This window comes from Novosphingobium sp. (genome assembly GCF_024642085.1).
Taxonomy (GTDB): Bacteria; Pseudomonadota; Alphaproteobacteria; order Sphingomonadales; family Sphingomonadaceae; genus Novosphingobium.
The window spans coordinates 1-86,678 of record NZ_JAHEBV010000065.1; the positions used below are offsets into that span (position 1 = coordinate 1).

General features: G+C 58.8%; 97 protein-coding genes and 1 pseudogene. 39 read left to right on the forward strand and 59 right to left on the reverse strand.

All coding sequences use genetic code 11. From position 1 onward, the window contains the following. A partial coding sequence (locus tag Q0L62_RS13930; RefSeq protein WP_296681093.1) for a hypothetical protein occupies positions 1–1,322 on the forward strand: 1,322 nt, incomplete at its 5' end. Here Q0L62_RS13930 and Q0L62_RS13935 read toward each other — a convergent pair. From Q0L62_RS13935 to Q0L62_RS13955, 5 genes are all read right to left on the reverse strand, one after another. After that, entirely contained in the window at positions 1,289–2,218 is a 930-nt protein-coding gene (locus tag Q0L62_RS13935) for an acyltransferase (protein ID WP_296681095.1), read from the reverse strand. The two genes, Q0L62_RS13930 and Q0L62_RS13935, sit on opposite strands and share 34 nt — an antisense overlap. 121 nt (positions 2,219–2,339) lie before the next feature. After that, a complete protein-coding gene (locus Q0L62_RS13940; protein ID WP_296681098.1) occupies positions 2,340–2,651 on the reverse strand; it encodes a DUF6481 family protein in 312 nt (103 codons plus the stop codon). 218 nt (positions 2,652–2,869) lie between these two features. After that, complete coding sequence (lepA, locus tag Q0L62_RS13945; protein ID WP_296681101.1) at positions 2,870–4,687, reverse strand: translation elongation factor 4; 1,818 nt, start codon at positions 4,685–4,687, stop codon at positions 2,870–2,872. Between the two features lie 45 nt (positions 4,688–4,732). Next, a complete protein-coding gene (locus Q0L62_RS13950; protein ID WP_296681103.1) occupies positions 4,733–6,961 on the reverse strand; it encodes a bifunctional diguanylate cyclase/phosphodiesterase in 2,229 nt (742 codons plus the stop codon). Positions 6,962–7,068: 107 nt separating this feature from the next. Continuing rightward, the gene (locus tag Q0L62_RS13955) at positions 7,069–9,573 is read right to left on the reverse strand and encodes an EAL domain-containing protein (RefSeq protein ID WP_296681107.1); all 2,505 of its coding nucleotides are present in this window, start codon (positions 9,571–9,573) and stop codon (positions 7,069–7,071) included. Positions 9,574–9,935: 362 nt separating this feature from the next. Here Q0L62_RS13955 and Q0L62_RS13960 point away from each other — a divergent pair, with 362 nt between their 5' ends. From Q0L62_RS13960 to Q0L62_RS13980, 5 genes are all read left to right on the forward strand, one after another. After that, entirely contained in the window at positions 9,936–11,633 is a 1,698-nt protein-coding gene (locus Q0L62_RS13960) for an alpha/beta fold hydrolase (protein WP_296681110.1), read from the forward strand. A 14-nt stretch (positions 11,634–11,647) separates the two neighbouring features. Further along, positions 11,648–12,481, forward strand: coding sequence for an alpha/beta fold hydrolase (locus tag Q0L62_RS13965; protein WP_296681113.1), 834 nt, complete (start codon positions 11,648–11,650; stop codon positions 12,479–12,481). Between the two features lie 4 nt (positions 12,482–12,485). After that, a complete protein-coding gene (locus Q0L62_RS13970; protein WP_296681116.1) occupies positions 12,486–13,808 on the forward strand; it encodes an FAD-dependent oxidoreductase in 1,323 nt (440 codons plus the stop codon). 100 nt (positions 13,809–13,908) lie between these two features. Further along, complete coding sequence (locus Q0L62_RS13975; RefSeq protein WP_296681121.1) at positions 13,909–15,663, forward strand: amidohydrolase family protein; 1,755 nt, start codon at positions 13,909–13,911, stop codon at positions 15,661–15,663. Beyond that, complete coding sequence (locus Q0L62_RS13980; protein ID WP_296681124.1) at positions 15,660–16,673, forward strand: NAD(P)-dependent alcohol dehydrogenase; 1,014 nt, start codon at positions 15,660–15,662, stop codon at positions 16,671–16,673. Before Q0L62_RS13975 ends, Q0L62_RS13980 begins: the two co-directional genes overlap by 4 nt. Here Q0L62_RS13980 and Q0L62_RS13985 read toward each other — a convergent pair. From Q0L62_RS13985 to Q0L62_RS14005, 5 genes are all read right to left on the reverse strand, one after another. Then, positions 16,670–17,659, reverse strand: coding sequence for a DUF2855 family protein (locus Q0L62_RS13985; protein ID WP_296681127.1), 990 nt, complete (start codon positions 17,657–17,659; stop codon positions 16,670–16,672). The genes Q0L62_RS13980 and Q0L62_RS13985 overlap by 4 nt on opposite strands. Before the next feature lie 165 nt (positions 17,660–17,824). Then, the gene (dnaN, locus tag Q0L62_RS13990; RefSeq protein ID WP_296681130.1) at positions 17,825–18,943 is read right to left on the reverse strand and encodes a DNA polymerase III subunit beta; all 1,119 of its coding nucleotides are present in this window, start codon (positions 18,941–18,943) and stop codon (positions 17,825–17,827) included. Between the two features lie 164 nt (positions 18,944–19,107). Then, entirely contained in the window at positions 19,108–19,842 is a 735-nt protein-coding gene (gene fabG / locus Q0L62_RS13995) for a 3-oxoacyl-[acyl-carrier-protein] reductase (protein ID WP_296681356.1), read from the reverse strand. Between the two features lie 33 nt (positions 19,843–19,875). Beyond that, on the reverse strand, positions 19,876–20,811 hold the full coding sequence (gene fabD / locus Q0L62_RS14000) for an ACP S-malonyltransferase (protein ID WP_296681133.1): 936 nt from the start codon (positions 20,809–20,811) through the stop codon (positions 19,876–19,878). 27 nt (positions 20,812–20,838) lie between these two features. Beyond that, positions 20,839–21,663: an LD-carboxypeptidase gene (locus tag Q0L62_RS14005; RefSeq protein WP_296681358.1), complete on the reverse strand. Its 825-nt coding sequence runs from the start codon at positions 21,661–21,663 to the stop codon at positions 20,839–20,841. A 52-nt stretch (positions 21,664–21,715) separates the two neighbouring features. On the opposite strand from Q0L62_RS14005, the gene Q0L62_RS14010 reads away from it, so the two are divergent. The 5 genes from Q0L62_RS14010 to Q0L62_RS14030 all read left to right on the forward strand — a co-directional run bounded on the left by Q0L62_RS14010 (position 21,716) and on the right by Q0L62_RS14030 (position 25,745). Continuing rightward, complete coding sequence (locus Q0L62_RS14010) at positions 21,716–23,125, forward strand: Mur ligase family protein (protein ID WP_296681137.1); 1,410 nt, start codon at positions 21,716–21,718, stop codon at positions 23,123–23,125. Between the two features lie 65 nt (positions 23,126–23,190). Beyond that, positions 23,191–24,108 carry an RNase adapter RapZ gene (rapZ, locus tag Q0L62_RS14015; protein WP_296681140.1) on the forward strand — a complete coding sequence of 306 codons (918 nt, stop codon included), beginning with the start codon at positions 23,191–23,193 and terminating at the stop codon, positions 24,106–24,108. 112 nt (positions 24,109–24,220) lie between these two features. Continuing rightward, entirely contained in the window at positions 24,221–24,625 is a 405-nt protein-coding gene (locus tag Q0L62_RS14020) for a PTS sugar transporter subunit IIA (RefSeq protein WP_296681144.1), read from the forward strand. Positions 24,626–24,655: 30 nt separating this feature from the next. Further along, positions 24,656–24,934 carry an HPr family phosphocarrier protein gene (locus Q0L62_RS14025; RefSeq protein WP_296681147.1) on the forward strand — a complete coding sequence of 93 codons (279 nt, stop codon included), beginning with the start codon at positions 24,656–24,658 and terminating at the stop codon, positions 24,932–24,934. Positions 24,935–24,938: 4 nt separating this feature from the next. Continuing rightward, positions 24,939–25,745, forward strand: a complete 807-nt coding sequence (locus Q0L62_RS14030; protein ID WP_296681149.1) for an RNA methyltransferase — start codon at positions 24,939–24,941, stop codon at positions 25,743–25,745. On the opposite strand, the gene Q0L62_RS14035 is transcribed toward Q0L62_RS14030, so the two are convergent. The 5 genes from Q0L62_RS14035 to recR all read right to left on the reverse strand — a co-directional run bounded on the left by Q0L62_RS14035 (position 25,746) and on the right by recR (position 29,199). Next, complete coding sequence (locus Q0L62_RS14035) at positions 25,746–26,189, reverse strand: hypothetical protein (protein ID WP_296681152.1); 444 nt, start codon at positions 26,187–26,189, stop codon at positions 25,746–25,748. A gap of 11 nt (positions 26,190–26,200) precedes the next feature. Further along, entirely contained in the window at positions 26,201–26,488 is a 288-nt protein-coding gene (locus Q0L62_RS14040; RefSeq protein WP_296681155.1) for a hypothetical protein, read from the reverse strand. A 25-nt stretch (positions 26,489–26,513) separates the two neighbouring features. Beyond that, a complete protein-coding gene (locus tag Q0L62_RS14045; protein WP_296681361.1) occupies positions 26,514–27,917 on the reverse strand; it encodes a DNA recombination protein RmuC in 1,404 nt (467 codons plus the stop codon). A gap of 86 nt (positions 27,918–28,003) precedes the next feature. Then, positions 28,004–28,570 carry a peptide deformylase gene (gene def, locus Q0L62_RS14050; RefSeq protein WP_296681158.1) on the reverse strand — a complete coding sequence of 189 codons (567 nt, stop codon included), beginning with the start codon at positions 28,568–28,570 and terminating at the stop codon, positions 28,004–28,006. A gap of 32 nt (positions 28,571–28,602) precedes the next feature. Further along, positions 28,603–29,199, reverse strand: coding sequence for a recombination mediator RecR (gene recR, locus Q0L62_RS14055; protein WP_296681161.1), 597 nt, complete (start codon positions 29,197–29,199; stop codon positions 28,603–28,605). A 43-nt stretch (positions 29,200–29,242) separates the two neighbouring features. Between recR and fmt the strand changes: the two genes are divergently transcribed. The 4 genes from fmt to Q0L62_RS14075 all read left to right on the forward strand — a co-directional run bounded on the left by fmt (position 29,243) and on the right by Q0L62_RS14075 (position 32,694). Further along, complete coding sequence (fmt, locus tag Q0L62_RS14060) at positions 29,243–30,148, forward strand: methionyl-tRNA formyltransferase (RefSeq protein WP_296681164.1); 906 nt, start codon at positions 29,243–29,245, stop codon at positions 30,146–30,148. Next, positions 30,145–30,891: a tRNA pseudouridine(38-40) synthase TruA gene (gene truA, locus Q0L62_RS14065; RefSeq protein ID WP_296681167.1), complete on the forward strand. Its 747-nt coding sequence runs from the start codon at positions 30,145–30,147 to the stop codon at positions 30,889–30,891. The genes fmt and truA overlap by 4 nt, the downstream gene beginning before the upstream one ends. A gap of 41 nt (positions 30,892–30,932) precedes the next feature. Next, positions 30,933–32,039: a zinc-binding dehydrogenase gene (locus Q0L62_RS14070; protein ID WP_296681170.1), complete on the forward strand. Its 1,107-nt coding sequence runs from the start codon at positions 30,933–30,935 to the stop codon at positions 32,037–32,039. A gap of 94 nt (positions 32,040–32,133) precedes the next feature. Beyond that, positions 32,134–32,694 (forward strand): ferritin-like domain-containing protein, encoded by a 561-nt coding sequence (locus tag Q0L62_RS14075; RefSeq protein ID WP_296681172.1) that lies wholly within the window; start codon positions 32,134–32,136, stop codon positions 32,692–32,694. 406 nt (positions 32,695–33,100) lie between these two features. Here the strand turns inward: Q0L62_RS14075 and cobS are convergent, their stop codons facing one another. After that, on the reverse strand, positions 33,101–34,093 hold the full coding sequence (gene cobS, locus Q0L62_RS14080; RefSeq protein WP_296681176.1) for a cobaltochelatase subunit CobS: 993 nt from the start codon (positions 34,091–34,093) through the stop codon (positions 33,101–33,103). 94 nt (positions 34,094–34,187) lie between these two features. Between cobS and Q0L62_RS14085 the strand changes: the two genes are divergently transcribed. Further along, entirely contained in the window at positions 34,188–34,835 is a 648-nt protein-coding gene (locus tag Q0L62_RS14085) for a glutathione S-transferase family protein (RefSeq protein WP_296681179.1), read from the forward strand. Positions 34,836–35,294: 459 nt separating this feature from the next. On the opposite strand, the gene Q0L62_RS14090 is transcribed toward Q0L62_RS14085, so the two are convergent. Next, positions 35,295–35,885, reverse strand: a complete 591-nt coding sequence (locus Q0L62_RS14090) for a porin family protein (protein ID WP_296681182.1) — start codon at positions 35,883–35,885, stop codon at positions 35,295–35,297. 271 nt (positions 35,886–36,156) lie between these two features. Between Q0L62_RS14090 and Q0L62_RS14095 the strand changes: the two are divergent. The 8 genes and pseudogenes from Q0L62_RS14095 to Q0L62_RS14130 form a co-directional block, all read left to right on the forward strand. After that, a pseudogene (locus Q0L62_RS14095) lies at positions 36,157–36,324 on the forward strand (TetR/AcrR family transcriptional regulator); the annotation flags it as partial. 129 nt (positions 36,325–36,453) lie between these two features. After that, positions 36,454–36,810: a hypothetical protein gene (locus tag Q0L62_RS14100; RefSeq protein WP_296681366.1), complete on the forward strand. Its 357-nt coding sequence runs from the start codon at positions 36,454–36,456 to the stop codon at positions 36,808–36,810. A gap of 37 nt (positions 36,811–36,847) precedes the next feature. Next, entirely contained in the window at positions 36,848–37,198 is a 351-nt protein-coding gene (locus Q0L62_RS14105) for a DUF1428 domain-containing protein (protein ID WP_296681184.1), read from the forward strand. Between the two features lie 11 nt (positions 37,199–37,209). Continuing rightward, entirely contained in the window at positions 37,210–37,995 is a 786-nt protein-coding gene (locus tag Q0L62_RS14110; RefSeq protein WP_296681187.1) for a VOC family protein, read from the forward strand. A gap of 1 nt (position 37,996) precedes the next feature. Continuing rightward, positions 37,997–38,623, forward strand: coding sequence for a glutathione S-transferase family protein (locus Q0L62_RS14115; RefSeq protein ID WP_296681190.1), 627 nt, complete (start codon positions 37,997–37,999; stop codon positions 38,621–38,623). After that, positions 38,620–39,096, forward strand: a complete 477-nt coding sequence (locus Q0L62_RS14120; protein WP_296681193.1) for a VOC family protein — start codon at positions 38,620–38,622, stop codon at positions 39,094–39,096. Before Q0L62_RS14115 ends, Q0L62_RS14120 begins: the two co-directional genes overlap by 4 nt. 4 nt (positions 39,097–39,100) lie before the next feature. Continuing rightward, a complete protein-coding gene (locus Q0L62_RS14125; protein WP_296681197.1) occupies positions 39,101–39,751 on the forward strand; it encodes a glutathione S-transferase family protein in 651 nt (216 codons plus the stop codon). 14 nt (positions 39,752–39,765) lie between these two features. Beyond that, complete coding sequence (locus tag Q0L62_RS14130) at positions 39,766–40,206, forward strand: SRPBCC domain-containing protein (RefSeq protein ID WP_296681200.1); 441 nt, start codon at positions 39,766–39,768, stop codon at positions 40,204–40,206. Here Q0L62_RS14130 and Q0L62_RS14135 read toward each other — a convergent pair whose 3' ends face one another. Beyond that, the gene (locus tag Q0L62_RS14135; RefSeq protein ID WP_296681203.1) at positions 40,207–40,785 is read right to left on the reverse strand and encodes a J domain-containing protein; all 579 of its coding nucleotides are present in this window, start codon (positions 40,783–40,785) and stop codon (positions 40,207–40,209) included. A gap of 38 nt (positions 40,786–40,823) precedes the next feature. Here Q0L62_RS14135 and Q0L62_RS14140 point away from each other — a divergent pair, with 38 nt between their 5' ends. The 5 genes from Q0L62_RS14140 to Q0L62_RS14160 are packed head-to-tail and all read left to right on the forward strand — an operon-like array spanning position 40,824 to position 45,069. After that, complete coding sequence (locus Q0L62_RS14140) at positions 40,824–41,102, forward strand: BolA family transcriptional regulator (RefSeq protein WP_296681206.1); 279 nt, start codon at positions 40,824–40,826, stop codon at positions 41,100–41,102. After that, positions 41,099–41,983 carry a pirin family protein gene (locus Q0L62_RS14145; RefSeq protein WP_296681209.1) on the forward strand — a complete coding sequence of 295 codons (885 nt, stop codon included), beginning with the start codon at positions 41,099–41,101 and terminating at the stop codon, positions 41,981–41,983. Before Q0L62_RS14140 ends, Q0L62_RS14145 begins: the two co-directional genes overlap by 4 nt. A 23-nt stretch (positions 41,984–42,006) precedes the next feature. After that, on the forward strand, positions 42,007–42,825 hold the full coding sequence (locus tag Q0L62_RS14150) for an SDR family NAD(P)-dependent oxidoreductase (protein WP_296681211.1): 819 nt from the start codon (positions 42,007–42,009) through the stop codon (positions 42,823–42,825). Next, positions 42,822–43,727, forward strand: a complete 906-nt coding sequence (locus Q0L62_RS14155; protein ID WP_296681214.1) for an alpha/beta fold hydrolase — start codon at positions 42,822–42,824, stop codon at positions 43,725–43,727. The genes Q0L62_RS14150 and Q0L62_RS14155 overlap by 4 nt, the downstream gene beginning before the upstream one ends. Then, positions 43,708–45,069, forward strand: coding sequence for a low temperature requirement protein A (locus tag Q0L62_RS14160; RefSeq protein ID WP_296681215.1), 1,362 nt, complete (start codon positions 43,708–43,710; stop codon positions 45,067–45,069). The genes Q0L62_RS14155 and Q0L62_RS14160 overlap by 20 nt, the downstream gene beginning before the upstream one ends. On the opposite strand, the gene Q0L62_RS14165 is transcribed toward Q0L62_RS14160, so the two are convergent. Continuing rightward, positions 45,066–46,163 carry a DUF2332 domain-containing protein gene (locus Q0L62_RS14165; RefSeq protein ID WP_296681218.1) on the reverse strand — a complete coding sequence of 366 codons (1,098 nt, stop codon included), beginning with the start codon at positions 46,161–46,163 and terminating at the stop codon, positions 45,066–45,068. The two genes, Q0L62_RS14160 and Q0L62_RS14165, sit on opposite strands and share 4 nt — an antisense overlap. 125 nt (positions 46,164–46,288) lie before the next feature. Between Q0L62_RS14165 and hisG the strand changes: the two genes are divergently transcribed. Genes hisG through thiL form a run of 4 tightly spaced genes read left to right on the forward strand, consistent with a single transcriptional unit; the run spans position 46,289 to position 49,537 of the window. Beyond that, positions 46,289–46,945 (forward strand): ATP phosphoribosyltransferase, encoded by a 657-nt coding sequence (hisG, locus tag Q0L62_RS14170; RefSeq protein WP_296681220.1) that lies wholly within the window; start codon positions 46,289–46,291, stop codon positions 46,943–46,945. Next, positions 46,945–48,237 carry a histidinol dehydrogenase gene (gene hisD, locus Q0L62_RS14175; RefSeq protein ID WP_296681223.1) on the forward strand — a complete coding sequence of 431 codons (1,293 nt, stop codon included), beginning with the start codon at positions 46,945–46,947 and terminating at the stop codon, positions 48,235–48,237. The genes hisG and hisD overlap by 1 nt, the downstream gene beginning before the upstream one ends. Beyond that, entirely contained in the window at positions 48,234–48,677 is a 444-nt protein-coding gene (gene nusB, locus Q0L62_RS14180) for a transcription antitermination factor NusB (RefSeq protein WP_296681225.1), read from the forward strand. Before hisD ends, nusB begins: the two co-directional genes overlap by 4 nt. Beyond that, positions 48,674–49,537, forward strand: coding sequence for a thiamine-phosphate kinase (thiL, locus tag Q0L62_RS14185; RefSeq protein ID WP_296681363.1), 864 nt, complete (start codon positions 48,674–48,676; stop codon positions 49,535–49,537). The genes nusB and thiL overlap by 4 nt, the downstream gene beginning before the upstream one ends. On the opposite strand, the gene Q0L62_RS14190 is transcribed toward thiL, so the two are convergent. Both Q0L62_RS14190 and Q0L62_RS14195 read right to left on the reverse strand, forming a co-directional pair. Further along, complete coding sequence (locus tag Q0L62_RS14190) at positions 49,534–50,502, reverse strand: fatty acid desaturase (protein ID WP_296681228.1); 969 nt, start codon at positions 50,500–50,502, stop codon at positions 49,534–49,536. The two genes, thiL and Q0L62_RS14190, sit on opposite strands and share 4 nt — an antisense overlap. Next, the gene (locus tag Q0L62_RS14195) at positions 50,499–50,660 is read right to left on the reverse strand and encodes a hypothetical protein (protein WP_296681233.1); all 162 of its coding nucleotides are present in this window, start codon (positions 50,658–50,660) and stop codon (positions 50,499–50,501) included. The genes Q0L62_RS14190 and Q0L62_RS14195 overlap by 4 nt, the downstream gene beginning before the upstream one ends. 279 nt (positions 50,661–50,939) lie before the next feature. Between Q0L62_RS14195 and Q0L62_RS14200 the strand changes: the two genes are divergently transcribed. From Q0L62_RS14200 to Q0L62_RS14215, 4 genes are all read left to right on the forward strand, one after another. Continuing rightward, positions 50,940–53,060: a sodium-translocating pyrophosphatase gene (locus tag Q0L62_RS14200; RefSeq protein WP_296681236.1), complete on the forward strand. Its 2,121-nt coding sequence runs from the start codon at positions 50,940–50,942 to the stop codon at positions 53,058–53,060. A 93-nt stretch (positions 53,061–53,153) separates the two neighbouring features. After that, complete coding sequence (locus tag Q0L62_RS14205) at positions 53,154–53,468, forward strand: hypothetical protein (protein WP_296681238.1); 315 nt, start codon at positions 53,154–53,156, stop codon at positions 53,466–53,468. A gap of 83 nt (positions 53,469–53,551) precedes the next feature. Continuing rightward, positions 53,552–54,709, forward strand: a complete 1,158-nt coding sequence (locus Q0L62_RS14210; protein ID WP_296681241.1) for a GNAT family N-acetyltransferase — start codon at positions 53,552–53,554, stop codon at positions 54,707–54,709. A 22-nt stretch (positions 54,710–54,731) separates the two neighbouring features. After that, the gene (locus tag Q0L62_RS14215; RefSeq protein ID WP_296681244.1) at positions 54,732–55,622 is read left to right on the forward strand and encodes an acyl-CoA thioesterase II; all 891 of its coding nucleotides are present in this window, start codon (positions 54,732–54,734) and stop codon (positions 55,620–55,622) included. Positions 55,623–55,675: 53 nt separating this feature from the next. On the opposite strand, the gene Q0L62_RS14220 is transcribed toward Q0L62_RS14215, so the two are convergent. The 3 genes from Q0L62_RS14220 to uvrC all read right to left on the reverse strand — a co-directional run bounded on the left by Q0L62_RS14220 (position 55,676) and on the right by uvrC (position 59,490). After that, the gene (locus Q0L62_RS14220; protein WP_296681247.1) at positions 55,676–56,107 is read right to left on the reverse strand and encodes a hypothetical protein; all 432 of its coding nucleotides are present in this window, start codon (positions 56,105–56,107) and stop codon (positions 55,676–55,678) included. A 57-nt stretch (positions 56,108–56,164) separates the two neighbouring features. Further along, complete coding sequence (locus Q0L62_RS14225; protein ID WP_296681249.1) at positions 56,165–57,436, reverse strand: sodium:proton antiporter; 1,272 nt, start codon at positions 57,434–57,436, stop codon at positions 56,165–56,167. A gap of 113 nt (positions 57,437–57,549) precedes the next feature. Further along, a complete protein-coding gene (gene uvrC / locus Q0L62_RS14230) occupies positions 57,550–59,490 on the reverse strand; it encodes an excinuclease ABC subunit UvrC (protein WP_296681252.1) in 1,941 nt (646 codons plus the stop codon). Positions 59,491–59,612: 122 nt separating this feature from the next. Between uvrC and Q0L62_RS14235 the strand changes: the two genes are divergently transcribed. Next, positions 59,613–61,175 carry a wax ester/triacylglycerol synthase family O-acyltransferase gene (locus Q0L62_RS14235; protein WP_296681254.1) on the forward strand — a complete coding sequence of 521 codons (1,563 nt, stop codon included), beginning with the start codon at positions 59,613–59,615 and terminating at the stop codon, positions 61,173–61,175. Continuing rightward, entirely contained in the window at positions 61,172–61,975 is an 804-nt protein-coding gene (locus Q0L62_RS14240; RefSeq protein ID WP_296681256.1) for a triacylglycerol lipase, read from the forward strand. The genes Q0L62_RS14235 and Q0L62_RS14240 overlap by 4 nt, the downstream gene beginning before the upstream one ends. A 78-nt stretch (positions 61,976–62,053) precedes the next feature. Here the strand turns inward: Q0L62_RS14240 and Q0L62_RS14245 are convergent, their stop codons facing one another. From Q0L62_RS14245 to rpsL, 35 genes are all read right to left on the reverse strand, one after another. Beyond that, complete coding sequence (locus tag Q0L62_RS14245) at positions 62,054–62,608, reverse strand: hypothetical protein (protein WP_296681258.1); 555 nt, start codon at positions 62,606–62,608, stop codon at positions 62,054–62,056. Positions 62,609–62,738: 130 nt separating this feature from the next. After that, on the reverse strand, positions 62,739–63,362 hold the full coding sequence (locus tag Q0L62_RS14250; protein WP_296681261.1) for a hypothetical protein: 624 nt from the start codon (positions 63,360–63,362) through the stop codon (positions 62,739–62,741). Between the two features lie 129 nt (positions 63,363–63,491). Beyond that, positions 63,492–65,627 carry a prolyl oligopeptidase family serine peptidase gene (locus Q0L62_RS14255; RefSeq protein WP_296681264.1) on the reverse strand — a complete coding sequence of 712 codons (2,136 nt, stop codon included), beginning with the start codon at positions 65,625–65,627 and terminating at the stop codon, positions 63,492–63,494. Between the two features lie 113 nt (positions 65,628–65,740). Continuing rightward, the gene (rplQ, locus tag Q0L62_RS14260; protein ID WP_296681268.1) at positions 65,741–66,154 is read right to left on the reverse strand and encodes a 50S ribosomal protein L17; all 414 of its coding nucleotides are present in this window, start codon (positions 66,152–66,154) and stop codon (positions 65,741–65,743) included. 110 nt (positions 66,155–66,264) lie between these two features. Beyond that, on the reverse strand, positions 66,265–67,326 hold the full coding sequence (locus Q0L62_RS14265) for a DNA-directed RNA polymerase subunit alpha (RefSeq protein WP_296681271.1): 1,062 nt from the start codon (positions 67,324–67,326) through the stop codon (positions 66,265–66,267). A gap of 106 nt (positions 67,327–67,432) precedes the next feature. Continuing rightward, positions 67,433–67,822, reverse strand: coding sequence for a 30S ribosomal protein S11 (gene rpsK / locus Q0L62_RS14270; protein WP_088307824.1), 390 nt, complete (start codon positions 67,820–67,822; stop codon positions 67,433–67,435). A 57-nt stretch (positions 67,823–67,879) separates the two neighbouring features. Beyond that, entirely contained in the window at positions 67,880–68,248 is a 369-nt protein-coding gene (gene rpsM / locus Q0L62_RS14275; protein ID WP_296681279.1) for a 30S ribosomal protein S13, read from the reverse strand. Positions 68,249–68,439: 191 nt separating this feature from the next. Beyond that, a complete protein-coding gene (locus Q0L62_RS14280) occupies positions 68,440–69,087 on the reverse strand; it encodes an adenylate kinase (RefSeq protein ID WP_296681282.1) in 648 nt (215 codons plus the stop codon). 41 nt (positions 69,088–69,128) lie between these two features. Then, complete coding sequence (gene secY / locus Q0L62_RS14285) at positions 69,129–70,496, reverse strand: preprotein translocase subunit SecY (protein ID WP_296681284.1); 1,368 nt, start codon at positions 70,494–70,496, stop codon at positions 69,129–69,131. 119 nt (positions 70,497–70,615) lie between these two features. Beyond that, complete coding sequence (gene rplO, locus Q0L62_RS14290) at positions 70,616–71,149, reverse strand: 50S ribosomal protein L15 (RefSeq protein WP_296681287.1); 534 nt, start codon at positions 71,147–71,149, stop codon at positions 70,616–70,618. A gap of 70 nt (positions 71,150–71,219) precedes the next feature. Continuing rightward, positions 71,220–72,350: an acyltransferase gene (locus Q0L62_RS14295; protein ID WP_296681291.1), complete on the reverse strand. Its 1,131-nt coding sequence runs from the start codon at positions 72,348–72,350 to the stop codon at positions 71,220–71,222. Between the two features lie 88 nt (positions 72,351–72,438). Then, positions 72,439–72,630 (reverse strand): 50S ribosomal protein L30, encoded by a 192-nt coding sequence (gene rpmD / locus Q0L62_RS14300; protein ID WP_296681293.1) that lies wholly within the window; start codon positions 72,628–72,630, stop codon positions 72,439–72,441. Between the two features lie 5 nt (positions 72,631–72,635). Beyond that, complete coding sequence (gene rpsE, locus Q0L62_RS14305; RefSeq protein ID WP_296681296.1) at positions 72,636–73,394, reverse strand: 30S ribosomal protein S5; 759 nt, start codon at positions 73,392–73,394, stop codon at positions 72,636–72,638. Between the two features lies 1 nt (position 73,395). After that, positions 73,396–73,737, reverse strand: a complete 342-nt coding sequence (gene rplR, locus Q0L62_RS14310) for a 50S ribosomal protein L18 (RefSeq protein WP_296681298.1) — start codon at positions 73,735–73,737, stop codon at positions 73,396–73,398. Next, complete coding sequence (rplF, locus tag Q0L62_RS14315) at positions 73,737–74,270, reverse strand: 50S ribosomal protein L6 (RefSeq protein WP_296681301.1); 534 nt, start codon at positions 74,268–74,270, stop codon at positions 73,737–73,739. Before rplF ends, rplR begins: the two co-directional genes overlap by 1 nt. Continuing rightward, positions 74,270–74,665, reverse strand: coding sequence for a 30S ribosomal protein S8 (rpsH, locus tag Q0L62_RS14320; RefSeq protein WP_296681303.1), 396 nt, complete (start codon positions 74,663–74,665; stop codon positions 74,270–74,272). The genes rplF and rpsH overlap by 1 nt, the downstream gene beginning before the upstream one ends. A gap of 10 nt (positions 74,666–74,675) precedes the next feature. Continuing rightward, entirely contained in the window at positions 74,676–74,981 is a 306-nt protein-coding gene (gene rpsN / locus Q0L62_RS14325; RefSeq protein WP_296681305.1) for a 30S ribosomal protein S14, read from the reverse strand. A 29-nt stretch (positions 74,982–75,010) separates the two neighbouring features. Then, positions 75,011–75,604, reverse strand: a complete 594-nt coding sequence (rplE, locus tag Q0L62_RS14330; RefSeq protein WP_296681306.1) for a 50S ribosomal protein L5 — start codon at positions 75,602–75,604, stop codon at positions 75,011–75,013. Continuing rightward, on the reverse strand, positions 75,597–75,920 hold the full coding sequence (gene rplX, locus Q0L62_RS14335; RefSeq protein ID WP_296681308.1) for a 50S ribosomal protein L24: 324 nt from the start codon (positions 75,918–75,920) through the stop codon (positions 75,597–75,599). The genes rplE and rplX overlap by 8 nt, the downstream gene beginning before the upstream one ends. Next, a complete protein-coding gene (gene rplN, locus Q0L62_RS14340; protein ID WP_100866241.1) occupies positions 75,920–76,288 on the reverse strand; it encodes a 50S ribosomal protein L14 in 369 nt (122 codons plus the stop codon). Before rplN ends, rplX begins: the two co-directional genes overlap by 1 nt. A gap of 118 nt (positions 76,289–76,406) precedes the next feature. Continuing rightward, a complete protein-coding gene (gene rpsQ, locus Q0L62_RS14345) occupies positions 76,407–76,676 on the reverse strand; it encodes a 30S ribosomal protein S17 (RefSeq protein WP_296681313.1) in 270 nt (89 codons plus the stop codon). 10 nt (positions 76,677–76,686) lie between these two features. Then, positions 76,687–76,887 carry a 50S ribosomal protein L29 gene (gene rpmC / locus Q0L62_RS14350; RefSeq protein WP_296681316.1) on the reverse strand — a complete coding sequence of 67 codons (201 nt, stop codon included), beginning with the start codon at positions 76,885–76,887 and terminating at the stop codon, positions 76,687–76,689. Further along, positions 76,887–77,321: a 50S ribosomal protein L16 gene (gene rplP / locus Q0L62_RS14355; RefSeq protein ID WP_296681317.1), complete on the reverse strand. Its 435-nt coding sequence runs from the start codon at positions 77,319–77,321 to the stop codon at positions 76,887–76,889. Before rplP ends, rpmC begins: the two co-directional genes overlap by 1 nt. A gap of 2 nt (positions 77,322–77,323) precedes the next feature. Then, positions 77,324–78,034, reverse strand: coding sequence for a 30S ribosomal protein S3 (gene rpsC / locus Q0L62_RS14360; protein ID WP_296681320.1), 711 nt, complete (start codon positions 78,032–78,034; stop codon positions 77,324–77,326). Between the two features lie 3 nt (positions 78,035–78,037). Next, positions 78,038–78,427, reverse strand: a complete 390-nt coding sequence (gene rplV / locus Q0L62_RS14365; RefSeq protein ID WP_296681324.1) for a 50S ribosomal protein L22 — start codon at positions 78,425–78,427, stop codon at positions 78,038–78,040. After that, positions 78,427–78,705: a 30S ribosomal protein S19 gene (gene rpsS, locus Q0L62_RS14370; protein WP_296681326.1), complete on the reverse strand. Its 279-nt coding sequence runs from the start codon at positions 78,703–78,705 to the stop codon at positions 78,427–78,429. Before rpsS ends, rplV begins: the two co-directional genes overlap by 1 nt. 6 nt (positions 78,706–78,711) lie before the next feature. After that, a complete protein-coding gene (gene rplB / locus Q0L62_RS14375) occupies positions 78,712–79,548 on the reverse strand; it encodes a 50S ribosomal protein L2 (RefSeq protein WP_296681329.1) in 837 nt (278 codons plus the stop codon). A gap of 8 nt (positions 79,549–79,556) precedes the next feature. Beyond that, entirely contained in the window at positions 79,557–79,865 is a 309-nt protein-coding gene (locus tag Q0L62_RS14380; RefSeq protein WP_296681331.1) for a 50S ribosomal protein L23, read from the reverse strand. Then, positions 79,858–80,484 carry a 50S ribosomal protein L4 gene (rplD, locus tag Q0L62_RS14385; protein WP_296681334.1) on the reverse strand — a complete coding sequence of 209 codons (627 nt, stop codon included), beginning with the start codon at positions 80,482–80,484 and terminating at the stop codon, positions 79,858–79,860. The genes Q0L62_RS14380 and rplD overlap by 8 nt, the downstream gene beginning before the upstream one ends. Positions 80,485–80,487: 3 nt before the next feature. Then, positions 80,488–81,258 carry a 50S ribosomal protein L3 gene (gene rplC / locus Q0L62_RS14390; RefSeq protein ID WP_296681338.1) on the reverse strand — a complete coding sequence of 257 codons (771 nt, stop codon included), beginning with the start codon at positions 81,256–81,258 and terminating at the stop codon, positions 80,488–80,490. 248 nt (positions 81,259–81,506) lie between these two features. Then, a complete protein-coding gene (gene rpsJ, locus Q0L62_RS14395) occupies positions 81,507–81,818 on the reverse strand; it encodes a 30S ribosomal protein S10 (RefSeq protein ID WP_296681341.1) in 312 nt (103 codons plus the stop codon). Positions 81,819–81,917: 99 nt separating this feature from the next. Continuing rightward, positions 81,918–83,108 (reverse strand): elongation factor Tu, encoded by a 1,191-nt coding sequence (tuf, locus tag Q0L62_RS14400; protein WP_296681342.1) that lies wholly within the window; start codon positions 83,106–83,108, stop codon positions 81,918–81,920. A gap of 125 nt (positions 83,109–83,233) precedes the next feature. Then, positions 83,234–85,306, reverse strand: coding sequence for an elongation factor G (gene fusA, locus Q0L62_RS14405; protein ID WP_296681347.1), 2,073 nt, complete (start codon positions 85,304–85,306; stop codon positions 83,234–83,236). Between the two features lie 15 nt (positions 85,307–85,321). After that, positions 85,322–85,792 (reverse strand): 30S ribosomal protein S7, encoded by a 471-nt coding sequence (gene rpsG / locus Q0L62_RS14410; protein WP_296681349.1) that lies wholly within the window; start codon positions 85,790–85,792, stop codon positions 85,322–85,324. Positions 85,793–85,939: 147 nt separating this feature from the next. Next, positions 85,940–86,311 (reverse strand): 30S ribosomal protein S12, encoded by a 372-nt coding sequence (gene rpsL / locus Q0L62_RS14415; RefSeq protein ID WP_100866514.1) that lies wholly within the window; start codon positions 86,309–86,311, stop codon positions 85,940–85,942. Positions 86,312–86,678 lie beyond the last annotated feature (367 nt).

Below are 86,678 nucleotides of genomic sequence, written 5' to 3' on the forward strand. Positions count from 1 at the left end.
AGCCGGTCGGCCTGTTCCTGCTCTATTACCTGTTCGCCGGCATTTCGGACAATGTCCTGGCCTACCAGATCCCCGCCTGGCTGTTCGCCAGCGCCACCGCCTGGGTAATCGCCCGCATCGCCGCGCGCTGGACCAATGCGCAGGGCGCGCTGCTGGCAGGGGCAAGCTACCTGTTCATGCTCGGCCCGCTGGAAGGGTTCGGCGGCCAGACCCCGGTGTTCTACAACCTGATGATCGCGGGCGCGGCATGGCTGGTCCTGCAATCGCTGCCCGCACTGGATGCCGGCAAACCGGGCTGGCGCATGCTGGCCGCCATGGCGCTGGCTGGCGCGGCGCTGACGTTCAAGCAGACGACGATGTTCGAAGCAGCATTCTTCGGCCTGTTTGCGGCGTGGCGGTTATGGCAGAGCGATGTTAACCGTTGGCGCGCCGCAGGATGGATTGCAGTTTGGATTATTGTCGGACTTGCACCGACGGCAAGTGCCGCCGCGTGGTACGCAATTCACGGCTATTGGGCGTCTTACTACAGCGCGATGGTTACGGCCAATCTGAAGAAAACAAATCCTTCAGTCATAGAGATCGCGACCAGCGCATTGGCGCTGATTCTTCGTCTTTATCCGATCCTGGCTATTTCTTTGCTTGGGCTGAAACTGCCTGATCAACCCAAATCGCCCAGAACCGATGTCCTGTTCTCTCTATTATGGATTGCGGCATCGATTTGCGGCATCGCGACCATACCAAACTTTTATACCCATTATGCCCTGCCGGGCCTGGCACCAATTGTGGTTCTTTGTGGCTTGGCAATGGGGCGTCGGGAAATTGGGGTGTTTCTTTTCGCCTTCGTAGCTGCATTTACTTTACTGCTCTATCCCGCTTTGAACACAAGCGATCATCGACAGTCCATCAATGGAATGGCGGCGATGAGCGAGGCAATTCGCGAACATGGCGGCGAACGCGGCGTATTGATTTATGATGGGCCGCCGCTTCTTTACGTCATGAGCCGGACACACCCCCTGTCACCGCTCGCATTTCCACCTCATTTGAACCACTGGCGCGAAAGAAACGTCAGTCAATTTAATACGCAACGGGAAGTTATAAATATTTTACAAAAACAACCGGGAGTTATCGTAACTACAGTTACGCCAACTTACACTCCTGGCAATGGTCAAACTCGCCAAATTGTTATGGACTATGCTTTCAACAATTGTCAATTGATCTTGGCCAAACCTTCTTTCGATTTGACAAGCTACGCTCTTATCGCAATTTTCGCCGATTGTGCACCACGACCTTATACAACAGAGGTGCGTTTCGATCGACGTTGAGATAGCAACTGATACCCGCAACAAAGGGCAGTCGCCAGCATGGCCGCTATTGATCGAGACACGACGTCGGTCCCTGCCCACTCCATGATCGGATCATGAATGGCGTAAAGCGGAAAAGATATCGCGCCCATGAACGCGCCCCAGCGAGGAGCGGTATTCAATCCGCCAGCAATAAGCAGCGGACAAACTATAATAATAAACACAAGGTCCGCCCATGGATAGCCTGCTGCCCAAGGCGAGCTTGCAATGACAAAGACGGGAAGAATTGCGAAGGTCAACCATGCTGGAAGCAACAGAGGTGGCTTATCCTTCCACGTCCTCCACAGGATTATGCCCAGAGGATATGATATTAAACCGCGGAATATTCCCCAAACCAATTCTCCACCCCAAGGGCCGCGATCAACACCATGGCCTGACGGAAGCGCAAACAGTGTTATGGCCGCGGAAAATAGCACAGCAACCAACAACGGTCCGTTTGAGACGTGACGAAAAACCAATGCATGAAAGGCGTTCAGAACAATTTCAAGAGAAGCTGACCATGACGGTGAGTTTAATGGAAACGCAAACATCCCAGGCGAGAGCAATGGTATCATCAACGCACCGAGGATGAATTGCCCGAGCGTTACCGGTGGGAGCAGCATGACACCAAGCAGTGTTCCCAAAAAAATTGTCGGCCAGAGCCGGCGATAGCGCGCCGCTACGAATTTTAATGCACCAAGCCTGTCTTCCATTCGTGGCTCGTAAGTTCTCGCAAGCACATAGCCGGAGAGCATGAAAAAGAAATCGACAGCAAGGTATCCCTTATTGGGTACTTCACCTCCTCCAAGAACATGAAAATAGACGATACAGAGAGCAGCGATACCGCGCAGCGCATCCAAACCATGGAGTCTGGTCATCCTTTACGCCCAATGTGCAACACCTTCGTTCTTACTCCAGCCGCATATCACGGGACCTCAGTGACAGGTTATGAGAACCACAGGTCGGAACCGGCTTACACCTGGAAGCAAGCCGCCTCCATCACCCCTTGCGCTTTTTCCGGGCGGCGTAGCGTTCGTCGCGGGCGGCTTTTCGTTCTGCTTCTGTCGGCGGAGCCGGCTTTGCTATGGCTGCGGCGGCTTGCTTGTCTGCCTTGGCCTGCGCGATTGCGGCTTTCCTGGCGGCGCTCTTTTCGGCCTGGGCCTTTTCGCGGGCAGCCTGGGCGGCTTGGCGTTCGGCTACGACTGCCGGATCGAGCGGGGGTTTGGCGGCCAGTTTGGCCAGGGCCTTTTCGCGGGCCTGGCGGGCAAGGGCGGTGCGTTCTTCGAAGCTGGGGTCTTTGTAGGAAGCCATGGGGTATGGGGTTCTCTTGGTTTAGCGTGACTGGATCGGGGTTTAGCACGGATTGTGCGGGTTGTGGGGAAGAAAGGGACAGGAGGTTCGCAGCGGCAGAGCCGTGACGCCGAAGGGCTCGCTTCGCTTTTTGCTCGCGGCCTCAGGCCGGTCCGGCGCTTGATCCGCGCCTAAGCTAACGTTGCTGCGCAACGTCGCTTACGCTCGGGCGCTTTGACTCACTCCTCACCCATTCTCAAAGCGGCGATGAACGCTTCCTGCGGGATGCTGACATTGCCGTATTCGCGCATCCGGGCCTTGCCCTTTTTCTGCTTTTCCAGCAGCTTTTTCTTGCGGGTAATGTCGCCGCCATAGCATTTGGCGGTCACGTCCTTGCGCATCGCGCTGATGGTTTCGCGGGCGACGACCTTGCCGCCGATCGCGGCCTGGATCGGGATCTTGAACAGGTGGCGGGGGATCAGGTCTTTCAGGCGTTCGCACATGCCGCGGCCGCGTTCTTCGGCAACGCCGCGGTGGACGATCATCGACAGCGCATCGACCGGCTCGTTGTTGACCAGGATGCTCATCTTGACCAGATCGCCTTCGCGCAGGCCGATCTGTTCGTAATCGAAGCTGGCATAGCCGCGGCTGATGCTTTTCAGGCGGTCATAGAAATCGAACACCACTTCGTTGAGCGGCAGTTCATAAGTGACCTGGGCGCGGCCGCCCACATAGGTGAGGCCGGTCTGCACCCCGCGGCGGTCCTGGCACAGTTTAAGGATTGAACCGAGGTATTCATCGGGGGTGTAGATCACCGCCTTGATCCACGGTTCGTCGATCTGTTCGATCCGGCTGGGATCGGGATAGTCGGCCGGGTTGTGCAGCAGGATTTCGCGTGCGTCGTCGGTTTTGCTTTTGCGCAGTTCGATCCGGTAGACCACCGATGGCGCGGTGGTGATCAGATCCAGATCGTATTCGCGGGTCAGCCGTTCCTGGATGATTTCCAGGTGGAGCAGGCCCAGGAAGCCGCAGCGAAAGCCAAAGCCCAATGCCGCGCTGCTTTCCATTTCAAAGCTGAAGCTGGCATCGTTCAGGCGCAGCCGGGCGATGCTTTCGCGCAGCTTTTCAAAGTCGGCCGCATCGACCGGGAACAGGCCGCAGAACACCACTGGCTGGACTTCCTTGAAGCCGGGCAGCGCCTGGACGGCGCCGGCCTTTACCGTGGTGATGGTATCGCCGACGCGGGCCTGGGCGACTTCCTTGATCTGGGCGGTGATGAAACCGATTTCGCCGGGGCCAAGTTCGGCCAGTTGCTCGATCTTGGGAGTCATGCAGCCGACCCGGTCGATCAGGTGTTCGGTGCCGCCGGCCATGAACTTGACCGAGAGGCCCTTTTTGATCACCCCGTCGATGACCCGGACCAGGATGACCACGCCCAGGTAGGGATCGTACCAGCTGTCGACCAGCATGGCTTTCAGCGGCGCGTCGCGGCTGCCTGTGGGGGGCGGGATGCGGGTGACCACGGCTTCCAGCACTTCGGCAATGCCGATGCCCGATTTGGCGCTGGTCAGGACCGCCTGGCTGGCGTCGAGACCGATGATCTCCTCGATCTCGGCCTTGACCTTGTCAGGTTCGGCGGCGGGGAGATCGATCTTGTTGATGACGGGGACGATCTCGTGGTCGTGCTCGATCGACTGGTAGACGTTGGCAAGGGTTTGCGCCTCGACCCCTTGTGCGGCATCGACAACCAGCAGCGCGCCTTCGCAGGCGGCAAGGCTGCGGCTCACCTCGTAGGCGAAATCGACGTGGCCGGGGGTGTCCATCAGGTTGAGCTCGTAATCGAGGCCGTCCTGCGCGGTGTACTTCAGGCGGACGGTCTGGGCCTTGATCGTGATCCCGCGTTCTTTTTCGATGTCCATGTTATCAAGGACTTGCGCGCTCATTTCGCGCTCGGTCAGGCCGCCGGTATACTGGATCAGGCGGTCGGCCAGGGTCGACTTGCCATGGTCGATATGGGCGATGATGCTGAAGTTGCGGATTCGGGACAGGTCAGTCATCCCGCCCCCCTAGCCGCAGTCATTCAATCTGTCAGCCCTGACGGATCAGGCAACTTTCGCCGGCTTGCCTTTCGGATCAACCTGCCCGAACTTAGGCATCGTCAACGCCATGCCAGGCTGTTGCATCAACTGCATAGGGTATTGTCCAGCAGGCAACGCGGCGAGCGGCATTCCCGCTTGCGCCATTACATAGGGCGAGACGCGGTGACGCGTACACAACCCGCCCGCGCCGTCATCGACTAGTTGCTGCTCGAACTCAAGACCCTGCATTGAATTGGCGCTGCGGCGCACGACGGCAACGGCAAGCTGACCTTCGCCAAAATCGACAACGAACTGCGTACCAGTGGGCACTTCAACAAGCCCTTCGACCATACAGCCGCTACGCGACAAATTGCGCATGGTTACTTCGTAACGGTGGTCTTCGTGGATCAGGCCTACTTTCCGCAGCACGGTTCGCCGTTCAGGTCGGTATCGACTAGGTCCGTCAGGTTCAATCACCCATTCGCCGCTAAGCATCGCCTCACAAACATCGTCAAATGAAACCGCTGAAGCATAAATGAAACCCTGGATTTGTTTTACTCGCAAGCGACGCATTTCTTCGAGCTCGTCGTGCGCTTCGATACCCTCAGCCGTTGTATCCATCTTGAGCGCTTCGGCCAAACTGACAATCGATGCAATAATCGCGGCGTTGCGATTGCCTTCTTGGGTAATTCCGCGGATGAAAGCCTTATCGATCTTGATTTTGTCAAACGGAGCGTGCTGCAGATAGGCGAGCGACGAATAACCGGTGCCGAAATCATCGAGCGCCAAACGAACGCCTAGCATCTTGAGCTGAGTGAACATCTCTTCGGTGGTCGCACTGTCACCCAAAAATATTGATTCGGTCAGCTCTAGCTCAAGTCGCTCAGGTGGAAGACCCGAATGGGCCAGCGCCTGCGCAACTAGACTTGAGAAACCGGGATTGGCAAACTGCGCAGCCGAGACGTTTACGGCTATCCGAACGTGACCCGGCAACATAGCTCCGTCGACGCAGGCCTGCTTCAGAATCCAGTTGCCCAACGCGCCAATCAAATTGGCTTCCTCGGCGATGGGAATGAATACTCCAGGCGACACGTCGCCTAGCTCAGGATGCTCCCAACGTGTGAATGCCTCGAGAGTGACAACCTTGTTTGTTTTGGTGTCGACGATTGGCTGGTAAGCCACGCGCATCTGATCACTGGCCAACGCATCGCGAAGATCTTCTTCTATTTGACGGCGGCGCTCAGCCTCATTGTGCAGGTCGCTGGAGTAAAAACGGAATTGTCCCCGTCCCCCGCCTTTTGAAGCATACAACGCGAGGTCGGCGGACCGGACAAGTTCTTCGCTGTTCAAACCGTCGTACGGAGCGATCGCAATGCCCACCGAAGCCCCAATAACGCAGCGGCTACCATCGATTTGATAGGGCTGGGACAGCATGGTGATGACCGTCTTGGCAATTTCGCCGAGACGACCGCGATCATCAATGTCCGGTAAGAGGATCTGAAACTCATCACCGCCGAGACGGCCTATTTCGCAGCCTTTTTCAACGACCACGCGTTGCAGACGCTGGGCAACCTGCTTGAGCAATTCATCGCCTGCTGGATGGCCGAGCGTGTCGTTTACTTGTTTAAATCGGTCAAGATCGAGCATCATGATCGCACAGGAACGTTTTGCCGCGCGATAAGCGGTCAACGTCGATTCCAGGCGCTTGCCCATCCGGTGGCGGTTGGCAAGTCCAGTTAGAGAATCATATTGTGCCAACCGCGAAGCATCGCGCTGAGTCTGACGCGAGGCTGTGATGTCTATTCCGTTGCCATGATAGCCAAGAAAACGCCCGTCACTAGAAAATTGCGGACGTCCGGCTATCGACCACCAAATAGGAGTTGTTTCGGTCGCCGCACGAACCTGCAAATCCGTGAACGTCTTGCGCGCGCTGAAGATCAGCGGGAGCGTCCGCTCGGAGCCAGAGTCATCATCGCGATCAAGCACGAAGATTGACTGGATGGGTTGGCCAATCAACTCATCGCGGTCGCGGCTCATCTTTGCCGCTACAATGTCCGAAACGTACGTGATGCGGCCATCTTCATTACTGGACCAGAACCAGCCGATGCCGGATTCCTCATAGTCGCGAAGAAGTGAAATTGCCTGCTGAAGCTCGTTTCCGCTAAGCTGCCCTTTGCCACGCGCAGCGCCACTCTTGCCTGCGCCAAGCAGGTTTTTAAAGCGACCAATCGTGGTTTCTTCTGGTGCAGCCATCTTTCCTGTTTTCGTTCAGTAGTTAAGTTTAGCGGCGAGTGCTCAAGACATAACCAGACATGGTTTCGATTTACCTAACAACAGACCCTTTTTGCGTGGTCCCCTGTTTACGCAGTCTGTGCCTTGACAAAGCGATCCAACCTGCGCGGTTGCGGCTGCGACAGCGCCAAAATTCGACCATTTTGATCGAGTTCGAGAGGGGCAGAAAACTCTACGCCAATACGATCTTCTTGGCACCAACGCGCCGTCGCCGTGGCGATAGTTCCCTCGGCCAGCATTATCCTGAAGATTGTCCCGGGTGGCACATTCCAAAGTCCTTCGACCATTGCGCCAGTCGAAGAAATATTGCGGATCGTACCATGATAGGCTTGGCCACCGTGATCCAGAATGATCCTGCGAAGCATGGTGTGCCGAACGGCGCGTGCCGCCCGGGGGCCTTTTGCAATCGCAGTGGTTCCTATTCTCAACTTTTCAGTGGCCTGAACGAGGCTGAGCGGCCGTTCGTAGATATAGCCCTGAACGTGACTGCAACCTAGCATTCGGACAAGATCAAGCTCATCGAGTGTTTCTACGCCTTCGGCCGTGGTTTCCATGCCAAGCGCTTCAGCCAGACTGACGATCGAGGCAATGATTGCACCGTTGCGACTGCCAGTGATGGTTGCGCCGCGTACGAAGCTTTGATCGATCTTGATTTTGTCGAATGGCGCTTTTTTCAAATAGCCCAGCGAAGAATAGCCAGTCCCAAAATCGTCGAGGGCAAGCCGCACACCAACGCGTTTGAGCGCCGCAAACATAGCATCAGTGCCCTCGTCGTCATTCAGGAAGACGCTTTCGGTAATTTCCAACTCAAGCCGTGATGGTTTGATTTGCGACGCAGCCAAGGCATTCGTGATAACCGCAGGCAGGTTCGGGTTGGCAAATTGTAATGGTGAGACATTTACTGCCACACGGACTTCTTCCGGCCAATTGGCCAGATCGTGACAAGCAGTGCGAAGCGCCCATTCGCCGATTGGCGTTATTAGCCCCGAGTCTTCTGCTATCGGGATAAATTTAGCAGGTGACATTGGGCCGCGCGTTGGATGTTTCCAACGCAAAAGAGCTTCGAAGCCCGTAATCCGCTCAGTCGAGGTATGGACAACCGGTTGATAATAGAGCTCAAGCCCACCCTGCGCCAACGCATCGCGCAGATCCTGTTCAAGTTGCCGGCGCTCTTCAGCGTCGCTGTGTAGATCAGCGGCATAAAAATGATGGCGACCGCGCCCACCATCCTTAGCAGCATAAAGTGCCAGGTCAGCGTTGCGGATGATTGCTTCGGCGGTGACTCCATCGGCGGGCGAAAGGGCGATACCGACCGAAGCACCGATGACAACGCGATGGCCGTCAATTGAATAGGGTTCGGACAGTGAATGAATAACGCGTCGAGCAAGTTGTGCCAAATCTTCGCGTTGTTGGTGTCCAGGCAAGACAACCTGGAATTCATCGCCGCCAAGTCGGCCGACAAGACCGTATTGGCCAACCGCCCTTTCTAGCCTGGCAGCGACTTGGGTCAGCAATTGATCACCCGCCGGATGACCCATCGTATCGTTGACCTGTTTGAAGCGATCAAGATCAAGAATGAATACGGCGCAAGCCCGGTGATCTAAATTCGGAGCGTTTAGGATTTTTTCCAGGGTTTGCGACATCTGCAGACGGTTCGCGAGGCCAGTAAGCGAATCGTAATGCGCAAGCCTTGACGCGTGCTCTTCGGACCTGCGTTTTTCAGTCAGATCGTTTCCTGAGCCACGAAAACCCATGAAATTGCCGAAGCCGTCATAAATTGGACGGCCGTTCAACGACCACCAGCGCTCTTCGTCAGGCGTCGCTGCCCGCATCGCCAATTCCGAAAAAGCCGAACGAGCCGCTAGATGAAACGCAAGCGTCCGCTCGCTTTCCTGGCCTTGAGTGTCTAGTTCGAACAGTTCAGAAAATGCCCTCCCGATAAGCGCTTCAGTCGGACGTTTCAGCGCTTCGCCGATTGTAAATGAAACGTATACGATCAGACCACGCCGGTCCGTTTCCCAGAACCAGCCCTGACCAGTTTGTTCATAGTCACGCAGGATTTCTTCAGCCCGCGTCTGCCTCATTTCGCGTTCTCTGGACAGACGGCTGCGTTCTTGGTCTGCCACCGTGCGGCGATCTGACGCAATCTTGCCAACTATGCTGCCAACCATCAATGCGACAATCGACCCTGGCGTCTGGGCTATAGCCGTTACCCCGGCCCACATGCCCACTAGCGCGACTACCGTCGCTGAAACACGGCGATTGAGCACTACACAAGCTACTGCAGATATAAGGATCAACAGACCTATGGCATTTGCCCAAGCTCCCGCACTTCCTTGCCCCCAGCTAGCCATGCCATAGCCTGTCAGAGCCATAGGCAGTCCTATTGTTGCTACCCCCAATGCAGAGCGCAACCGACGCTGGGTGACGATCCGTTGTTCGACACGGATCAAGTGCTTGGTTGCAGCTGCAATACCGGTTGCTAAGACGATCAAACCCGCAGAAGCCAATGGCGGCGCTGTCATCGTAAGGACGCCGAGCAGCAAGGCTGCCGCGAGAAAGGCTACTGCCATCCATGTCCAGTTTGGCTCGACCAAGCCGCGTGTAGCGTCCCATTGAACGACAGGTCGGCGTTTGGTGGCGCTGGTCGCGGGACGTACTCGTGGAAGCACTATCTCCGCTGTACGGGGCAAGACCGGCTCGGGCGCGTCTATAGGTTCGCGCTGCAGTGGTGCAACGTCGTTCGAAGGCTCGTGTCTGGCTGTGTTTGCCGACATAGGCCGGCTTATGCCCCGCCAGCGCTTGCAAAAACGTTAAGTTTACCATTACGCGGCGCAGTTTTCCCGGGTGGACATGCCAATCAGCCGCGCTGCTTGAAAAGGATTGCCGGGCGGTGCATGCTGCCGGTCACGACAACTAAAAACAGGGAATGTGGATGGCCAAAGAACGCTCGCCGTGGGACAACGAAGCTGCGCAATCAACGACGGCGCTTGGTCCATTGGTCGGTTTGGCACGCGAGGATTTCGTCGGGGCTGTAGCTTTGTTACTACGCGAAACCGCGACAGATCCGGCTCGTACAATTAAGCACATGCGCAATTTCGGGGACGATGTCGTGCAGATTGTCACCGGCAAGTCGCAGCTGGCGCCCGATCCAAAAGACAAGCGCTTCATGGATCCAGCCTGGCAATACAATCCATTCTTTCGGGCCGGTGCCCAATATTACCTAGCCATTCAGAAGGGCATGAAAAGCTGGCTTGAAGATCTGGAGCTTGACGAACTTGAGCGTGATCGGGCCAATTTCATATCGACCATAATAATCGACAGCCTGTCACCGACCAATTCTCTAGCCGGGAATCCCAGCGCGCAAAAACGCTTGATCGACAGCGGCGGCCTTTCGCTGATCAAGGGACTGAAGAACGCATACAACGATGCCGTGCACAACAATGGGATGGTCAGCCAAGTCGACAAGAAGCCGTTTAAGTTGGGTGAAAACGTTGCCACCACCAAGGGTAACGTCGTTTACCGCGACAAGATCATGGAGCTAATCCAATACGGTCCGACGACGGAAGACGTTTATTCAATTCCGCAGCTTACGATTCCTCCGCAGATCAACAAAATGTATATTAACGACCTTAGTCCTGAGAAATCGGTGGTGAAATATCAGGTCGATCATGGCATTCAGACGTTCGTGATCAGCTGGAAGAACCCCACCAAAGAAGAAGGACACTGGGGCATGACGGATTATATTTCCGCCTGCACCAAAGCAATTGACGTAATCTGCGACATCACCAAGTCGAAGACCGTTAACGTTTCGGCCGGCTGTTCCGGGGGTCAGACTGCGGCAATGCTGGCCAGCAAATTGGCTTCTGAAAAAGACAGCCGTATCGGCGCGCTAACCTTGATGGTCTGCGTCCTGCATCCAAAGCAAAACGATATCGAAGCTGGCTCCTTGATGACCGAAAACGGCTTGAAACTAGCCAAGCAGCGCGCTGCCAAGGCCGGAGTTATCAAAGGGAACGACTTGGCACGTGGGTTTGCATGGCTTCGTCCCAATGACCTGATCTGGAATTACGTCATCAACAACTATTTGATGGGCGATGATCCTCCGGCGTTCGACGTCTTATTCTGGAATGCCGACGCAACCAACCTATCAGCGACGCTGATGGGAGATTTCCTCTATGCGTTTGAGACCCTTGCCTTCACCAAGAAGGGCGAAGTTGAAATGGTCGGCCACAAGGTTGATCTTTCCAAAGTTGACAGCGATCTGTTTATCTTGGGCGGGGTGACCGATCACATCACGCCGTGGCGGGCCTGTTACCGGTCGACGCAGCTATTCGGTTCGAACGACGTAACCTTTGTGCTGAGCCAATCGGGGCACATGCAGGCGATCCTCAATCCGCCAGGCAACCCTAAGGCCAAATATTACGTGTCAAAAAAGCCAGGTAGCCCACCTGCCAATGTTGACGACTGGCTGAAATCTGCGGAGGAAGTGGCCGGCAGCTGGTGGCCTTTCTGGATCGACTGGGTACAGACCCGCGCTGGCAAGAAAAAACCGGCACCCAAAGTTCTGGGTAACGCGGCCTATCCGCCAATGGAAGCGGCGCCTGGCCTGTACGTCCTGGATCAATCCTGAAAGGCCCAACCTTAGTGAAAAACGACATTACTGCTGCCCTCTCGATGGAGACTGTCGGGGGACGGGTCTTGCGTGTAGCCCGCTGGCGTTGGGACGAACCAAGCAATCATTTGCCCCTGCTATTCTTCAACGGCATAGGCGCTAACATCGAGGCGGTCGCCCCATTGGCCGAGGCGCTTACCGAACGCCCTTTTATCATGTTCGACATGCCTGGAGTGGGCGGTTCTCCTGAACCGCTGGTACCTTACAACCCTTTTACGATGAGCTGGATCGCCAAGGAACTGCTCAAAAGGTTCGGAGCCGACAAGGTAGACGTGATGGGGGTATCGTGGGGAGGCGCCATGGCTCAGCATTTCACTCTACAGCATCCGCGTACTGTGCGCCGCCTGACCTTGGCCGCGACAACGGCGGGAATGCTCATGGTCCCAGGCAACCCGGCAGCGCTGAGCAAGATGGCCAATCCGCGGCGCTATGTAGATGCCGCGTTTATGGAAGAACATTTCCGCACGCTCTACGGTGGTCTGACCGGTGGAAAGAGCGAACATATCAGACGGCTCACGCCGCCTACGCCGCGCGGCTATGTTTATCAGTTGCTGTGCATGCTCGGGTGGACCAGCGTTCCCATGCTGCCGTTTCTCAAAAAGGAAGTGCTGATCATGATGGGCGATGCAGATCAGATCGTGCCGCTGACTAACGGGCGTATCCTGGAATCGCTCATTCCCAACAGCCGGCTCGAGATTTTCGAACAAGGCGGGCACCTGTTCATGCTAACGCACCGCGAACAGACTATCTCGTCACTGCGCGGGTTCCTCAATGCCCCGGATCGGGATGAGTTGAAAGCGGCCTGATACCATGCGCCATATCGCGATTATCGGCTCTGGCCCAGCGGGTTACTACACGGCTGAGGCCGCGCAAAAGCTTTGGGGTGACGGGGTAAGGGTCGACATCTTCGACATGCTACCCGTTCCTTATGGGTTGATCAGGACTGGGGTAGCACCCGATCACCAATCGATTAAAGGCGTATCGAAGCGTTACGAAGGCACTGCGCTGACCGACAACGTCCGCTTTGTCGGAAACGTAACAATCGGCCGGGATATCAGCGTTGATGAACTGCAGGGATGTTACGACGCAGTAGTTCTTGCCACAGGCGCCCCGAACGACCGCCTTGCCGGAATTTCCGGGGAAGCGCTTGGCAACGTATTTGGCAGCGCAGCTTTTGTTGGCTGGTACAATGGTCATCCGCAGTTCGCAAAGCTTGATCCGGACTTGTCCGGGCGCAGCGCGGTGGTCATCGGCAATGGTAACGTTGCGCTCGACGTGGCGCGGATCCTGGCGAAAACCAATGACGAGTTTTCAGGAAGCGACATTGTTTGCCATGCCTTGGATGCCTTGCAGAGATCGCGCATCGAACAGGTGACTATCCTGGGACGGCGCGGCCCCCATCAGATCGCTATGACACCCAAAGAGCTCGGAGAACTGGCCCACCTGACCAAAGCCTGCCCGAGAGTTGAACCCGACGATCTGCCGTCCGAGGGGGAAGATGCATTTCTGGAGCCTGGGCAGCGCAAGTCCGTGGCTCACTTGCGTGGCTTTGCTGCCATTCCTGAGGCGTTTCGCGCCGATAAACCGATCGAGATCACGTTTGACTTTTACGCCAGCCCGAAAGCGATTCTAGGTTCTGACAAAGTCGAGGGAATTGAGGTAGAGCGAACCGTGCTTGACGCAGACGGACGCGCGCGCGGAACAGGCGAGACCTACATTATCCCATGTAGTCTCGTGGTGACGGCGATTGGCTACAAGAGCTCACCCATTCCAGGCGTTCCGTTCGAGGACGGCGAAGGCCGTTTCGCTAATGTTGATGGAAGAATTCTGCCCGGCCTCTATTGCGTTGGCTGGGCACGTCGCGGCCCTTCCGGCACTATCGGCACCAACCGCCCAGATGGATTCGCCGTGGTCGAGCGGATTGCCGAAGACATCGAGAGCGCAGCTTTGACAACAGGTAACAAACGCGGGCGCGCTGCCTTTGATGATCTGGCGCTTCAGCGCGGGATCGATGTAGTTACATTCCGCGACTGGCAAAAGATCGACGCGGCCGAAGTCGGCCGCGCGCGAGATGGCTCACCGCGCGAAAAATTTGTCGACGTAGATCAGATGATCGCAGCGCGAGACCAATGAAGACGCAAGCTTTGGTAACACTTGCCGATAACTTCAGTCCGTGATTTAATCGTCCGATTAAAGCGTCGCCTGAAGATTCGACGCAAACCGGGAGACATCCATGGCGACTTACGACCTTATTGTCCGCAACGGAACGATTGTCGATGGAACTGGCTCACAGCGCTTTATCGGTGATGTCGCCGTTAAAGATGGCCTGATAGCTGCGGTTGGCACAGTTAAGGGCGATGCCGCGAAGGAGATCGACGCTAGTGGTAAGGTCGTCGCGCCTGGCTGGGTCGACGTGCACACCCATTATGACGGTCAGGCGACTTGGGATCAAGAGATGGCGCCGTCTAGCTGGCACGGGGTCACCACAGTTGTCATGGGCAATTGTGGCGTCGGCTTTGCTCCGGCCGCTCCTGATCGCCACGAATGGCTAATCCGCCTTATGGAAGGCGTTGAGGATATTCCCGGCACTGCGCTGGCTGAAGGAATGAAGTGGAACTGGGAAACCTTTCCCGAATACCTCGATGCTCTTGAAGCCATGCCGCGCGCGATTGATGTCGGCACCCACGTTCCGCACGGCGCCGTGCGCGCCTACGTACTAGGTGACCGCGAAAGACCAGGTGCAATTCCCACCATGGATGATGTCGCCAGGATGGCCGAAATAGTCGAAGAAGGCGTGCGTGCCGGGGCGCTTGGTTTTTCCACCAGCCGGACTGTATTGCATCGCTCGATTGATGGAGAACTTGTCCCGGGTACTACGGCGACCAAGGAAGAACTGATCGCTATTGGTCGAGCAATGGGCAAAGTTGGTTACGGCGTGTTTGAAATGGCCAGCGACATGCGCCGTGAATGGGACGAATTCGGGTGGATGGGTGCATTGAGCCGCGAAACCGGCTTACCGTGCACGTTTGCCGCGCTGCAATCCATCGCAAAAGAACAGCCGTTGGATGAACAGATCGCCAACATGCGCGCCGAAAACGACAATGGCGCCAATATTGTGGCACAGATCGCCCTTCGCGGTAACGGGATCATCATGGCATGGCAGGGCACGGTTCACCCGTTCCGGTTGCGACCCAGCTATCAGGAAATCGCCGATTTGCCTTGGGAGCAGCAAAAAGCCAGATTGCTGAATCCCGTCTTCAAGGCGAAATTGCTCGCCGAGGAGAGCGACTTTACCGAGGTTAATCCCGACATTCTCGGATTGATTATGATGGTCTGCGGTGGCTGGGCACAACAGTACGAAATGGGGACTGAGTTTAACTATGAGCCACAGATTGACGAAAGCATTGCTGCCCGGGCTGCCGATGCCGGCAAAACCAGCGCAGAGTATGCGTACGATTTGCTCTGCCAAGGCGATGGAACGGGCTTTATCTATTTTCCAATTCTGAATTATGCTGACGGCAATCTCGACTTTCTCGAGGTACTTCAGGACTGCGACGATACGGTCAACTCACTGTCAGATGGTGGTGCGCATTGCGGCACGATTTGCGATGCCGCAAGCCCAACCTTTATGCTCCAGCATTGGGTCCGTGATCGCAAGCGTGGCGGTAAGGTCAGCTTGGAAAATGCGATCAAGCGGCAGTGCCGCGATACGGCACGGCTTTACGGTTTGGATGACCGCGGAGTAATCGCGCCCGGTTACTTGGCCGACCTCAACGTGATTGATATGGAACGGATCCGGCTGGGCAAGCCATGGCTGGCGTTTGACTTGCCGGCAGGCGGCAAACGTCTGCTGCAAAAGGCAGATGGCTATGATTGCACAATCAAAGGCGGTGTAGTGACTTTCCGAAATGGTGAATGGACCGGAGAAACCCCTGGGGGCTTGATCCGTGGCCCGCAACGTGCCGCCATGGCCGAGGCCGCAGAATGAGCCAGCGCGCCGTTCGTGTCGGTTCGCCTGCTACGCTTGATACGCTACTGTCCGTCATTGCAGATGATCCTGGTAAGCCAGGTCCCGGCCAGATCCGCGTGAGACTTCAAGCCAGCTCGCTTAATTTCCATGATTTTGCCGTCGTCAACGGCATGCTTCCGACTGAAGTAGGCCGAATTCCTATGTCGGACGGCGCCGGTATTGTCGAAGCAGTGGGTGTCGGTGTTTCGGCATTCAAGACCGGAGATATGGTTGTCTCGACGTTTTTTCCCGAATGGCTTGATGGCGCGCCGCCCGGTACTGCATTCACCGGTGTACCGGGAGACGGAATCGACGGTTATGCTCGCGAGGTGGTGGTGACCCCTGACCACTGGTTTACCCGCGTGCCGTGCGGTTATTCTCCAGCAGAGGCGGCGACTTTGACCTGTGCCGGGCTCACTGCTTGGCGCGCACTTTTTGTAGATGACGCAATCCGGCCGGGTTCCACGGTGCTCATTCAGGGCAGTGGCGGCGTCTCCGTATTCGCCTTGCAGTTTGCCAAGGCGGCAGGCGCCCGTGTGATCGCCACGTCCTCATCCAACGAAAAGCTGGAAAAGCTGAAGGCGCTGGGCGCAGACGACCTGATCAATTACAAGGAAACCAGCTCTTGGGGTGCCAAGGCATTGGAACTTACAGGCGGAGCAGGTGTCGATTGCGTAGTTGAAATAGGCGGGTCTGGCACGTTGGATCAATCGATGATGGCAGCCCGCGTTGGTGGGCATGTTGCCCTGATCGGTGTGCTAGCAGGATTTGCTGGACCAGTGCAGACCGCACTGTTGATGGCTAAGAACCTGAGGGTGCAAGGGTTGACTGTCGGCAGCCGTTCACAGCAACTCGCCATGATTGCCGGAATCGAACGGACTGGGATTAGGCCTGTCATTTCAGACCACTTCCCGCTTGAAAATCTGGCCGATGCATTCCGTCACCAGATCGCCAACAAGCATTTCGGCAAAATTGTAGTCGACATCTAAGGGCGGACCACAATCCCCATTGACGGATCGGCCCGTCCCGCGTGGATCGCATGGAAAGCATCAACCGCGGCCATAAGACCTGATCGCTCATCGACTGTCACCGCCTCCTCCGTCTCGCGCAGGAAATGCCTCCAACTCTCGGCCACCACCTCGCCGAAAGCCTTAGGCCCCTGCTCCTTTATCGCCGCCAAGGCATGATCGGGTGCGAAAAATAGCACAGGTTGCGGATCCGGAATCGGCCCGTTGTCACGCCCAAATCCAGTGCCAACGTGAGTTGCGCCAACCGTACAGGAATAGCGCAAATTATCTCCCAGCGTGGTGTGCAGCGTGTGAAGCAGCTGGGCATTGCCAGCAAAATCTACAGAGACCGATGCCACCGCCGGCAAATCACGAATAGCATCGTAGGGCAAGACGATGTCGTAGAAGCCGCTGTTTCGCACGAAATCGGTGTTGGCGGGCGAAGTAAGTCCAACACGCACAATGCCGGGTGAGCGGTGTCGCGCCACGCTCGCAAGAGCCAAAGCAGTTTTGGACGATGACGAAGTAATGACAACCGTTCTTGCACCAAACCATTCCGCACGGCGCATCATGTTTTCGATCAGCAATCCGGTCTTGAACAAGGGCCCAAAAATCATCCGCTCGTTTTCATGTGCTGCATCATGCTCCGGATCAGCATTAAGTCGGCTGTACTGGTTATAGATCGGGCTCATCGGCTGCCGGTGCGCGGCGATGTCGGTAAATCCGCCATTTGAAACGTTGCTTGGCTGGACGTCTAGATGCGTCGCCATTGGCAAATAGCCATAGACTCGCTCCCCTACAGCGATGGTCGGATGGTTCGACTGCTCAACCACTGCATGGCCCCACATGGGAACGACCCCCCATTCTCCAGTGCCCGGAAAGAAGTTCCAATAACCGAACGCATCACCGACAACGGCATAGGTCACGTTGTTGGCGGTTACAGAAAAAGTCTCGATCCGCAGACGCACTGCGTTCTCTGCGAGTGGCTCAGGTTGCATTTCGGACAAGCGGGATTGCTTCAGATCGTTACGGTTGAACAGTGCTGTCCGGATCATGGCAACGTCTCCCAATGCAAATGGGCGCTCCATTTGCTGAAGCGCCCATTCAAGCAGGTGCGGCAGGAGCGGTAAAGCTCAGACCCGCATTGGCATCAGGACATAGAGTGCCGGCGATTTGTCATCTTGGCGGATCAAAGTCGGAGCGCCCGCATCGGCGAGATGCAATTCCACGGTATCACCGTCGATTTGTCCCAGAATGTCCTTGAGGTAATTAGCATTAAAACCGATTTCGAACCCGGCAGCACTGTAATCGGCCGGAACTTCTTCTGCGGCTGTACCATTGTCGGGGCTGGTCACAGACAAAGTGACCTTGTCGTTTTCCAGCGCCATCTTAACTGCACGGGTCTTCTCGGTCGCGATAGTTGCGACGCGGTCGACCCCTTCCCAGAAGCTCTTCGGGTCAAGTCTAAGAAGCTTGTCGTTCCCGGTCGGGATGACGCGAGTATAATCGGGGAATGTTCCATCTATCAGTTTGCTGGTCAGCACCACACCGTTTTCACCCCCCAAGGTAAAGCGAATCTTGTTGGCGGACAGGTCAATTAGCACGTTCGAAGCAGCTGCTTCGTCCAGCAGCTTTCGCAATTCTGCAACGCATTTACGGGGCACTATCACATCAGGCATGCCTTGGGCGCCATCCGGGCGAGCCAATGTGAAACGCGCGAGGCGGTGGCCATCGGTTGCGGCTGCTTTCAACTCCTCATCAGCGACGTGCAGGAAAATCCCGTTTAGGTAATAGCGCGTTTCTTCGGTGCTGATTGCAAAACGGGTACGATCGATGAGCTGCGCCAGGGTCGCAGCCGGAAGCTCGAAACTTGTCGGCAAGTCGCCTTCGACAATGACGGGGAAATCATCACGCGGTAAAGTAGGCAACGAAAAACGACTGCGGCCAGCCTTGACCGTCATACGGTTATCAGCGGTTTCAAGACTAACCTGACTACCATCAGGCAGTTTGCGGGCGATGTCGAACAGGAGGTGCGCCGATACGGTGATTGCACCTGGCGTGTCGACGGAAACAGCGCTCAAACTTTCCACCACCTGCAGGTCAAGGTCAGTAGCCATTACCTTGACCGTACCATCTCCTGACGCTTCGATCAGTACGTTCGAAAGGATCGGAATGGTGTTGCGCCGTTCGACGACGGACTGGACGTGCGACAAGCACTTCAGCAGTGTCGCGCGTTCGATGGTGGCCTTCATGGTCTTATCAAGTCCCCTGGAGAGCGCGATGCCGGAATCGGCTGCGCGCCGTCAATTCGGACTGCCTTTCTTACCGCCAGCGTCCCCGGCGGCAAGGCTGGAGGCGCCACATTACGGCGAATCTGGGGATAAATGCGCGGCTTGGCGGTCAAACCTCCCCCGCTTCAGGAAATCATGGCCATGCCACCGTTCACGTGGAGTGTTTGGCCGGTAATATACCCGGCCTCGTTGCTGGCGAGATAAGCGACGGCCGAGCCAATATCCTCTCCTTCGCCCATCCGGCCCATAGGAATGCGGGCGTTGATCAAATCCTTCTGTGTATCTGCCAGCACCTCGGTCATTGCGGTGCGGATAAAACCGGGGGCCACGCAGTTGACTGTAATGCCGCGGCTGGCGACTTCCTGGCCTAGCGACTTCGACAAGCCTACAAGGCCCGCTTTGGCAGCGGAATAGTTGACCTGGCCTGGGTTGCCGGTGGCACCGACCACGCTGGTAATAGTGATGATCCGGCCGTGACGGGATTTCATCATCGGCTTGCAGGCGGCACGCATCAGCCGGAACGCGGCTTCAAGGTTGACCTTGATTACCGCATCCCATTCGTCATCTTTCATCCGCATCGCCAGATTGTCTCGCGTAATCCCGGCGTTGTTTACCAGTATGTCGATCTTGCCCAACGTGTCGACAGTGGCAGGTACCAGGTGCTCAACCTGCTCAGTGTTTGAGAGATCACAGGTTATCTCGATATGATCGTGACCATATGTATCGTTGAGCTCTTCGCGAAATGCGCGCAGCTTGCCGGGGTTGGTGCCCGAAAGAGCGAGGCGCGCACCTTGACGCGCCAATGCATGGCTAATTGCCGAACCAATGCCCCCGGCAGCTCCTGTAACAAGTGCGGTCATACCGCTGAGGTCAAATAGACGATTTTCCACGGCTTATAGCTCCTTGGCAAATGCTTCGATGTCGTCCATCCCGATTACGCTGGTAATCGCGACATCAACAACGGTGCGCCCGATCATCGGTCCGAGAACCTTGCCGCCCAGTTCGGCGAATTGATCCACGCCTGCAGCTTGCATGGCGAGTACGCTCTCACGCCAGCGCACGCGCCCACAGACTTGTTCGACCAACAAGCGGCTGACTTCACTAGGGTCGGTAACAGCCGCCGCAGTCACATTAGCGAAGAGCGCGATTTGCAGAGCCGCAGGCGGTGTTTGGAGCAATGCTTGTGCCATCGCTTCGGCAGCCGGCTGCATCAACGCACAGTGAAACGGGGCAGAAACTGGCAAAGCAACTCCCCGTTTTATTTCAAAATCCCTGGTCGACGATATCGCTCGCTCGATAGCGCCTTTGTGGCCGGAGAGGACAACTTGCCCGGGGTCGTTATCATTCGCAACTGTGCACACCTCACCTTCGGCCGCAGCATCGGCCAGCGCTTGGGCTTTGTCGATATCGGCACCAAGAAGTGCGCACATCGCGCCAACGCCTACCGGAACGGCGGACTGCATCGCCTGCCCGCGCAGCTTGAGCAAGCGCGCAGTATCAGCAAGGCTGAACGCTCCAGAAGCGCACAGAGCAGTATACTCTCCCAGACTATGGCCGGCGACAAAATCGGCCATGCAGGCAAGCGAAACGCCGCTCTCCTTTTCCAGCACGCGCAACACCGCAATAGCATTCGCCATGATCGCCGGCTGGGCGTTCTCGGTAAGGATCAATACATCGTCGGGCCCTTCGCGCATGATTTTCGAAAGCTTTTGTCCCAGCGCCTCGTCAACTTCCTCGAAAACCTCACGAGCGACAGCGCTGGTTGCAGCGAGATCACAACCCATGCCCACCTTTTGGCTACCTTGGCCCGGAAACACGAATGCACGCATGACGACCTTCTCCTTTGGCGGGCGCGGTTATTGGGCGACGCCACGTCCGGCAAGTCCGAACGGCACGATCTTGTTGGCAACGTCATGACCAATGTCTGCCAAACCGAGAAAGGGAATACTGTTTCGAGCACACCAATGCCGTGCGATTTGCTCTGCGCTTTGCGCGAAGTCGATGTCGTTGATTGGGACGTCATTGACGCGTCCCAAACGCAGTCCGGCAATACCTTTTAAGTGCGGCATAACATGGAAGAACAGCCTGTCGACGGCGTAGAGATGTTCCGCAACCTCTTCGACCAGTACGACGTGCCCTGCCAAATCGGGCATCAGAGAGGTTCCGCATAACATCGCGAGAGTCATCAGATTAAAGGCGGCGACTGGCCGAGCATCTAAGGACGATTCCAACCCGTTCGCTGCACCAGAAAGGTATTCCAAGGTCCGGCCAACGGCTTCCTCACCGCCGGCTCGGCCGATGTCGGAAGGCATTGGCGCATGCACCACCTGCCCTATGCCACGCTTGTACAAGCCGGCAAGCAAGGTGCCGCCGTCACTGTAGGCAAGGTAAATCTTCGTTGCTGCGGATGGACCGAACTGCGTCAACGCGTCTTCAACTACTCGTGCTGCGCCATATCCCCCGCGCGCGGCCCAGACTGCGCCATAGGATTCGTCGTTCGCGCATTCCACCAGCGCTGCCAGACGCACAGCATCGCTACCCGCGAAATGCCCTTGTGTTTCAAAGCACTGAGCGTGAAAATCGAGATTGATTGCAGGATAGTCTGCGGCAAGCGCCTTAACGCGATCGGCAATATCATAAGTGATGGCACGCGAAGGTGCGCAGATCGCAACGCGGAGCATAGCCCTTCCTAACCCGGTTGCGCTCTCAGGCAAGGCCGCATACCGCAGCGCGATGACCGATCTAACTTCGCACCCTTGGTTTTTTTGCGGCATCGGCGGATCGGGCATGCTGCCGCTTGCCTTGATCTTGAAGAGCACCGGCGCGCAAGTTGCCGGGTCCGACCGCAGCCGCGATCAAGGCCGCACTCCGGAAAAGTTCGCTTGGCTCGAAAGTCTGGGCTTTGACCTTTTCCCACAAGATGGCACTGGGATCGTGTCCATGCGGCAAACGCTTGTCGTCTCCGCTGCGGTCGAAGATACCGTTCCCGAGATGGTCCGAGCGCGCGAACTCGGGTGCCCGCGCATGACCCGCGCAGAGTTGCTGGCAACACTTTTCAATGCGGCGCCCACCGGGATCGCCGTTGCCGGTACCAGCGGCAAAAGCACTGTGACCGGAATGACAGGCTGGATATTGGACCAGGCTGGTCGCAATCCGACAGTGATGAACGGCGCCGTCATGAAGAACTACGTCGGGCCCGATGCGCCTTTTGCCAGCGCCCGTGTTGGCCACGGTGGGGTCTTCGTCTCCGAAGTTGACGAAAGTGACGGCTCAATCGCGCTATACCGTCCGCAGGTTGCGGTGCTGGGCAATGTAACTCTCGACCACAAAAGCCTCGAGGAATTACGTGAACTGTTCGGCAATTTCCTGGCTGAAGCGCAAACGGCCGCTATCAACATCGACGATGCAGAGGCTGCAGCGCTGGCATCGCGAGCAAGACACTTGATAACTTTTGCAATCGATCACCCTGAAGCGATGATCAGCGTTCTTGAAGAAACGATTGCGATGGGCACCACAACCTTGACTGCAACCCTCATCGACCGTCGCGATGGCTCAACACACTCTCTCGCCCTTGCGGTTCCTGGTCGCCATAATCTCGCCAATGCCCTTGCGGCAATTGCAGGGTGCTCTGCAGCAGGCGTTCCGGTGGCTGATGCGGTTGCCTGCATTGCTACGTATTCTGGCTTGGCGCGCCGCTTTGACATTATCGGCACCAGTGCATCAGGCATAACGGTCATCGACGATTTCGGTCACAACCCTGACAAGATCGCGGCCACGCTGGCGACGCTCAAAGCGCACACGGGCCGGATCATCGCTTTATTCCAGCCCCACGGCTACGGTCCGCTTCGACAGATGGGACACGAACTGGCTGAGACCTTCTCCCGCATGCAGGGACCCGACGATTTAACAATTCTGTGCGATCCAGTGTATTTTGGCGGAACGGTTGATCGCAGTTTGGGCAGCGAAAGCATTGTTCAGCTGATTTGCGAGGCTGGCGGCACCGCCGAATATATCGCAGATCGAAAAGACTGCGCGACTCGCATTCGCACCATCGCTCGACCTGGGGACCGGATCGTAATTATGGGCGCGCGCGATGATACACTTGCACTTTTCGCGCGGGATTTGTTCAACTCTTTGCCCTGAACCGGCACACTGGCCGAAGCCCCCTTCCCTTTCTGCGCCCGCTTGCCCACACTCTTTGCCAATCGATGACCGAGTCTCCATCCTCAGACGCCCGCCACCGGGTCCTTCTTGTCACAGGATTGCTGGGCGCAGGCAAATCAACTGCACTCAAGGTGCTGGAGGATCTGGGCTGGGAGACCATCGACAATTTTCCTATTCATTTGCTTGGTCGGCTGATCGGCAACACCGATGGCCAAAGCGAGATTAGGGCACCGCTTGCGATCGGCTTCGATTCTCGGACCAGAGGATTCGATTCGAACCTGCTGACCGATCGGGTAAAACGCCTGGTCCTGCGCCCTGATATCGAACTTACGACCTTATTTCTTGATTGTTCAGGGCAGGAGCTGGAACGCCGCTATAATGAAACGAGGCGGCTTCACCCGCTTGCTCATGATGTTCCTGCCGCGGCGGGTATTGCCGCTGAACGTGAACTGATGGAACCTCTACGCCGCTGGGCAGACATAGTGATTTCGACCACGCAGTTCAGCAGCAACGACCTTCAGCAGGCCATTCGCCAACGCTTTGGCCAAGATGCACCGCAATCGACAGTCGTCACGGTAACCAGCTTCGGGTTTTCGCGCGGAATGCCTCCGATCGCCGACCTGGTCTTTGATATGCGCTTTCTTGATAATCCTCACTGGGATCCGGATCTGCGCCTGCTCACCGGTCAAGACCCTGCGGTCGGAGCACGTATTGAAGAAGACCCGGCATATGCCGATGCGTTCGAACGGATCCGCGATTTGCTGATCCAGTTATTGCCGCGCTATGCGGCGCAGGGCAAAGCTTATGTCAATGTCGCTTTCGGATGCACCGGAGGACGTCATCGGTCGGTATATACTGCTGAACAGATGGCTGCTGCACTGCGCGATGCCGGATACGTGCCCAGTATCCTTCACCGCAACCTAACGTCGCGCGCTGCCGACCTGGTGGAAGGAAAGCATTGACCGTGGTGCACATCAGTTGCATGGCCCTGCGCCACTCAGGAGGGAGATTCCCTCTGCCGGATGCCGGGTCAATCCAGCGCGCCGGGTCGCACAAGCGGAGCATAAATCCGGCATGATCGGTCTTATTCTGGTCACACATGGCAAGCTTGCCGAAGAATTCGTCCACGCCATGGAACACGTGGTCGGCCGCCAGGAAGCGGTTGAAACCGTATGCATCGGCCCCAACGACGACATGGAAGCGCGCCGCCGCGAAATTGCCGCCAAAATCAAATGTGTTAACGCCGGCCAAGGCGTCATAGTGCTGACCGACCTGTTCGGCGGAACGCCGTCAAACCTGGCAATTTCGCTGATGGAAGCGGGAGCAGTCGAAGTTATCGCCGGGATAAACTTGCCCATGCTGATCCGCCTTGCCAAAGCACGCAGTTGCATGCCGATTGAAAATGCAGTCACTGCAGCGCGCGATGCGGGCCGGACCTACATCACAGTCGCGTCGGAGTTCCTTGGACAGGACGCCTGAAAATACCGAGTTTGGGGGAGAATGCGGGGAATGAGCGAGTTTCGCGAGTGCGTCGAGATCGTCAACAACCGCGGTTTGCACGCGCGGGCCAGCGCGAAGTTCGTCAATGCTGTTGCAAAGCTGGGTGATGCAGTAACCGTCCGCGTAGCTAAGGACGGTAACGATGCTGCGGGAGCCTCGATCTTGGGTCTCATGATGCTGGGGGCAGCAAAAGGCGATTCGATCGAAATTATCACTGCGGGCGACGGCGCCGAGGCAGCGCTGCTGAAGCTACTCGGTCTCGTCAAAGACGGGTTCGGCGAGGATTGAAGCTGTGGCCGCCCGTAGCCTGATAACTGGTTTTTCCAACCCGACAGTCAAGTTTTTGCGCTCCTTGCGTGAAAAGAAACACCGCAAAGCGGCAGGCAAGTTCCTCGTCGAAGGACTTCGCCTGCTGACTGACGCGCGCGAAATGGGCCATCTGCCAGAAACGCTTGTGATGGCAACAGGGCGAGAACGGCACCCATTGCTCGATGCGCTTGAGGTCGAAGTGTTGGCGGCTGATGGCAATGTGATTGAATGCAGTTCGGAAATCCTGGCCAAGATCACTGGCAAGGATAACCCGCAGACCGTGGCCGGGTTATTTTCTGAATTCGACACGTCCCTTGCCGCCATTGATCGCTCGATCTCAAAAATCTGGTTGGTCGCCCAGGCACTGCGCGATCCTGGTAATTTGGGTACTTTGCTGCGCACGGGTGATGCGGTGGGAGCAGGCGGCCTGGTTCTCATCGACGATTGCGCCGATCCCTTTTCGGTCGAAGCGGTTCGGGCCAGTATGGGCGCAGTATTCACCCAGCGCATTGCTCAGGCGCGCTGGGAAGAGTTTCTGCCGTGGTTGCGCGCAGGTAAGGGTCAACTTGTCGCGGCAAGCCTGCGCGACGCCGCCGATTACCGGACCGCACCGTATGCGGCTCCCAGCTTCCTGCTCGTCGGCAATGAAAGCAGGGGTCTGCCCGAACAGTATGAAATGGAGTGCGATTTGCGAGTAACCATGCCCATGAAAGGACGCGCAGACAGCCTCAATGCCGCAGTAGCTAGCGCGGTGCTCGCCTATGCGGTTCTGAGCCGCTTCGAAAATTGATTACCAGCCATTAAAATGGGTAACGCGCCACTTTGCCTGGATTGCGGAAGCTGTCATTCGGTAACTCGCGATCGAACGCAAACGGTCGGTTAGCATGCATCCCGTGTGGCCGGCATGATCCCTTACTTCGACCCATTTCGCCGTTGAATCGGGATTGCCAAGCGCAGTGACGCTATCCCGGGAAATCAGCGCAATCTGTTTCCCATTCACGTGGGCTTGTTCAAGAAGCGGCTCGTCATTCGCTGAAACAATGAAGGCATTCAGCACGTCAAGGTCACCGAAGTCCTGGCTGAAATACCACGGCAAGGGAAAGGCATCCGTACCGATTGTCGCACAGCCGAGGCCGACCAGTCGATCTGGCTCATACCAAAGATTAAGCGACTGATCGGCCAAGCGCTTGCGTAGTTCCGCCTTCCCGAATCCGCCGCTAAAATCGAAATCCACTTCGTCAGCGGTCAATTCAGCAAAGCATCCGCGATGCGCGCCTTCACGGCCTTGGCCAGACAGAAGCGGAACGTTGCCGAGCTGGCAGCGACGCCACACTCTTTACGTGGCGCGAATCGGCCCTTGGGTTGCGCAGGTACGGCAGGCGCTGCGGACATCGCAGGATCAATCTCTGCTATCTGGTCGCCATTTATCTGACTAGTGCCGGTTTGATTACAGGCAAACAATCCCAACGCAAAATGGGATGAGAAAAATGCTCTCACCATGGTCTGCATATTGATGCTGACGCCCTGCCCCAAGTCCGCTGGACTTGATCAGCAGGGTTCAATCCGCATCTTCCTGTGTTGCCCGTGGATCAGGCGCTTCGCCATATCGCGGCGACGCTTCAATCGCAGCCAGATCCTCAATCTCACGTTTGCCGATTGCAATTCCCTTATCGCGAAGTTTACGCCCAGAAGTCAGGACATTCCGTTCGTAACTACCGACGAAATCGTTGTACTTTCGCACCGCACGCTCAAGCCCGGCGCCCACTCCTTTTAGATGTTCCCCGGCCGTTGCCATGCGATCATATATTTCGGCACCAAGCCGCCCGATCTCGCGCGCTTCGGCGGCAAGCGCATCCTGGCGCCATACCATCGCAACGGTCCGAGCGATTGCAACCAGGTTCGTCGGTGTCGCCAACAACACTTTGTTATGGAACGCAAAATCCCATAACTCCGGATCGTGCTCAAGCGCCGCGGCGACGAAGTGTTCGCCCGGCACGAACATCACAACATAGTCTGGCGCATCGTCGAACTGGCTCTGATAGCTTTTGGCGCCGAGCGTCTGCACATGGTTGCGCATCGACTTGGCATGGAGATCAAGATGACGCTTACGCTCGGCATCGTCAGTACTTTCGAAGGCAGCCTGATACGCGTTGAGCGAAACCTTTGCGTCGATCACCAGCTTCTTCTGGCCTGGCACGTGAACCACCGCGTCGGGCCGCAAACGTCCGTCTTCGGTATCCAGCGAATGCTCGAGATCGAAATCGGTGTGTTCGCTCAGCCCGCATTGTTCGAGCACGTTCTGGAGCGCCCGTTCGCCCCAGCGGCCCCGCGCCTTGGGCGCGTTGGTCAATGAATTGCCCAGTCTTGCTGCTTCGGCGCGCACTGCCTCTTGTCCGTCGCGCATAGAATGGATCAGCCCGGTCAACTGGCCGAACGCATCGACGCGCTGCTTTTCCAGACCCTGAACCTGTTCCTCATAACTTTTCAGCCGTTGATCGACCGGGGCAAGCAACGCCTTAATCTGCTCGGTGTTTTTGGCTTCAGAAACGGCGAGGCGCTCCTGCGCGCGGTTCAGAAAAACCTCTTGCGCCCGCTCTAAAACTCTCGCGCCGGCGTTCTCAAACTCCTTCTTGAGACTGTCCTGCGCTTCTAGCAGCAAACGCTTCTGCTCATCAAAGTGTGCGGCATTCGCCTTGAGCGTTGCGAGCTCCGCACCCAACGCGTCGCCGCGTTCGCGCACGATGGATAACTCGGCGGTCAGTAAGTCTGCCCGCTCAGCCCGTTCGCTCGCTGCCGCGAGATCACGAATCGAAGCCTTAAACCTATCGTCGAGATCCCGCGCTTCAGCTTCGCTCGCCGATAAACGCACCCGTAGATCGACAGCGGGGCGCGATCCTATGAACCAGCCGAGCATAACGCCGCCGATCAAGTTGGCTGCAATCAAAATTAACGCAAGAGTCAGTCCCATCCTGTCCTGCTAAACGGAACGGAGAGGGAACGCCAGAAACTTAATGACTTTTTTGAACGCCGGAATTGCGCGCGCCGGAATCAGGCAGCCTGACGCAGCTTCTGTAGCTTCTTGAGTGCCATCTGCCGTTTTAGACGCGAAAGATGATCAATGAAAAGAACCCCCTCAAGGTGATCCATTTCGTGCTGTAAGCATGTCGCCAGCAGCCCGTCGATGGTTTCTTCGTGCTGCTTGCCTTCGATATCCTGCCAGCGAGCGCGAATGCGCGCGGGCCGTTCAACTTCTGCATAGATTTCCGGAACCGACAGGCAGCCCTCGTTGTAGACTGCATGCTCTTCCGAAGGGTCGATAAGCTCAGGGTTGATGAAAACCCGAGGCTCTCTTTTAGTTGGCTGGTGGTGGTGGTGGTGCCCATCGTGATCACAGGCGACCGGTTCAGCGCCTTCGTCATCCGGCTGCAGGTCAATGACCAACACCCGCAGGGGAACTCCAACCTGGATTGCGGCCAAGCCGATGCCAGGGGCATCGTACATCGTCTCGAACATGTCGGCGACCAGCGTCTTTAGCGAGTCGTCAAACACGGTCACGACATCGGATACCACCTTGAGGCGGGGATCGGGGATTTCGATTATTTCGCGAATAGCCATGGCTGGCCAGATAGTGCGCCTTGGCGCGAATCTCAACCCATGGGGCGCCGAGCCCTGAGCGCCTGCGCCAATGTGCCTTCATCAAGGTAATCTAGTTCCCCGCCAACTGGCAGCCCGTGGGCAAGTTGCGTAACGCGGACGGGATAGCCTTCGACCCGTTCAGCGATGTAATGTGCGGTCGTCTGGCCTTCCAGCGTAGCGTTCATCGCCAGCACCACTTCGTCGATTCCGCCCTGCGCGACGCGCTTGATCAACGGGCCAATCGCGAGATCGTCGGGGCGGACGCCTTCAAGTGCCGAAAGTCTGCCGCCCAGCACGTGATAGCGACCGGTGAACAAACGCGCCCGGTCAAGCGCCCACAGGTCGGACACATCTTCCACCACGCACAGCGCCCGCTGGTCGCGGCGCGGGTCATTGCAAATGCTGCAAGGGTTGGTCGTATCGACATTGCCGCAGGTTGTACATTCAACGAGGCCGTCGCGTACCGCAATCAGTGCTTCGAGCAGTTGGACAAGCGAAGTTTCCCGACGCTTTATAAGCCACAGCACCGCGCGCCGCGCTGATCGTGGCCCCAACCCCGGCAAACGGGACATTACTGAGGTCAGTGTTTCGATCTCTTGCGATGCCATTGCGCCCCAGATAGGGCCGCGCATCAAGAAAGGCAAAGCAACGATGCGCGTCATTTTCATGGGTACTCCAGAATTTGCGGTTCCGACGCTCAACGCGCTGGTCATAGCTGGCCACGATGTAGTCTGCGTGTACAGCCAGCCGCCACGGCCGGCGGGACGGGGCAAACAACTGCTCGCTTCGCCGGTGCACCGCGCGGCTGAGCTCCGCGGTATTCCTGTGCGCACTCCTCACACCTTTCGCGATCTTGACCGGCAGGCCGAGTTTGCCGCACTGGAAGCCGACGTTGCCGTGGTAGCCGCCTACGGCTTGATCCTGCCTCAACCGGTGCTTGACGCCCCTCGGTATGGCTGTTTGAACGTCCACGCGAGCCTGTTACCCCGCTGGCGGGGAGCTGCCCCGATCCACCGCGCGATCCTGGCTGGCGACCCTGTGACCGGAGTGACGATAATGAAGATGGAGGCAGGGCTCGATACTGGGCCGATGCTGGCCATTGCCCGCACGCTGATTGACGACAAGACCGCGGGCGAATTAGCCGAAGAGCTGTCCGGGATTGGCGCCACTTTAATGGTCGAGGTTCTGGCCGACCTAGAAACTCGGCGCGCTGAACCGCAACCAGAACTTGGTGTTAACTACGCCAGAAAAATCGATAAAGCCGAAAGCCGTCTCGATTTCAGTCGCGCCGCTGAACACGTTGCCCGGCAGGTTCGCGCTTTTGCACCCGTGCCCGGTGCATTTTTCGAACTGGATGGTGAACGGTACCGGGTCTTGAAAGTCGAACTGGCGAACCGTGACGGTAAGGCCGGCTTGACGCTGGATGACCGGCTGACCATCGCCTGCGGCCACGGCGCAGTGCGCCCGGTACTAATCCAGCGGGCCGGGCGTCCAGTCATGGGCATCGACGAACTGTTGCGTGGACGGACTTTCCCATCCGGTACAAAACTCGCATGAAACGGTTTGCTTTGACGCTGGAGTTTGATGGCACGCCCTTTTTTGGCCTGCAACGCCAGGCGCACGGACCTAGCGTGCAACAGACAGTGGAAGAAGCAGTAAAGCGCGTCACCGGCGAACTGGTCACGCTACACGCCGCCGGACGCACGGACGCTGGCGTCCACGCGCTTGCCATGTGCGCCCATGTCGACGTGGCGAAGGAGATAGAACCATTTCGTTTGATGGAGGCGGTCAACTATCACCTTCGCCCTGCCCCGATTGCTGTGCTGACTTGTGAGGCAAAGCCGGATCATTGGCACGCACGCTTTTCATGCACGGGACGGGCCTACGAATACCGCATCGCAAACCGCCGCGCCCCGCTGACCTTGGACCGAAACCGTGCCTGGCAGGTAACACAACCGATCGACGCCAGGGCAATGAATCGGGCTGCACAATCATTGGTCGGGCGGCACGATTTCACTACATTCCGCTCAGTCCATTGCCAAGCAAGGGATCCGGTCAAAACGCTCGACAGTCTGGCGGTCCGCCGCGACGGTGATATTGTGTTAATCGAGGCAGCGGCGCGCAGTTTTCTGCACCACCAAGTCCGTTCGATGGTCGGCTGCCTGGCTTTGGTGGGCATGGGCCGATGGAGCGAGGATCAGGTCGGTGAAGCACTGGCCGCGAAGAGCCGGCAAGTGTTAGGTCTCAATGCGCCTAGCAAGGGACTTTATTTCGTCAGGGCGCTTTACCCTGACGAATGACTGCCTAGGTTGCATTTCGAAACAGATTCGGGAGACAACCTATGACATTCAGCGGCAAGCAGCTCACCACCCAGCTCGACGCGGACGGCACGCTGACCGTCCAGCTCAACGACAAGACCTGGGATGCGCCCAAGCCCGGCCAAGTCCTGATCAAGGTTGAGGCAACACCGATCAACCCATCGGATCTAGGGCTGCTGTTCGCTAGCGCCGATACCGACAATGCAGAATATGCGCCGGGAAAGGTCGTGGCACAGATGCCCGACAATGCCACCCGCGCAATGAAGGCGCGCCACGGCATGGCTATGCCGGCGGGCAACGAAGCGGCGGGTATCGTCGTCGCTGCTGGCGAAGGCGCCGAAGACCTGATGGGCAAGCGCGTCGCCTGCGTGCCCGGGACCGCCTATGGCAGCTATGCCTTTGCCGAAGCAGCCATGTGCATGCCAGTGGGCGATGATGTCAGCGCCGAGCAGGCCGCCAGTTCCTTCGTCAATCCGATGACCGCGCTCGGTTTTGTCGAAACGATGAAGCTGGAAGGCTTCACCGGCATCGTCCATGCTGCCGCCGCGTCTAATCTGGGGCAAATGCTGGTAAAGATCTGCAAGGCAGATGGAGTCCCCCTCGTCAATATCGTGCGCAGCGCAGAGCAGGTCAAATTGCTCAAGGACCTGGGTGCCACCTACGTACTTGATATGACCGACGCCGATTTCATGGCGCAGCTGATCGACGCGATCGGAGAAACCAAGGCAATGATCGGGTTCGACCCGATCGGCGGCGGCACGCTGGCTGGCCAGATCCTGACCGCGATGGAAGCCGCTGCCAGCCGCGGCGCCGCCTTCAGCCGCTATGGCTCAAGCGAGGCCAAGAAGGTTTATATCTACGGCGCGCTCGACCTTGGGCCGACAATCCTCAATCGGGCTTTTGGCCTCACCTGGGATTTGGCAGGTTGGCTGCTTACGCCGTTCATGGCGAAGGCCGGGATGGAAGTAGTCGGGCGCATGCGCAACCGGGTCGCAAGTGAACTGACCACAACCTTTGCAAGCCATTATAAAGCACGCGTCAGCCTCGAAGACATGCTGTCTCAATCGGCCGTCAGCGAATACAATGCCCGCCGAACCGGGGAGAAATATCTGGTCGAGCCTAACGGCTGACTTTTTTCGAAATAGCAGGGAACCTCTGTGCAATGATGCACGTTTGCATTGTCAAGCGCCGCATCCGCGCATCAATGCATCGAGGACCCGTCACATGGCTAGCGCAGCGAAATCAAAGCTCACCGACCACTTCACTGACACAAAGACATTGCGAGCGCAGGCCCGCAAGAACGTGGAAGATGGCGCAGTCACCGCCAACTTTCCTGAGGATCGTGAAACGATCATCGGTAAGCTGAACGAATCTTTGGCGACCGAATGGGTGTGCGTGCTGCGCTACATGCGTCACTATCACACCGCTTCGGGTCTGGTTTCAGAACCGATCAAGGAACACTTCCTTGAACATGCTAAGGCTGAACAGGCTCACGCTACTGCTTTGGCCGAACGCATTGTGCAGCTGGGCGGTGAACCTGACCTCAATCCCGACAACCTGACCAAGAAGAGCCACGCCGAATACAAAGAAGGCAAGACGCTCAAAGAAATGGTCACGGAAGATCTTGTGGCCGAACGCATCGCGGTCGAAGCATACCGCGAGCTAGTCCAATACCTTGGAGACCGCGATCCTACAACGCGCAAGCTGGTCGAGCACATCCTCGAACAGGAAGAAGAGCATGCGGACGAGTTTTCCGACCTTCTTGAAGGTTGGGAGGGAGAATAATTTCTTTATCCCCAAATGGGGCGGGCTTCCTAATTGGAGCGTCCGCCCCGTTTTTTCGAACGTAAGGTTCAAAGCGTCAACAGTGTTATGAAGCGATCGGATACCTTCGAGACAGCTTAGCAAGGTGAATTAAACACACGCCTGGACCGTATACCACCCGTCGCGTTTTGCTGGAATGCTTGAAATACGTCGCCGGCCAGCGGTATTGGCGAAATCCGGGCCGATGCCTCACGATTGAGCCATGCGCAATTAAATGAAGCGGAAGAAGGTGACGACCGCGATCTGGCTGAACTGACTGAGGATTATCGGGCTCTACTGATCAGATTGCCGCACTTGCGCGTTTAGCGCGGCTGCTGTTTGCTATCGCGCCAGCCGGCTTGCCGCAGATGCGTCAGCGCGCCGCCATCTAGTTCTTGCCAACGACGCTTTCAGGTAATTCAGTTCCGAATACTCGCTGATAATATTCCGCAACCAGCATGCGTTCAGTCTCGTCGCACTTGTTCAGGAACGAGAGGCGAAACGCGAACCCGGGATCTTTGAAGATTGCCGTATTCTGCGCCCAAGTGATGACGGTGCGCGGGCTCATGACAGTGGAAATATCACCGTTGATAAACCCTTGGCGGGTCAAGTCGGCGACCTTGACCATATTGCTGACGAGCTCAGCAGGCGATCCTTGGACCTTATTTAGGACAATTTCGCTTTCGACTGCGGCGGGCAAATAGTTAAGGCCGACTACAATGTTCCAACGGTCCATCTGCCCCTGGTTGATCGCCTGGGTACCATGATAAAGCCCGCTGGTATCACCCAGGCCCACCGTGTTTGCGGTGGCGAACAAGCGGAACCATGGGTTGGGACGGATCACCCGATTTTGATCTAGCAAGGTAAGCTTGCCCTCGGTTTCCAGCACCCGCTGAATCACAAACATCACATCAGGGCGGCCTGCATCATACTCGTCAAAAACCAACGCAACCGGATGCTGCAGCGCCCAAGGCAGCAGCCCCTCACGAAACTCAGTTACTTGCAACCCGTCGCGCAGCACGATCGCGTCGCGACCAATCAGGTCTATTCGACTGATGTGAGCGTCTAGATTAATGCGGATGCAGGGCCATTTGAGCCGCGCTGCAACCTGTTCGATATGGGTCGATTTGCCTGTACCATGATAGCCCTGCACCATGACGCGGCGGTTGAAGGCAAAACCGGCCAGGATCGCCAGGGTCGTATCAGGATCGAAGACGTAACTCTCGTCCAGATCGGGCACGCGCTCATCGGCTACGCTGAAGGCCGGAACCTTCATGTCGATATCGATACCGAAGGTCTCGCGCACATCAACCTCTCGGTCGGGAGCAGCGAGCGCTGTGGTGTTGCGGGGATCGAACGAGGGGTCTTGGGTCTGGGTCATCGCGCAATCCGCCTATACGGGCCGCGCCGCTGCTGCAATAAGGTTTCGGTTGCAGATCGCGACTCAATGCACGCACCTCACCGGAGAGGACACGATGATCAAGATTTTCGGATTTCCGCTCTCGCCTTTCGTTCGAAAGGTTCACCTGGTTGCGGCTGAAAAGGGCATTCCGATCGAAATGGTACTTGGCCAGCCCGGCAAGCCCTCAGCCGAGTTTCTTGCAGCTAGCCCATTCGGCAAGATCCCGGCCATGCAAGACAGAGATTTTGCCCTGTCTGATTCTACCGCGATCGTCACCTATCTAGATGCCCTGCATCCGGCCCCATCAATTACCCCGGGCGACGCACAGTTACGCGCCCGCGCCATCTGGTTTGAAGAGTTTGCCGATACGATACTTATCGCATCGGGAGGGAAGGTTTTGTTCAACCGCTTTGTAGGGCCCAAGCTGCTGGGTCTGCCTGGAGACGAAGCCATGGCGGAACAAGGCCTAAAGGAACTTGAGCCGATCCTCGCTTATCTTGAAGCGCAATGCAGTGACGGCTGGCTGACCGGCGGCGATTTCAGCATCGGCGACATGGCTGTTGCAGCTACGCTACGCTCGCTCGGATACATCGGTCTTGAGCCTGACGCAGCGGCGCATCCCCGAACCACTGCGTGGTATGACAGAGTACGAGCGCGTCCTTCGTGGGGCGTGGTCGCCCAGCGAGAGGCGGCGGTAATGGAACGCGCGTTGGCTCGCTGAATCATTGGGCGGGTAGCTCTGTGGCGGACCGTCTACGTTGGCAGCACTGATGCGCTGACGACGTTCGCTTTGCAGCGGATAGGGCGCGCGTGCGGATCTGCGGAACTTGGAACTATATCGCCAGCGAAGCTTTATCTGCTTACCATCCGATTGGATGGAACAGAGATCAAGCGGCGCATGGAAGGCGCGGCTTTGGACTTCTCCGGAAAGCGGGTCGACGCGTTCGTTCGGGGCGTCGATCGACCCGGTGCCATAGTCGCGCCTATACCCGGCTCCGGATGCGCACTGCAGCCACTTCTTGACCTATTTCGAAGACGCGTATCCGGCGAGCGAGGACCATACCTCGTTATGCATGAACACGGTGCGCCAACTAGCGCGATATTTTAGTATCTGAAGCTCAGAAACGCCGCCCCGCAGTATAACCGCGGAGCGGCGAATATGTCATTGCAAATGGTGCAATTAGAAGCGGAAGCCGACGCCCGCAACGACCTGGTTGCGGTTCACGCCGTTACCATAGTCCGAATAACGGTATTCTACCTTCGCCGACATCGTATCCGAGAACTTGTGTTCGACCCCGGCGCCGACGCGATAGCCGTCTTCGTCAGTAGAACTGGAAACGACAGTGGTGCCGGTGGTGGCATCAGCCTTGAATTGAGCATTGGTATAGCCGCCCTTGAAGTACAGCAGAGTGTCCCGGGCATCGCCTACAGCTACGCCAACACGCGCTCCGGCATAAATGTCACGACCGGTTTTGAGGCAATAGGTCGTGGTAGTGATAGTCTGGCAATCCTTGGCCGTAGAACCGGTCAGTTCGCTGTCCAAGCCAAGTACGACACTTCCAGTGTCATAATCGAAACCAAGGCCCCCACCATAGACGACCCCATCCTTGCTATAGTCGGTGCCAGGGGCGATACCGTCCTTGATCTTGACCTGGTCCCAACCAGCGATCGCGTCGACGTGGGCACCGGTCCAGCTGCCCGCATCCTGAGCCATCGCGGCGGCGGGGGCAAAGGCGGCAAATGCCGCACCGATCATGAGAAACTTTTTCATATTCTTATCTCCAATTAGACGGACTTGATACCGTCAACGCCCGATATGCCTTCACTATGACGCGACATTCGTTTCTTATGTCGGCAGATCGGCCGTTGGCAGCAGGTGGGCTCAAGAACATGAACTGCCGCTGTCAGTTCCCAACTGATACAATTCTTGGTTTTGAAGTGTTGCACTCTCGCAACAATGTTACCGATTGAATCCGCTGAGACGATTGAATCGACCGATGAACCGCTCTTGACCTATACCGACCGGTTGGTATGTTTTGTGCGTGATTCCGAACCGTCCCTTTCGACCGGCTCCGACCAATGCACGCGAGCGGCTACTTGAGTCGGCACTCAGATTGGTGCGTGAACAGGGCTTCGCCGCAACGTCCGTCGATCAGCTTTGCAAAGCATCGCAAGTGACAAAGGGCGCATTTTTTCATCACTTCGCTTCGAAGGAGGCGCTTGGCGTTGCTCTTGCCGAGTATTGGTCGGCCAGTACCGGAAGCTTTTTCGCTGAGGCTCCATACCATCATTATGACAAGGCGATTGACCGTGTGCTTGGTTACATCGACTTGCGGATCTTGCTGCTGAGCGGCCCTCCCGAAGCATTCAGCTGCGTGGCAGGGACGATGCTGCAAGAAGGCTTTCGAACAAGCGCGCCGATCCGGAAGGCTTGTGAGGCAAGCATCATGGCCAACGCACGGGCGGTAGAAGGCGATTTGGCTGCAGCGTTGGCGGAAGCCGGAATGTCTGTTGATCAAGCGCCAAGCCTTTCGCGTCACATCCAGACGGTGATTCAGGGCGCATTTATCCTAGCGAAGTCGCAGGAACCTTGTTCAGCAGCAGGAATGGCCAGCGAAGCTTTGGCACACCTGCGCCGCTATTTTGAAATGCTGTTGGCGGTAAATGCCCAGGGCAAGCCATGTTCTGATGAATAGTTTCAATCTTGCCACCAGCCGAAGAGGAGATCGCACAATGAGCTATTTCGATATCATGGTCTACCCTGCGACGATTTCAAAGAAAGACGAAATTATCGACTTCGCGCAGCGCATGGACACCATTTTCATGGAATATGGCGCAATGCGGATAGTCGAGACGTGGAGTGACGATGTCCCCCATGGGACAACGACCGACTATTTCCGCGCGGTCGCTGCCGGCGAAGGCGAAGCTGTAGCGGTCGGGTTAATCGAATGGCCGGACAAAGCGACCCGTGACGCCGGATTTGCCCAAATGCATAATGACGAGCGCATGCAAGGACCGATGCCGTTCGATGGCAAACGTATGATCTTCGGCGGGTTCTCTCCGTTCCTTGATCTCAAAGCTTGAGGAGCAATCCCATGACCAACTTGCAAGGAAGCTGGATTTGGTATGAATTAATGACCCCGGATTCAGCAGGTGCAAAGCGATTTTACGAAGCTGTCGTCGGCTGGTCGTTTGTGGCCCCGGCGCCGCATACCAACGGTTACGGATTTCTGAGCAATTCCGATGGCGGAATGACAGGCGGCTATCTGCAACTTTCGGACGATATGGTTGCAGAGGGGGCACGGCCATGCTGGCTTGGCTATCTGGGTGTTGACGATGTCGATTCGTCGGTATCATCAATTATTTCGGCTGGCGGGTCGGTGATCCTGTCGCCCCGGGATGTCCCGATGGCCGGACGGATCGCCATGGTCGCTGATTGTTGCGGGGCCCCGTTCTATATTATGACTCCTACCGCGCCTCCGGACGGCGGCGTCAGCAATGCTTTTTCCGCCGGTCGCAACCCCGGGCGGTGCGGTTGGAACGAGTTGATGGCCGGGAATGCGGCAAACGCGACCGAGTTCTATATCAGTCAGTTCAATTGGGACCTGCCCGATGCAATGGACATGGGCCCGATGGGCTCTTACCAGTTCGTTTCGCATGACGGCGTTACGATCGGCGCGATCATGCAAAAACCGGAACAGGTGCCCGCTGCGATGTGGCACCATTATTTCTGGGTGCAAAGTATAGCTGCAACCAGGACAGCTATCGAGGCAGGCGGCGGCATTATCATCAATGGCCCAATGCAGGTTCCGGGCGACGACTGGATCGTTCAGGCAATCGATCCGCAGGGCGCAATGGTCTCGTTTGTGGGAGGGGAATGAGGTGACGGAATATACGTTTTTTACCAACCCGATGAGCCGCGGACAGATCGCCCGGTGGGCGCTGCATGAAGTCGGCGTCGACTATGATCAGCAGCTTGTCGATTTTTCGCAAAAGACGGGCGCGTTTCTTGCTGTCAATCCAATGGGCAAAGTACCGGCCTTGGTTCATCACAGCGCAACCGGTGACAAGGTTATTACCGAATGTGCCGCGATTTGCACCTACCTGGGCGAGGCGCATCCCGAAGCCAGCCTGGGCCCCTCCGCCGATGAAAGCGCGGCCTATTACCGCTGGCTGTTCTTTGCTGCGGGGCCCGTCGAACAGGCGGTCATTGTCCGATCAATGGGTTGGGATTTGCCGAAAGAGCGCGAAGGCATGGCCGGCTGGGGCAGCTATGAGCGAACGATCGCCGCGCTAGAGGGTCATTTCGAAGGGAACAATTATGTCTGCGGAAGCCGTTTCACTATGGCTGACGTTTATGTTGGCAGCCAGGTCGATTGGGGCCTGACCTTCGGATCGATCCCTCCCAACGAAGCCTTTGTTGCCTATGCCGAACGGTTACAGGCACGCGCTGCGTACAAGGCTGCTAAGGCCATAGACAACGCTTTGATCGAGGAGTCGCGAAATTGACCTCTGCAACCTTGTGCCTATGGTACGATGGATGTGCAGAAGATGCGGCAAAGTTTTATGCCGCCACCTTCCCAGATAGCGCTGTGGGAGCGGTCCATCGCGCGCCAGGCGATTTTCCCGGCGGGAAGCAGGGCGATGTCCTGACGGTCGATTTCACAGTTCTTGGCCTCGCGTGCATGGGACTAAATGGTGGACCAATCTTCCCACATACTGAGGCCTTCAGTTTTCAAATTGCGACTGACAGCCAAGAGGAAACCGATCGCTACTGGAATGCGATTGTGGGCAATGAAGGCAAGGCAAGCGATTGCGGCTGGTGCAAGGACAAGTGGGGTCTGTCATGGCAAATCACCCCGCGTGTTCTGACTGACGGGATGACTCACGATGACCCCGCTGTACGTGCGCGCGTTTTCGCAGAGATGATGAAAATGCAAAAAATCGATCATGCCGCCATCGAAGCTGCATTCTTAGGATGACGGGATGTTGACGCTTTTTGGCCATCCCTTTTCGTCTTACACGTGGAAAGCGTTGATCGCGCTTTATGCTAATGCAACACCGTTTGTGTTCCGCGAATTGAGGACGGGAAATATTCAAACCGACGCCTTCGTTGCTTCAGCAGGGCCAAGCGGACAATTTCCGGTTCTGCGCGATGGTGACATAACTGTCTTTGAAGCAACGTCGATCGTCGAGCATCTTCATCGGCATCACCCTGGCCCCTCGCCTCTGCTGCCCAAAGATGAGGCCACCGCAATCCGCGTGCGCATGTGGGACCGGGTGTTCGATCTGCATGTAATGAACGTTATGCAACAAGCGGTTTCCCGCCAGATTAGTGAGCCGGAAATTGATCCTAGTGAAGCACGCTCAGAAGTGCGCGATCAGCTCCACCGGTCCTATCGCTGGATTGAAAAATGGCTGGCCGGTTATATCCAGCGCGATAAAGTAACATTAATTGAATGCGCCGCCGCGCCCAGCCTGTTTTACGCCGATTGGGTTATTCCTGTTCCCTGCGATTGCCCCCGCGTGAAAGCGTGGCGTGAGCATTTGCTTGCGCTGCCGCCTGTGGCTCGCTGCGTCGAGGAGGCGCGACCCTACCGTCACCTTTTTCCGCTAGGCGCGCCTGATCGCGATTGAAAGGCGATTCCAAGATGTACGAATTGTCCGTCAGTCTCCTGATTGATGCAGACCCAGCCAAAGTCTGGGATATCCTCACCAACCAGACAGACGAATGGTGGTGCCCTAAGCCGTGGCGCGCCGAAGTTAACTGGGGGCCGCGTATCGCTGGAGGCCGGACCCACACCACCATGTACGGCCCAAATGGGGAAAGAGAAGAACATCCTGGCTTCATCCTTGCTTGGGATGAAGGGCGCCGCATTGCAGTCACCGATGCCATCGAAGGCGATCTGGAACCAGCCGGCCCTTTCATGCTCGGGATCTGGGAGATCATCCCAGAGCGCAGTGGGACACGCTATACCGGCCGGGCCCGGCATTGGACGCCTGAATCAATGGCCCATCACAAGGAAATGGGATTTGACGAAGGCTGGGGCGTTATGGCTGATCAGTTCAAAGCCCTATGCGAATCCGCCTGATCAAGCAAAGGCGGACGCTTTTCTCAACAACTGGTAGGCTGCTATCACATCCTGCAGTCGCTGCTCGTGACTGCGATCCCCGCCGTTTCGATCGGGATGCAGCCGGTGAACCAGTTCGGAATAGCGTAGGCGCAGCGCCCGTCGGTCGGCATCGAGCGGCAAGCCAAGCGCGTCAAGCGCTCGCCGCTCATCAGGAGTCACGGCGCGGCCATCGGGCCTCTGGGTGGGACGGCGCATTCGGGCACGTGCGGCAATTGCTTCCAGTGGATCGGCAAAATCCGCCCAGCGCGGCACTTCATCGATCCCTGCGGTAGGACTGAATGCCCGGGTCTGGCGGTCCCAGCCATGAATAGGCGACTGAGCAGCCTGGATTTCTTCGGATGTCATCCCGTCAAACCAATCGTAACCAGCATTGAACTCGCGTATATGATCGAGACAAAACCAGCGGTAATTGCCTGGTCCATCAAAACCAGGCGCGCGTTCTCCAGGCGCGCGAAATTCGCCCGGTTCGCCGCAGCCAGGCCAGTCGCAAGGCCGGCGGCTGTTATTGACCCGGCCATGAAATCTATCGTGCTTCACCGCTTCCACATGGCGATGGAACGACTAGAAGGGAAGAGATGACAGATTTTCTTGCCGCTGAAATGGAACGCCTTCTTACCAAGGCTTTCGCACCCATTCGTCTAATCGTAAGCAATGAAAGCGCCAACCACCTTGGCCATTCAGGCGATGACGGGTCGGGCGAAAGTCACTTTGCAGTCGAGATCGAAAGCAGCGTTTTCAGTGGCGTCACGCGTCTCCAGCGGCAACGAATGGTCAATGCCGCATTGGGCGATATTCCAGGCGGACGGGTCCACGCCCTTGCAATCAAGGCCCGCGCGCCGGAAGATCCGGCATGACAATCGTAGCTACCATCTTGCCAGTCACCCATGACTTGGGCGCGTTCCAGGTGCGCCGGGTGTTGCCCAATCCGCAAAGGGTCATGGTCGGACCATTCATTTTCGTAGACGAATTCGGACCAGCGATTATCCCAGCAGGTCAGGCGATGGATGTGCGCCCTCATCCGCACATCGGCTTGGCCACCGTTACCTGGCTTTTCGAAGGCGCTATCGATCATCGCGACAGCCTGGGCAATTTTGCCACGATTCGTCCGGGCCAGGTCAACCTTATGACCGCGGGGCAAGGAATCGTCCATTCCGAACGCGGGCTGACGGCAGAGCGAGAAAATGCCAAGCCGATCTATGGCATGCAAACTTGGCTTGCCTTGCCAGATGGACAGGAAGACATCGCTCCGGCGTTTGAAAGTCATGCTGATTTGCCTCTGGTAGACGATGGCAGTGCTTCGGCGCGCATTATGATGGGCAGCCTGTGGGGCCGCACCTCTCCTACCACGCAGCACGCCGCCACAATTTACGCTGAGATTATTCTCGCACCCGGGGGATCAATTCCGATCGATGACGAAGCGGACGAACGGGCCGTCATGCTGGTCGGCGGCGAGGCTAGCATCGACGGGGTCTATCTTGAACTTTTTGCGCTTTCCGTGCTGGCGCCGGGCATGGTTGCCAAACTTAAAACCTCAACAGGCGGGCGAGTGATTCTGCTGGGAGGGGAAGCATTTGCCACCCCGCGCCATGTCTGGTGGAACTTCGTGCATTCTGCGCGCGAGCGGATCAATCAGGCCAAGCGCGACTGGACCGAAGGACGTTTTCCTCTTGTGCCCGGCGACATTGATGATTTCATTCCCCTGCCACAGCGGCCGTTGACCAGCAGCGATCGATAAAAGAATGCGAGAGAGGACTAGGCATGACATTTTCAGGACAGGCCGCATGGATCACCGGTGCCTCATCGGGTATTGGTGAAGCGCTGGCAAAGGGGCTTGCCAAGCAAGGAGCCCGCCTAATCCTGTCAGGGCGCAATGTCGCTTCGCTTGAGGAAGTTGCGGCCGTGTGCACTACGGATTGTCTGATCCTGCCGTTCGAAACGACCGACTTTGCAGCAATACCGCCTTTGGTTGAGCGGGCTGAAGCATGGTCGGGCGGAATCGACCTGTTGGTCAACAACGCGGGGATTTCACAGCGCAGTCTGGCCGCAGATACGGACTTTTCAGTCTATGAACGGATAATCGCGGTTGACTTGCTTGCGCCGATCGCCCTGACTCAGGCCGTTCTTCCCGGGATGCTTGCGCGCGGCAACGGGCGCATTGCGATGATCAGCTCGATTGCCGGGAAGGTCGGGGTGCCGATGCGCACCGGGTATTGCGCCGCCAAGTTCGGGCTCGCCGGATACGGGGATGCATTGCGCGCTGAGGTCGGCCACCTTGGCCTGAACGTACACAACATTTATCCGGGATCGGTGCGCACCGATGTTTCACGCAACGCGTTGACTTCGGACGGATCGAAGCGCGGCGTTTCGGACAAGGTGATCGACAACGGTATCAAGCCCGAGGTCGCCATTGCCCGCATCATCGAAGGCATGGCCGCAGGCGCGCGCGAAATAATCATTGCCGAAGGGGCTGAACTCGCCATGGGCGAAGCCCGCCGCATGCCCGATGATCTGATCGACCAGATCGGCGCATTCATGCAAGCCGGTTATGTTCAACGGATGAACCAGGGTGCTGAATGATGGAGCAGCAGCGCGTCAAACTGGCCAACGGAATCGAACTCGACGTGGTCGATGAGGGCCCGCGCGACTCTGCGGCGATCATTTTCCTGCACGGCTTTCCCGAAAGCCACCGAACTTGGCGCCACCAAATTGCCCACCTCTCGGACCGCTATCGCTGTATCGCTCCCGACCAGCGGGGCTATCGCGGATCGTCCAAACCGCAGGATGTTGAAAGCTACACGCCGGATAAGCTAATTGGCGACGTGTTCCTGCTTGCCGACGCACTGGGCGTTGACCGGTTCACTATCGTTGGCCACGATTGGGGCGGCGCGATCGCGTGGGGCGTGGCGCTGGCCGGACAAGGCAGCCGGATCGCCCGCGCTGTCATCGCAAATGCGCCTCACCCTGTCGGCTTTACCCGCTTGGTCTGGGAAAACCGCCAACAGCGCGAGGCTAGCCAGTATTTCCGAGCCTTTCGCGACACCGAGAATGATGACCTTGTCCGCAACCACGGCTTGGCCGGCATGCTGCTAAAGGCCTTCGAAGGCCGGTTCGGAACCGATGATAAAATGGAGCCAGCAGAGCGCGCCCAACTGCTGAAGGATTGGGAGGACCGGGACGCCGCATTCGGGATGCTGAATTGGTACCGCGCCAGCCCGGCCTATGTGCCGACACTGGACGAGCCTTATGAGATGCCCGCAAATCGCGCACTGCCTCCACTTCCCCCGCTTACAATCCCGACACTTGTGATATGGGCGCTGGAAGACATCGCCCTGCCGCCGGAAAACCTTGATGGCCTCGATGCGATGGTGACCGACATGACCTTGGTGCGCGTACCCGAATGTGGTCACTTTGTCCCGTGGGAAGCTCCAGCCGTTGTCAACGCTGCCATGGACGTGTTCCTTGACCGAACCGACGCCTAAACCAGCTCCGAAAGGGGGGATTGGCGCGGCCGTTGCGGCTGCCAATGAAAATGCCCGGCGTTCGCTGCTCCGCAATCACAACGGGGGATATGCGGAAGTCAGCAATCTCGAATTGTTCTTTGATCTCGTCTTCGTTTTCGCCATCACGCAGCTGTCCCATTTTTTGCTCGGCCGCCTCACCCCGTCGGGCGCCTTGCAAACCGCAATCCTGTTCGCAGCGGTCTGGTGGGCGTGGATGTACACGACTTGGGCGACCAATTGGATTAACCCGGATCGAGCGATGAACCGGCTGATGCTCGGCTCGGTCATGCTGGCATCAATGATCATGTCCGCCGCGATCCCGCAATCCTTTGGCAGCGCAGCCATTCCTTTCGCAGCATCCTACGTTGCGGTTCAAATCGGTCGCAGTCTTTACGTCTGGTGGACGATGGAGCGTGATGCGTACGGTGCCGGACTCAACCAGCTTCGCATCACTGCATGGTTTGTGGCATCATTGCCGTTCTGGATGTTCGGTGCACTGACAGGAACTATCCAAACACAGATAACCGCTTGGGTGGCTGCCCTTGCCATTGAATACGCCGGTCCGTTTCTGATGTTTCGCACACCGGGACTGGGGCGGTCCAGTCACAAGGACTGGATAATTTCCGGCAATCACATGTCAGAACGTTGCGGATTGTTTATTATTATCGCCCTTGGCGAGGGTTTGATTATCTCCGGCGCCACTTACGCCCAAGCGCCAGCACAAGCCGGATTGAACCTGGCCTTGATCAATGCGTTTGTCGGTTCGTTCGCTATGTGGTGGCTTTATTTCGACATCGGCGCCCGGCGTGGCGCACGGCACATAGAACATCACGCCATGCCGGGTCTCATTGCCCGCGAAGCCTTTACCTATTGGCACATTCCGATCGTGGCGGGAATCGTTGTCCTTGCAGTTGGCGATGAACTGATGCTCGCTCACCCGCTTGATCAATCGCATGCCGACTTCGTCGCTGTCGTAATTGGCGGCGCTGCGCTGTTTGTTGGCGGGCTGGCCGCATTCAAGCGCATTTCGAGCGGGAACCCATGGTATCCGGCATCTCACGCCTATGGCCTTATCGTTCTGGCAGCGATCGGCGCGTGGGGCTTGTTGCAACATCCGTCGCACTTGGCGTTGATGGGCGCGACAACACTGCTGTTCGGGGCAATTTCTGTTTGGGAATGGGTAAGTTTCCATGGCGGCTGGCTGGAGCGGATGGAAAATCGCAACATGTGGCTGGGCAAGATTTTGCGCGCACGGATCGAAAAACGCCGTTCTCAGCGTTTGGCCAAAGAAGCAACGAACGCAGCAAGTCGCGAGGCCTAAACTGTTCTGTTACTGCCACCCCAGCCGATCCACGCGCCGTGCGGATGGGCACGGGTCACAATTACTGGTTCTTCCCCGCCCGGCCAGTAGCGAACTACCATTTCGTGAACATGCATGACCCGGTTTGCCTCCAGCGCGACCCAGGCAAGCGGGCGGTCGTGTGTCGCCGTTTTGCCTGCCTGCTCAATCGCATACGTAACTCGCGCTTGCTGGTCGGCAGGGACGTACTGCCAAACGATTGAGTGCATCAGCATCCGCGTTGTTCCGCCAGCTTGAGGTTTGGCGAGTTCGGCTTCAACAAAGTCGGCGGCGTTCATCGCCACAAGGTCGGGCCGCATTCGACCTGCCTCTCTGATTGCCGCCTCCATTCGTTCAAAGCGCACGGTATGTTCTGGCCAGATGTATGCCTTCAGCCGCAGCGCTTCGCCAGGATCGGTCAAATCGACTGGGGCCACGTCGCAACCTTTGGCGGATACGATGGATATCGGCTGACTGGGCGGCGCGCCTCCTTCCCATTCAGGTGCGAAGCGGATTGCACCGGGTTCCGGTCCGACTTGAACACCGCCCAAGTCATAATGATACCGATCGAGCATCAGGTTGATCCCGGCGCTTGATCCGATTTCCAGGCATTCGAATAGCGGAGGTAAGCCTTTTTCCGCCAGCCACAGCATAGCTGCAATAAAATTGGATGAGCGTCCCGCTTCGTTTGTCTGGGGCGGGCCGTCCAGCCATGGCATAAGCTCTGTCTCAAAAGCTCTAACGGCGGCCGCAACAATTGCCGGATCGTCCAGCCCGGCCCGGTTGGTATAGATTTGGGACAGATTGTCATCCCTGCCCTTCAAATGAAGGGAATGGATACCGCCCGCAAGTCGTAGCGGCAAAGCGTCGGCAAGCGGTGCACCCGGCCAGCTTCGGACGATATCAAAAAGTTTACCCGGCTCACCACGCGCTATCAGATCACGCAAGGCTGCGACGATCCGGGCTGTGACGGGCGCATTGGCCGCGGTGCAATAGGTCACCTGATTGTCGAATGCCGCAGTGACAACACCGTCACCCGTTGCGTTGATGTCGATGAATTTGTAGTCCGTAACCATCACGGTCTCCTGCCTAGCGCGCGAGCATAGGTACCCTGAAAGCTGCACCTTGGTGCTGCACTGCACAAGGAAAATCCGGTACTTGCCTTGCCCTTTCGCTGCCGTGGCCGTAAGGGCTGCGCGCTATGTCCAGCGCGCTGATCTTTGCCGTGCCCAAGGGCCGCATCCTTGATGAAGCCTTGCCTCTGATGGCAAGCGCCGGAATCATCCCCGAAGCCGGTTTTAGCGACAAGAGTAACCGCGCACTATCATTTGCCTGCGAGGGATCAGATACCCGGATTATCCGCGTCCGCGCGTTCGACGTCGCCACCTTTGTGGCCCACGGCGCCGCCCAGCTGGGCATCGTCGGTTCAGACGTAGTTGAAGAGTTTGCTTATTCCGATCTCTACGCCCCGGTCGATCTCGATATCGGCCATTGCCGTCTTTCAGTGGCTGAACCGGTGGCAAACAGTGCAGCAAATCCACGGGCCAGCCATCTTCGGGTTGCCAGCAAGTATCCAAACCTCACCCGCCGTCACTTTGAAGGTATGGGTGTGCAGGCTGAAGTGGTGAAGTTGAACGGCGCGATGGAACTGGCTCCTGGCCTGGGCCTTGCTAGTCGGATCGTCGATTTGGTTTCGACCGGGCGGACGCTCAAAGACAACGGCTTGGTGGAAACCAGTCGTATCCTCGACGTATCCGCCCGCCTTATTGTCAATCGCGCCGCGCTGAAAACCGACGAACGTGTTGGCCAACTGGTCGCTGCGTTCCGATCCCTTGTTGGCGAAGCAAGGGCCGCCTGATGCATCGACTCAACACTCGCGATCCCGGATTTGAACTAGCGTTCCGCCGCCTGGTTACGGATCGCCGCGAAAGCAGCGACGATGTGGCACGCGATGTAGAAGTGATTCTGGCCGATGTCCGCAACAGAGGGGATGCGGCTGTCGCTGATCTTACCGCGCGTTTCGATGGTCACACCCTGTTGAGCGATGCCGATTGGACCATAACGCCCCAGGCTTGCCGCGAAGCGTTTGAGGATTTGAAGCCGGACCTTCGCGCCGCTCTTGAACTGGCCGCGGAACGGATCCGTGCATATCACGAGAGCCAACGCCCGGCCGATCGCGACGAGACCGACAAACAAGGTGTGCGCATGGGTGCGCGCTGGCTGCCGGTTGATGCAGCGGGCTTATACGTTCCAGGGGGGCGTGCGGCCTACCCCTCGTCGCTCCTGATGAATGCCATCCCGGCCAAAGTCGCCGGAGTCGAGCGGTTGGTAGTCGTCACTCCTGCGTCCAAGGGCCAGGTCAATTCGCTGGTTTTGGCCGCCGCTCACTTGGCCGGAGTAGACGAGGTTTGGCGTATCGGCGGCGCACAGGCCGTGGCGGCGCTGGCCTATGGGACCCAGCGGATCAACGCTGTCGATGTAATCGTTGGTCCGGGAAATGCCTGGGTGGCTGAGGCCAAGCGACAGCTTTACGGTGTTGTCGGGATCGACATGGTCGCCGGGCCTAGTGAAATCTTGCTCATTGCCGATGGCCGGAATGATCCGGAATGGACCGCTGCCGACTTGCTCAGCCAAGCCGAACATGATCCTTCTGCGCAGTCGATCCTGATTACTGATGATCCTTTGTTCGCCGATATGGTAGCGGACCGTATCGGCGTCGAATTGGCAATGTTGCCGACCGCGCGTGTCGCGGCAGAAAGCTGGAACACGCACGGCACGATCATCGAGGTGGCCACTCTGGACGAAGCCCCGGCCCTGGCAAACGCCCTCGCCGCCGAACACGTCCAGATCGCGACCGATGATGCCGAAGCGCTGTTCCGCAAGATCCGCCATGCTGGATCTGTCTTCCTTGGCCGCATGTCTCCCGAAGCCGTTGGTGATTATGTCGCAGGGCCTAACCACGTCCTCCCGACCGGGCGCCGTGCGCGATTTTCCTCCGGATTGTCTGTGCTTGATTTTATGAAGCGCACCAGTTTCATTGAGCTTGATGTCGCGGCTCTCAAAGCCATTGGCCCCGCCGCGATCGAGTTGGCCGATGCTGAAGGTCTGGCTGCGCACGCCCGCTCGATCGAAGTAAGGCTTGGCATATGAAGCCATCATCGCAAAAGCGCGCCGCGGCGCGTCTCGCCGCCGTTCAGGCACTTTATCAGCTGGCGATGGAATCGACCCCGATGGCCTCGCTGCTGGACGAGTTTCACCGTCATCGCTTGGGCGCAGAGATCGAAGGTGATCAGTACGCAGATGCCGAAGTCGCGTTCTTCGACGCGATCGTTCAGGGCGTTTTCGCCCGTTATGAAGAGATCGACGCACTTCTTGAGGAGCGTTTGGCAGAAGGATGGAAGCTTGAGCGACTGGACCGGACAATGCACCAGATACTTCGCGCTGGTACATGGGAACTGATGGCCCGTCCCGATATTCCGACCGCGACTGCAATTAGTGAGTATGTAGATGTCGCCCATGCCTTTTTCGAAGTGCGAGAGGCTAAGTTCGTTAATGGCGTGCTCGACGCTGTATCCAAGGCGGTGCGCTGAGCGCCGAGCGCGCCTTCATCGAAGCTTTGCGGGTGCTGGCCACGCATCCCGCTGCGCGCGGGCTAGCAGACGATTGCGCGGTGCTGGAAGTTGGCGATGAAACACTGGTTCTCACGCACGATACTCTGGTCGAGGGTATCCATTTTCTGCCTGGTCAGGATCCCGCCGACGTCGCTTGGAAACTAGTAGCCACAAATCTGTCCGACCTGGCTGCAAAGGGGGCCCAGCCCGTCGGTGTGCTGCTTAGTTACCAGCTCGCCCACAATGATGCGCGGTTTGTGGCTGGCTTGAATGAGGTGCTGGGACACTACGATGTCCCGCTTCTGGGCGGCGATACAGTCGCTCCATCCGGACCACAGGTTCTGGGATTAACGGCGATAGGCCGGGCCACATTTCGTCCCGTTCCGTCCCGGAGCGGGTCGCAGGTGGGAGACTCATTATGGATTACTGGTCCAGTTGGCGCGTCGATGCTCGGTCTTGAAGCCATACGAGCAGGATCGGGGGATAGTCTTTCTTATCGGCGACCTGAAGCCTTGCTTGGGCAAGGGATCGCCCTTGCGCCATATGTCACCGCCATGATGGACGTGTCGGACGGACTCCTGCTTGACGCAAGCCGGATGGCATCGGCCAGCGGCGTAAACTTTGCGATTGATCGCGACGCCGTGCCCATCGCCTGCCCTGAGAGCCGTCGCGACGAAGCTATACGTTGGGGCGATGACTATCAATTATTGTTCACTTTGCCCGCTGATAGCGAATGTCCCATTGCTGCGCGATGCATCGGCAATGTTAATCCATTTGGCGGGTCTGCGTTGTTACTTGACGGAGATGTTCCGACTGGATCGCTCGGCTACGAGCATTAGAGGGCCGAGCAATCAACGCCGCGCTGTTGCAGCACCGGCTTCAGCGCAAGGTAGGCCTTACGCGTTCTATGATTGGGAATACCCGGATAGAGGTGGTGGATCATGTGGGTTTCCATGCCCATCGACAGCACATGGCCAAGCCGACTCTTAAAAATATTGGCCTGCTCGTAACGTCCAGTCTTGCCTTCACGCGGGTGGTGCGGCGCCCACGACAAATAGAACCGAATATAGCTGAGCCCGATGTGGCGTGGCAGCCACCAGAGCAGCCCTGCCTCAATTGCGTAACCACTCCATGCCATGGTGAACAGCACCGCCATAAAGACCAACTGCAGAAGCATTGTTTCCTTGAGCGCGCGGGCCGCTTCAGGCGTCCCCATGCCAGCAAGAATGCGTTTGTAGTGATGGATCGACCCATCGACACCGGGCTGACGATTGTACCAGGTTTTGTACCACGCCCACAGCGCATTCGGCGCCTCGTCGGTGTAGTCGGGATCCTTGACCGGATCGTTGCAATGATAGTGATGTTCCAGGTGCATCATCCGCGCCATCGAGAACGGAAAAACGATCGGAATGGTAGATACGGCGCCGACCGCTTCGTTCAGCCAACGATTCTTTTCCCCCGGACGGCCGATATTCGAATGCATCGCCTCATGGCTCGTCACGTATCCGCCGGTAGCAAAAATGCAGGACAGCACAAAACCCACAGTCAGATTGAGCTCGCCCATGATCGCTAGCGGGAAGAATGCTAACCAGACGGCGAAGCAGCTGAACGCGGCGACGGCGTAGGGCCACATCGCTCCGCCATGGAACTCCTTGGCAATAGCCATTTCTTCCTTGAGCAGGTCACGCCTTGTGTGCCGGTCGAGCCCCTCAGGTCCAAGCGGCAGCGCTGGAAGATCGCCCCCCCGATCTAGGTAAGGCCTTGCAACCTCAGGGTTCAGGAGGACCGGATCGGCCTCACTCATAGCCAGCGCCCCCGCACTACGGTCAGCAGTCCCCACGGAGCGCCGATTAGCAGGCCGAACAGGATCGGACTGATCCCAGCGGGCGCCGGAATATCCAGGCGTTGCATGATCTGCGCAATCAGCGGCGCGATAAACCCAATCCCGAACAGAAGGGGCATCCAGCTAAAAAGCCCACGTACTGCTGCCTGCATTTCATTAAGCCCTAGCAAATCAAGTATAGTAATCTCTCATAAACCGTGATGCGCGGCAAGCATGGTGCAGGGCAAATCAGAGATCGTCTGTTTCGAAACGAAACCATGGCTTTTCAGCAAAGTAACGAATGCGCGGGAAAAAGCGCAGCACGGGCGTTGCAATGGCGTAAAAACGCACTAGCGTGCCGCCCGCAGCCCCGCGATCGGCGGGGCTTTCGTTATGAACAACAAAGGGGGAGCGTGTCCGTGGATCTTGTCACGATCGCTATAATCCTGGGACTGCTGGCCATCGTTTATGGCTTCGTCACCAGTCGTCAGGTTCTCGGCGCACCAGCCGGGAATGATAAAATGCAGGAAATCGCCGCCGCTATTCAAGAAGGCGCACAAGCCTATCTGAAGCGGCAATATTCCGCCATCGCCATTGTCGGCGTGGTAGTAGCCGTGATCATACTAATGACGCTGGGCGGCATTTCGGCGACGGGCTTCGTGCTCGGCGCGTTGCTTTCGGGCGCGGCCGGGTTCATCGGCATGAATGTTTCGGTGCGCTCCAACGTGCGCACTGCCGCTGCCGCGCAGACCGGTTTGCAGGAAGGCCTGACCCTGGCGTTTCGCGCCGGCGCGATCACCGGGATGTTGGTGGCTGGCCTGGCTCTGCTCGCAATTTCGGTGTTTTTCTATTACCTGACAGCAGGCGGCGACGGGAAGATTGCGGGACTAGGGCTTGCCGCCGATAGCCGCCAAGTCGTCACCGGCCTTACCGCGCTTGCGCTTGGCGCTTCGCTGGTTTCGATTTTCGCCCGGCTTGGCGGCGGAATCTTCACCAAGGCGGCCGACGTTGGCGCCGATCTGGTCGGCAAGGTCGAAGCCGGAATCCCTGAAGACGATCCACGCAACCCGGCCGTGATCGCCGATAACGTGGGCGACAATGTAGGCGATTGCGCCGGCATGGCCGCCGACCTGTTCGAAACCTATGTCGTCACCGTCGGTGCCACAATGGTGCTGACAGCGCTGCTGCTCAAGGGTGCGGCCAACCTCGCTGATCTGATGGCCATGCCGCTGCTGATCGGCGGCGTCTGCATCATCACCTCGATCATCGGAACCTACTTCGTCCGTCTGGGTGGCGGCAAGAACATCATGGGCGCGATGTACAAGGGCTTCCTGGTCACCGCCGTCCTCTCGGTCCCGGCGATCTGGTGGGCGATCAGCCACACCCTTGGCGGTGACATGGAAACCGCAATCGCAGGCCAGGCCTACAATGGCCGGATCCTGTTTTATTGCGGCCTGCTGGGTCTGGTCATCACCGGCTTGATCATCTGGATCACCGAATATTACACCGGCACCAATTACCGCCCGGTCCGTTCGATCGCCAAGGCTTCGGAAACCGGTCACGGTACCAATGTGATCCAGGGTCTGGCGATCAGTCTTGAATCGACCGCGCTGCCGACCCTGGTGATTGTCACCGGGATCATCATCGCTTTCAAGCTGGCTGGCCTGATCGGGATTGCCTATGCGGCGACCTCGATGCTGGCGCTCGCCGGAATGGTGGTCGCTCTCGACGCTTACGGCCCGGTCACCGACAATGCCGGCGGCATTGCCGAAATGGCCGGTCTGGACGATTCGGTTCGTGAAAAGACCGACGCGCTCGACGCCGTGGGCAACACCACCAAGGCGGTAACCAAGGGCTATGCGATCGGATCGGCCGGCCTGGCAGCGCTGGTGCTGTTCGCCGCCTATACCACCGATCTTAAGGAGTTCTTCCCGGATCTGAAGGTCAATTTCAGCCTTGAAAACCCCTATGTCATCGTGGGGCTGCTGCTGGGTGCCTTGCTGCCTTACCTGTTCGGCGCAATGGGTATGACGGCTGTTGGCCGTGCCGCGGGCGACGTGGTGAAGGACGTGCGCGACCAGTTCCGCGAGAACCCGGGCATCATGACCTATGAAACCAAGCCCAACTATGCCCGGACCGTCGATCTGGTGACAAAGGCAGCGATCAAGGAAATGATCGTTCCTTCGTTGCTGCCAGTCTTGGCTCCGGTCGTGGTCTACTTCGTGATCACCATGGTCGCTGGTCAGGCTGAGGGCTTTGCCGCTCTCGGCGCGCTGCTTCTCGGGGTGATTGTCGGCGGGTTGTTCGTCGCGATCTCGATGACTTCGGGCGGCGGGGCGTGGGACAATGCCAAGAAGTACATCGAGGACGGCAACCACGGCGGCAAGGGCTCTGAAGCACACAAGGCTGCGGTAACCGGCGATACCGTTGGCGATCCCTACAAAGACACTGCGGGTCCGGCAGTCAACCCGATGATCAAGATCACCAACATTGTGGCGCTGCTCCTGCTCGCCGCATTGGCAAGCCACGGCGCGGGATAAGTTGCGCACCGCCTTGCCTGTGTGATGCAAATCCCCGTCCGGTGAAATCCGGGCGGGGTTTTGCTTTTTGCCAGGCTGCGCTAGGCTGACGTGATGAAACTTCCGATCATCCCGGGCCGGGTCGCTACCGGCTTGCTTGTGGCGCAGCTGGGAATCCTGATCTGGACGCTGTCCAGCAGCGCGGGTGGATTTTTTTCGATGTTCTGCGCGGTAGGCGATGATGCCGCCGGCGATGCTTACAGCAACGTCCATCTGGTGTTTCTGCTCCTGCTTCCGCTTGGCCTGGCCAGTTTGCGTTATGCCAAGCTGCGCTTGATCTACGCCGTGATCTTGATCGCTAGCCTCGCTACTCTTACGCAGCAAAAAGCCATGCTGGACGCCGGTCACTTGCATTGCGACAGTCTTTGATAGCCTTACTGACGCGTTAGCCATTCCTTGGCACATCGCTGTTACACCGCGCCGGTCGATACGATCGAAGGAGCGCGCATCCCGTGGCCGAACTGGCCTTCCCGCTGTTGCCTGCAATCGGTCCGCCGTTAGCGGGCATAACCACGCGTGTGCAGAGCTGGCATAACTTCGATACGCCGAGTGAGCGCGCGCGCTGGACGACGCTCGCCGGCCAAACAACAGAGCCCAATCCGTTTCACGCAGCCTGGTATGCTCTCCCTGCTTTACGCGCGCTTGATCCTGCAGGATCAGTTCAAATACTGGCGGTCGAGCATGAAGGAAAACTGATCGGAGTCCTGCCGGTCCGACGCGAACCCCGCTATTACGGCCGACCGATCCCCCACATGGCAAGCTGGATGCATGCCAATTCTTTCCTGGGCACGCCGCTGGTTGCCAAAGGCGGGGAACATGCTTTCTGGTCCGCTGCCTTGGCATGGGCAGACCGCGAAGCTGGCCGGTCGTTGTTCCTGCATCTGGCGCAATTGCCGCTTGAGGGGCCGCTGTACACCGCGTTGACCCAGGTGCTTGATAAGCAACATCGCTTTCACAAGATCGTGCACCGCGAAGAGCGAGCGATGCTTGCCTCAGATCAATCGCCCGGGGTCTATTTCGAAACCAGCCTGTCGGGCAAGAAGCGCAAGGAGCTGCGCCGTCAAGCCGCGCGATTGGCCGAACTGGGCAACGTGCGGTGCGTTGTGGAGAACGACGCCGCACATCTGGATTCATGGATCGAAGCCTTCCTGGCACTTGAGCATTCGGGCTGGAAGGGCAGCGCCGGCTCTGCCCTGGCATCGCACCACGCAACCGCATCGCTGTTCCGGGAAGCCCTTTCGGGGGCCGCCAGTGCGGGACAACTGCAGCGCCTGTCCCTCTGGCTCGACGATGAGCCGGTCGCCATGCTCGTCCAGTTCCTATCCCCGCCCGGCGCCTTTTCGTACAAGACCGCGTTTGACGAACGGTTCGCACGCTTTTCCCCCGGCGTTCTGCTGCAGCGCGAGAACCTGGCGATCCTGGGCCGGCCTGATATCGCCTGGTGCGACAGCTGTGCCACTGCCGATCACCCCATGATCGACCACATCTGGCGTGAACGTCGCGCAATCGGCCGCCTGTCCATCGCCATCGGCGGGCCATTGCGGCGCGGCTTGTTTCGCCAGATCGCCCGGCTGGAGCGGGGCCGCAAGGCCATCCTTGACGCGTCCTGAAACCCAACGCAAAGCCGCTGTCATGGACAGCGATATCACCCCCGAACGCCTGGTTTCCGGCCTGGTCAAACTGCTTGAAGTCAAGCCGCAGGGCGATGATCACTTTATCGGCCGCAAGAAGCGCGGCGGGATTGGCCGCGTATTTGGCGGTCAAGTTATCGCCCAAGCTCTGTTAGCCGCCGAAGCCACGGTAGAACCGGAACGCCCGGCCCATTCGCTCCATGCCTATTTCCTGCGCGGCGGCAGCGAGGATTTTGAAACCGACTACGCCGTCACCCGCGATTTTGATGGCGGTTCGTTTTCCAACCGCCGCGTTGTCGCCAGCCAGCAAGGCCGGCCCATCCTCAACCTCACGGCCAGCTTTCAAAAGCTGGAGCAAGGACTGCACCACGCCGATGCCGTGATGCCCGACGTGCCCCCGCCGGAAGAGCTTGAACCCGAAGCCGCCGTCCGGCTGCGTTTTGCCGACCAGGCCCGGCCCGAAGCCCGTCACCACTTCCTGTCGCCGCGGCCGGTCGAACTGCGCGGAGTAGAAAACCGGCACTGGATGAATCCGGTGAAGGCCCCCCCGCGCTCGCACTCATGGTTCCGCGCTGTTGCCCCCCTGCCCGACGATCCGCGCGTCCACCGCGCTATCCTTGCCTTTGCCAGCGACATGACCCTGCTTGGCACCTGCGCGCTGCCGCACGGCCTGTCCTGGGCGCGGGGCGAAGTCGTCAGCGCCAGCCTGGACCATGCGGTGTGGTTTCACGAACCGTTCCGGGCCGACGAATGGCTGTTATACGCCACCGACAGTCCGTGGAGCGGAGCCGGGCGCGGGTTCAACCGGGGCCGCATCTTTACCCGCGAAGGCCGCCTGGTCGCCAGTGTGGCGCAAGAAGGCATGATCCGCCGCAGCAAGCCCAGGGACTGATCCCAGCCGCTTACATAAGGTAACAAAGCGCCCCACAGAAACCTGCCAGCCTGTTACCTTAGGTCACCTTGTGTGGGCTTCCCGCCCGGCAATGCAGACCGCATCGGCGATGCTACAAGCCGCCGGTCAGGCCCGTGCCCAATGTCGAGTGCGCCGCCTGTTCTGAGAGTAATCGTGGTGACGCCGTTCAGCGCTCGCTCCATCAGCCAGTCGAACGCACGCTCGCGCCCTTCCCCCAGCGCCCGGTTCCACGCTGCGGCAAAGCTTTCCGCCCCCGCCCGCGCGCGCAAGGCATAGGCCGCCTTGCGGCTCATCCCCACCATCCGCGCCGCAGACGATACGGATCCGGTAACACACAGCGCGCGCAAAAATGCGCTTTGGCGCGGAACCGTCCACCCGTCGTGGCGGGTGCGGGCAAGCGGAACCGGGGTAAAGGCGGGCGCGGCAATATCGGCCGGGCGCGGCGGGGCGTGGTCAGAGTTCATGGGCGGAGTTTATCGGAGCCGCCAGGGTGTAGGAAAGCGAAAGAAGCCCCCAGCCAGTTACGCGGTGCCCTGTGCAGCGCGCGCCGAAAGCCGTTCGATCAGCCAGCGGATCGATCCGCCCTGCACCACGACCGAGAACAGGACGACGATATAGGTGATCGCCAGGATATCGGCACGGATTGGGCTTTCGGGCAGTGATAATGCCAAAGCCACTGAAATCCCGCCGCGCAATCCGCCCCAAACAAGGGTTGGATAGGCCATCGGGCCCAGCTTGATCCACCGCTTCATTGCCGCCAGCGGCGCGCCGACCGAAATGGCCCGGGCCAGCATCACGACGCCAATCGCCACCACGCCCAGCAGCAACGGACTGGCTGAAGAGGCGATGACAACCACCTCAAGCCCGATCAGCACGAACAGCACTGCGTTCAGGATTTCGTCGATCAAGTCCCAGAACTTGAGCAGGTAGTCGCGCGTCTGCTCGCTCATCGCATAGGCAACGCCGGCATTACCGATCATCAGGCCGGCAACCGCCATGGCCACCGGTCCGCTGACATGCAGTACCTGCGCCAGACTGTAGCCGCCCATAACCAGTGCCAGGCTGATCATCACCTCGATTATGAAATCGTCAATCGAGCGCATGCCGCGAAAGGCGATCCAGCCCAGAACCAAACCAAGAATTGCGCCCCCGCCCGCTTCCCGCAGGAAATCGGCGCTGGCCGCTGCCAGTGTAAACTCTTCCGCGCCCGATGCCGAAACAAGCAGGATCGAAAACACGACCACGCCAATCCCGTCGTTGAACAGACTTTCACCCGCAATGGTGGCCTGGAGTGTTTCGGGAACCGCGGCGCGGCGCATGACAGCCATGACCGCTATCGGATCGGTCGGGCTGATCAAGGCCCCGAATACAAGGCACCAGATCAACGGGATCGGGTGTCCAAACAGACCTGCGATGAAATGGATGCCGGTGCCGACAAGCGTGGTCGAAAGCAGGACACCGACCGTGCTGAATATCATGATCGGCCAGCGTCCACGCTTCATCGCCGTCCAGTCAACATGTAGCGCGCCGGCGAACAGCAGGAAGGACAGCATGCCGTTCATCAAGGTCGTGTGAAAATCGATATCAGCCAGAAAGGTGCCAAGTTTCCCGGCAAGATCGCCCTGGGGAAATACCCGGTCGAACAGGATCACAGCCAGTGAAGATACAGCCCCCATGATCGTCAGGCCTACTGTCGACGGCAATTTCAGGAACCGAAAGTTCACGTAACCGAGGAATGCGGTCACAACGATCAGGATCGCGGCCGCATCGAACAAGTTGGGCTGATGGGTCATCAAAATCCCGTGGCACGTTGACCGGTCAGCGTCAAACAACAGCGTCTGACTGCCTGGCGCTTGACCGCTGCCTGCGCGGTCAGGGCCTTGGCAGCAGGCCAGAAGGCCGCGTGTTAGCCCCTGGCATGATAAAAATCATAGACCACCTGTGCCACAGCAGCGCTGACGCCGGGCGCGCGTTGCAGGTCTTCCAAGGCCGCCGCCCGCACCTTGCTTGCAGTGCCGAAGTGCAGCAGCAGGGCGCGCTTTCGCGCCGGGCCGATGCCGGGGATTTCATCAAGAGGGGATGCGGTTATAGCGCGGCTTCGCTTGTCGCGGTGGGCACCGATAGCGAAACGGTGAACCTCGTCGCGCAGGCGCTGAAGGTGAAACAGCAACGGCGCATTGACTGGCAACATCTTCTCGCGCCCGTCCGGGAAGTGGAACACCTCGCGCCCTTCGCGCCCGTGGCCGGGGCCCTTGGCGATGGCGATCAGCGGGACGTCCTCGATCCCCATTTCCTCCAACGTGTCGCGCGCCGCGCTCATCTGGCCCTTGCCGCCATCGATCAGCACCAGATCGGGCCACATTCCGCCATCGCGGTCAGGGTCTTCGTCCTGTGCGCGGGCAAATCGGCGGCCAAACACCTCGCGCATCATGCCAAAGTCGTCATTGGTCTGGGCAGTCTTAATGTTCCACTTGCGGTACTGGCCCTTGATGAACCCTTCGGGCCCGGCGACGATCATCGCGCCAAGGGCGTTGCTGCCCTGGATGTGGCTGTTGTCGTAGACTTCGATCCGTTGCGGCACTTCGGGCAGTTCAAGAAATTCCGCCAGCTCGCGGCCCAGCCGGGCCTTGGTTCCGCTTTCGGCCAGTCGCCGCTCTAGCGCTTCGACCGCGTTGCGGCGGGCCTGATCCATCAGGCGGCGGCGGTCACCGCGCTGGGGCACCGACAGTTCGATCCGGCCGCCTGCCGCCTCGCGCAAAGCCTCGGCCAGCAGATCCCCTTCGGGCAGCGGCCGGTCAACCAGGATGGTGCGCGGTGGGGGCACATCCTCGTAAAACTGGGCAAGGAATGCTGTAAAAACCTCCTCTGCCGCCAGACCTTCAGTATGGCTGGGGAAGAAGGCACGGTGGCCCCAGTTCTGGCCGCCGCGGATGAAGAACGCCTGCACACCGACATGCCCGCCTTTTTCCGCCAGCGCAAAAACATCGGCGTTGCCGACCCCTTCGGCGTTGATCGCCTGGCTGCCCTGGATGAAGGTTGCGGCACGCAGCCGGTCACGCAGCATTGCGGCCCGCTCGAAATCGAGGCTGGTGGCGGCATCTTCCATCTGGGCGTTAAGCTTGGCCTGGACCGCGCCCGATTTGCCGCCAAGGAAATCCTTCGCCTCGCCCACCAGTTCGCGGTAGCCAGCCTGGTCGATGCGGCCGACGCACGGGGCTGAACAGCGCTTGATCTGATAAAGCAGGCACGGCCGGTCGCGCCGGGCAAAGAAGCTGTCGGTGCAGCTGCGCAGCAGGAACAGCTTTTGCAACGCGTTGATGGTTGTGTTGACCGATCCTGCGCTGGCGAAGGGGCCATAGTAATTCCCCTTGGCACGGCGCGCGCCGCGGTGCTTGCTGATCCGGGGAAAATCATGATCGGCGCGCAACAAGATGAACGGGAAACTTTTATCGTCGCGCAGCAGCACGTTGTAGGGCGGGCGATACCGCTTGATCAGCTGCGCTTCCAGCAGCAGCGCCTCTGCCTCGGAATTGGTGGTGACGATGGTCATGCCGCGGGTCTGGCTGACCATCCGTTTAAGCCGCAGCGGCAACCGATCGACCTGGGTGTAATTGGCAACCCGGTTTCGCAGCGCGCGCGCCTTGCCGACATAGAGCACATCGCCCTTGGCATCGATCATCCGGTAAACGCCGGGCTTGGGCTTGAGCGTGGCCAGCACTTCGCGGATCGCGGCAATGCCGGCGGCGATATCGGGCTGACCGCCCCTGACCGTGGTGGTCGCGCTATCTTCGTTGAAGCGGTCGGCCCCTTTGGGATGGGACGGGGTTCCGGCGGGACTGCGAGCCATTCGCCCCAGATAGGGACTGTCGCCAGCGCAGAAAAGCGCGATGTTGACCGCTTCCACCGCTGTGTTACGCTGCTTTCACAAAATCCGCACAAAATGGCGGGTGAACGCCGAGAGGAAAGCGCTTGCGGCAACTGCAGGGCATGGACGCATCGTTTGTCGCGCTGGAAACGCGCAATTCGCCGATGCACATCGGGTCGATCCTGATCTACAACCCTTCAACCGCGCCGGGCGGTTTCGTTCGCTACAAGGATATCCTGCGCTTTTTCGAAAGCCGGATGCAGCTGTCCAAGACGATGCGACAAAAGCTGGTCCGCGTGCCGTTCGACCTCGATTATCCCTACTGGATTGAGGACAAGGATTTCGATCTTGAATACCATGTCCGCCACCTGGCCTTGCCCAAACCCGGCGACTGGCGCCAGCTGTGCATTCAGGCCGCGCGCATCTTTGCCCGCCCGCTTGATCTGACTCGCCCGCCGTGGGAGTTCACGGTGGTCGAAGGGCTCGACAATATCCCCGGCATAGCCCCGGGATCCTATGCCATGGTCACCAAGGTCCACCACGCTGCGATCGACGGGATGAGCGGGATCGACCTGATGGAGGCGCTACACACGCTTGCGCCTGATGCGCCGCCGCCTGACCAGGTTGACACCTGGCAGGGGGAAAACCCGCCAAACTTTGCCGAATTGCTCGCCAAAAGCTGGATCAACAATCTCGCCAATCCTTTGCGCCAGCTGGATGTAGCGGCCAAGGCAGCGCCGGGTTTGGCCAAGGCGATCAAGGGGCTGGTGGCCAAGGATTTCAAGCTGCACGGCGAGATGGTTGCCCCGCGAACGCGCTTCAACACCGTGCTGTCGCCCAACCGGGTGATTGAAGGACGATCCATCCCGCTGGATGATATCAAGGCTATCCGCAGCGCGGTGCCGGGGGCCAAGGTCAACGACGCCTTTCTGGCAATCATCGGCGGGGCCCTGCGCAAATACCTGACGCTGCATGACGATCTGCCCGACAAGACGCTGACCGCGATGGCGCCGATCTCTGTCCGCGGGAAAGACGAAAAGGGCGATATGGGCAACCAGGTGGCGGCGATGATCGCGCCGCTGGGCAGTCATATCGAAGACCCGCTGGAACGGCTGGCCTACGTCCATTCGCAAACGGTCAATTCCAAGGCGATGACCGACGCCATGGGCGCGCGCAACATGACCGAAATGAGCAAGGTCAGCCCGGCCCTGTTCATGGCGCTGGGCGCGCAGCTGTACACCCGGCTTGGTCTGGCCGACCGGCTTGGGCCCGCAGTCAACACGGTTGTCACAAACGTACCAGGACCGCCGGTGCCGATTTATTCCGCCGGCGCCCGGCTGGAAAGCATGATGGGCCTGCTGTGCCTTACCGACGGTGTCGGCCTTGGTCACACCGTGCAAAGCTATTGCAAGGAAGCAACCATCACTTTCACTGCCTGCCGCAAGGTCATGCCCGACCCGGATGTCTATGCACAGTGTATTGAGGACAGTTTTCAGGAACTGCTTGCTGCCGCGCGGGCTAACGGTGCAGAACAGGCCGAACCGGCAAAACCGGCCGGGCAATCCGCAGAGCCCGGCCGTTCCGCCATTTCATCTGGCAAGCCGGCAAAGACCGGCAAACCTACCGGCAAAAAAGCCGCGAAGCCCCGAAAGGTCGCCAAAAAGTGACAGCCACTACAGCCGCCCGCAAGGCGATGACTATCGAAGCCCGACCGCCCAGCAAATTGCTGGCGCTGACAGAAGGGCGCGCGGTGTTCGAACTTGCCGCGTTCTATGCCAGTCGCCACCTGTTGTCTTTGCTGCCGCGCGGCGACGGGCACCCCGTTCTGGTCCTGCCGGGCTTCCTGGCCTCCGACAGTTCGACCGCGCCAATGCGCCGTCTGCTGGAGGATTTGGGTTATGATGCCTACGGCTGGAAACTGGGCCGCAATGTGCGGGTCGATCTCCAGCGCGTCCACGAAATGGAACAGCTGCTGCTCGGCATTCACCAGCGTACCGGGCGCACCGTCTCAATCGTCGGGTGGAGCCTGGGGGGCGTATTTGCGCGTGAACTGGCCAAGCTTCACCCCGCGATCGTGCGTCAGGTCATTACGCTTGGCAGTCCGATCCATGATGACCGGCGCCACACCAATGCATCAAAACTGTTTGAGTTTCTGAACGGCAAGGAACCCGAACCTGTCCGCCACGGCCGCTTCACCGGCCTGCATCAAGCCCCGCCCGTACCGACAACATCGATCCTGACCAAGACTGACGGGGTCGTCCATTGGCGCGGCTCGGTGCAGCATCCCGAGCACGACAACACACAGACCGAAAACATCGTCGTTCACGCCAGCCATTGCGGACTGGGTGTCAATCCCAGTGTAATGGTCGCGCTGGCCGACCGTCTGGCGCAAGACGAACAAGGCTGGCAGCCCTTCGTCGCCAAATGGCACCAGCGTTGGATGTTTCCGCAAACGCGGCTTCATTGAACAGCCGGTACCACGATACAAAAAAGGGCCGCTTCCACAGGAAGCGGCCCTTTTTGTGTTTTCTATAGGGGTTTGCTGTCAGATTGCGCGGCCTGCGATCGAAACCTGACGGATGCGACCATCCTGATCGACCGTGCAGGCGAACCGATCATCGCCGCCAACCCGGCCTTCGACTTTCCAGCCATTGTCATCACGTTCGGCGCGATCGACGCTTTCAACCCGCGCCGCACCGCGTTCGATTTCGCTGACGCAACGGTCAACCGCTCCGTTCAAGTCGCGTGTGTCCCGCGATGCCGAGCCGCCACGCGCCTGCGGGCTTGAACCTTGGCGATAATCGTCGTTGCGGTAATCATCGCCGCGATAATCACGCGTGTCACCGTCACGCCGATCTTCATAGCGGCGATCGTCGTAGCGCCGGTTCTTGCCGCTTTTGCTGGCCGCACTGGCCACCGCTGCAATGCCGCCGATGATCAGGATGCCGGCCAATACGTCACCGGCATCGACACGGTCGCGGTGACCGCCCCAGCCGTTCCATCCACCCCAGCGATCGCCCGCCAGGGCCGGCGAAGCGACAAGCGAAAGCGACGCGGCTGATGCCAGTATCGCAGCACTACGGAAAAACCTGCTCTTCATGATTGCCACCCTCCAAGGTGCGCGGATCCAAAACCAGCGTGATATGTCACCGCACCTTACTCTCATTCGACTAGGCGGCCCAGGCTTTCTAGCGCCTGAACCGCCTGTCTGAGCAATTCAGCAGGTGCGGCTAAAGACCGCGGATTCCGCTGAAATCAACGTCGACCACTCGGCCACGTTCGAACTTGCATTTGAAGGAGCCCGAGTCGTACCCGCGCAAGTTGTTGTTCCAGCCACGATAATCACCGCCCCAGCCGCGCCCGTAATAGCTTTCGCCCGAGCGCCAACCGCGATTTGACTGGTTGACCGCAATGCGGCCCTTCACTTCGTAACCGTCGCGGGTGTTCCGGACTTCGCGAATGTCGGTTACATCCGCGCGGCCATAGCTGTAGCGACTCGCCGTGCGTTCGGTCGCTGCCACGCACTGTTCGACAGCCTGACGCGGATTACCCCCGTAACGGTAATTGCCATCATAGCCGTAGGCGCCGCCATTGCGGTAATCGCGATCATAGCCACTGCCGTAATTGCGGTCATAGCTGCGGTCATAATTGCCGTCGTAACCACGGTCACGGCTTGCAGCAGAAGCGACTGCGGCAATTCCGCCGATCACCAATGCTCCGGCAATCACATCGCCAGCACTGATGCCGTCGCGGTCGCGGTGACCATAGGTTTCCGCCATCGCGGGAGTAGCCGAAGAGATCGCCACCGCGCCTGCCGCGATGGTACCAACAAGGGCCTTGGACAGGGTCTTCATGGCATTCATCCTTCACATGAACCGGACTGATCTGTCCGGTGTTGAGGATGGTCTACCGAATCGGCGCTAGCCCGTTGCTGAATTACCTTTGCAGCTTTTGTTCAGCAAAATGGACGATTTTATGAACGGCTATTGCGGGATTGATAACCCGCTCCATTCGGCAAGAAATGCCAGGCTGTCTGCCGCCTCGGCAACCACCTTGTCCGTCGGTTTGCCGGCACCGTGCCCGGCCCGGGTTTCTATCCTGATGAGATGCGGCTTGGGACCAGCCGCAGCGGCCTGGAGAGCAGCGGTATATTTAAAGCTGTGGCCCGGAACCACGCGGTCGTCGGTGTCGGCAGTGGTTACCAGCACCGCCGGATAGGTCACGCCACTGCGGATGTTGTGATAGGGCGAGTAAGCGCGCAGCACTTTGAAATCAGCCTCCTTGCCGGGGAAGCCATAATCGTCAGTCCAGTACCGGCCGGCCGTAAAACGGTCAAAGCGCAGCATGTCCATTACCCCCACGGCCGCATTGCCGGCGGCGAACAAATCGGGCCGCTGGTTGACCACGGCACCCACCAACAAGCCGCCGTTCGATCCGCCCTGCACGGTCAAGCCGCCTTTGGGCGTGATCCCCTCGGCAATCAGGAATTCGCCCGCTGCTATGAAATCGTCGAACACGTTCTGCTTGTTGGCGAGGCGTCCGGCGTCGTGCCAGGCCTTGCCATATTCGCCGCCGCCACGCAGGTTGGCCAGAGCATAGGCCCCGCCCGCATCAAGCCAGGCCATCCGCGATGCGGAAAAGCCGGGTGTCAAAGAGATATCAAAGCCGCCGTAGCCATAAAGCAACGTCGGTACCGCTTTGCCCACCAGTGCCTTCTTGCGGACGATGAACATCGGCACGCGGGTGCCGTCCTTTGAGGTGTAAAAGCGCTGTTCGACCGCATAGATCGCCGGATCGAACGCCAGTTTGGGCGATGCGAAAGTCGCCGTCTTCATGCTGCTCAGATCAAGGCGCTGGATGGTCGCGGGCTGGTTGAAGCTAGTATAGGAATAGAATGTCTCGGGATCGCCTGGCTTGCCGGTGAAGCCCGAGGCGGTACCGATCCCGTTTAGTGTAAGAACTTGCGCGTGCTTGCCGGTCAGGTCGTAAATCTCGGCACGGGTAGACGCATCCTTCAGATAGGCCAAAACCAGGCGGTCGCCGACAATTGTTGCGCGTTCCAGTGTTTCTTCACGCTCTGGCACAAGCTCTGCCCATCGCGGCGCCTTGCCGGCTAAGTTGACCGCCACGAGCTTGCTGCGCGGAGCGGCCTTATCGGTGACGAACCACAGCCGGCTGCCGATCGAATCGACCACTTCCCATTTATTGTCGAAACCGTCTATCAGCGTGCGGGCCGCCCAGCCTTTGGCCCGGCGCTGGCGCAGGTCGATCACGCGCACTTCGTTCTTGGCGTCTGTGCCGACCGAACTGGTAATTACTGCATAGCGGCCCTCGTTGGTCACGCTTGCCGAATGCAGCACCTCGGGTTTGTCGGGCGATGAATAGACCAGCTGATCAGCGGCGACCGGCGTCCCTATGCGGTGAAAATAGACCGCCTGGTTGAAATTGCGTGATTGGAACTCGGCCCCTTCGGCGGGCTTGGGAAAGCGCGAATAGAGAAAACCCTCCTCCCCGACCCATGACAAGCCGGTAAACTTTGCCCAGCGCACCTCATCTTCCAGCACTTTGCCGGTGGCGACGTCAAGCACCCGCAGGATGCGCCAATCGCTGCCGCCGTCCTGCACCGAATAAGCAAGGTAGCGGCCTTTTTCGGACGGCTCCCATGCATCGAGCGCGGTGGCGCCGTCCTTTGCCCAGCCATTGGGATCGATCAGCAGGCGCGGAACACCGTCAAGACCGTCACGGACGAACAGCTGCGACTGGTTCTGCAGGCCCGAATTACGCGTGTAGAAATACTGCTTTCCGGCTTTGCGCGGCAGGCCGAAGCGTTCGTAGTCCATCAACTGTTTGATACGCGTAGCGAACCACGCGCGCTGCGGAAGGGTTTTGAGATAGGCATCGGTGACGGTGTTCTGGCTCTTCACCCAATCGGCCACTTTCGCATCGGTGCGCACATCGTTTTCAAGCCAGCGATAGGGATCGGCAATCACCTCGCCGAACTGGGTTTCGACGACATCGCCCTTGCGGGTTTCGGGATAGGTGATTGGCTTCACGCTTTGCGCTCCTGCAGCGGACGGCAACACGGCGGCGACAAGGACGCCGGCAAGGATTCCACGCATCAGTAACGGTCCTCAAAAATGCAAAAAGCGGCTGCAGGCTATGGGCCTGCAGCCGCTTTTGCAAACAGTGGTTCGACAAGCGCGACTGGCGCACCGTCAATCAACATCAAAGCCTATTCGGCGTCGTCTTCGACCATTACCGGGCCGCTGTCCTGGCCCTTGGCCGATGTATCACGGTCGACCAGCTCGATGATTGCCAGCGGGGCCGCATCAGACGCGCGCACGCCAGCCTTGATCACGCGGGTATAGCCGCCTTCGCGGTTCGCATAGCGTGCAGCCAGCACGTCGAACAGCTTAACCAGCTGCGCATCGTCGAGCAGACGGGCGTGGGCCAGACGGCGGTTTGACAGCCCGCCATGCTTCGCCAGCGTGATCAGCTTTTCGACATAGGGACGCAGTTCGCGCGCCTTGGGCAGCGTGGTGGTGATCTGTTCATGCTTGAGCAGAGCCGCTGCCATGTTGCGGAACAAGGCCTTGCGGTGGCTGGAAGTGCGGTTGAGCTTACGCCCGCCGTATTTATGGCGCATGGGTTAGTCCTTCGTTCGTTAGGGGGCCGTGCAAGGTACCCCGTACCTGGCAGCGCTTGCGGCGGCTGCCGTTACCGTACCGGGACGCCCGAAGGCGCCCCTGTTACCAATCAGCCCAGCAGCTCTTGTTCGAGCTTCTTGGCCATTTCTTCGATATTTTCCGGCGGCCAGCCAGGGATGTCCATGCCTAGGCGCAGACCCATCGAGCTCAGGACTTCCTTGATCTCGTTGAGCGACTTGCGGCCAAAGTTGGGGGTGCGGAGCATCTCGGCCTCGGTCTTCTGGACCAGGTCGCCGATATAGATGATATTGTCGTTCTTGAGGCAATTGGCCGAACGAACCGACAGTTCCAGTTCGTCCACCTTCTTGAGAAGGTAGCGGTTGAGCTGGTTGGTATCACCTTCTTCGCTCGGCGCGGCCGCAGCCATCCCGATCATCGGCGACGAGCCCATCGGCACTGCGTCTTCGAAGTGGACGAACAGCGACAGCTGGTCCTGCAGGATGCGCGCGGCATAGGCCACGGCATCTTCAGGGGTGACCGTGCCGTCTGTTTCGACCGTCAGGTTGAGCTTATCGTAGTCAAGTTCCTGCCCGATGCGGGCGTTATCGACCTTGTAGCTAACCTGGCGAACAGGCGAATAAAGCGAATCGATCGGGATCAAACCGATCGGCGCATCGACCGGACGGTTACCGACAGCCGGAACGTAGCCCTTGCCGCTGTCCGCGGTCAGTTCCATGTTGAGCGTCGCGCCTTCGTCAAGGTGGCAGATCACCAGATCCTTGTTCAGAACCTCGATATCGCCGGTCACAGCGATGTCCCCAGCAGTCACTTCGCCCGGGCCGGTGGCCGAAAGCTGCAAGCGCTTGGGGCCTTCGCCCTGCATCTTGAGCGCGATCTGCTTGACGTTCAAAACGATGTCGGTGACGTCTTCACGCACACCGGCCAGGCTGCTGAACTCATGCAGCACGTTTTCGATCTTGATCGAGGTGATGGCAGCGCCTTGCAGCGACGACAGCAGAACGCGGCGCAGCGCATTGCCCAACGTCAGACCAAAGCCGCGTTCAAGCGGTTCTGCGACGAAAGTGGCCCGGCGCTTGGGGTCGTTCCCCGCCTTCACTTCGAGGGCGTTGGGCTTCTTGAGTTCCTGCCAGTTCTTGATGTTGACAGTCATGGACTTCCCCTGGGGTTATTCTTGGCGGGACGACCGCTGCTCCGACACTGGAACCGCGGCCGATCCGAAACAGCGACAAGGCGGACGCCCTGCCGCGAAGGAACGATCAGACCCGGCGACGTTTTGAAGGCCGGACCCCGTTGTGCGGGATCGGGGTAACATCGCGGATCGAAGTGATGGTGAAGCCGACAGCCTGGAGAGCACGCAGCGCGCTCTCACGGCCCGAGCCGGGGCCCTTCACTTCAACTTCAAGGGTGCGAACGCCGTGTTCGGCGGCCTTCTTGCCGGCATCGTCCGCAGCCACCTGAGCGGCGTAAGGAGTCGACTTGCGGCTGCCCTTGAAGCCCATCATCCCGGCGGAGGACCAGCTAATCGCATTGCCCTGGGCATCGGTGATGGTGATCATGGTATTGTTGAAGCTGGCATTCACGTGGGCGATGCCGCTTGTGATGTTCTTCCGCTCGCGGCGCTTGATGCGCTGGGGTTCGCGTGCCATTTTTCTATCCTACTCGAAATCGGGAAGGGAAAGCGTGAGACCGAAAGGCCCGCGCGCTTACTTCTTCTTGCCGGCGATCGGCTTGGCCTTGCCCTTGCGGGTACGGGCGTTGGTGTGCGTGCGCTGACCGCGAACCGGCAGGCCCTTGCGGTGACGCAGCCCGCGATAGCAGGCCAGATCCATCAGACGCTTGATGTTCATCGCGGTTTCGCGGCGCAGGTCACCCTCAACGGTGTGATCGGCGTCTATCGCTTCACGAATGTGCAGCACTTCCTGATCGGTCAGGTCCTGAACACGGCGGCTGTGGTCAATTCCCAGCTTGTCGGCGATCTGGCGGGCCTTGAACGAACCAATGCCATGAATGTAGGTGAGCGCAATGATCACGCGCTTGTTGGTGGGGATGTTCACCCCGGCAATACGAGCCACTTAATTCTCCATGCTCCACAGGGGGCGATCCCAAGGAATACCCCCCATCTCAACGCTTCATCCGCAAAACGGCAAAAAGCCCGGCTGGCGCGCGCTTTGGCAAACGCCTTCCGGACGGTCCCGTTTTTCGGTTGAGCGGCGCGCTTAAGGCGATTCGCCATTTATGTCAACGCCAGTGCGGCGCAATCAAATCAACCTTTAAGAATAGCTTCAATTGCCGCACTGACATGATCGATTTCTTCCATGCCGTTGACCCGGCTGACGATGCCCCGCGTTTCGTAGATCGGCAGGATCGGAGCAGTCTTGGCACGGTATTCAGCCATGCGGGTGCGAACAGTTTCTTCGTTGTCATCCGGACGGCGCTTGAACTCGGTCGAACCGCACTTGTCGCAAACGCCGGGAACCTGTGGCAGCTCAAACTTGTCGTGATAGCCCTTGCCGCAGCTGGCGCAGGTATACCGGCCGCAGATGCGGTCAACCAACGCATCTTCGTTCACTTCAAGCTCGATTACATGATCAAGTGTGCGGCCACGCGCATCAAGAATGCTGTCCAGTGAGCGAGCCTGTTCGGCCGTGCGCGGATAGCCATCAAAGATCGCCCCGGTATCGGCGCCCATTGAATCCAGTTCCTCGCCGATCAGGGACGAGACAATCGCGTCGGAAACCAGTTCACCGCGCTCCATCACCGCCTTGGCCTCAAGCCCCGTTGGGGTGCCGGCCCTGACCGCAGCGCGCAGCATGTCGCCGGTCGAAAGCTGCCGCATCGCGTGCGCGTCAACCAAACGCTGTGCCTGGGTGCCTTTACCTGCGCCCGGCGGTCCCAACAGGATGATGTTCACTTCGCGCTCCCCCTGGATAGCGTGATAGCGGAGTGCTGGCCTTAGCGCAGCCGCCCCTTGAGCTTGGCCTTCTTGATCAGATCGCCGTACTGGTGTGCAAGCAGGTGCGACTGAATCTGCGTGATCGTATCGACCGTAACATTGACCACGATCAGCAGGCTGGTCCCGCCGATGAACATCGCGGTTATACCGGTCTGCGCAATGATATATTCGGGCACAACGCAGACGAAAGTCAGGTAGATCGCGCCGATGACAGTGATCCGCGTCAGCACATAATCAAGGTAGGTCGCGGTGTTCTTGCCAGGCCGAATACCAGGGATGAACCCGCCGTTGCGCTTCAGGTTGTCGGCTGTCTCTTCCGGGTTGAACACAACCGCGGTGTAGAAGAAGCTGAAGAACAGGATGCCGAGAGCATAAAGCGCCATGTAAAGCGGTTTTCCATGCCCCAGATACTGGTTGAGGCTGACGATAAAGGCGCCGACCTTCGAATCCGGAGAGACAGAATTACCAGCAAACTGGGTGATGGTCAGCGGCAGCAGCAGCAGCGAACTGGCAAAAATCGGCGGAATAACACCAGCGGTATTGAGCTTGAGCGGCAGATGGCTGCGATCAGCCTGCATCATGCCGTTCTGGCTGGCGCGCTTGGGATATTGAATGAGCAGGCGCCGGGTAGATCGTTCCATGAAACAAATCAGCAGCACCATAATAACGATCAATATGACAAGCCCAGCGATAACGAATCCGCTGATCGCACCGCTGCGGCCACCTTCAAACAGATTGCCGATAAAGCGCGGCATCTGGGCCACAATCCCGGCCATGATGATGAGCGATGTTCCGTTGCCAATCCCCCGGCTGGTGATTTGTTCGCCCAGCCACAGCAGGAACATGGTCCCGCCGATCAGGCTGATCACGGCACTGACCCGGAACATCATGCCCGGCATGACCACGGCCTGCAGGGCACTTTGCGCGCCGTATGCCTCAAGCCCTGTCGCGATGAACCAACCCTGGATCGCGGTGAGGAACACCGCGCCATAGCGGGTATATTGGTTGAGCTTCTTGCGGCCGCTTTCGCCTTCCTTCTTCAGCGCCGCGAGCGCAGGGTGCAGCGATGCAGCCAGCTGCACCACGATCGATGCCGTAATGTAGGGCATGACGCCAAGCGCGATCAGGCTCATGCGTTCGAGCGAGCCGCCCGAAAACGTGTTGAAAATGTCAAGGATGCCGCCCTGCGTCTGCTTGTACAATTCGCGTAGTATCAGCGGATTGACGCCGGGCAGCGGAACGAAGCTTAGGAAGCGGAACACGATCAGGGCGCCGACCGTGAACCAGATCCGGTTCTTTAGTTCGGTCGCCTTGGAAAAATTGGCGAGGCTCAGGTTGCTCGCGATATTGTCGGCGCGTGATGCCATTGTCTGGTCAAGCCTTGCTTGGAACGCCGGATGCGGCCCGGCTCCCCCCATTGATTACGGGAGCCCATATAGGACGCGGGCGGGAAGTCAAAAACCCCCAGCCCGCGCTTGTCCCGTGATTATTCGCCCTTGCCTGCCTTGGCGGACTTGTTCGTCTCGCGGCGGGCGGCCTTCTTTTCCTGCTCGCTAGGCTTGGCTTCAGGCAGAGCTACCGAACCACCGGCCTTTTCCACCGCAGCCTTGGCCCCGGCCGATGCGCCGTCGACCGCGAACTTGACCTTGGCGGTCAGTTCACCTTTGCCGAGCAGGCGCACGCCGTCCTTGCCGCCGCGGGCCAGACCGGCCGCTTTCAGCGCGGCGTGGTCAACCACGGCCTTGATGTCCAGCTTGCCGGCGTCGATCGCCTTTTGCACCATACCCAGGTTAACCTCGGCAAAATCCTTGGCGAAGATGTTGTTGAAGCCGCGCTTCGGGATGCGCATGTGCAGCGGCATCTGCCCGCCTTCGAAGCCGTTAACGCTGACGCCCGAACGTGCCTTGGCACCCTTCTGGCCGCGCCCGGCGGTCTTGCCTTTGCCCGAACCGATGCCACGGCCCACGCGCATGCGTGATTTGCGGGCACCATCGTTGTCGCGGATATCATTCAATTTCATGTCGTGCACTCGCTTTCGCTTTTGTCGCGCTGATGGAAGAGCGCGCCATTAGGCGCTTAAACCGAGGTTGTCACGCCCCAATAGAGGCTGTCGGGCAAACTTTCTGGCCGCTTGCCCCAAGCGCGCTGCGTAGCCAGCGTCGGCTTGGTTCTTCCCAGAACAGGAAAACACCAATTGATATGCTGATAGCAACAGGCAGGTTCGCAAGCCGGGCCCAAGTCAGCGGCAAAAAGAGCTCGAGTGTCTGACGAACGGGCAATTGCAGAATGTATAGGGCGTAGGACGCCTCACCTAGAAGTAGCAGCGGCCGTGAAGCAAGTATGCGGGCCAACCAAGTTTTCAGTGACGCAAGTTGCACGATGAGCAAGCCAGCAAAGACCATGGCAATCGAAACCAAACGTAATTCGCGGGAAAGGCACAAGGGCAGCGCAATTGCACACACCAGCGCTGCTTGAATCGCAGGACGGTGTAAATAACTTAAGAAGTCCTCGTGGCGTTTCCACAGGAGAGCGAGCACTACTCCGAACAGGAACTCAAAGCTCCGCATCAGCGGAATTGGAGCCCAGCGTAACGCGGGTTGAACAACCACGGAGCCGCCGAAGGTGGGCACAGCGAAAAGTACCATCGCCGCTGCGGCGATCACCCCAACGGATATCAGCTGACCCGAGGAGCTGTTGCGCAGAAATCTTAGCATCAAAGGCGCGGTCAAATAAAAGAACAGTTCTACCGACAGTGTCCACGCTTGCATTAACCAAGCTAGGGAAAGGCTTGAGCCCGGCAAAGTCCAGCTTTGCAGCAGCAATGGGACTGTGAAAATCTCCACCAGCCCAAGCTCGCGCCAGACAAAAGGCAATTCCCAAAGCAACGCTAGAGCATAAACCGGATAAAGCCTTGCGAAGCGAGCCGCGGCAAATTGGGCAAGATCGGATCGGTCGTTCATCCGCCAGATGTACTGATGAGCGATAATGAAACCGGACAGGATGAAAAAGATCGAAACCCCGAGGTAGCCATTTTTCAGCAGGTTTACGATCGGATAGGGTAGTGCGCTAACTTCGGCCCAAGACGCGCCGAAATGGAAAAGCAAAACCATCAACGCAGCAACAAAGCGCAAACCGGTCAAAGCACCGAGTTGATCGGCGGACAATGCCGCTTGGCCGGTTTTGTTGTCCAGCAGAACCTCAGCCACCTCTTGCCTGGTCATCTGCCTGCCCCTTGATATTCAGCCGACAAAAGAAAACGGCCTCCAGATCAACCGGAGGCCGTATACTCTGATCAAGCCGGGTGCAGGTTCAATCGACCACGGCCACCATATGCGGCAGCTTGGCGATCGCGCCGCGCACTTCGGCGGTATCTTCAAGTTCCACTACCCGGTGCATCTTGCCCAAACCAAGACCGATAAGGATCTTCTTCTGGCTTTCCGGGCGGCGGATCGGCGAACCGATCTGCTTGATCCTGATGGTCTTCTTTTCAGATTTTGCCATCGTGCTTACTCCGTGATCGCATCAGCGGCGGCCTCAGCCTCCGCAACATTGGCGCCGCCACGACCCAGCAGGTCAGCAACCTTCTTGCCGCGGCGCTGGGCGACCGACTTCGGCGAAGTCTGGTCAGTCAGCGCATCGAACGTGGCGCGGATCATGTTGTAGGGGTTGCTGGTGCCGACTGATTTGGTCACCACGTCTGCCACGCCCAGGCTTTCGAAGACAGCGCGCATCGGGCCGCCAGCAATGATCCCGGTTCCGGCCGGAGCCGATCGCACATTGACCTTGCCGGCACCAAACCGGCCCTTGCCGTCGTGATGCAGAGTACGACCTTCTTTGAGCGGGACGCGAACCATCTTCTTTTTGGCCGAGGCGGTTGCCTTGGTGATGGCTTCCGGCACTTCGCGGGCCTTGCCATGACCAAAGCCAACACGGCCCTTGCCATCGCCAACCACGACCAGCGCCGCAAAGCCGAAGCGCTTGCCGCCCTTGACGGTCTTGGACACGCGGTTGATGTGGACGAGCTTTTCAATCAGCTCTTCGCCGCCGTCGTCGTCGCCGCCGCGGCCACGGCCACGGTCATTGCCGCCGCGTCCGCCGCGACCGCGATCACCGCCGCGATCGTTGCCGCCACGGCCTCGATTGCCGCCGCCTCGGTTGCCGCCTCGCGTTTCACGCACTTCGGTACCGCCTTCGGCACCCTGGGGATGTTCAGCCGCGATCGGCGTTTCGGCCGGGGCGTCTGCAATGTTGGTTTCGTCAGCCATCTTAGAACTCCAGCCCGCCTTCACGCGCGGCATCAGCCAGCGCTTTGACGCGGCCATGGAACAGGAAGCCGCCGCGATCGAACACGACGGAAGTCACGCCCGCCTTCTTGGCGGCAGCAGCCAGATCGGAACCGACCTTGGCTGCGGCATCGACATTGGCGCCAACCTTGGTGCCCAGCGTCGATGCAGCAGCGACCGTACGGCCGGCGGCATCGTCGATGATCTGAGCGTAGATGTGACGGCCCGAGCGGTGAACGGAAAGACGCGGACGCCCACCGGAACGCGCCTTGAGGGCAGTCCGGACGCGCCGACGACGGCGATCGAAGAGTGAGAGCTTGGCCATTACTTCTTCTTCCCTTCCTTGCGGAAGATGTACTCGCCGCGGTACTTGATACCCTTGCCCTTATAAGGTTCGGGCTTGCGCCAGCGGCGGATCTCGGCGGCCACCTGGCCGACCTTCTGCTTGTCGATGCCCGAGATTTCGACCGTGGTGTTGTCCGGGGTCTTGATCTCGATACCTTCGGGCACTGCGAAATCGACGTCATGGCTGTAACCCAGCTGAAGCTTCAGGTTCTTGCCCTGAGCGTTCGCACGGTAGCCGACGCCGGTGATTTCGAGCACCTTGGTGTAACCTTCTGTCACGCCGGTGACCAGGTTATCGACCAGCGTGCGCTGCATGCCCCAGAACGCGCGAGCGGCCTTGGTGTCGTTGGCGGGCTTCACCAGGATGCTGTCGCCATCGACAGTGTAGCTGATCTCGTCACGCAGGTTCAGCGTCAAGGTGCCCTTGGGACCCTTAACCGACAGCACACCGTTGGCGATTTCTGCGGAAACACCGCTGGGAATGGCAACGGGACGTTTACCGATGCGGCTCATCAGAACACCTCCGCCAGCACTTCGCCGCCGACGTTCTGGGCGCGCGCTTCGGCATCCGAAAGCACGCCCTTCGGCGTCGAGACGATGGTGATGCCAAGGCCGTTGCGGATCACCGGGAGTTCCTTGGAACCCGAGTAGACACGGCGGCCAGGCTTCGAGACGCGCGCGACATGCTTGATCGCCGGTTCGCCTTCGAAATACTTCAGTTCAATGCGCAGCTGCGGGTGAACGCCGGTCGCGTCCTCGGCGTAGCCACGGATATAGCCTTCGCGCTGCAGGACTTCGAGAACGCTGGTGCGCAGCTTCGAAGCCGGCGAAAGGACTGAGTCCTTCTTTGCACGCTGGCCGTTGCGGATGCGGGTGAGCATATCACCCAGGGGATCGGTCATCGCCATAGGGGTATCCTTACCAGCTCGACTTGGTGACGCCGGGGATCATGCCCTTGTTGGCAAGATCACGCAGCTCGATACGGCACAAGCCGAACTTGCGGTAATAGGCGCGCGGGCGCCCGGTGGTTGCGCAGCGGTTGCGCACGCGGGTCGGATTCGCGTTGCGCGGCACTTCCGCCAGCTTGAGACGTGCGATCAGACGCTCGGTATCATCGAGCGACTTGTCGTCCGCGACAGCCTTCAGCTTCGCGTACTTCGCAGCATACTTCTTAACGAGCTTCTTGCGCCGCTCGTTCTTGTTCACGGAACTCAGTTTCGCCATGGACTTAAGCTCTCTTCTTCAAACGGTCTTCACGCGGCCTGCTGCTGGTCAGCAGCATCCAGCGGGAACGGGAAACCGAACAGGCGCAGCAGTTCGCGGGCCTCTTCGTCGGTCTTGGCAGTGGTGGTGACAATGATGTCCATGCCCCGCACCTTCTCGATCTGGTCGTAGCTGATCTCTGGAAAGATGATCTGCTCCTTCAGGCCCATCGCGTAGTTGCCGCGTCCGTCGAACGACTTGGGGTTCAACCCACGGAAGTCACGGATGCGCGGCATGGCCACGGTAACAAGACGGTCGAGAAACTCGTACATGCGTTCGCGGCGCAGGGTGACCTTGCAACCGATCGGCATGCCTTCACGCAGCTTGAATTGCGCAATCGACTTCTTTGCCTTGGTGATCACGGGCTTCTGGCCAGCGATCAGTTCCATTTCGGCCGCAGCAGTGGTGACTTTTTTCTTGTCCTGGCTGCCTTCCCCGACACCCATGTTGATCGTGATCTTTTCGATCTTGGGAACTTCGAGCGCGTTCTTGTAGCCGAACTTCTCGGTCATCGCCTGAGCGATTTCCGTGTCATACTTGCTGCGCATGCGCGGCATGTACTTGGTAGTGTCCTGCTTAGCCATCGATCTTCTCCCCCGACTTAACAGCGACGCGGACCTTTTTGCCATCCTTGCCGGTTTCGAAACGAACCCGGGTAGCCTTGCCGGTCTTGGGATCCGCTAGTCCGACCTTGGCGATCGCCAGTGGCGCTTCGCTGCGGTCAATTCCGCCCTGCGGATTGGCCTGGGTCGGCTTACGGTGACGGGCGGCAACGTTGACGCCGGCAACCACGACTTTGCCTTCCTTGGGCATGACTTGCAGGACGGTACCGGTACGGCCCTTGTCCTTGCCCGAGCGGACCACGATGGTGTCGCCCTTCTTGATCTTTGCGGCGGCCATTACAGCACCTCCGGCGCGAGGCTGATGATCTTCATGTAACCGCGGCCGCGCAGTTCGCGAACCACGGGGCCGAAGATACGCGTGCCGATAGGCTCGGCGTTCTTGTTGATCAGCACCGCCGCATTGCTGTCAAAGCGGATCACCGAACCGTCGGTCCGGCGAACTTCTTTCTTAGTGCGAACGATTACGGCACGGTGCACGTCACCCTTCTTCACTTTGGTGCGCGGCTGCGCTTCCTTGACCGAGACGACGATGATGTCGCCCACGCCGGCAGTGCGGCGCTTCGATCCGCCCAGCACCTTGATGCACTGGACGCGCTTGGCACCGCTGTTGTCAGCGACGTCTAGCTGGGATTGCATCTGGATCATTGATCCGGTTCCTTCTCACTGGCTTGCCGGAACCAGTCCGGCAGTTCCAAAAACGGTTTACTTGCTGGTCGCTTCGCGAACCGGAAAAGTGGCAGCCACCTTTCCTGCGAAACGCCCCTCAGACGTCGGCTTCGACCGCAGCGGCCTTCCCGGCGGTGACGCGCTCGACGACCTTCCAGGTCTTGAGCTTGGACATCGGACGGGTTTCCTCGATGCGGACGGTTTCGCCGGTCTTGAAGGCGTTGTCCTCATCATGCGCGTGGTACTTCTTCGAACGGCGGATGATCTTCCCGTAGAGCGGGTGCTTCACCTTACGTTCGACCTTGACCACGACGGTCTTGTCGGTCTTGTCGGAAACAACGGTCCCGATCAGGATACGCTTGGGCATCGTTGCCTCCTTACTTGCTGCTACGGGCGCGTTCGCCCTGCAACGTCTTGATGCGGGCGATGTCGCGGCGGACCTCCTTGATACGCGCGGGGCGCTCAAGCTGGTTCGTCGCGGCCTGGAAACGCAGGTTGAATGCCTCGCGCTTCAGTTCGCCCATGTCAGCGGTCAGCTGATCGTCGCTTTTCGCGCGCATATCGTCAGCCTTGGCCATTATTCACCTCCGAGGTGGCTGGTGTCGCCCAGGCGGGCAACGACCTTGGTCTTGATCGGCAGCTTCATTGCCGCGCGGCTGAACGCCTCGGCGGCCAGCGGGCCGGCTACGCCGTCGAGTTCGAACAGGATGCGACCCGGCTTCACCCGTGCTGCCCAGTATTCAACCGAACCCTTGCCCTTGCCCTGACGGACTTCAGCAGGCTTCTTCGACACCGGCACGTCCGGGAACACGCGGATCCAAAGACGGCCCTGACGCTTGATGTGGCGGGTGATCGCACGGCGAGCCGCTTCGATCTGGCGCGCGGTGATGCGTTCCGGCTCAAGCGCCTTCAGCCCGTATGAGCCAAAGTTCAGATCGGTGCCGCCCTTGGCTTCACCTTTGATCCGGCCTTTGAACTGCTTGCGGAATTTATGCTTTTTGGGTTGTAGCATGATTAGTTCCTGCGATCTTCACGGGCCGGACGGACGCCGGAAGTCTGGGCTTCCATCATCAAACGGTCCTGCGCCATGGGGTCGTGACCAAGGATTTCGCCCTTGAAAACCCACACTTTGATGCCGATGATGCCATAGGTAGTCAGCGCTTCGGCTTCGGCATAATCGATGTTCGCGCGCAGGGTGTGCAGAGGCACACGACCTTCGCGGTACTGTTCGACGCGGGCGATTTCCGCGCCGCCAAGCCGTCCGCCGCAGACAACCTTAATGCCTTCAGCACCCAGGCGCATAGCCGATTGCATCGCGCGCTTCATGGCCCGGCGGAACGCCACGCGGCGGATCAACTGATCGGCAATACCTTGGGCAACAAGCTTGGCGTCAACTTCCGGCTTGCGGATTTCAACAATGTTGAGCTTGACGTCGCTATCGGTCATCGACGCAAGTTGCGAACGCAGCTTTTCGATGTCCGCACCCTTCTTGCCGATGATTACACCTGGACGGGCGGCATAGATGGATACGCGGCACAGCTTGGCCGGACGTTCGATCACGACCTTGCTGATCGCCGCCTGCGGCAGGGTTTCCAGCACGTACTTGCGGATCTTGAGGTCTTCCTCAAGAAGCTTCGCATAGTTCTTGCCTTCCGCGTACCAGCGGCTGTCCCAGGTACGGTTGATCTGCAGACGCAGGCCGATCGGGTTTGACTTATGACCCATAACTTATGCCTCCCCTGCTACGTCGGACACTTCGCGCACCACGATCCGCAGCCGGCTGAACGGCTTGAGGATGCGGGTCGACTTGCCGCGACCGCGGGTATGAAAACGCTTCATGGTGATCGACTTGCCAACGCTGGCTTCGGCGACGACGAGTGCGTCCACATCAAGGTTGTGGTTGTTTTCCGCATTGGCGATCGCGGACGCGAGCACCTTGCGGGCGTCAACAGCCATCGCACGCTTTGAGAAAGCGAGGATGTTCATGGCCTCTTCGGCCTTCTTGCCACGGATCAGACCAGCAACCAGATTCAGCTTCTGCGCCGAACCACGGATCTGGGTGCCGACCGACAGCGCCTCGTTGTCGCCGACCCGGCGCGGAGACTTTTCCTTGCCCATTAGCGCTTACCCTTCTTGTCAGCAGCGTGGCCCGGAAATGTACGCGTAGGCGCAAACTCACCAAGCTTGTGGCCGACCATGTCTTCGTTGACCGAGACGGGGATGAACTTGTGTCCGTTGTAGACGTTGAACGTCAGACCAACGAACTGCGGCAGGATCGTCGAACGACGCGACCAGGTCTTGATCGGACCAGCGCGGCTGCCCTGATCCTGGGCGACTTCAGCCTTCTTGAGCAGGCTCAGTTCAACGAAGGGGCCTTTCCATACGGAACGTGCCATGGTGGCTTACCTCTTCTTCTTGGCGTGACGCGAACGGATAATCATCTTGTCCGTCTGCTTGTTGTTGCGGGTACGGGCGCCCTTGGTCGGCTTGCCCCACGGCGTAACCGGGTGACGGCCGCCCGAGGTCCGGCCTTCACCACCACCGTGCGGGTGGTCGACCGGGTTCTTGGCAACACCGCGGGTCAACGGGCGAATGCCCTTCCAGCGGTTGCGGCCCGCCTTGGCGAGGTTCTGGTTCGAGTTGTCGGGGTTCGAGACCGCGCCAACCGTTCCCATGCAATCACCACGCAGGTAGCGCTGCTCGCCCGAGTTCAGGCGAACGATCACCATCCCACGGTCACGGCCCACAACCTGCACATATGTGCCGGCCGAACGGGCGATCTGACCACCCTTGCCCGGCTTCATCTCCACGTTGTGGCAAATGGTGCCAACCGGCATGGTCGACAGAAGCATGGCATTGCCCGGCTTCACGTCGGTTTTTTCACCGGCGATGACAGTATCGCCAACGGCCAGACGCTGCGGTGCCAGTATGTAGGCCTGTTCGCCGTCAGCATAAGAAACCAGCGCGATGAACGCGGTACGGTTGGGATCGTACTCCAAGCGCTCGACCGTCGCGGGAGCATCCCACTTGCGGCGCTTGAAATCGATGTAGCGATACTTCTGCTTGTGACCGCCAGCGATCCCGCGCGAAGTAACGTGGCCCTTGTTGTTACGGCCACCGGTCTTGCGCTTGCCTTCGGTAAGCGCCTTGACCGGCTTGCCCTTCCACAGCGCCGACTTGTCGACCAGGATCAGGCCGCGACGGGCCGGGCTGGTCGGGTTATAGTTCTTGAGTGCCATGTTGCGCCTCAGATCCCGCTGGTGATGTCGATCGACTGGCCTTCAGCCAGACGAACAACCGCCTTTTTGAAATCCGAACGGCGATAGGGCTTACCCTTCCACCGTTTGGTTTTGCCCTTCTGGGTCAGCGTGTTTACGCTCACCACGGTCTTGCCGTAGATGGCCTCGACCGCCGCCTTGATCTGCGGCTTGGTCGCGTCACCCGCTACCTTGAAGACCACGGCGTTGAACTCGCTCGCCAACGTCGCCTTTTCAGTAATGTGGGGTGCCACGATTACGTCGTAGTGACGCGTGTCGATTGCTGCGTCCTTAGCCATTGAAACGCGCCTCCAGCTTTTCGATCGCGGCGCGCGTCAGCACCAGCGTATCATGCTTCAGGATGTCATAGACGTTGGCCCCAACAGCCGGCAGCACGTTAACGCCGACCAGGTTCCGGGTGGCCCGGGCAAAGTCGGCGTTCACCGCTTCGCCGTCAATGACGAGCACTTTCTTGCCCCAGTTCGCCTTGGCGAGCTGGGCGGCAACGGCCTTGGTCTTGGCATCCTTCACGTCAAGGGTGTCTACGATGACCAGACCGGCCTTGGCCTTGCTCGACAAAGCCATCTTGAGGCCCAGCGCGCGCACCTTCTTGTTTAGCGACACGTCGAAATCACGGCGGCGGGGCCCGTGAGCCTTGCCACCGCCGATAAAGATCGGGGCTGCGCGATCGCCGTGACGGGCGGTACCGCCGCCCTTCTGGTTGCCCAGCTTCTTGCCGGTGCGCGACACTTCTGAACGCTCGCGCGCGGCGCGGGCAATGCCGCGACGGTTTTCGAGCTGCCAGGTGACAACGCGGTGCAGAATGTCGGCGCGCGGCTCAATGCCGAAAACGTCATCGTTAAGTTCGACGTCGCCTTTGCCTGCGCTACCGTCAATATTGGAAAGCTTGACCTTCACGACTTAGCCCTCCCCGTTCGTATTGGTGCCTTCGGTCTGCTCGACGACCGCGGTATCTTCTGCGGGAGTGTCGGCAGGAGCCGAATCGTTGCTGTTGGCTGCGCCCTTGAGGCCTGCCGGATACGGCGCCTCCGCGTGGCGATCGACCTTGACGCTGTCCTTGATGGTCAACCAGCTGTTCTTAGCGCCGGGGACAGACCCCTTGACGAAGATCAGGCCGCGTTCGTCATCGACGCGCACAATTTCAAGGTTCTGCTGGGTGCGCTGACGGTCGCCCATGTGGCCGGCCATCTTCTTGTTCTTGAACACCTTGCCCGGATCTTGGCGGTTACCCGTCGAACCGTGGGCACGGTGGCTGATTGACACGCCGTGTGTGGCGCGCATGCCCCCGAAGCCCCAGCGCTTCATGGCGCCGGCGAAGCCCTTGCCCTGAGTGTGACCGGCTACATCCACCATCTGGCCGGGCACAAAATGCGACGCGGCGATGGTCGATCCCACTTCAAGAACGGCGTCGTCGGCGACGCGGAATTCCGCGACGCGCTGCTTAAGCGACACTTCAGCCTTTGCAAAGTGTTCGCGCTGCGGTTTGGCAACGTTCTTCTGCTTGGCCGCCCCGGCGCCCAACTGAATTGCGACATATCCGTCGCGATCAGCGGTGCGAACCGAGACCACCTGGCAATCTTCCAGCGCCAGAACGGTTACCGGCACGTGCCGACCGTCTTCCTGGAACAGGCGAGTCATCCCCACCTTCTTGGCGATCACGCCAGTACGCATGATCAGTCTCCTACAGAGGCCTGCAGGGACCATCCCTACAGGCGTGTCCAGCCCATGTGTGTGATGCGAGCCCCGTCCGGGCTAGGTGCTCCCTGACTGGTCGAAACCGGTCGGAAGCGAGACGGGGGACGCATGCCCGGGGCACGCCCCGGAGGTATCCCTATGTCCGCGCGAGAAGGTTCTCGCGGAACCGGCCGAGGCCGGAAGGAAGTGGACCCTAAGGTCCGAAACTTGGCGTCGAAAGCGGCCTAGGCCAGCTTGATCTCGACATTGACACCAGCAGCCAGATCGAGCTTCATCAGCGCGTCGACAGTGGTGGCGTTGGGCTGCACGATGTCGAGCAGTCGCTTATAAGTGCGCACCTCGAACTGCTCACGCGACTTCTTGTCGATGTGCGGTCCGCGGTTCACGGTGAACTTTTCAATTCTCGTCGGAAGAGGAATGGGGCCCCGGATCAGCGCGCCGGTACGGCGGGCGGTTTCCGCGATTTCGCCAGTCGCCTGGTCAAGCACACGATGATCGAATGCCTTGAGTCGAATGCGGATGTTCTGAGCGTCCATTTTTTCCTGCTACCGATGAGAAAGAGCAAAGAGGGCCGTCATGACCCCCGAAAAACCGACCGCCGGGGGAGCGAATCCCCCGGCGGATGCGGGCCTATATTACTTCGTGATCTTGCTGACAACCCCCGAACCGACGGTCCGGCCGCCTTCGCGAATTGCGAAGCGCAGACCTTCTTCCATCGCGATCGGAGCGATCAGCTTGACGGCGAGCGAAACGTTGTCGCCAGGCATCACCATTTCAGTACCTTCGGGAAGGATCACTTCGCCGGTCACGTCGGTGGTGCGGAAGTAAAACTGCGGACGGTAGTTGGCGAAAAACGGCGTGTGACGGCCGCCTTCATCCTTCGACAGTACGTAGACTTCCGACGAGAATTCGGTGTGCGGCGTAACCGAGCCGGGCTTAGCCAGAACCTGGCCGCGCTCAACGTCTTCACGCTTCAGACCACGCACCAGCGCGCCGATGTTGTCGCCGGCTTCACCCTGATCGAGCAGCTTGCGGAACATTTCAACACCGGTAACCACGGTTTTCTGCGTGTCCTTGAGGCCGACGACCTCGACTTCTTCGCCAACCTTGATGATTCCCGTTTCGACGCGGCCGGTAACCACCGTGCCGCGACCCGAGATCGAGAACACGTCTTCCACCGGCATCAGGAACGGCTTGTCGGTCGGGCGCGGCGGCTGCGGAATGAATTCATCCACAGCCTTCATCAGCGCATAGATTGATTCCTTGCCGATGCTGTCGTCGCGGCCTTCGAGCGCGGCCAAAGCCGAACCCGGAATGACGGGGATCGCGTCGCCGTCGAAACCGTAAAAGCTCAGCAGTTCGCGGATTTCCAGCTCAACCAGCTCAAGGATTTCGGCGTCGTCAACCTGATCGACCTTGTTCATGTAAACGACCAGAGCGGGCACGCCGACCTGACGGGCGAGAAGGATGTGCTCGCGGGTCTGCGGCATCGGGCCGTCAGCAGCGTTCACCACCAGGATGGCGCCGTCCATCTGCGCCGCACCGGTGATCATGTTCTTCACATAGTCGGCGTGGCCCGGGCAATCGACGTGCGCATAGTGGCGGTTGGCAGTCTCATATTCGACGTGTGCGGTCGAAATGGTGATGCCGCGCTCGCGCTCTTCAGGAGCCTTGTCGATGTTGGCGTAATCGGTGAACGTAGCGCCGCCGGTTTCAGCGAGCACCTTGGTGATCGCAGCGGTCAGCGTGGTCTTGCCATGGTCAACGTGACCGATGGTGCCGATGTTGCAGTGCGGCTTGTTCCGCTCAAACTTAGCCTTAGCCATTGTCTCAAACCTTCTTTCGCTTTGATTAGAATCTGCGGCGTTTGGACGGCGCCCGCTGAATCAGGCGCCGCCCCTAGCCTGATCGCTTCGATCAGGCAACCCCGTGTGACGTTCGATCTCGCCTCTTAGGCAAGCTTCTCCTTGATTTCGGTCGCGACGTTCGCCGGGACTTCGTCATAGTGGGAGAAAAACATCGAGTAGTTGGCCCGACCCTGGGTGAACGAGCGAAGCTGGTTCACGTAGCCGAACATGTTGGCCAGCGGCACCATGGCCTCGACGGCCTGGGCGTTGCCGCGGGTGTCGGTCCCCTGGATCTGGCCCCGGCGGCTGTTCATGTCGCCGATGACGTCGCCGAGGTATTCCTCGGGAGTGACGACTTCGACCTTCATGATCGGCTCAAGCAGCTTGATCCCCGACTTCTGTGCGACTTCACGCATAGCGCCGCGGCCAGCGATTTCGAAAGCCAGGGCTGACGAGTCGACGTCGTGATAGGCACCATCATAAAGCAGCACCTCAAAGTCGATGATCGGGAAGCCGATAAGGCTGCCGGTTTCGGCAGTTTCACGAAATCCCTTTTCGATCGCGGGGATATATTCCTTGGGAATGTTACCACCCTTGATCTCGTCCTTGAACACGAAGCCCGAACCGCGCTCGCCCGGCGTGACCTTGACCTTCACGCGGCCGAACTGACCGGTACCACCCGACTGCTTCTTGTGGGTGTAATCAATGTCCACTGGCTTGCCGAGGTATTCTCGGTAAGCCACCTGCGGCGCACCGACGTTGGCTTCGACCTTGAACTCGCGGCGCATGCGATCGACGATAATGTCGAGGTGCAGTTCGCCCATACCCTTGATGATCGTCTGACCCGATTCGTGATCGGTAGTGACGCGGAACGAGGGATCCTCGGCTGACAGGCGGTTGAGCGCGACGCCCATCTTTTCCTGGTCAGCCTTGGTCTTGGGCTCAACCGACAGCTCGATGACGGGTTCCGGAAACTCCATGCGTTCCAGAACAATCGGCTGGCGCTCGGCGCACAGCGTATCGCCTGTGGTGGTTTCCTTCATCCCGGCCAGCGCGATGATGTCTCCGGCAAAGGCTTCATCAACGTCCTTGCGGTCGTTGGCATGCATTTCCAGCATGCGGCCAACCTTTTCCTTCTTGTCCTTGACCGAGTTCAGGTAGGTGCCCTTGACGAGCGTACCCGAATAGATCCGGATGAAGGTCAGGCTGCCCACGAACGGATCGTTCATAACCTTGAACGCCAGCGCGCTGAAGGGGGCGTCGTCCGTCGGCGGACGGCTGTCTTTTTCGTCGCTGTCCATCTTGACGCCTTGGACGTCCGGGATGTCGAGCGGCGAAGGCAGGTAATCGACCACAGCGTCGAGCAGGGGCTGAACGCCCTTGTTCTTGAATGCTGATCCGCAAACTACCGGCACGAACGACTGATTAAGGGTGCCCTTGCGGATGCAGGCTTTCAGCGTCGCGACATCAGGTTCGGTGCCGTCAAGATAGGCCTCCATTGCCACATCATCCTGCTCGATCACGAGTTCGATCAGTTCCATGCGGTACTTGGCGGCTTCCTCGACCATGTCGGCGGGGATTTCTTCGTGGAAGAACTCGGCGCCCAGGCTTTCATCTTTCCAGATGATCGCACGGTTGTTGACCAGGTCGACAAGTCCCTTGAGATCGGCTTCGAGACCGATCGGCAGGAACAGCACAGCCGGCTTGGCACCAAGGCGGTCGATGATCGACTGCACGCAGTACTTGAAGTTGGCGCCGGTGCGGTCGAGCTTGTTGATGAAGCACATCCGCGGAACGCCGTACTTGTCGGCCTGGCGCCACACGGTTTCCGACTGGGGTTCGACCCCGGCGACGCCGTCAAAGCAGGCCACCGCGCCGTCGAGCACGCGCAGCGAGCGTTCGACTTCGATAGTGAAGTCGACGTGCCCGGGGGTGTCGATGATATTGATCCGGTGATCGTTCCAGAAGCAGGTAGTCGCGGCCGACGTGATCGTGATGCCGCGTTCCTGTTCCTGTTCCATCCAGTCCATGGTCGCGGCGCCGTCGTGGACTTCGCCGATTTTGTAGGACTTGCCGGTGTAATAGAGGATGCGCTCGGTCGTGGTGGTCTTGCCGGCGTCGATGTGCGCCATGATACCGATGTTGCGGTACATGGAGAGCGGATGGCTGCGTGCCATGATGCTAAGTCCTTCTTACCAGCGGTAGTGGCTGAACGCGCGGTTGGCGTCGGCCATGCGGTGGGTGTCTTCGCGCTTCTTGACGGCGTTGCCGCGGTTGTTGGCGGCATCCAGCAGCTCGGCCGAAAGGCGCGCCGACATCGTGGTTTCGCTGCGGTTGCGCGCAGCCGTGATCAGCCAGCGGATCGCCAGCGCCTGGGCGCGTTCCGGACGCACTTCGACCGGGACCTGATAGGTCGCCCCGCCAACCCGGCGCGAACGCACTTCGATCTGCGGCTTCACGTTGTTCAGCGCATCGTGGAACAGCTGGACCGGATCGCTCTTGGCGCGCGTTTCCATGGTTTCCATCGCACCGTAAACGATGCTTTCGGCAACCGACTTCTTGCCGTCCATCATGAGGTTGTTCATGAACTTCGACAGCACCTGATCCTTGAACTTGGGATCGGGCAGGATTTCCCGCTTTTCGGGACGACGACGACGTGACATTTTCGCTAACTCCTTCGGAGTGCATCTCCAGCCCGCTCTCCCTGCCCGGCCGCCCGACGATAGTACCCAATGGGTGGCCGGGCAGGGGGAGCGGGCTGGCGATGCAAGCCCCTGGCGGATGCCAGGGGCGCACCAAACCAATGAAACTTACTTCGGACGCTTGGCGCCGTACTTCGAACGGCTTTTCTTGCGATCCTTGACGCCCTGGGTATCCAGCACGCCGCGCAGCACGTGGTAACGCACGCCGGGAAGATCGCGCACACGCCCGCCGCGGATCAGCACGACGCTGTGTTCCTGCAGGTTGTGGCCTTCGCCCGGGATGTACGAAATGACTTCGCGGCTGTTGGTCAGGCGGATCTTGGCGACCTTGCGCAGTGCCGAGTTCGGCTTCTTCGGGGTCGTGGTATAAACGCGGGTGCAAACGCCGCGCTTCTGCGGGTTCTGCTCCATCGCAGGGACCTTGGACTTGGTCTTCTGCGCAACGCGGCCCTTGCGGACCAGCTGGTTGATCGTAGGCATGAAGTGCTCTTCACCTTGGTTACATGGCCGCAGCGGCAAGGTGAAGGCAACCGAATCGCGCGGAACACGGGGCGCAGGCGGCATGGCCCCTGCCCGGTTCCGGCGCGAGACTGAAACGCTCCACCCGACTGAAAAGACCGGGTTACTTTGACGGATTACCCTGCAAGGCAGGACGCACCGGCAATGTTCAGCTCAATCCGGGGATTAACCCGGAAGCGCGGCCCTTAGGGGCGATGTTGGATTCGGTCAAGGCAATGAATTCCGCTTGGGGCGCTCACGCCAACAAAGCAGCCAGTCCCTGGCCCAAAGCCAATCGTCAAGACGGGGCGTTCGGAATGAGAGATCGCAGCGCACAAGAATGACCGAA

Excerpts from the sequence above, each read along its gene's own strand:
- Q0L62_RS14140 (WP_296681206.1), top strand. The coding sequence starts at position 40,824 with ATGACAGATTTTCTTGCCGCTGAAATGGAACGCCTTCTTACCAAGGCT.
- rplX (WP_296681308.1), bottom strand. The coding sequence starts at position 75,920 with ATGGCCGCCGCAAAGATCAAGAAGGGCGACACCATCGTGGTCCGCTCG.
- Q0L62_RS14225 (WP_296681249.1), bottom strand. The coding sequence starts at position 57,436 with ATGACCCATCAGCCCAACTTGTTCGATGCGGCCGCGATCCTGATCGTT.
- rplE (WP_296681306.1), bottom strand. The coding sequence starts at position 75,604 with ATGGCTAAGCAGGACACTACCAAGTACATGCCGCGCATGCGCAGCAAG.
- Q0L62_RS14025 (WP_296681147.1), top strand. The coding sequence starts at position 24,656 with ATGAGCGAGTTTCGCGAGTGCGTCGAGATCGTCAACAACCGCGGTTTG.
- tuf (WP_296681342.1), bottom strand. The coding sequence starts at position 83,108 with ATGGCTAAGGCTAAGTTTGAGCGGAACAAGCCGCACTGCAACATCGGC.
- Q0L62_RS14205 (WP_296681238.1), top strand. The coding sequence starts at position 53,154 with ATGAAACTTCCGATCATCCCGGGCCGGGTCGCTACCGGCTTGCTTGTG.
- Q0L62_RS14250 (WP_296681261.1), bottom strand. The coding sequence starts at position 63,362 with ATGAAGACCCTGTCCAAGGCCCTTGTTGGTACCATCGCGGCAGGCGCG.
- rplN (WP_100866241.1), bottom strand. The coding sequence starts at position 76,288 with ATGATCCAGATGCAATCCCAGCTAGACGTCGCTGACAACAGCGGTGCC.
- Q0L62_RS14010 (WP_296681137.1), top strand. The coding sequence starts at position 21,716 with ATGACCGATCTAACTTCGCACCCTTGGTTTTTTTGCGGCATCGGCGGA.
- Q0L62_RS14105 (WP_296681184.1), top strand. The coding sequence starts at position 36,848 with ATGAGCTATTTCGATATCATGGTCTACCCTGCGACGATTTCAAAGAAA.
- rplO (WP_296681287.1), bottom strand. The coding sequence starts at position 71,149 with ATGAAATTGAATGATATCCGCGACAACGATGGTGCCCGCAAATCACGC.
- Q0L62_RS14155 (WP_296681214.1), top strand. The coding sequence starts at position 42,822 with ATGATGGAGCAGCAGCGCGTCAAACTGGCCAACGGAATCGAACTCGAC.
- rplF (WP_296681301.1), bottom strand. The coding sequence starts at position 74,270 with ATGAGCCGCATCGGTAAACGTCCCGTTGCCATTCCCAGCGGTGTTTCC.
- secY (WP_296681284.1), bottom strand. The coding sequence starts at position 70,496 with ATGGCATCACGCGCCGACAATATCGCGAGCAACCTGAGCCTCGCCAAT.
- Q0L62_RS14195 (WP_296681233.1), bottom strand. The coding sequence starts at position 50,660 with ATGCCCCTTCTGTTCGGGATTGGGTTTATCGCGCCGCTGATTGCGCAG.
- rpsN (WP_296681305.1), bottom strand. The coding sequence starts at position 74,981 with ATGGCGAAACTGAGTTCCGTGAACAAGAACGAGCGGCGCAAGAAGCTC.
- nusB (WP_296681225.1), top strand. The coding sequence starts at position 48,234 with ATGAAGCCATCATCGCAAAAGCGCGCCGCGGCGCGTCTCGCCGCCGTT.
- Q0L62_RS14090 (WP_296681182.1), bottom strand. The coding sequence starts at position 35,885 with ATGAAAAAGTTTCTCATGATCGGTGCGGCATTTGCCGCCTTTGCCCCC.
- rplV (WP_296681324.1), bottom strand. The coding sequence starts at position 78,427 with ATGGGCAAGGAAAAGTCTCCGCGCCGGGTCGGCGACAACGAGGCGCTG.
- rpsL (WP_100866514.1), bottom strand. The coding sequence starts at position 86,311 with ATGCCTACGATCAACCAGCTGGTCCGCAAGGGCCGCGTTGCGCAGAAG.
- rplB (WP_296681329.1), bottom strand. The coding sequence starts at position 79,548 with ATGGCACTCAAGAACTATAACCCGACCAGCCCGGCCCGTCGCGGCCTG.
- Q0L62_RS14220 (WP_296681247.1), bottom strand. The coding sequence starts at position 56,107 with ATGAACTCTGACCACGCCCCGCCGCGCCCGGCCGATATTGCCGCGCCC.
- rplC (WP_296681338.1), bottom strand. The coding sequence starts at position 81,258 with ATGCGTACTGGCGTGATCGCCAAGAAGGTGGGGATGACTCGCCTGTTC.
- lepA (WP_296681101.1), bottom strand. The coding sequence starts at position 4,687 with ATGACTGACCTGTCCCGAATCCGCAACTTCAGCATCATCGCCCATATC.
- Q0L62_RS14165 (WP_296681218.1), bottom strand. The coding sequence starts at position 46,163 with ATGGTTACGGACTACAAATTCATCGACATCAACGCAACGGGTGACGGT.
- Q0L62_RS14125 (WP_296681197.1), top strand. The coding sequence starts at position 39,101 with ATGTTGACGCTTTTTGGCCATCCCTTTTCGTCTTACACGTGGAAAGCG.
- Q0L62_RS13935 (WP_296681095.1), bottom strand. The coding sequence starts at position 2,218 with ATGACCAGACTCCATGGTTTGGATGCGCTGCGCGGTATCGCTGCTCTC.
- Q0L62_RS14110 (WP_296681187.1), top strand. The coding sequence starts at position 37,210 with ATGACCAACTTGCAAGGAAGCTGGATTTGGTATGAATTAATGACCCCG.
- def (WP_296681158.1), bottom strand. The coding sequence starts at position 28,570 with ATGGCTATTCGCGAAATAATCGAAATCCCCGATCCCCGCCTCAAGGTG.
- recR (WP_296681161.1), bottom strand. The coding sequence starts at position 29,199 with ATGGCATCGCAAGAGATCGAAACACTGACCTCAGTAATGTCCCGTTTG.
- Q0L62_RS14150 (WP_296681211.1), top strand. The coding sequence starts at position 42,007 with ATGACATTTTCAGGACAGGCCGCATGGATCACCGGTGCCTCATCGGGT.
- Q0L62_RS14075 (WP_296681172.1), top strand. The coding sequence starts at position 32,134 with ATGGCTAGCGCAGCGAAATCAAAGCTCACCGACCACTTCACTGACACA.
- Q0L62_RS14255 (WP_296681264.1), bottom strand. The coding sequence starts at position 65,627 with ATGCGTGGAATCCTTGCCGGCGTCCTTGTCGCCGCCGTGTTGCCGTCC.
- uvrC (WP_296681252.1), bottom strand. The coding sequence starts at position 59,490 with ATGGCTCGCAGTCCCGCCGGAACCCCGTCCCATCCCAAAGGGGCCGAC.
- Q0L62_RS14130 (WP_296681200.1), top strand. The coding sequence starts at position 39,766 with ATGTACGAATTGTCCGTCAGTCTCCTGATTGATGCAGACCCAGCCAAA.
- dnaN (WP_296681130.1), bottom strand. The coding sequence starts at position 18,943 with ATGAAGGCCACCATCGAACGCGCGACACTGCTGAAGTGCTTGTCGCAC.
- cobS (WP_296681176.1), bottom strand. The coding sequence starts at position 34,093 with ATGACCCAGACCCAAGACCCCTCGTTCGATCCCCGCAACACCACAGCG.
- Q0L62_RS14005 (WP_296681358.1), bottom strand. The coding sequence starts at position 21,663 with ATGCTCCGCGTTGCGATCTGCGCACCTTCGCGTGCCATCACTTATGAT.
- hisG (WP_296681220.1), top strand. The coding sequence starts at position 46,289 with ATGTCCAGCGCGCTGATCTTTGCCGTGCCCAAGGGCCGCATCCTTGAT.
- Q0L62_RS13955 (WP_296681107.1), bottom strand. The coding sequence starts at position 9,573 with ATGGCAGTAGCCTTTCTCGCGGCAGCCTTGCTGCTCGGCGTCCTTACG.
- Q0L62_RS13960 (WP_296681110.1), top strand. The coding sequence starts at position 9,936 with ATGGCCAAAGAACGCTCGCCGTGGGACAACGAAGCTGCGCAATCAACG.
- rpsH (WP_296681303.1), bottom strand. The coding sequence starts at position 74,665 with ATGGCGATGACCGATCCCCTGGGTGATATGCTCACCCGCATCCGCAAC.
- rplQ (WP_296681268.1), bottom strand. The coding sequence starts at position 66,154 with ATGCGCCATAAATACGGCGGGCGTAAGCTCAACCGCACTTCCAGCCAC.
- rpsE (WP_296681296.1), bottom strand. The coding sequence starts at position 73,394 with ATGGCTGACGAAACCAACATTGCAGACGCCCCGGCCGAAACGCCGATC.
- rpsK (WP_088307824.1), bottom strand. The coding sequence starts at position 67,822 with ATGGCACGCGAACCCCAGCGCATCAAGCGCCGCGAGCGGAAGAACATC.
- fmt (WP_296681164.1), top strand. The coding sequence starts at position 29,243 with ATGCGCGTCATTTTCATGGGTACTCCAGAATTTGCGGTTCCGACGCTC.
- rapZ (WP_296681140.1), top strand. The coding sequence starts at position 23,191 with ATGACCGAGTCTCCATCCTCAGACGCCCGCCACCGGGTCCTTCTTGTC.
- Q0L62_RS14380 (WP_296681331.1), bottom strand. The coding sequence starts at position 79,865 with ATGGCTAAGGACGCAGCAATCGACACGCGTCACTACGACGTAATCGTG.
- Q0L62_RS14070 (WP_296681170.1), top strand. The coding sequence starts at position 30,933 with ATGACATTCAGCGGCAAGCAGCTCACCACCCAGCTCGACGCGGACGGC.
- Q0L62_RS14190 (WP_296681228.1), bottom strand. The coding sequence starts at position 50,502 with ATGAGTGAGGCCGATCCGGTCCTCCTGAACCCTGAGGTTGCAAGGCCT.
- Q0L62_RS14215 (WP_296681244.1), top strand. The coding sequence starts at position 54,732 with ATGGACAGCGATATCACCCCCGAACGCCTGGTTTCCGGCCTGGTCAAA.
- Q0L62_RS13975 (WP_296681121.1), top strand. The coding sequence starts at position 13,909 with ATGGCGACTTACGACCTTATTGTCCGCAACGGAACGATTGTCGATGGA.
- truA (WP_296681167.1), top strand. The coding sequence starts at position 30,145 with ATGAAACGGTTTGCTTTGACGCTGGAGTTTGATGGCACGCCCTTTTTT.
- Q0L62_RS14145 (WP_296681209.1), top strand. The coding sequence starts at position 41,099 with ATGACAATCGTAGCTACCATCTTGCCAGTCACCCATGACTTGGGCGCG.
- Q0L62_RS13950 (WP_296681103.1), bottom strand. The coding sequence starts at position 6,961 with ATGGCTGCACCAGAAGAAACCACGATTGGTCGCTTTAAAAACCTGCTT.
- fabD (WP_296681133.1), bottom strand. The coding sequence starts at position 20,811 with ATGCGTGCATTCGTGTTTCCGGGCCAAGGTAGCCAAAAGGTGGGCATG.
- rplP (WP_296681317.1), bottom strand. The coding sequence starts at position 77,321 with ATGCTACAACCCAAAAAGCATAAATTCCGCAAGCAGTTCAAAGGCCGG.
- Q0L62_RS14265 (WP_296681271.1), bottom strand. The coding sequence starts at position 67,326 with ATGACTGTCAACATCAAGAACTGGCAGGAACTCAAGAAGCCCAACGCC.
- Q0L62_RS13970 (WP_296681116.1), top strand. The coding sequence starts at position 12,486 with ATGCGCCATATCGCGATTATCGGCTCTGGCCCAGCGGGTTACTACACG.
- Q0L62_RS14245 (WP_296681258.1), bottom strand. The coding sequence starts at position 62,608 with ATGAAGAGCAGGTTTTTCCGTAGTGCTGCGATACTGGCATCAGCCGCG.
- rpsQ (WP_296681313.1), bottom strand. The coding sequence starts at position 76,676 with ATGCCCAAGCGTATCCTGATCGGGACCGTTGTTTCCGACAAGACCGAC.
- Q0L62_RS13980 (WP_296681124.1), top strand. The coding sequence starts at position 15,660 with ATGAGCCAGCGCGCCGTTCGTGTCGGTTCGCCTGCTACGCTTGATACG.
- rpsJ (WP_296681341.1), bottom strand. The coding sequence starts at position 81,818 with ATGGACGCTCAGAACATCCGCATTCGACTCAAGGCATTCGATCATCGT.
- Q0L62_RS13940 (WP_296681098.1), bottom strand. The coding sequence starts at position 2,651 with ATGGCTTCCTACAAAGACCCCAGCTTCGAAGAACGCACCGCCCTTGCC.
- rpsS (WP_296681326.1), bottom strand. The coding sequence starts at position 78,705 with ATGGCACGTTCCGTATGGAAAGGCCCCTTCGTTGAACTGAGCCTGCTC.
- rplR (WP_296681298.1), bottom strand. The coding sequence starts at position 73,737 with ATGGCCAAGCTCTCACTCTTCGATCGCCGTCGTCGGCGCGTCCGGACT.
- hisD (WP_296681223.1), top strand. The coding sequence starts at position 46,945 with ATGCATCGACTCAACACTCGCGATCCCGGATTTGAACTAGCGTTCCGC.
- Q0L62_RS14020 (WP_296681144.1), top strand. The coding sequence starts at position 24,221 with ATGATCGGTCTTATTCTGGTCACACATGGCAAGCTTGCCGAAGAATTC.
- Q0L62_RS14085 (WP_296681179.1), top strand. The coding sequence starts at position 34,188 with ATGATCAAGATTTTCGGATTTCCGCTCTCGCCTTTCGTTCGAAAGGTT.
- rpsG (WP_296681349.1), bottom strand. The coding sequence starts at position 85,792 with ATGTCACGTCGTCGTCGTCCCGAAAAGCGGGAAATCCTGCCCGATCCC.
- fabG (WP_296681356.1), bottom strand. The coding sequence starts at position 19,842 with ATGACCGCACTTGTTACAGGAGCTGCCGGGGGCATTGGTTCGGCAATT.
- rpmD (WP_296681293.1), bottom strand. The coding sequence starts at position 72,630 with ATGGCAAAATCTGAAAAGAAGACCATCAGGATCAAGCAGATCGGTTCG.
- rpmC (WP_296681316.1), bottom strand. The coding sequence starts at position 76,887 with ATGGCCAAGGCTGACGATATGCGCGCGAAAAGCGACGATCAGCTGACC.
- fusA (WP_296681347.1), bottom strand. The coding sequence starts at position 85,306 with ATGGCACGCAGCCATCCGCTCTCCATGTACCGCAACATCGGTATCATG.
- rpsC (WP_296681320.1), bottom strand. The coding sequence starts at position 78,034 with ATGGGTCATAAGTCAAACCCGATCGGCCTGCGTCTGCAGATCAACCGT.
- Q0L62_RS14295 (WP_296681291.1), bottom strand. The coding sequence starts at position 72,350 with ATGACCAGGCAAGAGGTGGCTGAGGTTCTGCTGGACAACAAAACCGGC.